The organism is Mesorhizobium sp. WSM4904 (assembly GCF_029674545.1).
GTDB lineage: Bacteria > Pseudomonadota > Alphaproteobacteria > Rhizobiales > Rhizobiaceae > Mesorhizobium.
The window spans coordinates 1,063,516-1,175,082 of record NZ_CP121354.1; the positions used below are offsets into that span (position 1 = coordinate 1,063,516).

104 protein-coding genes, 1 tRNA gene and 1 pseudogene (2 of these 106 cut by a window edge) are annotated in these 111,567 nt (G+C 65.0%); 64 read left to right on the forward strand and 42 right to left on the reverse strand.

The window, feature by feature from the left end:
- A protein-coding gene (locus QAZ47_RS05060; protein ID WP_278232725.1) for a glucan 1,4-alpha-glucosidase crosses the window boundary here: on the reverse strand, positions 1–53 show its 5' portion. 2,356 nt of this gene lie to the left of the window's left edge; 53 of the gene's 2,409 nt are visible here — the first part of the coding sequence; it begins with the start codon at positions 51–53; its stop codon lies off the left edge, out of view.
- A 225-nt stretch (positions 54–278) separates the two neighbouring features.
- On the opposite strand from QAZ47_RS05060, the gene QAZ47_RS05065 reads away from it, so the two are divergent.
- The 8 genes from QAZ47_RS05065 (at position 279) to QAZ47_RS05100 (ending at position 8,077) form a co-directional block, all read left to right on the forward strand.
- Positions 279–1,556, forward strand: a complete 1,278-nt coding sequence (locus QAZ47_RS05065) for a GAF domain-containing protein (protein ID WP_278232726.1) — start codon at positions 279–281, stop codon at positions 1,554–1,556.
- Entirely contained in the window at positions 1,556–2,296 is a 741-nt protein-coding gene (locus tag QAZ47_RS05070; protein WP_278205907.1) for a response regulator transcription factor, read from the forward strand. Before QAZ47_RS05065 ends, QAZ47_RS05070 begins: the two co-directional genes overlap by 1 nt.
- A gap of 152 nt (positions 2,297–2,448) precedes the next feature.
- On the forward strand, positions 2,449–2,643 hold the full coding sequence (locus QAZ47_RS05075; RefSeq protein ID WP_128159948.1) for a 4-oxalocrotonate tautomerase family protein: 195 nt from the start codon (positions 2,449–2,451) through the stop codon (positions 2,641–2,643).
- Positions 2,643–3,533 (forward strand): SMP-30/gluconolactonase/LRE family protein, encoded by an 891-nt coding sequence (locus QAZ47_RS05080; RefSeq protein WP_278232727.1) that lies wholly within the window; start codon positions 2,643–2,645, stop codon positions 3,531–3,533. The genes QAZ47_RS05075 and QAZ47_RS05080 overlap by 1 nt, the downstream gene beginning before the upstream one ends.
- 87 nt (positions 3,534–3,620) lie before the next feature.
- Entirely contained in the window at positions 3,621–4,637 is a 1,017-nt protein-coding gene (locus tag QAZ47_RS05085) for an ABC transporter substrate-binding protein (RefSeq protein WP_278232728.1), read from the forward strand.
- A gap of 46 nt (positions 4,638–4,683) precedes the next feature.
- Positions 4,684–6,147 (forward strand): sugar ABC transporter ATP-binding protein, encoded by a 1,464-nt coding sequence (locus tag QAZ47_RS05090; protein WP_278232729.1) that lies wholly within the window; start codon positions 4,684–4,686, stop codon positions 6,145–6,147.
- 1 nt (position 6,148) lies between these two features.
- Positions 6,149–7,126, forward strand: coding sequence for an ABC transporter permease (locus QAZ47_RS05095; RefSeq protein ID WP_278232730.1), 978 nt, complete (start codon positions 6,149–6,151; stop codon positions 7,124–7,126).
- Between the two features lie 3 nt (positions 7,127–7,129).
- Complete coding sequence (locus QAZ47_RS05100) at positions 7,130–8,077, forward strand: ABC transporter permease (RefSeq protein ID WP_278232731.1); 948 nt, start codon at positions 7,130–7,132, stop codon at positions 8,075–8,077.
- 115 nt (positions 8,078–8,192) lie between these two features.
- Here QAZ47_RS05100 and QAZ47_RS05105 read toward each other — a convergent pair whose 3' ends face one another.
- Entirely contained in the window at positions 8,193–8,792 is a 600-nt protein-coding gene (locus QAZ47_RS05105) for a TetR/AcrR family transcriptional regulator (RefSeq protein WP_278232732.1), read from the reverse strand.
- Positions 8,793–9,029: 237 nt separating this feature from the next.
- On the opposite strand from QAZ47_RS05105, the gene QAZ47_RS05110 reads away from it, so the two are divergent.
- Positions 9,030–11,102, forward strand: coding sequence for a 3-hydroxyacyl-CoA dehydrogenase NAD-binding domain-containing protein (locus QAZ47_RS05110; protein ID WP_278232733.1), 2,073 nt, complete (start codon positions 9,030–9,032; stop codon positions 11,100–11,102).
- Positions 11,103–11,254: 152 nt separating this feature from the next.
- Here QAZ47_RS05110 and QAZ47_RS05115 read toward each other — a convergent pair whose 3' ends face one another.
- The gene (locus tag QAZ47_RS05115; RefSeq protein WP_278233774.1) at positions 11,255–12,181 is read right to left on the reverse strand and encodes an IS110 family transposase; all 927 of its coding nucleotides are present in this window, start codon (positions 12,179–12,181) and stop codon (positions 11,255–11,257) included.
- 300 nt (positions 12,182–12,481) lie between these two features.
- Between QAZ47_RS05115 and QAZ47_RS05120 the strand changes: the two genes are divergently transcribed.
- The 5 genes from QAZ47_RS05120 to QAZ47_RS05140 all read left to right on the forward strand — a co-directional run bounded on the left by QAZ47_RS05120 (position 12,482) and on the right by QAZ47_RS05140 (position 18,848).
- Entirely contained in the window at positions 12,482–13,504 is a 1,023-nt protein-coding gene (locus QAZ47_RS05120; protein ID WP_278201928.1) for an IS110 family transposase, read from the forward strand.
- Positions 13,505–13,894: 390 nt separating this feature from the next.
- Complete coding sequence (locus QAZ47_RS05125) at positions 13,895–14,920, forward strand: BMP family protein (RefSeq protein WP_278232734.1); 1,026 nt, start codon at positions 13,895–13,897, stop codon at positions 14,918–14,920.
- Between the two features lie 175 nt (positions 14,921–15,095).
- Positions 15,096–16,613, forward strand: coding sequence for an ABC transporter ATP-binding protein (locus QAZ47_RS05130; protein ID WP_278232735.1), 1,518 nt, complete (start codon positions 15,096–15,098; stop codon positions 16,611–16,613).
- A gap of 238 nt (positions 16,614–16,851) precedes the next feature.
- A complete protein-coding gene (locus QAZ47_RS05135; RefSeq protein ID WP_278232736.1) occupies positions 16,852–17,907 on the forward strand; it encodes an ABC transporter permease in 1,056 nt (351 codons plus the stop codon).
- Positions 17,904–18,848: an ABC transporter permease gene (locus QAZ47_RS05140; protein WP_278232737.1), complete on the forward strand. Its 945-nt coding sequence runs from the start codon at positions 17,904–17,906 to the stop codon at positions 18,846–18,848. The genes QAZ47_RS05135 and QAZ47_RS05140 overlap by 4 nt, the downstream gene beginning before the upstream one ends.
- Positions 18,849–19,065: 217 nt before the next feature.
- Here QAZ47_RS05140 and QAZ47_RS05145 read toward each other — a convergent pair whose 3' ends face one another.
- Positions 19,066–19,833, reverse strand: coding sequence for an SDR family oxidoreductase (locus tag QAZ47_RS05145; protein ID WP_278205922.1), 768 nt, complete (start codon positions 19,831–19,833; stop codon positions 19,066–19,068).
- Between the two features lie 307 nt (positions 19,834–20,140).
- On the opposite strand from QAZ47_RS05145, the gene QAZ47_RS05150 reads away from it, so the two are divergent.
- Entirely contained in the window at positions 20,141–20,290 is a 150-nt protein-coding gene (locus tag QAZ47_RS05150) for a hypothetical protein (RefSeq protein WP_278205923.1), read from the forward strand.
- A gap of 139 nt (positions 20,291–20,429) precedes the next feature.
- The gene (locus tag QAZ47_RS05155; protein WP_278232738.1) at positions 20,430–21,368 is read left to right on the forward strand and encodes an LLM class flavin-dependent oxidoreductase; all 939 of its coding nucleotides are present in this window, start codon (positions 20,430–20,432) and stop codon (positions 21,366–21,368) included.
- Positions 21,369–21,454: 86 nt separating this feature from the next.
- On the opposite strand, the gene QAZ47_RS05160 is transcribed toward QAZ47_RS05155, so the two are convergent.
- Positions 21,455–22,387 (reverse strand): sigma-70 family RNA polymerase sigma factor, encoded by a 933-nt coding sequence (locus tag QAZ47_RS05160; protein WP_278232739.1) that lies wholly within the window; start codon positions 22,385–22,387, stop codon positions 21,455–21,457.
- 8 nt (positions 22,388–22,395) lie between these two features.
- Positions 22,396–22,710 (reverse strand): antibiotic biosynthesis monooxygenase, encoded by a 315-nt coding sequence (locus tag QAZ47_RS05165; protein ID WP_278232740.1) that lies wholly within the window; start codon positions 22,708–22,710, stop codon positions 22,396–22,398.
- A 270-nt stretch (positions 22,711–22,980) separates the two neighbouring features.
- Here QAZ47_RS05165 and QAZ47_RS05170 point away from each other — a divergent pair, with 270 nt between their 5' ends.
- The gene (locus tag QAZ47_RS05170) at positions 22,981–23,172 is read left to right on the forward strand and encodes a hypothetical protein (protein ID WP_278232741.1); all 192 of its coding nucleotides are present in this window, start codon (positions 22,981–22,983) and stop codon (positions 23,170–23,172) included.
- Here QAZ47_RS05170 and QAZ47_RS05175 read toward each other — a convergent pair.
- Positions 23,135–23,809: an isochorismatase family cysteine hydrolase gene (locus QAZ47_RS05175; protein ID WP_278232743.1), complete on the reverse strand. Its 675-nt coding sequence runs from the start codon at positions 23,807–23,809 to the stop codon at positions 23,135–23,137. The genes QAZ47_RS05170 and QAZ47_RS05175 overlap by 38 nt on opposite strands.
- A 209-nt stretch (positions 23,810–24,018) precedes the next feature.
- Here QAZ47_RS05175 and QAZ47_RS05180 point away from each other — a divergent pair, with 209 nt between their 5' ends.
- The 7 genes from QAZ47_RS05180 to QAZ47_RS05210 all read left to right on the forward strand — a co-directional run bounded on the left by QAZ47_RS05180 (position 24,019) and on the right by QAZ47_RS05210 (position 29,868).
- A complete protein-coding gene (locus QAZ47_RS05180) occupies positions 24,019–24,813 on the forward strand; it encodes an ATP-binding cassette domain-containing protein (protein ID WP_278232744.1) in 795 nt (264 codons plus the stop codon).
- Positions 24,814–24,830: 17 nt separating this feature from the next.
- The gene (exbB, locus tag QAZ47_RS05185; RefSeq protein ID WP_278232745.1) at positions 24,831–25,763 is read left to right on the forward strand and encodes a tonB-system energizer ExbB; all 933 of its coding nucleotides are present in this window, start codon (positions 24,831–24,833) and stop codon (positions 25,761–25,763) included.
- 6 nt (positions 25,764–25,769) lie between these two features.
- The gene (gene exbD / locus QAZ47_RS05190; RefSeq protein WP_278205934.1) at positions 25,770–26,261 is read left to right on the forward strand and encodes a TonB system transport protein ExbD; all 492 of its coding nucleotides are present in this window, start codon (positions 25,770–25,772) and stop codon (positions 26,259–26,261) included.
- Positions 26,258–27,247, forward strand: a complete 990-nt coding sequence (locus QAZ47_RS05195) for a TonB family protein (RefSeq protein ID WP_278232746.1) — start codon at positions 26,258–26,260, stop codon at positions 27,245–27,247. The genes exbD and QAZ47_RS05195 overlap by 4 nt, the downstream gene beginning before the upstream one ends.
- 102 nt (positions 27,248–27,349) lie before the next feature.
- Positions 27,350–28,744, forward strand: a complete 1,395-nt coding sequence (locus QAZ47_RS05200) for a multicopper oxidase family protein (protein WP_278232747.1) — start codon at positions 27,350–27,352, stop codon at positions 28,742–28,744.
- A gap of 121 nt (positions 28,745–28,865) precedes the next feature.
- Positions 28,866–29,363 (forward strand): hypothetical protein, encoded by a 498-nt coding sequence (locus QAZ47_RS05205; RefSeq protein ID WP_278232748.1) that lies wholly within the window; start codon positions 28,866–28,868, stop codon positions 29,361–29,363.
- Between the two features lie 172 nt (positions 29,364–29,535).
- Positions 29,536–29,868, forward strand: coding sequence for a hypothetical protein (locus QAZ47_RS05210; protein ID WP_278232749.1), 333 nt, complete (start codon positions 29,536–29,538; stop codon positions 29,866–29,868).
- A gap of 124 nt (positions 29,869–29,992) precedes the next feature.
- Here the strand turns inward: QAZ47_RS05210 and QAZ47_RS05215 are convergent, their stop codons facing one another.
- From QAZ47_RS05215 to QAZ47_RS05230, 4 genes are all read right to left on the reverse strand, one after another.
- Positions 29,993–30,409: a curlin repeat-containing protein gene (locus QAZ47_RS05215; RefSeq protein ID WP_278232750.1), complete on the reverse strand. Its 417-nt coding sequence runs from the start codon at positions 30,407–30,409 to the stop codon at positions 29,993–29,995.
- A gap of 183 nt (positions 30,410–30,592) precedes the next feature.
- Positions 30,593–31,048, reverse strand: coding sequence for a curli-like amyloid fiber formation chaperone CsgH (gene csgH / locus QAZ47_RS05220; protein WP_278232751.1), 456 nt, complete (start codon positions 31,046–31,048; stop codon positions 30,593–30,595).
- Positions 31,049–31,054: 6 nt separating this feature from the next.
- A complete protein-coding gene (locus QAZ47_RS05225; RefSeq protein ID WP_278075958.1) occupies positions 31,055–31,492 on the reverse strand; it encodes a curlin in 438 nt (145 codons plus the stop codon).
- A gap of 358 nt (positions 31,493–31,850) precedes the next feature.
- Positions 31,851–31,926, reverse strand: a tRNA-Ala gene (locus tag QAZ47_RS05230).
- Between the two features lie 141 nt (positions 31,927–32,067).
- On the opposite strand from QAZ47_RS05230, the gene QAZ47_RS05235 reads away from it, so the two are divergent.
- Both QAZ47_RS05235 and QAZ47_RS05240 read left to right on the forward strand, forming a co-directional pair.
- Positions 32,068–32,358 carry a YggT family protein gene (locus tag QAZ47_RS05235; protein WP_040974546.1) on the forward strand — a complete coding sequence of 97 codons (291 nt, stop codon included), beginning with the start codon at positions 32,068–32,070 and terminating at the stop codon, positions 32,356–32,358.
- Positions 32,359–32,372: 14 nt separating this feature from the next.
- The gene (locus QAZ47_RS05240) at positions 32,373–32,687 is read left to right on the forward strand and encodes a DUF167 family protein (protein ID WP_278232752.1); all 315 of its coding nucleotides are present in this window, start codon (positions 32,373–32,375) and stop codon (positions 32,685–32,687) included.
- 581 nt (positions 32,688–33,268) lie between these two features.
- Here the strand turns inward: QAZ47_RS05240 and QAZ47_RS05245 are convergent.
- Genes QAZ47_RS05245 through QAZ47_RS05255 form a run of 3 tightly spaced genes read right to left on the reverse strand, consistent with a single transcriptional unit; the run spans position 33,269 to position 36,001 of the window.
- Entirely contained in the window at positions 33,269–34,150 is an 882-nt protein-coding gene (locus QAZ47_RS05245) for a MurR/RpiR family transcriptional regulator (RefSeq protein WP_278232753.1), read from the reverse strand.
- A 10-nt stretch (positions 34,151–34,160) separates the two neighbouring features.
- Positions 34,161–35,228 carry a sn-glycerol-3-phosphate ABC transporter ATP-binding protein UgpC gene (ugpC, locus tag QAZ47_RS05250; RefSeq protein WP_278232754.1) on the reverse strand — a complete coding sequence of 356 codons (1,068 nt, stop codon included), beginning with the start codon at positions 35,226–35,228 and terminating at the stop codon, positions 34,161–34,163.
- Positions 35,229–35,230: 2 nt separating this feature from the next.
- Positions 35,231–36,001, reverse strand: coding sequence for an SDR family oxidoreductase (locus QAZ47_RS05255; RefSeq protein WP_278232755.1), 771 nt, complete (start codon positions 35,999–36,001; stop codon positions 35,231–35,233).
- A 175-nt stretch (positions 36,002–36,176) separates the two neighbouring features.
- Between QAZ47_RS05255 and QAZ47_RS05260 the strand changes: the two genes are divergently transcribed.
- From QAZ47_RS05260 to QAZ47_RS05275, 4 genes are all read left to right on the forward strand, one after another.
- Positions 36,177–37,406 carry a sugar ABC transporter substrate-binding protein gene (locus tag QAZ47_RS05260; protein ID WP_278205951.1) on the forward strand — a complete coding sequence of 410 codons (1,230 nt, stop codon included), beginning with the start codon at positions 36,177–36,179 and terminating at the stop codon, positions 37,404–37,406.
- 459 nt (positions 37,407–37,865) lie between these two features.
- Positions 37,866–38,735 (forward strand): sugar ABC transporter permease, encoded by an 870-nt coding sequence (locus QAZ47_RS05265; RefSeq protein WP_278232756.1) that lies wholly within the window; start codon positions 37,866–37,868, stop codon positions 38,733–38,735.
- On the forward strand, positions 38,732–39,559 hold the full coding sequence (locus tag QAZ47_RS05270; RefSeq protein WP_278205953.1) for a carbohydrate ABC transporter permease: 828 nt from the start codon (positions 38,732–38,734) through the stop codon (positions 39,557–39,559). The genes QAZ47_RS05265 and QAZ47_RS05270 overlap by 4 nt, the downstream gene beginning before the upstream one ends.
- A gap of 80 nt (positions 39,560–39,639) precedes the next feature.
- A complete protein-coding gene (locus tag QAZ47_RS05275; protein WP_278232757.1) occupies positions 39,640–41,154 on the forward strand; it encodes a M81 family metallopeptidase in 1,515 nt (504 codons plus the stop codon).
- Between the two features lie 116 nt (positions 41,155–41,270).
- Here QAZ47_RS05275 and QAZ47_RS05280 read toward each other — a convergent pair whose 3' ends face one another.
- The 6 genes from QAZ47_RS05280 to QAZ47_RS05305 form a co-directional block, all read right to left on the reverse strand.
- Positions 41,271–43,325: a M3 family metallopeptidase gene (locus tag QAZ47_RS05280; RefSeq protein WP_278232758.1), complete on the reverse strand. Its 2,055-nt coding sequence runs from the start codon at positions 43,323–43,325 to the stop codon at positions 41,271–41,273.
- A gap of 412 nt (positions 43,326–43,737) precedes the next feature.
- Positions 43,738–44,154 (reverse strand): DUF4440 domain-containing protein, encoded by a 417-nt coding sequence (locus QAZ47_RS05285; RefSeq protein ID WP_278232759.1) that lies wholly within the window; start codon positions 44,152–44,154, stop codon positions 43,738–43,740.
- 8 nt (positions 44,155–44,162) lie between these two features.
- Positions 44,163–44,807, reverse strand: coding sequence for a carbonic anhydrase (locus QAZ47_RS05290; protein WP_278232760.1), 645 nt, complete (start codon positions 44,805–44,807; stop codon positions 44,163–44,165).
- 212 nt (positions 44,808–45,019) lie between these two features.
- The gene (locus QAZ47_RS05295) at positions 45,020–45,781 is read right to left on the reverse strand and encodes a DUF429 domain-containing protein (RefSeq protein ID WP_278232761.1); all 762 of its coding nucleotides are present in this window, start codon (positions 45,779–45,781) and stop codon (positions 45,020–45,022) included.
- Positions 45,778–46,662 carry a pyridoxal kinase PdxY gene (gene pdxY, locus QAZ47_RS05300; RefSeq protein WP_278205959.1) on the reverse strand — a complete coding sequence of 295 codons (885 nt, stop codon included), beginning with the start codon at positions 46,660–46,662 and terminating at the stop codon, positions 45,778–45,780. Before pdxY ends, QAZ47_RS05295 begins: the two co-directional genes overlap by 4 nt.
- 12 nt (positions 46,663–46,674) lie before the next feature.
- Positions 46,675–46,926, reverse strand: coding sequence for a hypothetical protein (locus tag QAZ47_RS05305; RefSeq protein WP_278205960.1), 252 nt, complete (start codon positions 46,924–46,926; stop codon positions 46,675–46,677).
- A gap of 153 nt (positions 46,927–47,079) precedes the next feature.
- Here QAZ47_RS05305 and QAZ47_RS05310 point away from each other — a divergent pair, with 153 nt between their 5' ends.
- The 5 genes from QAZ47_RS05310 (at position 47,080) to ppa (ending at position 50,800) form a co-directional block, all read left to right on the forward strand.
- Positions 47,080–47,724 (forward strand): LemA family protein, encoded by a 645-nt coding sequence (locus QAZ47_RS05310; protein WP_278205961.1) that lies wholly within the window; start codon positions 47,080–47,082, stop codon positions 47,722–47,724.
- Positions 47,725–47,905: 181 nt separating this feature from the next.
- A complete protein-coding gene (locus tag QAZ47_RS05315; protein ID WP_278232762.1) occupies positions 47,906–48,757 on the forward strand; it encodes a YgcG family protein in 852 nt (283 codons plus the stop codon).
- Between the two features lie 6 nt (positions 48,758–48,763).
- Positions 48,764–49,402 (forward strand): TPM domain-containing protein, encoded by a 639-nt coding sequence (locus QAZ47_RS05320; RefSeq protein WP_278232763.1) that lies wholly within the window; start codon positions 48,764–48,766, stop codon positions 49,400–49,402.
- Between the two features lie 136 nt (positions 49,403–49,538).
- On the forward strand, positions 49,539–50,045 hold the full coding sequence (locus tag QAZ47_RS05325) for a GNAT family N-acetyltransferase (RefSeq protein WP_278205964.1): 507 nt from the start codon (positions 49,539–49,541) through the stop codon (positions 50,043–50,045).
- A 221-nt stretch (positions 50,046–50,266) separates the two neighbouring features.
- Positions 50,267–50,800 (forward strand): inorganic diphosphatase, encoded by a 534-nt coding sequence (gene ppa, locus QAZ47_RS05330; RefSeq protein WP_278205965.1) that lies wholly within the window; start codon positions 50,267–50,269, stop codon positions 50,798–50,800.
- A gap of 275 nt (positions 50,801–51,075) precedes the next feature.
- Here the strand turns inward: ppa and QAZ47_RS05335 are convergent, their stop codons facing one another.
- Both QAZ47_RS05335 and QAZ47_RS05340 read right to left on the reverse strand, forming a co-directional pair.
- Positions 51,076–51,666: a hypothetical protein gene (locus QAZ47_RS05335; RefSeq protein WP_278205966.1), complete on the reverse strand. Its 591-nt coding sequence runs from the start codon at positions 51,664–51,666 to the stop codon at positions 51,076–51,078.
- Positions 51,667–51,956: 290 nt separating this feature from the next.
- Positions 51,957–52,574: a TetR/AcrR family transcriptional regulator gene (locus tag QAZ47_RS05340; RefSeq protein ID WP_278205967.1), complete on the reverse strand. Its 618-nt coding sequence runs from the start codon at positions 52,572–52,574 to the stop codon at positions 51,957–51,959.
- A gap of 78 nt (positions 52,575–52,652) precedes the next feature.
- Here QAZ47_RS05340 and QAZ47_RS05345 point away from each other — a divergent pair, with 78 nt between their 5' ends.
- Entirely contained in the window at positions 52,653–53,936 is a 1,284-nt protein-coding gene (locus tag QAZ47_RS05345; RefSeq protein WP_278232764.1) for an MFS transporter, read from the forward strand.
- 296 nt (positions 53,937–54,232) lie between these two features.
- Positions 54,233–55,807 (forward strand): alkaline phosphatase, encoded by a 1,575-nt coding sequence (locus tag QAZ47_RS05350; RefSeq protein WP_278232765.1) that lies wholly within the window; start codon positions 54,233–54,235, stop codon positions 55,805–55,807.
- A 211-nt stretch (positions 55,808–56,018) separates the two neighbouring features.
- Here the strand turns inward: QAZ47_RS05350 and QAZ47_RS05355 are convergent, their stop codons facing one another.
- Positions 56,019–56,288 carry a hypothetical protein gene (locus tag QAZ47_RS05355; RefSeq protein ID WP_278205970.1) on the reverse strand — a complete coding sequence of 90 codons (270 nt, stop codon included), beginning with the start codon at positions 56,286–56,288 and terminating at the stop codon, positions 56,019–56,021.
- Positions 56,289–56,502: 214 nt separating this feature from the next.
- Between QAZ47_RS05355 and typA the strand changes: the two genes are divergently transcribed.
- Positions 56,503–58,332 (forward strand): translational GTPase TypA, encoded by a 1,830-nt coding sequence (gene typA / locus QAZ47_RS05360; RefSeq protein ID WP_278075932.1) that lies wholly within the window; start codon positions 56,503–56,505, stop codon positions 58,330–58,332.
- A 55-nt stretch (positions 58,333–58,387) separates the two neighbouring features.
- Here typA and QAZ47_RS05365 read toward each other — a convergent pair whose 3' ends face one another.
- The 3 genes from QAZ47_RS05365 to QAZ47_RS05375 all read right to left on the reverse strand — a co-directional run bounded on the left by QAZ47_RS05365 (position 58,388) and on the right by QAZ47_RS05375 (position 60,736).
- On the reverse strand, positions 58,388–59,014 hold the full coding sequence (locus QAZ47_RS05365; protein WP_278232766.1) for a DUF1062 domain-containing protein: 627 nt from the start codon (positions 59,012–59,014) through the stop codon (positions 58,388–58,390).
- 664 nt (positions 59,015–59,678) lie between these two features.
- Positions 59,679–60,002: a hypothetical protein gene (locus QAZ47_RS05370; protein ID WP_278232767.1), complete on the reverse strand. Its 324-nt coding sequence runs from the start codon at positions 60,000–60,002 to the stop codon at positions 59,679–59,681.
- Between the two features lie 170 nt (positions 60,003–60,172).
- The gene (locus QAZ47_RS05375; protein ID WP_278205974.1) at positions 60,173–60,736 is read right to left on the reverse strand and encodes a peroxidase-related enzyme; all 564 of its coding nucleotides are present in this window, start codon (positions 60,734–60,736) and stop codon (positions 60,173–60,175) included.
- A gap of 121 nt (positions 60,737–60,857) precedes the next feature.
- On the opposite strand from QAZ47_RS05375, the gene QAZ47_RS05380 reads away from it, so the two are divergent.
- Together QAZ47_RS05380 and QAZ47_RS05385 are read left to right on the forward strand one after the other, a co-directional pair.
- On the forward strand, positions 60,858–65,630 hold the full coding sequence (locus QAZ47_RS05380) for an NAD-glutamate dehydrogenase (protein ID WP_278232768.1): 4,773 nt from the start codon (positions 60,858–60,860) through the stop codon (positions 65,628–65,630).
- Positions 65,631–65,904: 274 nt separating this feature from the next.
- A complete protein-coding gene (locus tag QAZ47_RS05385) occupies positions 65,905–67,281 on the forward strand; it encodes an MFS transporter (RefSeq protein WP_278232769.1) in 1,377 nt (458 codons plus the stop codon).
- A 175-nt stretch (positions 67,282–67,456) separates the two neighbouring features.
- Here QAZ47_RS05385 and purH read toward each other — a convergent pair whose 3' ends face one another.
- From purH to htpX, 4 genes are all read right to left on the reverse strand, one after another.
- Positions 67,457–69,073, reverse strand: a complete 1,617-nt coding sequence (purH, locus tag QAZ47_RS05390; RefSeq protein WP_278232770.1) for a bifunctional phosphoribosylaminoimidazolecarboxamide formyltransferase/IMP cyclohydrolase — start codon at positions 69,071–69,073, stop codon at positions 67,457–67,459.
- 97 nt (positions 69,074–69,170) lie between these two features.
- Positions 69,171–70,895, reverse strand: coding sequence for a heparinase II/III family protein (locus tag QAZ47_RS05395; protein ID WP_278232771.1), 1,725 nt, complete (start codon positions 70,893–70,895; stop codon positions 69,171–69,173).
- A 147-nt stretch (positions 70,896–71,042) separates the two neighbouring features.
- The gene (locus tag QAZ47_RS05400; protein WP_278232772.1) at positions 71,043–72,428 is read right to left on the reverse strand and encodes an RsmB/NOP family class I SAM-dependent RNA methyltransferase; all 1,386 of its coding nucleotides are present in this window, start codon (positions 72,426–72,428) and stop codon (positions 71,043–71,045) included.
- On the reverse strand, positions 72,419–73,453 hold the full coding sequence (htpX, locus tag QAZ47_RS05405; RefSeq protein WP_278205981.1) for a zinc metalloprotease HtpX: 1,035 nt from the start codon (positions 73,451–73,453) through the stop codon (positions 72,419–72,421). The genes QAZ47_RS05400 and htpX overlap by 10 nt, the downstream gene beginning before the upstream one ends.
- 139 nt (positions 73,454–73,592) lie before the next feature.
- On the opposite strand from htpX, the gene QAZ47_RS05410 reads away from it, so the two are divergent.
- Positions 73,593–73,814 (forward strand): DUF1674 domain-containing protein, encoded by a 222-nt coding sequence (locus tag QAZ47_RS05410; protein WP_278205982.1) that lies wholly within the window; start codon positions 73,593–73,595, stop codon positions 73,812–73,814.
- Between the two features lie 32 nt (positions 73,815–73,846).
- Here QAZ47_RS05410 and QAZ47_RS05415 read toward each other — a convergent pair whose 3' ends face one another.
- Positions 73,847–74,512, reverse strand: a complete 666-nt coding sequence (locus QAZ47_RS05415) for an HAD-IA family hydrolase (protein ID WP_278232773.1) — start codon at positions 74,510–74,512, stop codon at positions 73,847–73,849.
- Positions 74,513–74,948: 436 nt separating this feature from the next.
- On the opposite strand from QAZ47_RS05415, the gene QAZ47_RS05420 reads away from it, so the two are divergent.
- A complete protein-coding gene (locus QAZ47_RS05420) occupies positions 74,949–76,325 on the forward strand; it encodes a pilus assembly protein (protein WP_278205984.1) in 1,377 nt (458 codons plus the stop codon).
- Between the two features lie 445 nt (positions 76,326–76,770).
- A complete protein-coding gene (locus tag QAZ47_RS05425; RefSeq protein WP_278232774.1) occupies positions 76,771–78,039 on the forward strand; it encodes a cyclopropane-fatty-acyl-phospholipid synthase family protein in 1,269 nt (422 codons plus the stop codon).
- 14 nt (positions 78,040–78,053) lie between these two features.
- Here the strand turns inward: QAZ47_RS05425 and QAZ47_RS05430 are convergent, their stop codons facing one another.
- Positions 78,054–78,803, reverse strand: coding sequence for an MOSC domain-containing protein (locus QAZ47_RS05430; protein WP_278232775.1), 750 nt, complete (start codon positions 78,801–78,803; stop codon positions 78,054–78,056).
- Entirely contained in the window at positions 78,803–80,758 is a 1,956-nt protein-coding gene (gene acs / locus QAZ47_RS05435; RefSeq protein ID WP_278232776.1) for an acetate--CoA ligase, read from the reverse strand. The genes QAZ47_RS05430 and acs overlap by 1 nt, the downstream gene beginning before the upstream one ends.
- A gap of 309 nt (positions 80,759–81,067) precedes the next feature.
- Between acs and QAZ47_RS05440 the strand changes: the two genes are divergently transcribed.
- Positions 81,068–81,340, forward strand: coding sequence for an usg protein (locus QAZ47_RS05440; protein WP_278075915.1), 273 nt, complete (start codon positions 81,068–81,070; stop codon positions 81,338–81,340).
- 301 nt (positions 81,341–81,641) lie between these two features.
- Here the strand turns inward: QAZ47_RS05440 and QAZ47_RS05445 are convergent, their stop codons facing one another.
- Positions 81,642–82,676, reverse strand: a complete 1,035-nt coding sequence (locus tag QAZ47_RS05445; RefSeq protein WP_278232777.1) for an aldo/keto reductase — start codon at positions 82,674–82,676, stop codon at positions 81,642–81,644.
- Between the two features lie 50 nt (positions 82,677–82,726).
- On the reverse strand, positions 82,727–83,911 hold the full coding sequence (locus QAZ47_RS05450; RefSeq protein ID WP_278232778.1) for an MFS transporter: 1,185 nt from the start codon (positions 83,909–83,911) through the stop codon (positions 82,727–82,729).
- 123 nt (positions 83,912–84,034) lie between these two features.
- Between QAZ47_RS05450 and QAZ47_RS05455 the strand changes: the two genes are divergently transcribed.
- Positions 84,035–84,940: a LysR family transcriptional regulator gene (locus QAZ47_RS05455; RefSeq protein WP_278232779.1), complete on the forward strand. Its 906-nt coding sequence runs from the start codon at positions 84,035–84,037 to the stop codon at positions 84,938–84,940.
- Positions 84,941–84,989: 49 nt separating this feature from the next.
- Here the strand turns inward: QAZ47_RS05455 and QAZ47_RS05460 are convergent, their stop codons facing one another.
- The 3 genes from QAZ47_RS05460 to QAZ47_RS05470 form a co-directional block, all read right to left on the reverse strand.
- Positions 84,990–86,039 carry an aldo/keto reductase gene (locus QAZ47_RS05460; protein ID WP_278232780.1) on the reverse strand — a complete coding sequence of 350 codons (1,050 nt, stop codon included), beginning with the start codon at positions 86,037–86,039 and terminating at the stop codon, positions 84,990–84,992.
- Between the two features lie 159 nt (positions 86,040–86,198).
- Positions 86,199–86,600 (reverse strand): hypothetical protein, encoded by a 402-nt coding sequence (locus tag QAZ47_RS05465; RefSeq protein ID WP_278205992.1) that lies wholly within the window; start codon positions 86,598–86,600, stop codon positions 86,199–86,201.
- A gap of 193 nt (positions 86,601–86,793) precedes the next feature.
- Entirely contained in the window at positions 86,794–87,459 is a 666-nt protein-coding gene (locus QAZ47_RS05470) for a YggS family pyridoxal phosphate-dependent enzyme (protein ID WP_278232781.1), read from the reverse strand.
- Positions 87,460–87,605: 146 nt separating this feature from the next.
- Here QAZ47_RS05470 and leuS point away from each other — a divergent pair, with 146 nt between their 5' ends.
- A complete protein-coding gene (gene leuS, locus QAZ47_RS05475) occupies positions 87,606–90,233 on the forward strand; it encodes a leucine--tRNA ligase (protein WP_278232782.1) in 2,628 nt (875 codons plus the stop codon).
- Positions 90,220–90,798: an LPS assembly lipoprotein LptE gene (lptE, locus tag QAZ47_RS05480; protein ID WP_278232783.1), complete on the forward strand. Its 579-nt coding sequence runs from the start codon at positions 90,220–90,222 to the stop codon at positions 90,796–90,798. The genes leuS and lptE overlap by 14 nt, the downstream gene beginning before the upstream one ends.
- Before the next feature lie 409 nt (positions 90,799–91,207).
- On the opposite strand, the gene fsa is transcribed toward lptE, so the two are convergent.
- Positions 91,208–91,864, reverse strand: coding sequence for a fructose-6-phosphate aldolase (fsa, locus tag QAZ47_RS05485; protein WP_278232784.1), 657 nt, complete (start codon positions 91,862–91,864; stop codon positions 91,208–91,210).
- Positions 91,865–91,955: 91 nt separating this feature from the next.
- Between fsa and QAZ47_RS05490 the strand changes: the two genes are divergently transcribed.
- Positions 91,956–94,139 carry a primosomal protein N' gene (locus tag QAZ47_RS05490; RefSeq protein WP_278232785.1) on the forward strand — a complete coding sequence of 728 codons (2,184 nt, stop codon included), beginning with the start codon at positions 91,956–91,958 and terminating at the stop codon, positions 94,137–94,139.
- Between the two features lie 145 nt (positions 94,140–94,284).
- Here the strand turns inward: QAZ47_RS05490 and QAZ47_RS05495 are convergent, their stop codons facing one another.
- Positions 94,285–94,530 carry a type II toxin-antitoxin system Phd/YefM family antitoxin gene (locus QAZ47_RS05495; protein ID WP_278232786.1) on the reverse strand — a complete coding sequence of 82 codons (246 nt, stop codon included), beginning with the start codon at positions 94,528–94,530 and terminating at the stop codon, positions 94,285–94,287.
- Positions 94,531–94,597: 67 nt separating this feature from the next.
- Between QAZ47_RS05495 and QAZ47_RS05500 the strand changes: the two are divergent.
- Positions 94,598–94,768, forward strand: a pseudogene (locus QAZ47_RS05500) (aspartate/glutamate racemase); the annotation flags it as partial.
- A 185-nt stretch (positions 94,769–94,953) separates the two neighbouring features.
- Here QAZ47_RS05500 and QAZ47_RS05505 read toward each other — a convergent pair.
- Positions 94,954–96,036 carry a transposase gene (locus tag QAZ47_RS05505; protein ID WP_278230985.1) on the reverse strand — a complete coding sequence of 361 codons (1,083 nt, stop codon included), beginning with the start codon at positions 96,034–96,036 and terminating at the stop codon, positions 94,954–94,956.
- Positions 96,037–96,122: 86 nt separating this feature from the next.
- Between QAZ47_RS05505 and QAZ47_RS05510 the strand changes: the two genes are divergently transcribed.
- The 8 genes from QAZ47_RS05510 to lepB all read left to right on the forward strand — a co-directional run bounded on the left by QAZ47_RS05510 (position 96,123) and on the right by lepB (position 103,813).
- Complete coding sequence (locus QAZ47_RS05510; protein WP_278232787.1) at positions 96,123–96,626, forward strand: amino acid racemase; 504 nt, start codon at positions 96,123–96,125, stop codon at positions 96,624–96,626.
- 122 nt (positions 96,627–96,748) lie between these two features.
- Entirely contained in the window at positions 96,749–97,144 is a 396-nt protein-coding gene (locus QAZ47_RS05515) for a DUF4345 family protein (protein WP_126091336.1), read from the forward strand.
- 350 nt (positions 97,145–97,494) lie between these two features.
- Complete coding sequence (locus QAZ47_RS05520; protein WP_278232788.1) at positions 97,495–98,055, forward strand: F0F1 ATP synthase subunit delta; 561 nt, start codon at positions 97,495–97,497, stop codon at positions 98,053–98,055.
- Entirely contained in the window at positions 98,055–99,584 is a 1,530-nt protein-coding gene (gene atpA, locus QAZ47_RS05525) for a F0F1 ATP synthase subunit alpha (protein ID WP_278232789.1), read from the forward strand. Before QAZ47_RS05520 ends, atpA begins: the two co-directional genes overlap by 1 nt.
- A gap of 29 nt (positions 99,585–99,613) precedes the next feature.
- Entirely contained in the window at positions 99,614–100,498 is an 885-nt protein-coding gene (locus QAZ47_RS05530) for a F0F1 ATP synthase subunit gamma (RefSeq protein ID WP_278075899.1), read from the forward strand.
- Positions 100,499–100,568: 70 nt separating this feature from the next.
- On the forward strand, positions 100,569–102,161 hold the full coding sequence (gene atpD / locus QAZ47_RS05535; RefSeq protein WP_278206003.1) for a F0F1 ATP synthase subunit beta: 1,593 nt from the start codon (positions 100,569–100,571) through the stop codon (positions 102,159–102,161).
- A gap of 98 nt (positions 102,162–102,259) precedes the next feature.
- On the forward strand, positions 102,260–102,667 hold the full coding sequence (locus tag QAZ47_RS05540; protein ID WP_278075897.1) for a F0F1 ATP synthase subunit epsilon: 408 nt from the start codon (positions 102,260–102,262) through the stop codon (positions 102,665–102,667).
- A 189-nt stretch (positions 102,668–102,856) separates the two neighbouring features.
- Positions 102,857–103,813 carry a signal peptidase I gene (gene lepB / locus QAZ47_RS05545; RefSeq protein ID WP_278232790.1) on the forward strand — a complete coding sequence of 319 codons (957 nt, stop codon included), beginning with the start codon at positions 102,857–102,859 and terminating at the stop codon, positions 103,811–103,813.
- Positions 103,814–103,834: 21 nt separating this feature from the next.
- Here the strand turns inward: lepB and QAZ47_RS05550 are convergent, their stop codons facing one another.
- The gene (locus QAZ47_RS05550) at positions 103,835–105,403 is read right to left on the reverse strand and encodes a mannitol dehydrogenase family protein (protein WP_278232791.1); all 1,569 of its coding nucleotides are present in this window, start codon (positions 105,401–105,403) and stop codon (positions 103,835–103,837) included.
- Between the two features lie 193 nt (positions 105,404–105,596).
- Between QAZ47_RS05550 and uxaC the strand changes: the two genes are divergently transcribed.
- The 7 genes in view from uxaC to kduD are tightly spaced (at most 32 nt apart) and all read left to right on the forward strand, a layout consistent with a single transcriptional unit that may run on beyond the window.
- Positions 105,597–107,015 carry a glucuronate isomerase gene (gene uxaC, locus QAZ47_RS05555; protein WP_278206006.1) on the forward strand — a complete coding sequence of 473 codons (1,419 nt, stop codon included), beginning with the start codon at positions 105,597–105,599 and terminating at the stop codon, positions 107,013–107,015.
- 32 nt (positions 107,016–107,047) lie between these two features.
- On the forward strand, positions 107,048–108,025 hold the full coding sequence (locus QAZ47_RS05560) for a TRAP transporter substrate-binding protein (RefSeq protein ID WP_278206008.1): 978 nt from the start codon (positions 107,048–107,050) through the stop codon (positions 108,023–108,025).
- Entirely contained in the window at positions 108,022–108,606 is a 585-nt protein-coding gene (locus QAZ47_RS05565; RefSeq protein ID WP_278232792.1) for a TRAP transporter small permease, read from the forward strand. Before QAZ47_RS05560 ends, QAZ47_RS05565 begins: the two co-directional genes overlap by 4 nt.
- A 3-nt stretch (positions 108,607–108,609) precedes the next feature.
- Positions 108,610–109,890, forward strand: coding sequence for a TRAP transporter large permease (locus QAZ47_RS05570; protein ID WP_278232793.1), 1,281 nt, complete (start codon positions 108,610–108,612; stop codon positions 109,888–109,890).
- Positions 109,891–109,901: 11 nt separating this feature from the next.
- Positions 109,902–110,675: a FadR/GntR family transcriptional regulator gene (locus QAZ47_RS05575; RefSeq protein ID WP_278232794.1), complete on the forward strand. Its 774-nt coding sequence runs from the start codon at positions 109,902–109,904 to the stop codon at positions 110,673–110,675.
- A 16-nt stretch (positions 110,676–110,691) separates the two neighbouring features.
- Positions 110,692–111,543, forward strand: a complete 852-nt coding sequence (gene kduI / locus QAZ47_RS05580; protein WP_278207791.1) for a 5-dehydro-4-deoxy-D-glucuronate isomerase — start codon at positions 110,692–110,694, stop codon at positions 111,541–111,543.
- Positions 111,540–111,567 carry the 5' end (the start) of a 2-dehydro-3-deoxy-D-gluconate 5-dehydrogenase KduD gene (gene kduD, locus QAZ47_RS05585; RefSeq protein WP_278232795.1) on the forward strand. 740 nt of this gene lie beyond the right edge of the window, so the window shows 28 of its 768 coding nt (coding positions 1–28); the start codon lies at positions 111,540–111,542; its stop codon lies off the right edge, out of view. The genes kduI and kduD overlap by 4 nt, the downstream gene beginning before the upstream one ends.

Genomic DNA, 111,567 nt, shown 5'->3' on the forward strand with positions numbered 1-111,567 from the left:
CAGCGCGCGGGTATCCCTGGGGCGCCCTGAGCAACGGTCGGCGTCACTGCCATCAACTGGCCTCCTGCCATCGTTCCTAGACCAGGAGCCGGCGGCTTTTCAATCGTCGCACCTGAAGTTGATCTCCCCACCGTCGCGTCAGCCGTCGTTGACAGGGGCACCGTCAAGCGCTCACTATTTTGCAAGCAGGGAGGAATGCGCGAAACAAGGCTTGCAGCCGCGCCGTATCGGCATGGCGTGCCTTTCCGCGGCATTCATCCGGCGGCAAGGGAGGAGACATGTCGGAGGTATCTCCCCAGCTGATCGACCGGCTGCTCGCGATCTCGCGGGCTTTGGCCGGCCATATCGATCCGGGCTCGGCGTTCCGGGCGACGGCGATCGAAATCGGCACGCTCATCCCGCACGACCATATCGATCTGGCGGTGCTGTCGCTGGATGGGCGCATGCATGCCTGCTACGAGGCCGGTTTCCATACCAGCTGGAGCGATCTGGCGCAGCATCCGGTCGAGGGCAGCCCGATCCGTCGCGTGCTGCGGGGCGAGACGCCTTATCTGTTGTCCGACAATGCGCTTGTCGACGACCGCTTCCACTTCGAGGGCGCCTTCGACGGGCCGATCTTCGCCGCCAAGCTGCGCAGCCGCATCATCGTGCCGCTCAGGGCACGCGGCAGCGTGGTCGGCGCGCTCAATATCAGCCGGCACGAGGCCGGCTGCTACACGCAGGCGGACGTCGACGTCGCCCAGCAATGCGCCGATCTCATCGCGCCCTATATCTTCGCGCTGATCCAGACCGAGGAAGCGCGCCGCGCCATGCTCGCCGAAAGCGAGGCGCGCAACCGGGCGGAGCTGCTCAGGGTCGGCGCCTCGCAACTGACCGCCGGCATGGAGCGCGAGCGCCGCCGCATGGCCATGGACCTGCACGACCAGACGCTCGCCGACCTCGCCCGCATCGCGCGCCAGGTCTCGGCCTTCCGCAGCCGCGGTGTGGCGCGCACGGCCCAGCTTGCCGATCTCGAGCAGGAGGTCGCGGGCTGCCTGGCGGAGCTGCGCCATATCGTCGACGACATGCGGCCGAGCGTGCTCGAACTGTTCGGCCTGCGCGACGCGGTCGAGGCGCATCTCAACCGCAGCGTCGCCAGGGCCAAGCCGCCAATCGCGGTGCGCATCGCCGACACCAGCGACGGCAGCGCCGACGGCCTGTCGGAAACGCTGCGGACGGCGCTCTATCGGATCGTGCAGGAAGCCATCAACAACGCGGTGCGCCATGCCGGACCGAGCCGCATCGAGGTGCAGCTGGCTTCGACGGCAACCACGTTCAGCGTGACCGTCACCGATGACGGGCATGGCTGCGGCGCGGTCGATCCTGCCGCCCAAGGCGGCATCGGCCACATGCATACGCGGGCGGCACTTGTCGGGGCGCGGTTGCGTTTCGAGCCGGCCAGCCGCAAGGGCGGCACGCGGGTCGTCATCGAGATCGACCGCGAGACCGCGGTGAGCAAGGTTTCGGCGCGCGGCGCCGCGGCGAACCAGGGTAAGCCGGTGGCGGAGGCGTTCTGATGTTGGTGATGATCGCGGAAAACGACGGCCTGCACCGCACCTTCGCGCGGCGCACCGTCGAGCAATTGTGGCCGGGCGACGTCGAGGTGATCGAGGCCGGCGACGGCGAGGACGCCATCAACCTGGCGGCCGAGCGGCAGCCGCCGCATGTCGTGCTCGACCTGCAGCTGCCCAAGGCGACAGGCATCGAGGTGGCTCGTGCCATCTGGAGCCGGCGCGCCGGCACGCATATCCTGTTCTGGTCGAATTTCGCCGACGAGGCCTATGTGCGGGGCGTGGCGCGCATCGTGCCGCCGGGATCGGTCTATGGCTATGTGCTGAAATCGGCTACCGAAGAAGGCATGCGCTCGGCGCTGCGCGGCGTGTTTCGAGAGGGACACTGCATCATCGACCGCGAGATCCGCGGCATCCAGCATCGCGTCCAGGACCGGTTCGAAGGTATCACCGACGGCGAGTATGAAAGCCTGATCGACATCGCGCTCGGCCTCACCGACCGGGCGATCGCGGCCCGGCGCGGGCTGTCGATCCGCGGCGCGCAGAGCCGTATCAAGCATGTCTACGACAAGCTCGGCATCGTGCCGCCGGAGGAGGGCGCGGGCGAAGCGTCGGTCTTCAATTCGCGCACCCGCGCGATCTATCTCGCCATGGCGCGCGGCCTGATCAACATCGACGCGCTGCGGCGCGAACAGGAGCAGCTCGACGCTTGGCTCGCGCAGGCGACGCCGCTGCAGGATCACTGATCGCGCCGAGTCCGGAAAACGCCCGAAGCGACCGACTGTGCAAAACCACAGTCGGCGATGCGCTTAGACCGCTATCGCCTCGCTCATGTCCCGACTAGGCTTTTGTCTGACAAGAAGAAAATATCGGGCAAACAAAATCCCGGGGAAGCGCCATGCCGTTCGTCAGCATACGGATACTTGAGGGTCATTCGCAAAAGCGCAAGAACGAGATCTCGCGCCGCGTCACCGAAGCGATCAGCGAGGTCGCCGAGCTGCCCAAGGAAGCGATCTGGGTGGTGATCGAGGATGTGCCGGGCAGCGACTGGTTCGTCGCCGGCAAGCCGGTGCGGGAACCCAAGAGCCCGTGATGTCGATCCAGGCGCGCGCCCGCCATTCCGGCTTTGACGACGTCGTCGGCAACGCGGCGATGGAGCGGCTGGCTACCGGATACGGCTTCATCGAGGGGCCGGTGTGGCATCCCTACGAGAAATGGCTGGTCTTTTCCGACATTCCGCAAAGCCGCATGTATCGCCTCGGCACGTCGGGCGAGATCGAGCTGTTCCGCAATCCGAGCCACATGGGCAACGGCAACACGCTCGACCGGCAGGGACGGCTGGTGACCTGCGAGCACGCGACCAGCCGTGTCACCCGCGCCGAACCGAACGGCGCGACGACGGTGCTCGCCACCCATTACCTGGACAAGCAGCTCAACAGCCCGAACGACATTGTGGTGGCCACTGGGGGATCGATCTATTTCACCGATCCGACTTACGGCCGGGCGGAGTTCTATGGCGTGCCGAGACCGCAGGATTTGGCCCACCAGGGTGTCTACCGCATCGACGGCGACGGCGCGCGTCTGACGCTGCTGGCCGACGATTTCGCGCAGCCTAACGGCCTCTGCTTCTCGCTCGATGAATCGCGGCTCTTCGTCAACGATACCGAGCGCGGCCACATCAGGGTGTTCGGCGTGGAAGCCAATGGCGACCTCAATGGCGGCGCGGTGTGGGCGGTGACGGAAGGGGACGGGCCGGGCGCGCCGGACGGGATGAAGATCGACAGCCGGGGCAATCTCTATTGCACCGGCCCCGGCGGCATCCATGTCTTCGATGCGTCCGGCGATCTTCTCGGCGTCATTCCAACGCCTGAAGACTGTGCGAACTTCACCTTCGGTGACGACGACCTGAGGAGCCTCTACATCACCGCTTCGACGTCGCTCTACCGGCTGAGGGTGCGCGTGCCGGGACTGAGGCTTTTTTGAGCGTGAGCGCTCGGATCGGATTGGAGTGAAGCCGGCCGCAAGGCCGACGGAAAGTGCAGCAGTCAACACATCTGGGAGGATGATGACATGAAGAAACTACTGGTCCTGAGCGCCCTTGCAGCCATGCTCGCCTCGGGCACGGCGCTTGCCGACACGAGCGGCAAGAAGATCGCCTTCTCCAACAATTACGCCGGCAATTCGTGGCGCCAGGCGATGCTCGACAGCTACGGCATCGTCACCAAGAAGGCGGTCGACGACAAGGTGGTGGCGGCGGCGGACGTCTTCACCACCGCCGACAAGGAGGTGCCGACCCAGGCCGCTCAGGTGCAGAACCTGATCCTGCAGGGCTATGACGCCATCGTCATCAACGCCGCTTCGCCCGATGCGCTCAACGGCGCCATCAAGCAGGCCTGCGACGCCGGCATCATCGTCGTCTCCTTCGACGGCATCGTCACCGAGCCCTGCGCCTACCGCGTCGTCGTCGACTTCAAGGACATGGGCAAGCAGGAAGTCGAGCAGATGGCAAAGTTCCAGCCCAAGGGCGGCAATCTGCTGGAGATCCGCGGCCTGGCCGGCACCTCGATCGACGATGCCATCCATGCGGGCATCCTCGAAGGCGTCGCCGCCCATCCCGAGTTCAAGATCGTCGGCTCGGTCACCGGCGACTGGGACCAGACCACGGCGCAGAAGGCGGTGGCGACCATCCTGCCGTCGCTCCCTGACGTCGTCGGCATCGTCGACCAGGGCGGCGACGGTTACGGCGCGGCGCAAGCCTTCGCCGCCGCCAACAAGCCGCGCCCGACCATCATCATGGGCAACCGCCAGGACGAGCTGAAATGGTGGAAGGAGCAGAAGGAGAAGGACGGCTACAAGACCTGGTCGGCCTCGATCGCGCCCGGCGTGTCGACGCTCGCCTTCTGGGTGGCGCAGCAGGTGCTCGACGGACGCAAGGACATTCCGCACGATCTCCTGGTGCCCTATCTCGCCTTCACCCAGGACGATTTCGAGGCCGCACTGCCGAAGATCAAGGAAGGCGGCGTCGCCACCCACGAATACACGCAGGAAGAAGCCGTCGCGGCCATCAAGGCCAATATCAAGCAATAGCGGCGGAAACGTTGCCAGCCGCATCGCCAACCGGATATCGTTGAGGATGCTTCAGGCTATTGCAGATATCGTCAGGCTGGACGGCGCCGAGAAACATTTCGGCGCCGTCCGCGCCCTCAACGGCGTCGACTTCCATGTCGGCGCCGGCGAATGCGTCGGGCTCGTCGGTCATAACGGCGCCGGCAAGTCGACGCTGATGCATATGGTGGCGGGCACGCTGCGGCCCGATGGCGGGCAGATCGCCGTGCGCGGCAATCAGGAAACGAGCTATTCCGTGGCGCGCGCGCTCGAGCTCGGCATACGCTGCGTCTTCCAGGAGCTGTCGCTCTGCCCCAATCTCAGCGTCGCCGAGAACACCCGCATCAACCATCCCTCGCTCGCCGGCCTCGGCTGGCGGCGCAAGGCCGCCGCTCTGATCCAGGCCAAACTCGACGAGATCTTTCCGGGCCACGGCATCTCGGCGGACGACATTGCCGGCGACCTCTCGATCGGGCGGCGGCAGATGGTCGAGGTGGCGCGCGCCTTCACGCTGACCCGCGAGCCGCTGCATCTGGTCATCCTCGACGAGCCGACCTCGTCGCTCGATGCGCATACGGCGGGGCAGTTGCTATCCTTCGTGCGCCGCTTCGTCGCCGCGGGCGGCAGCTGCATCCTGATCTCGCATGTGCTGGGCGAAGTGTTGCAGAACGCCGACCGCATCGTCGTGATGCGCGACGGCAAGGTCGTCGCCGCCGATGCCGCAAGCGCGTTCGACCGCGACAAGCTGGTCGCCGCCATGGGCGGCGCCGAGGGACATCAGAAGGCCGCCGCCGAGACCCGCAAGACCGAGGCCGGCGCGCTCAGGGTGCGGGCGCGCCCGGCGCGGCAGCAGGACGGCAAGGAACTTGTCGCCCGCGCGGGCGAGATCATCGGCCTTGCCGGTCTAGCCGGTCATGGCCAGACCGACCTGCTGCTCGCGATCTTCGCGGCGGCTTCACGCGCCAGAGCCGGCATCGAGGTGACCGCCCCGATGGCGCTGGTCGCCGGCGACCGCCAGTCGGACGGCATTTTTGCGCAATGGTCGATCGCGCAGAACATCGGCATCCGTTCGCTTCAGCGCCTGCGCAACGGCTTGTTGATCTCGCCGCAGCGCGAGGCCGAGCTGGCCGAGTTCTGGAAGAGGAAGATCGGCATCCGCACGCCGGACATGAACAACAACATCTATTCGCTGTCGGGCGGCAACCAGCAGAAGGCGCTGTTTGCCCGCGCGCTGGGCTCCGACGCCGAGATCGTGCTGATGGACGATCCGATGCGCGGCGTCGACATCGGCACCAAGCTCGAGGTCTACGACCTCGTGCGCGAGGAGGCCGGCAAGGGCCGCACCTTCCTCTGGTACACGACCGAAACCGAAGAGCTCGACAATTGCGACCACGTCTATGTCTTCAAGAACGGGCGGATCGTGGCCAATCTCGGCCGCGACGAGCTGACGGAGGAAAAGATCATCCAGTCCTCGTTCGGCGACGCGGCCTGAGATGACGGCGATCGCTCCCGGCACGCTCCCGAAATCCTCACCGCGCGGCAGCGCAGCTAGGGCGCGCCTGCTGCGCGGCCTGTTGCCGGCGCTGTCATTGGCGCTGGTGCTGCTCGCCATCGCCTGGCTCAACCCGCGCGCCATCAGCTATTTCGGCTTCAACCTGATGCTCAACCTGGCGATCCCGATCGCGCTGGCGACGATCGCGCAGATGTTCGTCATCGCCGGCAACGAGCTCGACCTGTCGATCGGCACCTTCGTCGGCTTCGTCGGCTGCGTCACGGCGACCTGGCTCAGGGATGCGCCACTCATCGGCGTCGTTGTGCTTCTCGGCTCGATCGCCGTCTATGCGCTGCTCGGCGCGCTGATCCGTCTGCGCAACCTGCCCTCGATCGTGGTGACGCTCGGCATGAGCTTCGTCTGGCAGGGGCTCGCCATCCTCATCCTGCCGAAGCCCGGCGGCAAGGCACCGGACTGGCTGCTGGCGGTCATGTCCTTCAAGCCGCCTTACATCCCCTTCCCGATCCTGGCGGCGCTGATCATCGCCGCGGTCGTGCATTTCGGCCTGATGCGCACCTCCTATGGCGTGATCCTGCGCGGCTCCGGCGGCAACGCCGCGGCGCTGAGGCGCGCCGGCTGGTCGCTGCTCAGAACCAAGATCGTGCTCTTCGCGCTGACCGGCCTGTTCGGGGCGCTGTCGGGGATGGCGCTGATCGGCATCACCACCTCGGCCGACGCCAATATCGGCAACGGCTATACGCTGCTGTCGATCGCCGGCGTCATTCTGGGAGGCGGCGAGTTCGTCGGCGGGCGCGTGTCGCCGATCGGCGCGGTCATCGGCGCGCTGACGCTGGCGCTGGCCGCCTCGCCGCTCCTGACCTTCATGCATATCCCGCCCGACTGGCAGGTCGCCGCCAATGGCGCGATCCTGATCATCGTGCTGGCGGCGCGGGTGCTGATCAGCCGCAGGGAGAGGTAAGCCATGGCATCGCTGCGCATGCTGCTCGAAAAACCCTGGCTCTGGTCCTTTGTCGGCGCTTTCGTGGTGTGGGTGGCGACCGTTGCCTTCACCGGCGGCTACGGCGCCGGCGGCATGGTCACGGCGGCGCTTTCGCTGGCCGTCTTCACCGTCATCGTCGGCGTCGGCCAGATGTTCGTCATCACGCTGGGGCCCGGCAATGTCGACCTGTCGCTGCCGGCCAATATCGGATTGGCGAGCGCGGTCGCGATGAAGGTGATGGGCGGCAGCGATTCCATGATCGTCGTCGGGCTGCTTGCGGCGCTCGCCTGCGGCGCGGCCATCGGCGCCATCAACTATCTGCTGATCTGGGCGCTGCGCATCCCGCCGATCATCGCGACGCTGTCGGCGAGCTTCATCATCCAGTCGGTCGACATCAGCTACGGCCGCGGCCTGCAGATCAAGCCGCCGCCGGGCTTCGCCGATTTCACCAACTGGCAAGTCCTTGGCATTCCGGTGCTGGCGATGCTGACGGTGCTGTTCACCGTCGGCGCGGCACTCGCGCTGCAGCGCATGATCTATGGCCGCTCGGTGCTGGCGATCGGCCAGAACATCCGCGCCGCCTGGCTGGCAGGTGTCGATGTCGGCCGCATCCGCTTTCTCACCTACACGCTGTGCGGGGCGCTGGGCGGCATCGACGGGGCGCTGCTCGCCGGCTATTTCCGCGGCGCCAACGTCGATATCGGCAACGAATATCTGCTCGCCTCGATCGCCGTCGTCGTCATCGGCGGCACGTCGGTCGCCGGCGGCAAGGCCAATGTGCCGGGCGTCTGGGGCGCCGGCCTGTTCCTGGTGCTGCTCTTGACCATGCTCAACACCTTCGGCGTCAGCGCCGGCGTGCGCCTGGTGCTGACCGGGCTGATCATCGTCGGCGTGATCACGGCGGCGGGCGGCGAGAAAGCCGTGCGCTAGAGCGTTTCACCGTTTCACGGAAACGGCGAACCGCTCTATCTCCTTGTTTTACGCAATTCCGGGCGGAAAGCCGCTCACACCTTTCCCGGAATTGCTTTAAGCGCACTCACCTTCGTCACCCCTCGCCTGCCTCCAGATGCCTGTTCAGCATCAGCCGCAGCTCGTCCAGCACGCCGTCGCGCAGGGGTTTCTCGCCGATCAGCGCCAACGGGATGCGCATCAGTTGCGGCACGATCACCGCCAGCCGCTCGGCCTGTCCCGCCGGCAAAGGCGGATAAGCCTGCGCAAACAACGCGGCGATCTGGCCGCGGCGACGAGCGCGCATGGCGCGGCGCCAGTGATCGTCGCCCGGCAGGTCGAGCAATGCCGAATAGACCGGATGCGTGGCCATGAAGGTGCCCAGCAGTCCAAACAGCTGGTCGGCGATCGTCGCCGCATGCATCCCTTCGCTTTGTTCGCGCAGCGCATCGAGCTGCCTCGAAAGCTCTTCCGCCTGCGCCATCAGGATCGCCTGCGCCATCGCCTGTTTGGTCGGGAAGAACAGATAGAGCGTGCCGATGGCGGCACCCGCCTTGGCGGCGATCTCGCTCATCGTCGTGGCGTCGAAGCCCTTCTCGACGAACAGCTCCGTCGCGCTCGCCATCAGGGCGGCAACACGATCACGGCCTCTTCTTTGCTGCGGCGCGCGTGGCTGCGGCACTGTCGCAACAGCCATTCTCGAAGCTGTCCTCATGTTTTGAACCTGAGGCTGTCTTCATATTGGACCTGAGACTATCCTCATATATCCTGCTGTTGCATGCTGTGCCAGCAGACATTGCGATTTAGGCATAGCGATTTAGGTCGCGCGCCAGCGGTAGTTTCCGAACTGCTGCGCCAAGGGCGGTTGGTGTACCCATTCATGGCGCGGCCGAGTAAACCCTTGCGTATCGCAGCCGGTCTGGGGAGGTTCCGTTTGTCCAATTTCGTCAGCGTTGCAAACGAGAACGGCGTCGCCGTGGTGACGATCGACAATCCGCCGGTCAATGCGCTGAGTTTTAACGTCCGCAAGCCGCTTTACGAGGCGCTCATCGCGCTGCGCGACGACCCCGTCGCCAAGGCCATCGTCATCGCCTGCGCCGGACGCACCTTTGTCGCCGGGGCCGATATCACCGAATTCGGCAAGCCGGTCGAGCAGCCGGAGCTGCGCGCCATCATCGCTTTGCTGGAGACGATCGCCAAGCCGACCATAGCCGCGATCCACGGCACGGCGCTGGGCGGTGGGCTGGAACTGGCGCTCGGGTGCCATTTCCGCGTCGCCGACCGAGGCGCCAGGCTCGGCCTGCCGGAAGTGAAGCTCGGCCTGCTGCCGGGTGGCGGCGGCACCGTGCGCCTGCCGCGCCTGGTAGGCGCGGCAAAAGCGCTCGACATGATCGTTTCGGGTGCGCCGATTCCAGCCGGCGAAGCAGAGGCGGCGGGTCTCGTCGACGCCGTTTTCGACGATGATCTGCTGGCGCAGACAGTTCGTTTCGCTGGCGAAATGGCTGATCGAAGTGAACCGCTGGTGCCGGTCCGCGATCGCAATGGCCGCCTTGCCGAAGCCGATCTTGCTTTCTTCGACGCGCAGGCGGCGGCCCTCGCCAAGAAGGCGCGCGGGCTCGACGCGCTGCTTGCCTGCGCCGAGGCGGTGCGCAATGCGATCACCTTGCCTTTCGACGAAGCGCTGGCCGCGGAGCGGCAGCTCTTTGCAAAACTTGTTTCAGGCGACCAGTCGCGGGCGCAGCGGCATCTGTTCTTCGCCGAGCGCGAGGCGGCGAAGGTGCCCGGCAAGGATCTGCAAAAGCGCGGGATTGCCCGCGTCGGCATCGTCGGCGCCGGCACGATGGGCGGCGGCATCGCCATGGCCTTCGCCAATGGCGGTTTTCCGGTGACCTTGCTGGAGACGAGCGCGGAGGCGCTGTGGCGCGGGCTGGCGACGATCGAGAAGAACTACGCTGTCTCGGTCGGCCGCGGTTCGCTGAGCGAAGAAGCGAAACAGCAGCGGCTCGACCTGTTCAGGGGCAGCACCGACTACGCCGACCTTGGCGACTGCGATCTGATCATCGAGGCCGTGTTCGAGGACATGGCGGTGAAGAAGGAGGTGTTCGGCAGGCTCGACACGGTCGCCAAGCCCGGCGCCATCCTTGCAACCAACACCTCTTATCTCGACGTCAACGCAATCGCCGCCTCGACGTCGCGGCCGCAAGACGTGCTCGGCATGCATTTCTTCTCGCCGGCCAATGTCATGAAGCTGCTGGAGATCGTGCGGGCCGAAAAGACGGCGCCCGACGCACTGGCAACCGTTGCCGATCTGGCGCGACGCATCGGCAAGGTGGCGGTGGTCGTCGGCGTCTGCCACGGTTTCGTCGGCAATCGCATGCTGGCCGCGCGCGGCGCCGAGAACGAGGTCCTGCTGCTCGAAGGCGCGACACCCGGCCAGGTCGACAAGGCCTTCACCGATTTCGGCTGGCCGATGGGACCGTTCCAGATGGGCGACCTTGCCGGCCTCGACATCGGCTGGCGCAACCGCAAGGCGCGCGGCCAAACGGCGGCGATCGCCGATACGCTGTGCGAGCAGGGCCGCTTCGGCCAGAAGACCGGGCGCGGCTGGTTCCGCTATGACGGCGGCTCGCGGGAGCCGATTGGGGATCCGGACGTCGAGGCGCTGATCCGCGCCAAGGCGGCCGACCGCGGTATCGCGCCGCGCGCCATCGGCGCGGAGGAGATCATCGAGCGCACGCTCTATCCGCTGGTCAACGAGGGGGCGAAAATCCTGGAAGAAGGCATCGCCGCGCGGGCATCCGACATCGATGTCGTCTGGGTCAATGGCTATGGCTTCCCGGTCGGCAAGGGCGGGCCGATGTTCTGGGCCGGGCTCGAAGGGGCGGCAAAGATCGTCGAGCGGCTGGAGCATCGGCATGCAAAGACAGGCCGGGCGATTTTCGAGCCGGCGCCGCTGTTGAGGCGGTTTGCGGAGACGGGGCGCTGGGAAGTGGGCGATGCTCGATAATTTCGTCATTCCAGGGCGAAGCGAAGCGTAGACCCTGGAATCCATGCCGTTCCATCCAACGAAGAATGCCACGGTCCAGAACAAGCGATGGCACAGCCGCCGATCGTTCTGCGCCGCCGTGGCTCTCGGGCGTCACGGCATGGCAACTGTGTTCATGCGAATGCGGTTTTGTCGCGCATGATAGCATTGAGGACGACCAAGAGCTTCCTTGCGACGGCGATGATGGCGAGTTTCTTGGAGCCTGATCGGGCGGCAAGTGCGCTGTAGAAGGACTTGAACCGGTCGCAGGTTCGGATGGCCGTGAGGGCCGCCATATAGAGGGCGCGGCGCACGCGTGATCGCCCGCCCTGGATCTGGCTCCTGCGGTTGAGCTTGCCACTCTTGTTGTCGAACGGGGCAAGGCCGGCGAGTGCGGCGATCGCCTTGGGTGAACGCTGGCCGAGCTCGGGCAGGTGCGCCAGGAGCGAGAGCGCGCCGACCTTGGAGACACCCGGCACGGAGATCATCAGCGTGTAATCGCGGGCGGTGTCCTCGGTTTGACGAATAACGTTGGCGATCCGGCTCTCGAGCGCATGGATGCGTGTGTCGAAGGCGGCAATCGTTTCTTCAAGGTCGGCAATGACAATCTCGTCGAAGGCCTCAGCGAGGTGCTTCTTCAGCGTTGCCCGCATCTCGACCAGATGGTCGCGGTAGCGGGCAAGCGATTGAAGCTGCTCGTTTTGTTCACACGGCGCCGGCTCGGCCGCCGGCTGATAGCGACGGCCATAGTCGCTCAGCATCCTGGCGTCGAGACGATCGGTCTTGGCGCGCCGTCTCGTCGACTTGGCATAGTGGTGGGTATGGGCCGGGTTGTGCCGCGAGAACGGCACGCCGGCCTTGGCCAGCGCGTGGCGCAGCAGCCGGTCATGCACGCCTGTCGCCTCCATGACGACGAAGTCTTGGCCGGGACGAAGGCCTGCCACATAGGCAGCGATCGCATCGGCCTGGTTGTCGATGCGCCGAAAACGGCCGCTTGCCTCGTCAAAAAAGTCTAGCCACTGCTTGGAGATGTCGCAGCCGACATAGTTCTGCACTATCATGTCCACGCCTCTTCCTGTGGTGCGGGGTCTGCTTGGAACAGCCCCGTGCAACTGTTCAGGTTGATGGTTCACCGGTGGGAAGGGACCGGGCCATGCCGCGGCCTGTCCGAAAGGACGACCAGGATCCACTCGGCCTCCTTCCCACTTCAACCATACACCGGAACCAACACACAGGATTCTATGGTCTGCGCGCGTCGCTTCGCTCCTTGCTCCGCCATAGAATGATGGGTGGACGGCCCCTTGCGGCATCGAATGTGCCAAACTGGTCGTGTTGGAACCCAGCGGAGGAGACCGTCCGTCATGCAAGCTATCAGATTTGGAATCGATTTGGCCAAGAACGTGTTTCAGGTGCACGGCGTGGATGCAGCCGGGCAGGTGGTGGTGCAGCGCCAGCTGCGGCGCGCGCAGGTGGAGAAGTTCTTCGCCGCGCAGCCGCCGGCGCTGATCGGCATGGAGGCGTGCGGCTCGGCCCATCATTGGGCCCGCACGCTGAGCGCGCTCGGCCACGAGGTCAAGCTGATGCCGCCGGCCTATGTGAAGCCCTATGTTGCGCGCAACAAGAACGATGCCCGCGATGCGCAAGGCTGTTGCGAGGCGGTGAGCCGGCCCGACATGCGCTTCGTGCCGATCAAGACGGTCGAACAGCAATGGGCCCGAGCGCTGCATCGCACACGTGACCTTCTGGTGCGCCAGCGCACGCAACTGGCCAACGCCATGCGTGGGCAGCTCTATGAGATGGGTCTGATAGGTGCCAAGGGGGCCGCAGGCATCGAGGCCCTGCTGCAGCGCATCGAGGCAGCCGATGAAGCCATTCCCGCGGCGCTGTTGATCTGTCTGGCGCCTCTGGCCGGGCAATGGCGGGCGCTGGATGGCGAGATCGGCAAGCTGGACAAGCAGATCCTGGCTCAGGTCAGGCAGCAGCGAGCGGCCTTGCGGCTGACGACGATCCCGAGCGTCGGCCCGATCATCGCGCATGCAGCCGTCGCCACCATCGGCGATGGCCGCCAGTTCGCTTCGGCCAGGGACTTCGCCGCCTGGCTGGGCCTGACCCGCAAGAGCCATGACACCGGCGGCAAGCACAGCTTGACGGGCCATATCAGCCGCGCCGGCGACAGGGACCTGCGAAGGCTGCTCATTCTGGGCGCCAGTTCCTGGTTGCGCCAGGTCAGGGCCAAACCCGACAAGGGCTCACCCTGGGTTCGCGGCCTGCTGGCCAGGCGGCCGGTCAAGGTCGCCGTCGTCGCCCAGGCGGCCAAGACCGCCCGCATCATCTGGGCAATGCTGCAATCGGGACAGGAATACAGGGCGCCGACTGCGGCATAAACGCAAATCGAGGCCCTCAACAAGCGTAAGGAGCAAAAAGCAGCACGGCAAAATGGTCAGGACCTGGGTCGAGACACTCCGCCTTCGTCATCGCGATACAAAGCGCGCTAGAATGATTGGAACTCGATCCGCGTAACCCTTGCGGGCCAGCGGTCTTCGAAATCGACCGCACTAAAGGCCGAATACATGACCGCTCCAGACCTGCGCCGTCGTTGCCATTTTGCCTCTTGCCCAAAAGGGGCCGTCCATACATGACGAAGAAGAGGATCGCCCTTTATCGCCGCATCAAATTTGACCATGTGGACAAAACTCGGGCGCCGTTCCATAGTCCTGGCGTCTGATTTTTTGAACGGCCGGCTCGACACGGCCGTCGAGCAGAGGGGAACTTCAATGGAAAACGATCGTAACAAAATGCAGCGCGCCGGCCTGTCGCGGCGCAACGTGCTGGAACTTGGCGCGCTTGGCCTCGCGGCGACCGTCCTGCCGACTATTGCCTTCGCCAAGGACAAGAAGCTGAAGGTGGCGGCGATCTTCGCCACGCCGATCGAGGAGCCGTGGGACAACCAGATCCATGTCGCCTTGCAGAAGGCCGAAAAGGAGCTGGGCATCGAATACAAATGGTCGGAGAAAGTGCAGACCGCCGACTTCAGCCGTGTGATGCGCGAATATGCTCAAGGCGGCTATCAGCTGGTGCTGGGCGACGCCTTCGCCGCCGAGCGCGAATCGCGCCGCACCGCCAAACAGTTCCCGAAGACCGCCTGGCTGTTCGGCTCCGGCGCCGGCCCGGCCGAACCCAATTTCGGCGTTTTCGACAACTGGATCCACGAGCCCGCCTATCTCTCCGGCATGATCGCCGGCAAGATGTCGAAGTCGGGCACGGTCGGCGCCGTCGCCGCGATGGGCATTCCGGAGGTGAACCGGCTGGTCAACGCTTTCTTCGCCGGCGCCAAGGAGGTCAACCCGAACGTCAAGAAGAAGGTCGCCTTCATCGGCTCCTTCTTCGATCCGCCGAAGGCCAAGGAAGCGGCGGTGGCGCAGATCGATGCCGGCGTCGACGTCATCTACGCCGAGCGCTTCGGCGTCATCGAGGCGGCGGTGGAGAAGAAGATCTACGCCATATCCAACATGTCCGACCAGTCGAGCCTCGGTCCCGACACGGTCATTACCGGCCCGGTCTGGGACATGTATCCGACGGTCGAGCAGGCTATCAAGCTGGTCAAGGCCGGCGTCTTCACCGCGCAGGACTATGGCGACTTCTCGCGCATGGCCAAGGGCGGCTCCTATCTCGCGCCCTACCACAAGTTCGACAAGACGCTGCCGGCGGAAGTCAAGGCGCTGGTCGAAAAGAAGAAGGCCGAGATCCTGGAAGGCAATTTCCGCGTCGACGTCGACGAGAACACGCCGGTTTCGGATTGACCTTTACCCTCCCCCTTGTGGGGAGGGTCGATCCGCGAAGCGGAGCGGGGTGGAGGTCGGCGCCGCACCCCACCCCGGCTCGCCAACGACGCTTCGCGTCCTTTGCTCGCCGACCCTCCCCACAAGGGGGAGGGTGCTCAGCTCCAACGTCGCGCCCACCCAGGAACACCCCTCCTTGTCCGCCCCACTGATCGAAATGCGCGGCATCACCAAGAGCTTCGGCGCCGTCAAGGCGAACGAGGCGGTCGATCTCAGCGTTGCGCCCGGCGAGATCCTCGGCCTGCTCGGCGAGAACGGCGCCGGCAAGACGACGCTGATGAACGTGCTGTTCGGCGCCTATGCGCCGGATGCCGGCGATATCCTGGTCGAGGGCAGGCCTGTCGCCATCCACAGTTCGGCCGATGCGCTAGCCGCCGGCATCGGCATGGTGCACCAGCATTTCCATCTGGCGCCGCGGCTGACGGTGCTGGAAAACCTTCTGATCGGCATTCCCGGCAAATCCGGCCGCATCGATCGCGCCGGCGGGTTGGCGCGGCTGAAGGAGATTGGCCGCCGGCATGGTTTGAGCCTCGATCCCGACCTGCCGGTCGCGGCGCTCTCGGTCGGCGAGCAGCAGCGGCTGGAGATCATCAAGGCGCTGTTTCGCGGCGCCAAGCTCCTGATCCTCGACGAGCCGACGGCGGTGCTGGCGCCGAGCGAGGTCGACGGCCTGTTCGCCGCCTTGCGCTCCATGGCGGCGCAAGGGCTCGGCATCATCTTCATCTCGCACAAGCTCAACGAGGTCCGGGCGCTCACCCATCGCTGTGTCGTTCTTCGCCACGGCAAGGTCGCCGGCCGTGTCGACCATCCGGCAGAAACGACCTCGGCCGAAATGGCGAAGCTGATGTGTGGCCACGAGATCGTGCCGCCGACCAAAGAGGCCTCGACGCCCGGCGCCTCCGTGCTGACGCTGGACGGCATCTCCACCTCCGGCCATCCCGGCACGCCGCTGCGCGATGTCTCGCTTTCCGTCCGCGCCGGGGAGATCCTGGGCGTTGCCGGCGTCTCCGGAAACGGCCAGCGGGCGCTCGCAGACGTTATTTCCGGCATGCTGCAGCCCAGCGCCGGAACGATGACGATAGCCGGCAAAGCGGTTGTGGAATTTTCGTCGCGCGAGCTGCAGGCGCTCGGCATCGGCCGCATCCCCGAGGACCGAATGACGACGGGGCTGGTCACCAACCTGCCGCTTGCCGATTCCATGGTGCTGCCGCGCATCGGCACCGAGGCGTTCAGCAGCAAGGGGCTGCTCAATCCCGCCGCGATCCGCGCCTTCGCCGAGGAACAGATCAAGGCCTATGACATACGCTGTCCCGGGCCGATGGCGCGCGCCGGGGCGCTTTCGGGTGGCAATCTGCAGAAGGCGCTGCTGGCGCGCGAGCTCGCTTTCGACCCGAAAGTGCTGATCGTCTCGCAGCCGACGCGCGGCCTCGACATCGGCGCTGCCCGGTTCATCCACGAGAAGTTCCTGGCCATGCGCGGCAAGGGCTGCGGCATCATCGTGATCGGCGAGGATCTCGAGGAGTTGCTGATGCTCTCGGACCGCATCGCGGTGATGTATGAGGGCCGCATCGCCGGCACGCTTTCTGGCAGTGAGGCCACGGTGGCGAGGCTCGGGTTGCTGATGACCGGCGCGGAGGGGAAAGGCGTAGAGTGATGAGGTTGCCTCTAATGGCGGACGTCAGCGCTGCCCCTCACCTGCCTGCCGGCATCCTCTCCCCGTATAGGGACGGGGAGAGGGTTGCTCTCGTCGCCGGTTTCGCCAATCGCCAGCATTGCAGGAAGGGTGCCAAGGCTGCGGCCAGCGCCCTTCTCCCCGTCCCTATACGGGGAGAAGGTGCCGGCAGGCGGATGAGGGGCAGCGCCGATATCCGGCGAGCGGAGGGGCACGCCTGATGTTTCGTCTCGAAGCCCGTACCTCGACGCCGGCCTGGTTCAATCTCGCGCTGCCGCTTATCGCGATCGTTGTAGCCCTGGTGCTGTGCAGCGGCCTCATCGCGGTCGCCGGCGCCGGCGTGATCGATGCCTATGGCGTGATGCTCTCGGCCTCGCTGGGCGACAGCTACGCCATCACCGAGACGCTGGTGCGCGCAGCACCCATGATCTTCACCGGACTTGCGGTGGCGATCGCCTTCCGAGCCAAGTTCTGGAACATCGGCGCCGAGGGGCAGCTGCTCGCCGGCGCCGTGGCGAGCTGCGCCGTCGGCACGATCCCGATGCCGGGCTACCTCGCCATGCTTTTGATGGCGCTAGTGGGCGCGGCCGCCGGCGCACTGGTCGCACTGGTGCCGGCGACGTTGCGCGTAAAATTCAAGGTCGACGACGTGGTGAGCTCGCTGCTGCTTAATTCGGTCATCTATTACGCGCTGATGGCGCTGATCGAGGGACCATGGAAGGATACGTTCAGCGGCTACCCGATCTCGCCGCCGATCGAGGATTCGGCCAATTTCCCGGTGTTGCTCGAAGGTACAAGGCTGCATATCGGCGTCGTCGTGGCGCTGATTGCAGCGCCGCTCTGCTGGTTCCTGATCGCGCGTACCACGCTCGGCTTCCGCATCCGCGTCACCGGCGAGAATCCGGAAGCGGCACGCTATGGCGGCATCAGCGTCCAGCGCGTGCTGCTTTCCACCGCGCTGCTCTCCGGCGCGCTGGCCGGGCTCGCCGGCGTCGGCGAGGTCGGCGGCGTGCATTTCCAGGTGATGAGCGACATCTCGCCGGGCTACGGCTATTCCGGCATCGTCGTGGCGATGCTTGCCCGGCTCAATCCGCTCGGCGTGGTGCCGGCGGCGATCTTCCTGGCCGCGGTCATGACCGGCGCCGAGGCGATGTCGCGCGCGACCGGCGTGCCGGCTTTCCTCAGCGACGTCATCCAGGGCACGGCGCTGCTCGCCATGCTGGTGGCGCTGCTCTTCACCGCCTATCGCATCCGCCGCGTCGGAGCGTCAGCATGAGCGCGATGTTCGAGCAGATTTTCCAGGTCGGCTTCCTCGCCGCCATCATCCGCATCGCCACGCCGCTGGCTTTCGCCACGATCGGCGAGATGTTTTCCGAGCGCGCCGGCGTGCTCAATCTCGGCATCGAAGGCATCATGCTCCTGTCGGCCATGGCCGGTTTCACCGCGGCCAGCCTCGGCGGCAGCCTGTGGCTGGGCGTGCTGGTTGCCGTGCTCGTCGGCGCTCTGATGGGCGCGCTGCACGCGCTGTTCACCGTGGCGCTGGGCCTCAGCCAGCATGTCTGCGGCATCGGCGTGACGCTGTTCTCGTCCGGCCTTGCCTATTTCCTCTACCGGCTGATCTTCGGCCAGCAATCGGTGCCGCCGAGCATCGAAGGCTTCAAACCGGTGCCGATCCCGCTGCTGTCGGACATCCCGGTCCTGGGGCCGGCGGTGTTCAACCAGTTCACGCTGGTCTATCTCGCGATCCTCGCCATCCCGCTCGCCGCCTTCGTACTCTACCGCACGCCCTGGGGGCTGTCGGTGCGGATGGTGGGCGAAAATCCGCGCGCGGCGGATTCCGCCGGCGTCAGCGTGATTACCACGCGCTTCCAGGCGGTGATCCTCGGCGGCGCGCTGATGGGGCTCGCCGGCGCGTTCCTCACCATGGCGCAGTTCAACGCCTTCACTTTCGGCGTGGTGTCGGGCCGCGGCTGGGTGGCGATCGCGCTGGTCGTGTTCGGCCGCTGGGATCCCTGGCGCTCGGCGGGCGCTGCGCTGCTCTTTGCCTTCGTCGACGCGCTGCAGCTCAGGATGCAGGCCAGCGGGCTCGGACACGTCCCCTACGAAGCGTTCCTGATGCTGCCCTTCATCTTCACCATCATCGCCATGGCCTTCATGTCGCGCAACGCGGTGGCGCCCTCGGCGCTGCTGAAGCCGTTCCGAAGGGAAGAGCGGTAGGCGAGTTGGCGCCCTTTCCTCTCCCTCCGGAGGGGGGAGAGGTGGCGCTGCGAAGCAGCGACGGAGTGGGGGAACCACCTGGCAACCGCCGCCGACGGATGTTGAAAACCAGGGCGCAAGAATCTTCCAGCGCCGCGCCGAGGGTCGACCCCCACTCCGTCGAGCTGCGCTCGACACCTCTCCCCCGATCGACGGGGGAGAGGAAGGGCGCCAAGCCTCAGATCGCCGTGAAAGCGTTATCCACGAAGAGATGCGCGCCGTTGACGAAGCTGGATTCGTCGCTGGCCAGGAACAGCGCGGCTTTCGCCACCTCCTCCGGCTCGCCGATGCGACCCTGCTGCGCGGCCATGGCGGCATCTGAAACGTCGACGCCGAGCTTGCCGAGATCCGCGACCTCGCGCAGGCCGTGCGGCGTGCGGATGAAGCCGGGACAGACGGCGTTGCAGCGGATGTTGCGGTCGCGGAATTCCACCGCGATGGCGCGGGCGAACATGTGGCAGGCGCCTTTGGTGGTGTCGTAGAGCACTTCGTTGGGCGTCGCCGCCACCGCCGAGATCGACGAGGTGCAGACGATCGAGCCGCCGCCGGCGGCGATCATGCCGGGCAGCACCGCGCGGGTCATCAGAAACATCGAGCGCACGTTGACGGCGTGCAGCCAGTCCCATTCCTGCAAGGTCGTCTCCAGGAAAGGCTTTATCACGATCGTGCCGGCGTGGTTGAACAGCACGGTGACCGGACCGAGTTTGGCCGTTGCCGCCTTGACCGCGGCTTCGACCTGCGTTTCGTCCGAGACATCGGCCACGAAATGTTCGGCGACATGGCCGCGGGCACGGATCGCCGCCGCGGTCTTGCCAGCCGCTTCGCCATTACGGTCGATGATCGCCACCTTGGCGCCTTCGGCCGCGAACAACTCGGAAGCCGCTCCGCCCATGCCCGTCGCGCCGCCGGAAATGATGGCTACCTTGCCCGCCAGCCTTCCACCCATGTCGTCTCTCCATCGTGTTCCGAGGGTTTTCGCTTGTTCGGTGCCGATGCTATCCCCGACATCCGGGATGGCCAAGCTTTGCCGAACAAAGGGCTTTTTGGCCTCGGAGGGTCGCTCCGATCGACCGACTCCAGGTCGGGCCAGAGGCTGGCGCTGCACGCACCGAGGGGTCGGCCCTCCTTTTTCGAGGGCAAGAAAAACCACCTTAGGCCGGAATCTGAGAACGCTGTTTCAAAAACTTCTCAAAAATAGCAATCGACAAAGTCTACTAACTTTATAGATTAATGGCCGAGACGGAGGCTCGACCATGACCTACATGCAGAACGCTCAGCGCAAGGGCCAGAGGCTGACCGCCGGTGAGAGCTGGAGGCCCGCCTATGGCGGCACCTTCGCCTATCTCGTCTTCGCGCTGGCATTCGTGTTCACCGGCGCGGTGGTGCTGGGTCTCATTCCCTGAGCGAAAGCGGGCTGAGGCTCGTCGTCAAGACAATCTGAGTTTGAGTAGTCGGAGCAAGAACTGGCCAAGCGCCGGAGCGTTTTCGCACGCCTGCGTCTTGGATGGAGCGGGGCAGCCCAACGTGATGGAGGCGATGGCAATGCCGATCGAGTTCACGCATGTTCCCGGTAAGCCTGCCAATGGCAGCTTCTTCTATGATTTCGCCGAGACGGCGACCAAGCTGTCGCTGATCGAGGACGCCGGCTTTCGCAAGCTGGTGGTCGACGATCCGGCCGGCCTGCTCACCAATATGGACATCGCCGCGCAGACGCTCGATCGCACGGCGTCGCTGGAAGTCGTGCTGACGCATTGGGCCGGCGTGATCGAACCGACCGTGGCGGCAAGGCAACTGGCGGCGCTCGACGCGAAGAGCGGCGGCCGCCTGTCGCTCAGGATGCTGAGCGAGCCGCTCGAAGACAGCGACGCCGAGGCGCGTCCTGTCGGCCACAGCGTGGTCTGGCAGCGCATCGACGAATATCTGGTGCTGTTGAAGCGCCTGTGGTCGAACGACAAGCCTTTCGACCATGAGGGCGCATTCTATAGCGTCAAATGCGGTTACGTGCCGCGCAAGGGTCCGCATGGCGCTGACCTGACCATCCGTCTCGGCGGCCAGTCCGGCACCGCGCTGAAGGTCGCCGGCCGGCATGCCGATGTCTTCGAACTGGCCGCCGGCTCGCCGGACGAGGTTGCGCAGCTGATGCAGCGTGTGCGCAGCGCCGCCGCCGAGCATGGCCGCTCGGGAAAACTGCGTTTCGCCCTGCCCGTCCGTATCCGCTCCGAGGGGTGGTCGGAAGCAACCGATCACAAGGCGATCGAGGTCGTGGGGCCGCCGGCGCGGCTGGCGCTTTCGCTGCTGCCCTACGCAGCGCTTGGCATCGAGGAATTCATGATCGGCGGCATCGACCGTCCGAGCGAGATTGCCCGGATCGGGCGCGAGACGGTCACGCTGATTTCGAATTCGCTGGCGCGGCGCGAAGCCGACACACCGCCGCCAGGAACCTTTGCGTCGCGCTCCTTCACCGAGACGCATGTCCGCTGAGATTGCGATCGCTGGTGAGACCGGCTGCCCAGGCCGCCGATCTCACCAAGTGCGGTTCACCGTTTCAAGCTTTTCAGGGAATTGCTCTAAGGATCGACGGACGGCGGTGGTTGCGGAACGCAGTCGACGCCATCCATGACATAGTCCGCGAAGAGGAAATCGCGGATGCCGGCGATCCGGCCATTCCTCCAATCGATGAGGATGAAATAGCGCGGCGGCCCGTCCGGACGATCCGGGCTGGTGACCAGTATGGCGGGCCGGCCTTCGACGAGGCCGGTGGTGAAATGCCAATGCGTCTCTTCGGAATAGCGGCCAAAGTAATTGCCGACATAGTCCTTGCCTTCGGCGCGCAGCCGGTTGACCAGTTCCAGCTTGACGTCGTCGGCGAGCAGGCCGCGCAAGGTGTCGAAATCCCGGGCGTTGAAGGCCGCGACATAGTCGCCGAGGCGCCGCATGTCCTGCCGGTCGAGCGCCGGGCGCGGCGATGCCGGCCGTGGCGCGGCCGCCAGCTTGCGCAGGGTCTCGCGGCCGCGCTGCAGCGCGCCCTTGATCGCGGTCTCGGTGGTCTCGAGGATCTCGCTGATCTCCTCGAGGCTATGGCCGAGCACGTCCTTCAGCACGACGGTGCATCTTTGCGCCGGCGGCAATTGCATCAGTTCGGCGAGGCTGGCCTCGGCGGCGATGCGCGCATCGATGGGCGAGTCTTCGTCGGCGATCGTGTCGAGCTCGACCTCGCTCTCCCTCATCCGCGAGCGGGCCCGTTTGCGGAGGAAATCAAGCGCTGAATTGTGCGCGATGCGAAACAACCAAGGTTCGGTCTTTTCGGGCATGTCGCCATTCCTGATCGCCACGAAGCCTTTGGCCAAAGCCTCCTGGACGATGTCCTCTCCGTCGATGACCGATCCCACCATCCGCGAGCAGTAGCGATGCAGCTTGGCTCGCAGGCCGGCGGCTTCGCGCTCGAAAGCGCGAAGCCTGGCTTCGGTCGCCGCAGCGGGATGGTCATGCGAGCCGGTCACGCGTCCCCCTAATGTTCGATCCCGCCAGTGTGGGAATAGGTTGTGTGGCCCATCACGCTCTCGCCGGTTCCATGCTCCATGATCGTCTTCATGTACTCTGCGAAGCGAGGATCGCTGCGGAAGGCGGCGATATCTTCGGCCGAGCGCCATTGCGAGATGTTGACCACCTTGCTGCCGTCGCCGCCGACGACCACGGACGAGGACAGCGAGCCCGGCTGCTTGCTGAAGAAGCTGCGCGTCCCTTCGGCAAGCACCCTTGCGAGGTCCTGCTGCTTGCCGGGCTTGGCGGTAAAGACATTGATCAAGGTCACTGCGGTCGACATGGCTTGGCTCCGTCTGTCCTGGTGGCGGAGGCTGTCGCGGCTTCCGCTATCGTCACAACCGTCAAGACGAAGACGATGCCGGGAAGGGAACGGTGCACGCAAAAGAAATTTTGACCGTCGTCAAAATGACGGTCAAAGCGCCAGCCACACAAGTGCGATCGATCGGCAATGCACGAGAAAAATTCCTGCCCGCCGTTCCGAAAGGCATTCGTCCTTCGTCTTGGCGGGTGCCGATGCTTCCAACGCCGGCATCAACCAAGGGAGAAGCAAATGTCGATCCTGTCATCCATCGGTCGCCTGGCGACCGAATACGCAGCTGTCCATGCGCGCTATCGGGCGGCGCGGACACTCTATTTGCTGCCGATGGACATCCGCAAGGATATCGGCTGGCCGGAACTCGGCGATGCCGGCGATGCGGGGCTCTTCAGCCCGCCCCGTTCGCGAGCCGCGACAGCGCGGTGACGACGGCTTCCGAATCCGCCAGCGCGCCGAAGACGCCGTCCTCGACCGTCACCATGTGGAGCGCGGCCTCGTGCGCCTTTTGGTCGCCGCTGGCGCAGGCGTCCGCGATCGTCAGGCACTGGAAATTGCGGTCGCAGGCCTCGCGCAAGGTGGTGTGCACGCAGACGTCGGTCGTGCAACCGGCGAACAGGAGATGTGTGATGCCCCGCGCCCTCAGGATCAGTTCCAGATCCGTATAGGTGAAGGCGCCGTTGCAGGTCTTGTCGACGACGATGTCTTGCGGTTTGACCTCAATGTCGGTGACGATCTGGAAGCCGGGGCTGGAGCGCAACAGGATGTCGGTGCCGTCCAGCCCCGCCCGCTTGCGGCGCCATTTCTCGTAAGGTGTCATGTCGGCCGTGTCGGCGCGGTAGCCTTGCCTGGTGTGGACGACGGTCAGGCCAGCGGCGCGGGCGGCCGCAATCAGCCGGTTCACCGCCGGCAGGATGGCCCTCAGCGGCGACGGATCATAGCCTTTCCTGGCGAAGTAACCTGTCGGCGACAGGAAATCCTCCTGCAGGTCGATCACCAGCAAGGCGGTGTTTTGCGGCACCAACCGGCCGTCATACGGGAAGTCGAAAGGTGTTGCCTTGATCATCGCCCGATGCCCTTGTTTGCCGTCCGCATCGTGGCTCAGCGACGGCGGGGCCGTCCAGACCTCACAATGCTCAACTCATCACGCCAGGGCGATGGCGCGATTTGTTGATAAATAAAATCACCTTTATAGTTGACTAGGCAACTCATGTTTCCTAGTCAACCGACGTTGGCCGCCCGGCGACAGCCCAGGCAACGGCGGCTTGGAGACGGATGTTGACCGGAACTGGTGCCCAAACAGCCTTTCATGTCGACGCGGTACGCTTTGCCGTCGGCGAGCGCACGCTGCTTGGGCCGGTCTCGTTGCAATTGCAGCGCGGGCGCGTCTACGGGCTGATCGGCCATAACGGCTCCGGCAAGTCGACGCTGATCAAGCTTCTGGCACGGCAGCAGCCGGCAAGCTCCGGCGACATCCGCTTCGCCGAACGTCCGCTCGCCGGCTGGGGCGCGCGCGAGCTGGCGCGGGCGCTGGCCTATCTGCCGCAGACGACGCCGGCGGCAACCGGCCTTACTGTGCGCGAGCTGGCGGCGCTCGGGCGTTATCCCTGGCATGGCGCGCTCGGCCGGTTCGGACCGGAAGACAAAGCCCATGTCGAGGAGGCGCTGGCGCTGACCGACATGAGCGCTTTCGCCGACCGGCTTGTGGACGAGCTTTCCGGCGGCGAGCGGCAGCGTGCGTGGCTCGCCATGCTGGTGGCGCAGAATGCCGGCGTCATGCTGCTCGACGAACCGATTTCGGCGCTCGATATCGCGCATCAAGTCGAGGTGCTGGCGCTGGTCAAGGACCTCAGCCGCAGGCGCAACCTTTGCGTCGTCGTGGTGCTGCACGACCCCAACATGGCGGCGCGCTATTGCGACGAGCTGATCGCGCTGAAGGAAGGCCGGCTCTTAAGGCGTGGCACGCCGGGCGAGATCATGCGGGGCGACGTGCTCAAGGACATTTTCGGCGTCGAGATGGGCGTGCTCGAGCATCCCGTCACCGGCCTGCCCATCGGTTACGTGCAATGATGAAGCGAGGACGAGCCTTGTCCCGGAACATTCTTCTCGCGGCGTTGGCCGCATCGGTCATTCTTTCGACAGGCGCGGCCACGGCGCAGCAACCGCCGGCGACGCCGGCGACGGCCGCGCAGGTACCGGCGATGCAACCGCCGGCGGCCGCCTCGAGCGCCGCACCGCAGCCGGCGGGGCCGGGCACGCAGCCCGGCCAGAGCGCGGCGGTCGGCGGGGAGGCGCCTTCCGCCATTTCGCTCACGCTGCCGCATGATCTGTCGCCCTGGGGCATGTTCATGGCGGCCGACATCGTCGTCAAAGCCGTCATGGTCGGGCTTGCCTTTGCTTCGCTGGTCACCTGGACCATCTGGCTCGCCAAATCGCTCGAGATTCTCGTCGGCAAGCTCAGCGCTCGCCGCGCGGCCGTTGCCATCGGCAATGCCGCGACGCTGATGCAGGCGGGCCGCGCGCTTGGCCACGGCAACGGCCCTGGAGCGCTGCTGGTGCGCGCGGCCGAGGAAGAGCGCGCGCTGTCGGCCGGCGCGCTGGACCATGCCTCGGGCGACGGCCTGAAGGAGCGCGTCACCTCCAGGCTGTCGCGCATCGAGGCGGCAGCCTCGCGGCGCATGTCGCGCGGCACAGGCCTGCTCGCGACCATCGGTTCGACGGCGCCCTTCGTCGGCCTGTTCGGCACCGTCTGGGGCATCATGAACGCCTTCATCGGCATCTCGCAGGCGCAGACCACGAATCTGGCGGTGGTCGCGCCGGGCATCGCCGAAGCGCTGCTCGCCACGGCGATGGGCCTGGTGGCCGCAATCCCGGCAGTGGTGATCTACAATGTCTTCGCGCGATCGATAGCCGGCTACAGGCAGATCCTCGCCGACGCCTCGGCTGGGGTCGAGCGACTGGTCAGCCGCGACCTGGATTTTCGCACCGTGCCGCCGGCAACGGCGATGGCGGCGGAGTAAACGGCTATGGCGGCGCGGATCCGTGAAGCGGCCGGCGACGATCTCGAGGAGAGCCACGAGATCAACGTCACGCCGTTCATCGACGTCATCCTGGTGCTCTTGATCATCTTCATGGTGGCGGCACCGCTGGCGACCGTCGACATCAATGTCGACCTGCCGGGCTCGACAGCAACGCCGGCACCCAGACCCGAGACACCGCTGTTCCTGACGCTGAAGAGCGACCTGACTTTAGCCATCGGCAATGACAGCGTGCCGCGTCCCGCCTTTGCCGAGGTGCTCGACAGCCGCGCCAAGGGCGACAAGCAGACGCGCATCTTCCTGCGCGCCGACAGAAATGTCGGCTATGGCGAGCTGATGGACGTCATGAACCTGCTGCGCGCCGCCGGCTATCTCAAGGTCGCGCTGGTCGGCCTCGAGACGACATCGGGCGCTGACGGCACGGCTCCGGCCGCGGGCGGAAGCCCCGCGCCAGCGGCAAGCGGGAGCCCGGTCCCATGACCCAAGCGATCGCCACCTTGTCCTCCCAGCCGCGCCTCGGCATAAGCGAAGCCGGTCTGTGGACAAGCGCGGCCGCGATCATTCTCGCCGCGCATGTCGCGGTCGCCTATGCGGTGCAGAACCTCAGCTTCGCCGAGACGCCGGATGGCGGCTCGCCACCGGCGCTGGCGGTCGAAATGGCGCCGCTCCCGACCACGCCGGCCGTGCCGGAAGAAGTGGCGGCGCTGGATAAGGTCACGCCGGATCAGCCTGACGCGGCGGCGGAGACGGAAACGCCCGCTGAAGTAAAACCGGCGACCGATCCGGTGCCGGCGCCGGTCGCGGAAGAAGCCAAGCCGGTCACGGATCAACCGGTGGAAGCCGACAAGGCGGAAGAGGTCGAACCGGCGGAGCAAACGATAGCGACGCTCAGCGAGCAGCAACCGTTGGAAGAGGCCGTTCCCGATCCTGTCGAAGCGATCGCGCCCGAGGTGACCGTTCCGCTGCCGCAGCCCAATCCGGTCGAGACGGAAATCAAGGCGAACAAGCCGGTCGAAGCCAGGAAGAAGGCGGAAAGGAAGCCGGCCGAAAAGCCGAAGCGGCGGCCACGAAAGGAAAAGGCCGAGCCACTCAAGGCAGTGACGACGGCCAGCATCGACGCCAAGGCCGGCGCGAAGGCCGTGGCGCCGCAATCCTCCGACGCGGCGCCGCGGTCAAGCGTCGGCCCGTCGCGGTGGAACGCCAGCCTGCAGGCATGGATCAGGCGTCACACGCGCTATCCGAGCGCGGCGAGGTCCAGGCGGGCCGAAGGCACGCCCAACGTGACCTTCACCGTGGATGCATCGGGCCGGGTGGTTTCCGCCAGGCTGGCAAGGTCATCGGGCGACGCGGATCTCGATCGTGCGGCGCTGGGAGCCCTGCAGGGCGCGTCGGTGCCGGCGCCGCCGGCGGAGCTCGGCCAGCGCGTCACCCGCACGGCGCCGTTCGTCTTCAGTTTGCGGGACTAAACGGAATTGCTCTAGGCCTGCAAGGTGGATGGTGATAGGCGGCCATTAGGTTCGGCTTTATCCAGGAATTGTTCCGAGAACCCTGCCCCAATGGAAAGCCAGATGACGATACTCACCCGCCGCAACCTTCTTAAAAGTGCTGCGGCCGCCGGCGCGGCCGGTATCGGCCTCGCGGCCGCTGGCAGGTTTGTCGGCTGGGCGGCGGCGAAGCCCGAGCCGCTGATCCTGAAGACCGCAAGCATCGAGGCGAAGCTGACGGACGGCGCGCCGACGAAGAATGTCCTGACCTATGGCGAGGCAGGCCCGCCGCCGGTCGTCAGGATGAAGAAGGGTGAGCCGTTCGCCGCGCGGCTCGTCAACGACATCGACGACCCGACCACGATCCACTGGCACGGCGTCCGCGTTCCGAACAAGATGGACGGGGTGCCGTTCCTGATCCAGCCCTATGTCTATCGGGGCGACCATTTCGACTACGCCTTCACGCCGCCGGACGCCGGCACTTTCTGGTACCACCCACACTGCGACACGCTGATACAGACGGGTCACGGGCTGACCGGCGTGATCGTGGTGGAGAACCCGAACGATCCGAAGTTCGATTCCGAAGTGGTGATCAACCTGCGCGACTGGCGCCTCGGCGACGACGGCCAGTTCATCGAGCAGTTCCGGCCGCGCGACGCGGCAAGAAGCGGCACCTTCGGCACGGTTCGCACCGCCAACTGGCTCGACCAGCCGCAATATGATGCGCCCGCCGGCGGCCTGGTGCGGCTGAGGGCCGCCATCACCGACGTCACCCGCATCTATGCCTTCCGCGTCGAAGGAGCCGAGGCGGCGGTGATCGCGCTCGACGGCAACCCTGTGCCGCAACGCTTTGCACCCGATGCCCTGCAGCTTGGTCCCGGCCAGCGGCTGGAACTCGCCATCCGCATGCCGGACGAGGAGGGGGCGATCGTCAGCCTGCGCGACGTCAGGGGGACCAAACCGAAGATCCTGGCGACGTTGCGCGCGGTTGGAAATTCCGTCAAGCGCGACATGCGCGATCTTGGGCCCCTGGAGGTCAATCCGGTGGCCGAGGTGGATGTCACCGACGCCAAGCATATTTCGTTGGCGCTCAGCGCCACAGCGGAGAACCTGCCCAGCGACGGCATCTGCGGCTCGCTCGGCTACAGCTTCTGGGCGATCAACAAGGTGCCGTGGTCGGGCGACACGCCCGATCCGACGGCGCCCCTGGCGGAACTGAAGCTCGGCAAGAGCTATGTCATCGACATGGAGAATCTCACGCCGCACTCGCACCCCATCCATCTGCACGGCATGAGCTTCAAGGTGCTGTCGTCCTCGACGCGGCAAGTCCAGCCGCTCGTCTCCGACACCTATCTCATCCAGCCGAACGAGAAGGTTCAGCTGGGCCTCGCCGCCGACAACCCCGGCGACTGGCTGCTCCACTGCCACATCATCGAGCACCAGAAGACCGGGATGACGAGTTACTTTCGGGTGGTGTGAAAATGGCAATGAGTCTTGCCGCGCTCTGAAGTTTTCGTGAGCGCCGTCCGCTTGACTCGATTCTCCGATTGCCTAGCTGTGCAGGAGGGCGTCAGGGGCGCCACGAAATCCGACAGCAGGCATGACATCTTTCCATATTCGAAAGCTCGCCCTTCTTCTGCCCGCGGGCATCTCAATCCTGTCCTCCTGCGTCATTCCCGACGATACGTCGCGGGTCGCGCAGGAGGACGCCACCGCCGCCGCCGCCCGCAGGGAGATGGTCGGCCTCAGCGAGGCCGACATTCGCATGTGTGCCGGCTTTCCGACCGCGACGGCCGACGTGGGGCCTTCCGGCCAGATCTGGACCTATCAGCGCACCGTGCAGCGCGGCAATCTCAGCATTGCGGTGCCGACCATGGCCGTGGGCGCGATTCCCGCGGTTGGCGGTACCGTCAACGTTGCGCCCGGCGGCTATTGCAACACGCAGATCCGCATGCTCAACGGCCACGTCGCCGAAGTCGCCTATGCCGGCGACAACAACCTGCCGAACAGTCGCGACGCGCTCTGCGTCAGCACGGTGGATGCCTGCGTGGCCTATGCGCGCCAACACCGTTACAAGACTCCGGCGGTCTCCAGGTGAGTGGGGTCAGCCGACGCCAGGCGGGAGCGCCAGTTTTTTTGCCGGCCGTTGCGCCAGGAAATATGACCTAACGCTCATATGTGCGGCGGAAAATCAAAGTGATCACCGGCCGCCCCAAATCGTCCCGAATCCGCAGGTCTTTCGGCCCATTTCGAGACGAAGGAGAGGTCGAATGAAATTGTCCATTTTTGCCCTTGCCGGCGCCATGCTGGCACCGATGGCCGCGGTGCAGGCGGCGCCAATGATCGCGGTGCCTGACAGAGGCGGTCTGGTTCAAGAGGCGCATGTGACATGCGCCTACCTGACCGAGGACGGCTACTGCGTGCGGCCGCACAAGAAGCACAATTATTGGAAGCCGAAGCACCACTACCGGCAGATCTACCGCACCTATGAGCCGCAACCGGACGAGTATTACTGGCGCTATCAGCAGCCGCGGGCGGTCATCCGCGTCGTTCCCAACTATCCGCGACAGGATGAAGATGACTGGGACGATTGGGACAATTGAGGCTCTCTGAGGCCGAAAAGCTGTCCCGCGTTTTGCAGGACGCTCGCAGGCCTCGGGGGCTGTAACCGATCGGCGGATGCATGGCCGGACAGTCGTCCATGCGTCCGCAACCCGCGTTTCTCGCCTACCAGCCGAAGAGCAGGGCAGCGCCGCTCTGCCTGTCGCCGGCCTGCGCGACGTTGGCGTCGGTATTTCTGCCGAACTGGAAAATGCCGTAGGAATCGTCGTTGCCGTCCTGCCGCAGGACAGCGGAGTGTCCGCTGCCCTGCTGTCGAATTACGCCGAGGTTGCCGGCCCCGTCCTGACCGATGCCGGCAAGGTTGTTCCGCCCGAGCTGTCTGATATGGGCGCCGCTGCGCAGCCCGTTGTAGGCCGAATAGGCGCGCAGACCGAGATCCAGCACTCGCGCATCGCGGGCCGTCCGGGGCGCGTAGTAGAACCCGATCGAACCTCCCGCCTCTGCCGGAGCGGCAACCAGGGGCAGACCGATGACCGCGGCGAGCGCGGTGGCTTGGATGAGTTTTGCGATCTGGCGGTTCATGATGCCTCTCCTTGTGGCTTCGATCATTTTGATGAGCCACAGTCGCACAGCGAAGCTGAACCGTGACGGAAGGGGTCGTTCAGCAGCCGTTCAAGACTAGGGCGGTTCAACCTTACCGGTGGAAATGGCGAAGGGCTCCGGTCGCCCGGAGCCCTCCTTTCGATCCGCCAAGAGAGCCGGCGCTCAGATCGCGCCGGGAACCTGTTTGACGCAGCTGACGCTCGTGCCGCCCGCGGTCACTTTCAGCTTGACCTCGTAGGCGGCGTCACTCGCCCCGACGCTCATCCGGCCGAGCGATGCGGGACTGCCCGGACGCGCTTCGAAGGCGCCGCCCTGCCGGATATTGGCGGAGCCGGACGTGCCGCCGCCCGAGACGCTGACCGTATAGGTGCCGCTGATGTTCCTGTCGGCATAAGCCAGAGGTTCCAGGAGGATGGCGTCGCCTTCAATCGTATCGCGTATTTCGCATCGCAGCGCCCCGGAATTCGCGTCATCCCTGCCGGCCGTCGCGCCGGCTGCGCCGGCGGCGATCGCGGCCAGGAGCGTGGCCGATGCCACTGCCTTTCGCTTGTCCAATCTGGTCATGGATGATCTCCTCGCCATGTCAGGACGATGGCCGGCAATGGCATTGCCGGCCATCGTGGCTCAGGGGCAGTCCTGGACGAAGGCGGCGACGTTGCCGCTGCCGCCCTGGCTGACGTCGGCGTTGCACCCGTGGCCGACCTGGACGCCGGCGGCGATGTTGCCGTTGCCGTCCTGGGTCAGGATCGCGGTGTGGTTCGAGCCGAACTGGGCAATGCCCGCGGCGTTCCGGCTGCCGTACTGATAGGTCGCGCCGTAGTTGTTGACGCCCTGCTGCCCGATCACCGACCGGTTGCGATGACCATATTGCTGGCCGATGGCGGTATTGAAGCGGCCATCCTGGTAGACGTGTATGCGGTTGCGGTAGCCGTGCTGGGCGCCGCCGGCGGAATTGCGCCAGCCATATTGTTCGATGTTGACGTCGTTGGCCATTGCGGGCGCAACAGCGGTGAACCCGACGACGGCGGCAAAGGCTGCTGCGATGATCGATATACGGGTCATGGGACTTCTCTCCTTCGATGCGGCAGGGGACCGCGGGTTGAACGGCCTCTTTGTAGGAGGTTGGCCCGGAACGGAGGCTGAAAGCTCCGTTCAGCGAAAATTCATGACGGTTCGTTCGGACGCTTCAGAGTCCCCAGCAGCCTTCGCCATCCGATCCGGCGAGATCACAATTCAGGACTCAGGACGTTTCGCTGCCGAGGCGTTTGACCGAAAATCAGCGCTGGAGAGATGGCGCCGCCGGCGCACCGAACCTCATGCGGCGGAAACAAAAGTGGTTTCCGGGCCGATCTAAATTTCGGAGGTTGCTGGCTCTGGGGTTTGCGGTGCAGGGCCGGCACCGCGGCTCGCAGGATTCGGCTGGTGGAGCTGAGGGGGATCGAACCCCTGACCTCATCATTGCGAACGATGCGCTCTCCCAGCTGAGCTACAGCCCCGTTCCAGCGGATCGGCTTGTATCGGTCGCGGCGGTTTGATGTCAAGGCGAAACGGTTGCCTCGACGCGATGCGCCGTGGTTGGCGGGCCTTGCCGGTTCACCAAGCAATGGCTACATGTCGGCGACAATTTGGAGACCGGCATGATCGCCCTCATTCAAACCATCGTCGTGGCGCTCGACCTCTATTGGTGGGTCATCATCGCCTCGGCGATCTTTTCCTGGCTCTATGCCTTCAATGTCGTCAACTCGCGCAATCAGTTCGTCGACACCATCGCCAACATGCTCTACCGGCTGACCGAGCCGGCGCTCAGGCCAATTCGCCGCTTCATGCCCGATCTCGGCGGCATCGACATCTCGCCGATCATCCTTCTTCTGATCATCTTCTTCATCCGGCAGTTCCTGCTCACGACCGTGCTGTCGCTGGTCGTCTGAGGACCGGTCGGTCGATGAGCGCGCCGTTTCGCCCGCGCGGGGATGGCATCGACCTTCATGTGCGGCTGACGCCGAAGGCGGCGCTCGACCGGATCGAGGGCGTCGAGACGGCCGCGGACGGACGCAGCCATCTCAAGGCCCGCGTGCGCGCCGTGCCGGAGAACGGGGCCGCCAATGCGGCGTTGGAAAGGATGGTGGCCAAGGCGCTCGGCGTGCCGGGGTCGGCGGTTTCGGTGGTCGCGGGCGGCACGTCGCGGCTGAAGACGGTACGGATACTGGGCGATGCGGGCGCGCTGGCTAAGAATGTAGAGGCATTCGTCCGCCGTTGAAATAGATCGACGAAATTTCCAAAGTTGGTGCTGCCCCTCATTGCCCTGCCGGGCATTTCTCCCCGTATAGTGACGGGGAAAAAGATGGCTGTCGCCGACGATTTCGCCAATCATCAGCGTTGCAGAAAGTAGCGCCGATGTTGCAGCCAGCCTCCTTCTCCTCGTAAACGGGCTAGGGGATGCACACATTTCCAAGCGGCTGGTCTTTGGCGATAGAGTGCATGGCAGCTTGGCGCATGCATTGTCTAATGCAGCGCTGGTCGACCCCCACTCCGTCTCGGCTTCGCCGAGCCACCTCTCCCCCGATCGACGGGGTAGAGGAAAGGCGCCAGGCTTTTTGCCGTCAACGCTCGTCAGCAAGGCTCCCTTCCTTTCCCTCCGGAGGGGGGAAAGGTGGCGCTGCGAAGCAGCGACGGATTGGGGGAACCACGTGGCAATCAAGCCTCAGGTCGATCAGTCAATCACAGAAGATGTGTGCATAGCTTAGCGTAAACGGGGAGAAGGTGCCGGCAGGCGGATGAGGGGCAGCGCGGCAGTTGGAGATTGAGCAGCTTTTGCCTGCCGCAGACAAAAGTTAATGCTCAATCCCCCAGCGGCAGCTTCGGGTCGTCGACCTTCAGCGTGTTCACGCTCTGCTTGATGCGGCGCAGGTTCTCCAGCACCTTCGGCCCGCGCGATTCCGCTACCGTGGTGGCGATCATGTCGACTATGGCGAGCAGCGCGTAGCGCGACGAGGTCGGCTTGTAGATGTTGCCGTCCTCGAAAGGCTGCAGGAAGATCACCGTGTCGGCGACCTTGGCCAAGGCGGAGTCCGGCGCGGTGACGGCGACGGTGGCGGCGCCATATTGCTGGGCGACCTCGACCGCCTCGATCACCGAGCGCGCATAGCCCGAGACCGAGAAGGCGACCAGCGTCGTCTCCGGCGTCGCGACCGCCGCATACATGCGCTGCAGCTGGCCGTCGATCTGCGCGAGCGCCGACAGTCCCAGCCGGAACAGACGGTTCTGCATCTCCATCGCCATCATCGAGGAAATGCCGCCGGAGCCGATGCAAAGCACGTTGCCGGAGCCGGCGATGCGGGCGGCCACGGCCATCAGCGTCGTCATGTCGAGGTTCTCGCTGGCGCGCTGGATCGCGGCGATCGCCGCTTCGGTGATCGCGGAAGCGATGCGCTGCTCGCGCGCGTCGCGGCTCAGCGGCTCCGGCGACAGATACTGGCCGCCTATGGCGATCGCCTGCGCCAGATAGAATTTGAAGTCGCGCAGGCCTTCGCAGCCGAGATTGCGGCAGAAGCGGGTCACTGTCGGCTCGCTGACACTGACCCTCGCGGCAATCTCCGAGATCGCCGCCTTGGAGGCGAAATCGAGATCGGAAAGCACGAGACCGGCTAGCCGGCGGTCCGACTTTGTGCCGTCCTGTGACATCAATTGCAGACGGGTGATGATGTCGGCCGGCGTCTTCATGTCTTGATCATCACAGGGGCAGGCCCGTCGCCTTGTCGAAGAGGTGGATGTTGCGCGGGTCGACGCTCACCGGCAGCCTGTCGCCGGGCTTCACCTGCAGCCGGTCGCGGAACACGGCGCGCACCGTATCGTCGCCGACCGACCCATAGACATGGGTTTCCGAGCCGGTCGGCTCGACGACGTCGACGTCGATCGCGATGGCGTCTTCGGCGGCGCCGATGACGAAATGCTCGGGGCGGATGCCGGCTTCGACCGTGTCACTGCCGGATGCTGCCTTGCCGGCGAGCGCCAGCCGGCCGCCGCCTTTGGTCTCGAACCAGGACTTGCTGTCGGCGGTCTTCAGCGCGCCGGACACAAAGCTCATCGACGGCGAGCCGATGAAGCCGGCGACGAACTTGTTGGCCGGACGGTCATAGAGCTCGAGCGGCTGCCCGACCTGTTGGATGCGGCCGCGGTCCATCACCACGATGCGGTCGGCCATGGTCATGGCCTCGATCTGATCGTGGGTGACATAGACGATGGTCGATTTCAGCCGCTGATGCAGCGCCTTGATCTCGGTGCGCATCTGCACGCGCAGCTGCGCGTCGAGGTTGGAGAGCGGCTCGTCGAAGAGAAAGACCGAAGGCTCGCGCACGATGGCGCGGCCCATGGCGACGCGCTGGCGCTGGCCGCCCGACAACTGCCTCGGATAGCGGTCGAGATAGGAAAAGAGGTTCAGCACGCCTGAAGCCTTCTTGACCTTGTCGTCGATCGCCGCGCGGCTTTCACCCCGGATTTTAGGCCCGAAACCGATATTGTCCGCGGCCTTCAGATGCGGGAACAACGCGTAGGACTGGAACACCATGGCGATGTTGCGCTTCTGCGGCGGCAGGTCGTTGGCGCGCGTGCCGCCGATCACGAGATCACCGGAGGTAATCGTCTCCAGTCCGGCCAGCATGCGCAGCAGGGTGGATTTGCCGCAGCCGGACGGGCCGACCAGCACGACGAACTCGCCGCTCTTGATCTCCAGGTCGATGTCCTCGAGGATTTTGTGCTGGCCGAAGGATTTCGACAGGTTGCGAAACTGGACGTCGGTCATGGTCACGCTCCCAAAATGTCGTCGATGAAAGGCAGGTAGCCGGCCGTCAGCCCGGCGTCCACCGGCACCACCGCGCCAGTTATGCCGGATGCCCGGTCCGAGGCAAGGAAGGCGACGGCCTCCGCCACTTCCGACGCGTTGACGATGCGGCCGAGCGGATAGAGCCGCTTCAGCCGGCCGAGGATCTCGGGGTCCTTGGCCAGGCGATGGTCCCAGGCGGCCGTGCGGATCGAGCCCGGGCAGACGACATTGGCGCGAACGCCGCTGCGGCCAAGCTCGACGGCGATCGATTTGGCGTAGGCGTTGATGCCGGCCTTGGCGGCGGCATAGGCGGGGTTGCCGAAATGCGAAATCGCGTTGACCGAAGAGATGAAGACGACGCTGCCCGAACCGCGCCCGGCCATTGCCTTGATCAGCGGATCGGCGAAGGTCATCACGCCGGTGAGATTGAGGTCGAGCTCCTGCTCTATTTTCTCAGTCGTCAGCGTCCTCAGGGTTTCGGCGCGCGTCCAGCCGGCATTGTTGATCAGGATGTCCGGCACGCCGTCGCTGTCGAGCAGCGCCGGGATCGCCAGCTCGATCGAGGCGCGATCGAGCAGGTCGAAGACGTGGCGCGAGGCGATATGCGGGCTGGCGAGCGCTTCGGCCGACTGGTCGCAGCCGACGATGCGGGCGCCGCGTTCGGCCATCAGCGCCACGATCGCCGAGCCGAGGCCGCCGCCGGCGCCGGTGACGACAACGGTCTTGCCCTCGAAATCGGCCTTCGACACCACGATACGCGCTCCTCCGCCACGTCAAACAGCGCTGGAACGCTATCCAACGAAATGTAATTAAGCAACATGATAAACCGCTTGCATCGGCGAGAACGGCAGATAATGTAGGAAAGTCACATAAATCCTGAGCCCATCAGGGCCAGGCGCGAATGCGCATCAATGGGAGAAAAATCAGATGAGCCTTGCGAAATGGACTGTCGGCCTGTTGGCCGGAATGAGCATGCTGGCGTTTGCCGCGCCGGCCGATGCGGGCGAGGTGCGCGTCACCGTCGCCGAATACAGCGCCAAGACCGGTCCTTATTTCGAAGCGGTGAAGAAGGAATTCGAGGCGGCCAATCCGGGCATCACCATCAAGTATGAAGTGGTGCCGTGGGATGTGCTTCTGCAAAAACTCACAACCGATATCACCGCCGGCACCAATGCCGATCTGTCGATCATCGGCACGCGCTGGCTGATCGACTTCGTGCAGCAGGATGTGGCCGAGCCGCTCGACGGCTACATCAAGCCCGAGTTCAAGGACCGCTTCATCGACACCTTCCTGCAGCCCTCGATCATGAACGGCCACACCTACGGCCTGCCGATCGCCGCCTCGGCGCGCGCCATGTATTACAACAAGGAGCTGTTCGAGAAGGCCGGCATCGCCAAGCCGCCGGCGACCTGGACCGAGCTGCAGGAGGACGCCCGCAAGATCAAGGGCGTCGGCGCCTTCGGTTTCGGCCTGCAGGGCAAGGAGATCGAGACCGACGTCTATTACTATTACGCGATGTGGTCGCAAGGCACCGAGATACTGAACAAGGACGGCACGTCCGGTTTGAGCACGCCGGGCGCGCTCGAGGCCGCCAAGCTCTACAAGTCGATGATCGACGAGGGCCTGACCGAGCCGGGCGTGACCTCCAACAACCGCGAGGACGTGCAGAACCTGTTCAAGCAGGGCAAGGTCGGCATGATGATCACCGCGCCCTTCCTGTCCAACCAGATCAAGGAAGAAGCGCCGAGCCTGAAATATGGCGTCGCCGCCATTCCCGCCGGTCCGACGGGCGCGCGCGGCACCTATGGCGTCACCGACTCCATCATCATGTTCAAGAACTCCAAGAACAAGGACGAAGCCTGGAAGCTGCTCGACTTCCTGTTCACCAAGGAGCAGCGCGCCAAGTTCACGCAGGGTGAAGGCTTCCTGCCGGTGAACAAGGAAGAGGCGAAGATGGACTATTACGTCAACAACGCCGATCTCGCCGCCTTCACCGCGCTGCTGCCCGACGCGCGCTTCGCGCCGGTCATTCCGGGCTGGGAGGAGATCGCGCAGATCACCTCGGACGCCATGCAGAAGATCTATCTCGGCAGCGCCGAGCCGGAGGCTGCCCTGAAGGAAGCGGCGGCCAAGGCCAATGGCGTGCTGAAGAAATAGGGCGTATCTCCCTGCGCCCGTGGCGCGCCCCACCCCGTCGGGGCGCGCCACACTTTTAGAAGAAGCCGCGTGCAAATGGTGAAGACCCAGGGCATCGCTTCGGGCAAGGACAAATCGTCGATGTCGGCGCTGCCCCTCATTGCCCTGTCGGGCATTTCTCCCCGTATAGTGACGGGGAGAAAGAGGCTGGCCGCAACGCTGGCGCATTTCCTGCCACGTTGGCGATTGGCGAAATCGCCGGTGACAGCGCCCCTCTCCCCGTCACTACACGGGGAGAGGGTGCCGGCAGGCAGGTGAGGGGCAGCGCCAACGCCGGCGAGGAATGCAAATCCTGAAGCAATCGCCTGGGAAGAACGAGAGCCAAGCGGGCATGCCAGCGAAATTCAAATGGGGGGACGTGCCTTGAGCACCAATGCCGCTGCCACTGCAGTCTACCCCCAAAGCAGTACAAACCAGCCGATGCAAAGCCGTATCCTGCCCTATCTGCTGACGCTGCCCAGCCTTTTGCTGGCGGCGGTGGTGATCTTCTGGCCGGTCTGGGATCTGGTGCAGATCTCGACGCATGACGTGAATCGCTTTGGCCAGCTGCGCGACTTCAGCGGCCTGGCCAATTTCTGGGCGCTCGCCGCCGATCCCGACTTTGTCGCAGCACTCTGGCGCACAGGCTTATGGACCGTGCTGGTGGTCGGCGGCGCGCTGCTTCTGTCGATCCCGGTGGCAATCATCCTCAACAGCGATTTCTATGGCCGCGGGCTGGCGCGCGTCATCATCATGCTGCCCTGGGCGGTGTCGCTCACCATGACGGCCGTGGTCTGGCGCTGGGCGCTCAACGGCGAAAGCGGCATGCTGAATTCGGCGCTGATGAAGCTCGGCCTGATCAGCCAGAACATCCAGTGGCTGGCGAGCGCCGAGACGGCTTTCCCGATGCAGGTGCTGATCGGCATCCTGGTGACGGTGCCGTTCACCACCACGATCTTCCTCGGCGGCCTGTCGTCCATCCCCGACGATCTCTATGAGGCGGCGGCGCTCGAAGGCGCAACACTCTTTCAGCAGTTTCGCGAGATCACCTTTCCGCTGCTAAAGCCGTTCATCAACATCGCGATCGTGCTCAACACGATCTACGTGTTCAACTCCTTCCCGATCATCTGGGTAATGACGCAGGGCGGGCCGGCGAACTCGACCGACATATTGGTCACGCATCTCTACAAGCTCGCCTTCCGCATCGGCAAACTGGGCGAGGCCTCGGCGGTGTCGCTGGTGATGTTCGTGATCCTGCTCATCTTCACCATGATCTATGTACGCCTCGCCATGCGGGAGCAGCGCGCATGAGGAACGGCAAGCTGAGACGCACGATCATCGCCTGGCTGCTGCTTGCGCCCCTGATCGTGGTGACGATCTTTCCCTTCGCGGTGATGTTCCTCACCGCGATCAAGCCGCGGCCGGAGGTGCTCTCGCCGACCTGGTGGCCGAGCGAGTTCCGCTGGTCGAATTTTGCCGACATGTGGGTGGCGACCGGTTTCGGCCAGGCGCTCGTCAACTCGCTTTACGTCTCGGCGCTGGCGACGATCGGCGCCATACTGATCTCGGTGCCGGCGGCCTACGCCATGTCGCGTTTCCGCTTTGCCGGCTACGGCGCCTTCCGCCAGTTCCTGCTGATCTCGCAGATGATCTCGCCGATCGTGCTGGTGCTCGGCCTGTTCCGGCTGATGGCCGCCTGGGGGCTGGTCGAAAGCACGACGGCGCTCGGCTTCATCTACATGGCCTTCAACGTCGCCTTCACGGTGTGGATGCTGCAGAGCTATTTCGACACCATCCCGCGCGATCTCGAGGAGGCGGCCTGGATGGAGGGCGCCGGGCGATGGCTGACGCTGCGAAAAGTGTTCCTGCCGCTCTGCCTGCCGGCGATCGCGGTGACGGCGATCTTCACCTTCATCAATGCCTGGAACGAGTTCGTCGTGGCGCTCACCATGCTTCGCAGCCAGGAAAGCTACACGCTGCCGATCCAGGTTTTCTCGCTGGTGGCCGGCCGCTACACGATCGAATGGCACCATGTCATGGCGGCCACGCTGCTCGCGACCTTGCCGGTGGCGATCCTGTTCATCTGGCTGCAGCGCTACCTCGTCCGGGGCCTCGCGCTCGGAGCGGTCAAATAGCAATCCCAGCAATTCCAGGAAAAGCGTGCAGCGGTTTCCGCCCGGAATTGCGACAAACGAAGAGTCCTTACGGAGTTTTGATGCGTATCTTCACCGCCTCGCTGGCGACGGAAACCAACACCTTCTCGCCGGTGCCGACCGACCGGGCCTCGTTCGAAATGGCCTTCTATGCCGGTCCCGGCAAGCATCCGGAGACGCCGACGCTCTGCTCCTCGCCGATCGTGGCGCTGCGCAAGCGCGCGGCCAAGGAGGGGCTGACCGTCATCGAAGGCACCGCCACCTGGGCGGAGCCGGGTGGCCTGGTGCAGCGGCAGACCTATGAGGCGCTGCGCGACGAAATCCTCGGTCAGCTCAAATCCGCCCTGCCGGTCGATGCGGTGATCCTCGGCCTGCATGGCGCCATGGTCGCGCAAGGCTATGACGACTGCGAAGGCGATCTGCTGGAGCGCGTGCGCGCCATCGTCGGGCCGAAGATGGTGATCGCCTCGGAATTCGATCCGCACAGCCATCTGACGCCGAAGCGCGTCGCGGCTTGCGATGTCATGGCCTATTTCCTCGAATTCCCGCACACCGATTTCTACGAACGCGGCGAGCACGTCGTCGAGCTCGGCCTGGCGGCGGCGCGCGGCGAGATCAAGCCGGTGATCTCCACCTTCGACTGCCGCATGATCCAGGTGCTGCCGACGAGCCGCGAGCCGATGCGCTCCTTCGTCGACAAAATAAAGGCTCTGCACGGCAAGGACGGCGTGCTGTCGGTTTCGGTGGTCCACGGTTTCATGGCCGCCGACGTACCGGAGATGGGCACGCGCATCCTGGTCATCACCGATAACGACAAGGCAAAGGGCGATCGGCTCGCCGAGACGCTGGGGCGCGAGCTCTATGCGCTGCGCGAGAAGACGGCGATGACGATGCTTTCCGCGTCCGCCGGCATCGAGCGGGCGCTGGCCGTGCGCGCGGAGCGCCAGGACAAGCCGGCGGTGATCGCCGACATCTGGGACAATCCGGGCGGCGGCGTGCCGGGCGACGGCACCATCGTGCTGCGCGAGCTGTTGGCGCGCGGCGTCGGCAAGGTCGGCGTCGCGACCATCTGGGACCCGATCGCGGTGACGTTCTGCCAGGCAGCGGGCGAGGGCGCCGTCATCGACCTGCGCTTCGGCGGCAAGGCCGGCTCCCAGGCCGGCGAGCCGATCGACGCGCGCGTCACGGTGCTGAAAGCGGTCAGCGAAGGCTGGCAGAGTTTCGGGCCGAGCCGGGTGACTTTAGGGCCGGCGGCCGTGGTACGCATCGAAGGCACCGAGGTCGACGTCATCCTCAACACCAACCGTACCCAGACCTTCGAGCCGGACATTTTTTCCAACATCGGCATCGATCCGATGTCGAAGGAGATCCTGCTGATCAAGTCGACCAACCATTTCTACGCAGGCTTCGCGCCGATCGCCGCCGAGGTCATCTATGTCGCGGCGCCGAGTTCTTACCCGAGCAATCCGGCGGTGACGGACTATAAGAAGCTGAAGCGACCGATATGGCCGAGGGTGGCTGATCCGTGGAGCGCCTCCCCTTCTCCCCTTGTGGGAGAAGGTGGATCGGCGCGATAGCGCCGAGACGGATGAGGGGTGTTCCAGCGGAGCGAGACGTCGGCATTCCCTGGAGCACCCCTCATCCGTCGCCTTCGGCGACACCTTCTCCCACAAGGGGAGAAGGCGAGGTCGCGCTACACCAATCCCCTCTTCACCATCATCGCCTCCGGTGACGGCATCTTGCCGCGGAAGGCGGTGTAGAGCTCTTCCGGATCCTTGGAGCCGCCGGCAGCGTAGATGTTCTTCTTCAGCCGTTCGGCCAGCTCCGGATTGAAGGGATCGCCTGTTTCCTCGAAAGCCGAGAAGGCGTCGGCATCGAGCACCTCCGACCACATGTAGGAATAGTAGCCGGCTGAGTATCCGTCGCCGGCGAAGACATGGCCGAAATGCGGAGTGCGGTGGCGCATCGCGATGGTGTCGGGCATATGCAGCTTCTCGAGCGTTTCGGCTTCGAAACGAAGCGGCTCGCCCGGCGCGTCCGGCCGCGCGTGGTAGGCCATGTCGATCAGCGCCGAAGCGGTGAACTCGACGGTGGCGAAGCCGGCGCCGAAGGTGCGGGCGGCGAGCATCTTGTCGAGCAGGTCCTTCGGCATCGGCTTGCCGGTCTTGACGTGCAGCGCGTGCTTTTCCAGCACCGCCGGCACCGTCAGCCAGTGCTCATAGAGCTGCGAAGGCAATTCGACGAAGTCGCGGCTGACGGATGTGCCCGAGACCGACGGCCAGGTGACGTCGGTCAGCATGCCATGCAGCGCATGGCCGAATTCGTGGAACAGCGTCTTGGCCTCATCGACCGACAGGAGTGCGGCCTCGCCGGTCGGCGGCTTGGCGAAATTCATGATGTTGTAGATGACGGGCTTGGCGCCCGACCCAAGCTTGTAGCCGGACTTCAGCGCGCTCATCCAGGCGCCGGAGCGTTTTGACGGCCGTGCGAAATAGTCGGCGAGGAAGAGGCCGCGCTCGCTGCCGTCGGCATTCTTGACCACGAAAACGCGTGCATCGGGATGCCAGGCGGCGATGCCCTTCTTTTCCTCGAAGCTGATGCCGAACAGCTTTGTGGCGACGTCGAAGCAGGCGTCGATGACACGATCGAGCTGCAGGTACGGCTTCAGCTCCGCCTCGTCGAAGGCAAATTTCTCGGCGCGCAGTTTTTCCTGGTAGAAGCGCCAATCCCAGGCGGCGAATTTCTCGTTGCTGCCGGCTTCGGCCGCCAGGCGCTCCAGCTCCTTGCGGTCGCTTGCTGCCTTTTCCAGCGCCTTTTCCCAAACGGGATCGAGCAGATCGTGCACGGCCTTCGGAGTCTTCGCCATGGTGTCGTCGAGCTTCAGCGCGGCGTAGGATTCATAGCCAAGCAGCTTCGCCTTCTCGGCGCGCAGCTTCAGCATGTCGCGCACCACATCCGAGTTGTCGCTGGCGCCGCCGTTCTGGCCGCGCATGATGAAGGCGCGGTAGGCTGCCTCGCGCAGGTCGCGACGCTCGGAGAAGGTCGAGAACGGCTCGTAGATCGAGCGCGACAGCGTCACCGCATAGCGGCCCTTCTGCCCACGCATCTCGGCCGCCTCGGCCATGGCGCTCTTCAGGAAATCAGGCAGGCCGGCAAGGTCGGACTCATCGAGGAACAGCGCCCAGTCACGCTCGTCGGCAAGCACGTTCTGGCCGAATTTGGTGCCGAGCGAGGAAAGCTCCTCATTGATGGCGGCGAGCCGCTGCTTGCCATCGGCGTCGAGCTTGGCGCCCGACCGGACAAAGCCTTTCCAGGTCTTTTCCAGCACGCGCAGCGTCTCGGGGTCGAGCCCCAGACTATCGCGGCGCTGGTAGAGGTCGTCGATGCGGGCGAACAATTTTTCGTTCATCGAGATCGCCGAGAAATGCCGCGACATCTTTGGCGAGATGTCGCGCTCCATCGCCTGGATGGTGTCGTTGGTGTGGGCGCCGGCGCGGCACCAGAAGATCGACGAGACATGGTCGAGCGGCTCGCCGGCGAGCTCGAGCGCTGCCAGCGTGTTTTCGACGGTCGGCGTCTCGCTGTTGCCGGCGATGGCGTCGATCTGCGCCTGATGCGCCTGCAGCGCCGCGCCGAAGACCGGGCCGAAATCGTTGTCGCCGATGCGGGAGAAATCCGGCAGGCCGAGCGGGCCTTGCCAAAAGGTCAGCGGATGGGCGGCGAGGTCGACGGTCTTTGCAGATGACATGAGCGATTCCGGTGGGCTGGGATGGAGGCGGGATGCCCAGGATGTAGGGCGATGCCGCGCATCGCGCAACTCGGGTAGCCCCGGGATTCGCCTAAGGACATTCAAGGGGTAAGGCGATTCACCGTTTCACGGAAACGGCGAAACGTGCTGGTTCATCGCAAACGCTGGAGATCGGCTGAAGCCTCTCAACCTCGTCATCCACGGGCGAAGCGGACGCGGAGACCCGAGGATCCATTCCGTGACTTTAGCCGAGGAATGCAGCGCCAGCAGAATTCTGCACCGTGGCAACGCCTCGACGTCACGGCATGGGATCCTATGGTCTGCGCGCGTCGCTTCGCTCCTTGCTCCGCCATAGGATGACGATCGCGATGAGCGTTTCGGCCAATCGCCAAGGCATCTGCCAACGCAAACACTAGTAAGCGCTGCAGTCCTGCGCGACCGCCGTTTGGGTGCTGGCGGTGATGCGGCCGCCGACGACGGTGAAGGTTTCGCGCATCAGCGTGTCGTTCTCGGGGAAGTCGTAGCAGGCAAGCACCGTCGTCTCACCGTTCTCGCTCTTCTCGATGCGGTGGCGGATCGCGGCGCCCGCGACCGCGTCCTGCCATTGGTCGATCGAGTCGATGAATTCCTGCTTGTCCTGGACGACGCCAAGGTCCTCGAGCGTCATGCGCGCGTCGTCGGCAAGCAGGGCCGACAATTCGGTGCGGTCGGCCGCCAGCAGCGCCGAATACCAGCGATCGATGATCGCGCTGTCGTCGGCACGAGCAGCAAGGAACGAGAACAGCAGCGCGACGGCGGCAAGGACGGCGTGGCGAAAATGACGATGCATCCTCCGCCTCATTCCATTTCCAGCCGTTCGAAATCGCCGGTCTGCCTGTTCATCACCCAGAGCTCGCCGGTCGAGATGTCGAACCAGGCGCCGTGCAGGGTGAGCCTGCCCTTGCCCTCGAGGATCGAGACGCAGGGAAAGGTCCTGAGATTGGCGATGGAATAGCGGATCGAGATGCGCTCCAGCGCCGTCTGCCGCTCCGTCGCGGTCATCAGCGTGCTTGCGGCCACGGTTTCGGCGGCCGGCGCGATCAGGCTCATCCATTTGCCGATGAAATCGCCGGCCGAGAGCGGCGCGGAGCTGGTGTCGAGCGCGGCGCGGATGCCGCCGCAGCGGCCATGCCCCATCACCACGATGTTCTTCACCTTCAGGCTCTGCACGGCGAATTCGAGCGCGGCCGAGGTCGAATGGTACTCGCCGTCCGGCTCATAGGGCGGCACCAGATTGCCGACATTGCGCAGCACGAAGAGCTCGCCAGGCCCGGCATCGAAGATCGCTTCCGGCGCCGAGCGCGAATCGCAGCAGGCGACGATCATCGTCTCGGGCGCCTGGCCGTCGCGGGCCAGCGAGCGATAGCGCCCGCTTTCGGCGGGATAGCGGCCGCTCATGAAGTTGCGGTAGCCGGTCAGCAGATGCTCGGGGAGGTGAGGCATGGGCGGCTAGAGCCTTTCCGGGGGTTGGAGGCGGCAGCGCGTTGCGATCGAAAAAGGCTCTATCTCTCTGTTTTGACGCAATTCCGGACGGAAAACGGTTACACACTTTTCCTGGAATTGCTCTAACGGCAAAAGCCGGTCGCGAGCAATGCCGAATTGCGGATGGCAGCGTCGCAATCGCATGCCGCCAAAAGCCGCGCGGCCGATTTTGTTCAAGCCCAGATGGCGACGGGTATCCCGAAGCGGTCGGTCAGCGGCGGGTCGGGGGAAGGCCGCGCCTCGCCGCCGGCGATCCGTCCGGCGATCAGCATCATGGCCGCCGCGTCGAGGAAGTCGTCGCTGGCGGCGCCTCGCGGCGGCGCCTGGTCGAGGAAGCTCTTTTCGTAGCCATGCCGGCAAAGCAGCGCCTTGCGCTCCTCCATGCCGGCCGGATTGACGGCGCCCTTTATCTTCTTGGGCAGCGTCATCGCCGCACCGCCGTTCAGCCGGCAGAAAGCCACTTCGGGATGCGATTCGAAGATGCGGCCGCGCAAATCCGGCCGCGCGATCAGCAAGGCATCGATCTCGCGGATTTTGGCAAAGATGCCAAAGGCCTGGATGGAGACGCCGCGCGGCGGATCGGAGGTCGCCATCGCCACCTCGCTCGCCCGCCGGTGCGCGGCATACCAGGCCTCGACGGTGGTGAAGTCGGCAGTGTCGGCATAGAGCGCCGCGCGCGAGGGGATGGCAAAGACGCTCGACTGCCGGGCACCCAGCAGCGGCCGTACCAGCGCTTCCGGTCCGCGACCGCCGCGGCTGGAAAAGTCCGGCAGGCCGATCGGCATGTCGACGGCGATCGTGGCGTCGGGCAAGGCGTCGAGCAGCAGCTGGAACGTCGGGAATACCGAGACCGATGGCGAAGCACCTTGCTCGCGATGGACGGCGATCCAGCCGGCCTTGCAGCCGTCGACCCCGGCCAGAGCGCCTGGCGTCATGCCCGCTTGTCCCGCCCGGGATGGAGGAGATGGCGAAGCTGCACCATGGCCATCGGATGCGACAGGCTCTGCGCGTCGGTCTCGAGTTGAAGCTCGTCGCCGCCGCGTTTGGCCGTGCGCGCCAGGATCTCGTAGACGGCGGCCGTGGTCGACTGCAGCGCCTTGACCGGCGGCTGGCCGGAAAGGATGCGGGCGAGATAGACGGCGGCCGTCAGGTCGCCCAGACCGTTCGGCGGCTTCTCGATCACGCGGTGCTCGGCAAGCAGGGCCTGGCTGCCGTCGAGCAGGAAATTGCCGGTGCCGCCCGCCATCATCGAGGGTGCCGAGGTGACCAGCATGGTGGAAGGGCCGGCGTGAAGGGCAGCCGCCATCACCGACTTGATGTCGGGCAGCGGCGCGCCGGCCATCCATTCGAGCTCATAGCGATTGGGCGTGGCGATGTCGGCGATCGGCATCAGTTTGTCACGCAGCGCCACGGCCGTGGGCTCCGGCACGTAAAGCCCGCCGGAATCGCCCATGACAGGATCGCAGACATAAAGGGCGCCGGGGGTTTTGGCCTTGATGGCGGCGACCAGCGAGGCGACGGCCTCGGCCTGGCCGGCCTCGCCGAGATAGCCTGACAGCACCGCTCTCACCTCGCCCAGCCATGGCGCGCGCTCGAGATCGGCCATCAGCGCCTTGAACTGGTCGAGCGGCGGCACGATGCGCGTGGCGCGGCTGTGGCCAGGGTGCCAGGGCAGGATGACGGTCGGCACCGCCCAGACCGGAAAGCCCAGCGTCTCCAATGCAAAGACCGCGGCGCGGTTGCCGACCGAGCCGCGGGCGACATGGCTGGAGATGACGATGACCGCGCGCGGCGCGTCGGTTTTTTCAGCATTCATGGAGTTTGATTCCTAGCCACCCCGCGTGGCGACATACACCAGCCAGGCCAGCAGCCCAATGGCGATGATGAGGCCGAGCGTTCGGCCAATGCGGGTGCCCCAAACTTCGATCGGATCGGAACGGTCGGCGTCCGCCGCGGTCACGTGGTCGCGCGCGCCCTTCGCGGTGCGGGCGACGAACGAGGCGCCGCCCGGCGTCGTCTCGCGCGCAACGCGCTCGAGGATGCGGCGCGATTCGTTCTCATCGTCCCGGCGCTCGGCCATGGCAAATGTCCTTTCCGGCCCGAAGCTTAGCCTGTTCGGGCTCGTATTCACAGGGGGCCGCGGCCGAACCAGGCGACAGCATGACCCAAGTCATTTTCTTGCGCGCAGATTGTGGTAATGCTTCGCATGCAACTTTGATCGAGGGGACCAATCATGTTCGCCGAGCGCCTTTCCCTGCCCTCCGCTTTCCGCAATTTGCCGGCCTTGCTGATGATGGCTTTCGTGCTGCCGCTGCTTGCCGGCTGCGGCTACAACACCATCCCGACGGCCGAGGAAAACGCCAAGGCGGCCTGGAGCGAGGTGCTGAACCAGTACCAGCGCCGCGCCGACCTGATCCCGAACCTGGTCGAGACGGTGAAGGGCTATGCCTCGCATGAGAAGGAAACGCTCGACGCGGTCGTGGAGGCGCGCGCCAAGGCAACGCAGATTACGGTGACGCCGGACACGCTGAAGGATCCCGAAACCCTCAAGAAGTTCCAGGATGCGCAAGCCGGGCTGACCGGCGCGCTGTCGCGGCTGATCGCGGTGTCGGAGAACTATCCCGACCTCAAGGCCAACCAGAATTTCCTGGCGCTGCAGGCGCAGCTCGAAGGCACCGAGAACCGCATCGCGGTCGCCCGCCGCGACTATATCCAGGCGGTCAGGGACTACAATCTGACGCTGAGGACCTTCCCCTCGGTGCTGTGGGCGACCTTCTGGTTCCGCGGCAACGAGCCTTTCGCGAACTTCACCGTCGAGGAAGACAAGATGCAGGTGCCGAAGGTGGATTTCGGCACGAGCACGAAGCAGGGCGGGTGAGCGCCACGACGGTCTTCGAAACACAAAACCCGCGAGAAGACGGACCGCTGGCGTGTTGATACCCCCCTCTGTCCTGCCGGACATCTCCCCCTCAAGGGGGGAGATTGGCGGTTGGTTCGCCGGCGCCTCCTTTGCAACGTCGAAAATTGGCGAAAGCCGAAAAGACATCCAATCTCCCCCCTTGAGGGGGAGATGTCCGGCAGGACAGAGGGGGGCGCGAAGGAACGCCATCCTCAACTTCCTTGGCCTTCTTCTCTGCCTTCTCCTCCTCCCCCTCGCCGCACTCGCCGCCGAGCTCCCGCCACTCACCGGGCGCGTGGTCGACAATGCCGGAATCATCGATGCCGGCACACGCGCGGCGCTGACGCAAAAGCTCGCCGATTTCGAGAAGAAGGGTTCCGATCAGATCGTCGTCGCCACGATCCCCAGCCTCGGCGGCGAGGAGATCGAGCCTTACGCCAACCGGCTGTTCCGCTTCTGGAAGCTCGGCCAGGCCAAGGAGAACAACGGCGTCCTGCTGCTGGTGGCGCCGAACGACCGCAAGATGCGCATCGAGGTCGGCTATGGGCTCGAAGGCACGCTGACCGACCTGCACACCAAGCTGATCATCGAAAACGACATGGTGCCGGCCTTCCGCGCCGGCGATTTCTCCGGCGGTATCACCAAGGCCGTCGACGACATGATCATGGTGCTCGAGGGCAATCCGGAGGAGCTGGAAGCGCGCGGCAAGCGCAACGAGCAGGCGCCGTTCAACTCCGACGACCTGTTCTTCGCCGTCTTCATCACCATCTGGGTGCTGATCTTCTTCGGCAGCATCGCGCTGACGGTGCTGCCGCCGATCTTCGGCCAGAAGATCGGCCCGGGCCGCTATCGCTGGCTCGGCATGACCTTCGAGCCGGGACGACGATCGTCCTCCGGCGGCGGCGGTTGGTCGTCGGGCGGCGGAGGCTGGTCCTCCGGTGGGGGCGGTGGCGGCGGGTTTTCCGGCGGCGGTGGCTCGTCGGGCGGTGGCGGTTCGTCGGGAAGCTGGTGAGGGACCATGGCAACGCGACCGATCGACCCGCAGGACCATGACCGCATCGCCAATGCGATCCGCGTCGCCGAGGCAAAGACCGACGGTGAAATCTACTGCGTCGTCGCCCATGCCAGCGACGGCTATTTCTTCGCGGCCGCTTTCCTGGCGACGATCGGCATGCTCGTCGCCAGCCTTGCGGTCGCTTACGGGCTGGAGGCGTGGTGGCTGACCATGCGGCTGCCGCATTTCGTTTTCGCCCAGCTGCTGGCGCTGGCGTCCGTGCTTGCCCTGTTGTGGCTTTGGCCAGGCCTGCGTATCCATTTCGTGCCAAGACGGCTGCGCTACCGGGCGGCGCATGCCAATGCGCTGAGGCAGTTTCTCGCCCGCAACGTCCACCGCACCCAGGCGCGGACGGGGGTGCTGATCTTCGTCTCCATCGCCGAGCGCTACGCCGAGGTGGTCGCCGACAGCGGCATCAATGCAAAGGTCGGCCAGCATGTCTGGGACGGTGTGGTGCGGGACCTGACGCGGCACGCCGGCGACGATCGTCTCGCGGACGGGTTCGTCAAGGCGATCGAATCAGTCGGCGCGGTGCTCGCCGAGCATTTCCCGGTTACCGAAGGCGACGTCAACGAGCTCGACGACCACCTCGTCGAGATCTGAGGGCCGGCCTGCAAACGCACTCTGCCTGACGCGATTCCGCGCTTCCGATGCCGGCAAGTTCGCCTGTGCGAAAAGCGCGGGCGCGACAGAGCGGACTCTTTGCAATCGACCGAAGCGGGTCTATGGTTAACAAATCATGAACACGCTGACGATCGACATCCGGAAAGCCGACCCTCGCGACGCCATCGCCATCGCTGAGGTGCATCAGGAGGCATGGCGCGGCGCCTATTGCGGCATCATCCCGCACCGGACGCTGACGGCCATGATCAACCGCCGCGGCCCCGACTGGTGGGCGAACGCGATTCGCCGCGCGGCCACCGTGCTGGTGGTCGAGATCGGCGGCACGATCGCCGGCTATGCGACGATCGGCAAGAACCGCGCCAAGGAACTGAGGCAGCAGGGCGAGATCTACGAGCTCTACCTGCGCCCGGAATATCAGGGCATCGGGCTCGGCAGCCGGCTGTTCAAGGCGGCGCGCACGCGCCTTGCCGACCACGGCCTCAGGGGCCTGGTGGTGTGGGCGCTGGAAGACAATTACAACGCTTTAGCCTTCTATGCCGGCAATGGCGGCCGCGATATCGCCGAAGGCGTGGAAGTCTTCGAGCAGAAGGCGCTGAAGAAGGTCGCGTTCGTCTGGGAATGACGGGCACCGCCTGAAGCGCCGAGCCCGAAACGGATTCAGGCGACGCGCCCCACGTCTCTGTCGGATGCATGCCAAAGCCGCCGCGCGCCTCTGGGCGACATGCATCGGGTTACAATCCATTACAAAGTGTGCGCTTCCATCAGCGTTCAGCACCATTCGCCGCATTGCACCATGACGCGCGCCCCGCTATCGGTCTCACAAGATTTGAGAGGGATTGAGCCATGCGTATCGCAGCGATTGCCACCGGAAAGAACCCGCCCGAGGACGTCAACGTCATCATCGAGGTGCCGATCGGCGGCGAGCCGATCAAGTACGAGATGGACAAGGAGGCCGGCACGCTGTTCGTCGACCGCTTCCTGCACACCTCCATGCGCTATCCCGGCAATTACGGCTTCGTGCCGCACACGCTGTCGGGCGACGGCGACCCGATCGACGTCCTGGTCTGCAACACGCGCGCGCTGGTGCCGGGCTGCGTCATCAATGTGCGGCCGATCGGCGTGCTGATCATGGAGGACAATGCCGGCCAGGACGAGAAGGTGATCGCGGTGCCGTCGCCGAAGCTGACGCTGCGCTACGAGAACGTCACCGAATACACGCACCTGCCGGAAATCACCCGCCATCAGGTGCAGCACTTCTTCGAGCACTACAAGGATCTCGAACCCGGCAAATGGGTCAAGATCGAGGGCTGGCACGATTCCAAATACGCCAAGAAGATGATCGTCGACGCGATCGAACGGGCGAAAGCGGCGAAGTAGGGCGAGGCGGCAGCCAACGCCCGCGATGGGGCTTGGGCAAAGCCCCCAACGTCCCATGGCGAAGCAGGAGCGCAGCTCCGTCGCGAGGACCCTGGGATCCGTGCCGTTACCTCGATCGTAGAGTGCAGCGGTGTAGAATTCTGGACCGCCGCAACGCTTCAAAGTCACGGCATGGATTCCTTGGGTCTACGCCGCGTCGCTTCGCTCCTTGCTTCGCCCAAGGATGACGAATGCGCGAGCCTTCGCCGTCTCACACTTCATCGGGCGCAGTTCAGCTAATTGTCCACCCGGCCGAAGTCCGGCACCTTGCCGATCACCTCGCGCTTGTCCTTGCCGCAGGCAAAACCCTTCGCCTTCTCGTCGGCGAGCTTGCGCGCCTGGTCGTTGGCTTGAGGGTTGCCGGTGGCGAGCACCAGGCCGACGGTGCAGCCTTCATGCGCCTCCGGCTGTGCTACTTTCGCGACGACCAGCACCTCGGTCGGCTTGTTCTCGTTCTCGGGATTGCTGATCTCGCGACGGTGGATGACCGCGAAGGGCACGGCCTTGTCGCCATTGGTTTCGATCCGCCACTCGACCTTCGGGCCAGCGGTGTTGAGCCCGGAAAAACTCTCCCAGACGGCGGTCATGTCGTCGGAGGGAAAGCCGTAATAGACGGACTCGCGAGCGTCGTCGTAGCCGATCAGCACCGGATAGCCGCGATAGCCGGCGCAGGCGAGGCTCGCCCAGTCGCCGTCGCCTTCTTCCGACTGCGCATAGGTCACGCAGTCCTTCTTCCAGTCGAGACCGGTATAGGCGCTGGAGATGTCGCCGGCATGGGCCGCCTGGCAGAAGCCGGCGAGGGCAAGCGGGATGAGAAGCGCACGCATCGCTGACAACTCCGGGAAAGGGTGTTTGAGCGTAGCGTCAAAACTGGCGCAGGCCTAGGGCGCGGGGGTTGCCAAACGTCAGTTGTCGGCGTCTGCGCCGCCCCTCATCCGCCTGCCGGCACCTTCTCCCCGTATAGTGACGGGGAGAAGGGAGTTAGCGCGGCCAGCGGCACCCTTCTTGCAACGTTGGTGATTGGCGAAATTGGTTATGAGAGAATTCCTCTCCCCGTCACTATACGGGGAGAGGATGCCGGCAGGCAGGTGAGGGGCAGCGCCAGCGTTCGAAAACTTCATTTCTTCAAGCTGGCCTCGATCAGGAGATCGGCGTTGCGGGCGACCGATGCCGCCGGTCCGCCGAGGCCGAACAATTGGCCGCTGATATAGGCGCCCTCGATCAGAAGCAGCAGCCCGTCGCCGAGCGTGTCCGAGTCAGCAGCGCCCATCGTCGCGGCCATGGCGCGCAGGCGCCGGCGCAGTTCCTGCTTGTTGTTCTCGCTGACGACGCGCGCCGGATGACCATGCTCGGGATATTCGACCGCCGCATTGGTCATCCCGCAGCCGCGATAGTCGGGCTTTTGCGTGCGCTTGCCGACGCGGGTGAGGAAGGCGATGATCTGGGCGCGTGGATTGCCCGGATGCGCATCGACCGCTTCGTCGAAACGCTGCCAGAATTCGAGGTCGTATTGGCGCAGATAGGAAGCGGCAAGCTCGTCCTTGGACGGGAAGCTGCGGTAGAGGCTGGGCTTGGTGACGCCGGCGCGCCTGACGATCTCGTCGACGCCGATCGCCCGGATGCCTTCGCGGTAGAACAGGTCGCGCGCCACGTCGAGGATCTTGTCGGCGGCCTTCGGCGCCGGCGCTGCGGGCGCGTCGTTCATCGACGCTTCAATTTTATTGTCCGATGGCATTCAACAAACTCGCTTGACAATGTTACTGACCGGTACGTATGTATGGCGCCACCTAATTGCAACGTACCGGTCAGTAACATGATAGCCCAGTCCCGTCCGTTTGGCCAGCGCTACGCCTTCGTCGTCGTTGCGGTCATTTTTCTCTGCCTGCTGATCGCCGCCGGGCTGCGCTCCGCGCCCTCCGTCATGATGCTGCCGCTGGAGGCGAGCTTCGGCTGGCGTCGCGACGTGATCTCGATGGCTGCCGGCGTCGGCATCCTGCTCTACGGGCTGACCGGGCCGTTCGCCGCGGCGCTGACGGAGCGCATCGGGCTGCGCCGCACGCTGCTCGCCGCGCTGCTGATCATGTCGGGCTCGACCGCGCTCAGCCTGCTGATGACCGAGCCCTGGCATCTCTTCATCACCTGGGGCGTATTTTCCGGCATCGGCTCCGGCGCGGTGGCGAGCGTGCTCGGCGCCACGATCGTCAACCGCTGGTTCAAGACCAATCGCGGCCTGATGATGGGCCTGATGTCGGCGTCCAGCGCCACCGGCATGCTGGTGTTCCTGCCGCTGATCGCCTCGCTGGCCCAGGCCGGCGGCTGGAAGCCGGTGGCGATTGCCGTTGCCATTGCAACTGCTGCCCTGGTGCCGATCGTGTTCCTGCTGATCCCGGAGCGCCCGGCCTCGATCGGCGAGGTCCGCTACGGCGCCGACGCGGACGACGTGCCGCCGGTGTCGCCGGCCTCGCAGGGCAATTTCCTGACACACACGCTCTCCACGCTGCGCCGTGCCGCGAGTACGAGAGTGTTCTGGTATCTGTTCGCCACCTTCTTCGTCTGCGGCTTCACCACCAATGGTCTGGTCGGCACGCATCTCATCGCCTTCTGCGGCGACATGGGCATCGGCGAGGTGCAGGCAGCCGGGCTGCTGTCGATGATGGGCATATTCGACCTGATCGGCACGACGCTGTCCGGCTGGCTCACAGACCGCTTCGATCCGCGCAAGCTGCTCGGCGTCTACTACGCCGTACGCGGCCTGTCGCTGATCTACCTGCCTTATTCCGGCTTTTCGGCGGTCAGCCTGATCGTCTTCGCCGTGCTCTACGGGCTCGACTGGATCGCCACCGTGCCGCCGACGCTGAGGCTCGCCAACGAAGCCTTCGGCGACCGCAGCGGACCGATCGTCTTCGGCTGGATCGTCGCCGGTCACCAGGTGGGCGCGGCGGCAGCGGCTGCCTTCGGCGGCACCATGCGCGAACTGCAGGGCAATTACGAGCTCGCCTTCATGATCGCCGGCATGACGGGCATCGCCGCGGCGTGCATCTCGCTGCTGATCAATACGAGCAAGCCGGCTTTCGAGCCGGAGCCACAGGCGGCTTGAGGTGCTTCTTTTCCTTCTCCCCTTGTGGGAGAAGGTGGCCGAGCGAAGCTCGGCCGGATGAGGGGTGTTGGAAGGATCGCTGCGCCGCAGAACTGAGCGCTTGAAACACTTGTTTTTCTGCGCCTCGTTCCTTCGCGCACCCCTCACCCGTCTCGGCGCTGTCGCGCCGATTCACCTTCTCCCACAAGGGGAGAAGGAAGATGTCGACTGTTATCAAAACTTCATGGTTTCGATATGCGCCTGAAACATTGAGGCGAGAGCTTGGCGGTCCCGTTCAACGCCGTCCGGAGACAGCCATGAACAAGCTCTCGTTGACCCGCCGCGCTTTCGTCACCTCAGCCAGCGCCTTTGGCCTCGTCGGCGCCTCCGGCCTCGCGCTGCCTTACTATTCCCGCGCCAATCAGCGGCCGGCTTTCACTCATGGCGTCCAGTCCGGCGATGTCGACGCCACCTCCGGCATGGTCTGGACCCGCACCGACCGCCCGGCGCGCGTGATGTATGAAGTGTCGACGACGGAGAGCTTCGCCGACGCAGTCAGGCTCGCGCCGCTCGATACCTCGCCCGCCAGCGACTACACGGTGAAGCGGCTGCTCACCGACCTCGCCGCCGACCAGGACATCTTCTACCGCATGACTGCGGCCGACCTTTCCGACGTCAACGCCGTCTCCGAGCCGATCGTCGGCCGCTTCCGCACCGCGCCGGCCTCGAAGCGCGACGTGCGCTTCGCCTGGTCGGGCGACACCGCCGGCCAGGGCTGGGGCATCGACGAGACCGGCATGAAGACCTATTCGACCATCGCCAAGCACACGCCGGACTTCTTCCTACATTCGGGCGACACGATCTATGCCGACGGCGCCATGAAGGACGAGGTCGACCTGCCCGGCGGCGGCAAGTGGAAGAACGTCGTCATGATCGACGGCAAGCGCAAGGTCGCCGAGACGCTCGACGAATACCGCGACCAGTGGAAATACAACATGGTGGACAAGCACGTGCTTGGCCTCTCCGCCATCTGCCCGACCTTCTATCAGTGGGACGACCACGAGGTGCTGAACAACTGGTCGGATTCGAAGAACCTGACCGCTGACGACCGCTACAAGGAAAAGTCGATCCACGTGCTGGCCGCACGTGCCGCGCGCGCCTTCCACGAGATGACGACGATCCGCTACGAGCCGTCGGAGCCCGGCCGCGTCTACCGCAAGATCGCTTACGGCCCGCTGCTCGATGTCTTCTTCCTCGACATGCGTTCCTATCGCGGCCCGAACGGCCCGGACCTGGAGGAGACGCTGACGCCGAAGTCGCGCATGCTCGGCGAGCAGCAGACCAAATGGCTGAAGCGCGAGCTGGCGAACTCCAAGGCGACTTGGAAGATCATCGCCGCCGACATGCCGCTCAGCCTCGTCGTCTGGGACGACGCGGCAAAGAAGGTCGGCTTCGAAGCCGTCAGCAATCACGACAATGGCGCCCCGAAGGGCCGCGAGCTCGAATTCGCCGATCTGCTGCGCTACATCAAGAATGCCGGCATCACCAACACGGTGTGGCTCACCGCCGACGTCCATTACACGGCGGCGCACTACTACAACCCGGACAAGGCGCAGTTCCAGGATTTCAGCCCGTTCTGGGAGTTCGTCTCCGGCCCGATCCACGCCGGCACCTTCGGTCCCAACGAGCTCGACATGACCTTCGGTCCGGAGCTGAAGTTCATCAAGGCGCCGACCGCCGAGCAGGGCCAGAACCTGCCGCCTTCGGCCGGGCTGCAGTTCTTCGGGCTGGTCGATATTTCCGGCGCCACAGAGCAGCTCACCGTGCGGCTGATGGATCGCGACGACAACGAACTCTACAAGGTCACGCTCGATCCGGTACGCTCGGCTTAGGCTGCGTTGATATTCAGGTGATGCCGGCCTGCGAACGATGGTTTCCTGCGCTTCCGGTGCTCACGTACTTAAAGTACGCTCCGCTCCGGTTCTCGGAAGCCACCGTTCTCGGCTCGGCCTGACCTGAATCTCAACGCACCCTAAGCTCAACAGCCGCGTGACGCGAAAGCGTTGCGGCGACCCCGGAACTTCGGAAAGGCGATGAAGGGCGTCAATCCGGATAGCAGGTCGCGGGAACGTTCGGCCATACCGCCGCGTCGCAGTTCGCTGCCTTCTGCCGCTGCTTGAAGGCGGCGCTGACCGGGCCGGTGACGATCGGGTCGACGCCGTCGGGGGCGTCGGCGAACATCTGCTCGGCCGTCCGCGTGTCGGACGAGCGCGCCGGGTTGGCTTGCTTGAGGGCTGCCGCCGACTGCGCGGCGCCGGCCGCAACCAGCACGCCGAGCGCCGCCCAAGCGAAAACCGGACGCAATCTGGACATCTGATCGGTCATGAACATCGAACTGCCCGGCCCCTCAAAGGTTCCGCCTTGGTTAACAGAATCATTTCACACCAAGACGTTTAAGAATCAGTGACCATGTATTTGGGGCGGGGCCTCCCCTTTCGCAATTGCGAAAAACCTTGTATGAGCCGCGCAACCGAAAAAGGCGGCGCTTCTTAAGCCTGCTGCCTGCAACGCTCCCGAGACCAGACAAATGAACCTCCGCAATATCGCGATCATCGCGCATGTCGACCATGGGAAAACCACCCTCGTCGACCAGCTCCTGAAACAGTCCGGCGCCTTCCGCGACAACCAGCGCGTCGCCGAGCGCGCCATGGATTCCAACGACCTCGAAAAGGAACGCGGCATCACCATCCTTGCCAAGGCGACCTCGGTCGACTGGAAGGGCACCCGCATCAACATCGTCGACACGCCCGGACACGCCGATTTCGGCGGCGAGGTCGAGCGCATCCTGTCGATGGTGGATTCGGCGATCGTGCTGGTCGATGCCGCCGAAGGCCCGATGCCGCAGACCAAATTCGTCGTCGGCAAGGCGCTCAAGGTGGGCCTGCGCCCGATCGTCGTCATCAACAAGATCGACCGCCCGGACGCCCGCCACATCGAGGTGGTCAACGAGGTGTTCGACCTCTTCGCCGCGCTCGACGCCACCGACGAGCAGCTCGATTTCCCAATCCTCTACGGTTCCGGCCGCGACGGCTGGGTTTCTGAAAACCCGGAAGGTCCGAAGGATCAGGGTCTGGCGCCGCTCTTCGACCTCGTCGTCAAGCACGTGCCGGCGCCGACGGTGCATCCCGGCCCGTTCCGCATGATCGGCACCATTCTGGAAGCCAACCCGTTCCTCGGCCGCATCATCACCGGTCGCATCGAATCCGGCTCGCTGAAGCCCAACCAGGCGGTCAAGGTGCTGCACCATGACGGCACGCAGATCGAGACCGGACGTATTTCGAAGATCCTTGCCTTCCGCGGCCTCGAGCGCCAGCCGATCGAGGAAGCGCAGGCGGGCGACATCGTGGCGATCGCCGGCCTGTCGAAGGGCACCGTCGCCGACACTTTCTGCGACCCGAGCGTGACCGAGCCGCTGCACGCGCAGCCGATCGATCCGCCGACAGTGACCATGTCCTTCCTCGTCAACGACAGCCCGCTTGCCGGCACCGAAGGCGACAAGGTGACCAGCCGCGTCATCCGCGACCGGCTGCTGCGCGAGGCCGAAGGCAATGTCGCGCTCAAGATCGAGGAATCGGCGGAGAAGGATTCCTTCTTCGTTTCCGGCCGCGGCGAATTGCAGCTTGCGGTGCTGATCGAGACGATGCGCCGCGAAGGCTTCGAGATCGCCGTGTCGCGGCCGCGCGTCGTCATGCAGAAGGGTGACGACGGCCAGCTGCTCGAGCCGGTCGAGGAAGTCGTCATCGACGTCGACGAGGAGCATGCCGGCGTCGTCGTGCAAAAAATGTCGGAGCGCAAGGCAGAGATGGTCGAGCTCCGTCCGTCCGGCGGCAACCGTCAGCGCCTGGTCTTCCATGCGCCCACCCGCGGCCTGATCGGCTACCAGTCGGAGCTGTTGACCGACACGCGCGGCACCGCCGTGATGAACCGGCTGTTCTACGCCTACGAGCCCTATAAGGGCGAATTGCCCGGCCGCACCAACGGCGTGCTGATCTCCAACGAGCAGGGCGAATCGGTCGCGTATGCGATGTGGAACCTGGAGGACCGCGGCCCGATGATCATCGATCCGGGCGTCAAAGTCTATCAGGGCATGATCATCGGCATCCATAGCCGCGACAATGACCTGGAAGTGAACGTGCTGAAGGGCAAGAAGCTCACCAACATCCGCGCCGCCGGCAAGGACGAGGCGGTGAAGCTGACGCCGCCGGTCCGCATGACGCTGGAGCGGGCGCTGGCCTGGATCCAGGACGACGAGCTGGTCGAGGTGACACCGAAGACCATCCGCCTGCGCAAGCTCTATCTCGACCCGAACGAGCGCAAGCGCTTCGAGAAGGCGACCAAGGTGATGGGCGCGGCGTAAGCCTTTTTCGCAGGCAGTCATTGGGGAGGGAGCAGTTGCTCCCTCCCTTTTCGATTCATCCGCATGCAGCCGACAGGATGGCGTCGCGATCGGCTTCGCCGGCAAGGTCTATGCGGATAGCGGTGCCGTCGCGCGCCGGCCTGCGCAGGGCTTTGGCGCCATCCGGCTCGACGGAGAGCTTCTGCCGCTCTTCCCAGGCTTGCAGCCTCGATCGCGACATGCCGAGCTCGCCGGCAAGCAGCCGGTCGAGCCGCAGGGGCGTCACGGCTTCGAGCCGCAGCTCGAGCCAAAGCGCGACGGCGCAGTCTGGCCCGCCGTGCAGCAGCTCTTTTCGGACCGTGACGTCTGGAAATTCCTCGATCCGTCCGATCCGGCTCCGTAACGCCATGGCATCGAACGCATGACGCCGCACGAGCGATGGATCGTTTTTTTCGAGCGCCGCAAGCAGCGCCGGTTCGATGTCGCGACGATTGCAGCGCTCAAAAATGGTGCGGTTCCAGGAATTGTCGCAGTCCGCGCAGCGGTAGATCAGCCAGGCATCGATGCGCTTGCCGTTGGCGTTGACGCGGAATTTGCCGCTGCACTGGTAGGGTTTTACCTTGCGGCAGCGGTTGCAATTGATGAGAGGTCGAGGCGCGATTTTCGGCGCGATCGCCCAGCGGATACGCAACAGTCCAGACATGCCGGCAGGCCCTTCCCGTCGGGAAGTCCGTCAGGCCGGCGATGTCCGAGATGCCCTCTCTGCTCGAGCATGATCTTCTGCGGGATCATGCCCAATGCGGGCACGGCGTGGCAAAGGCTGCGATGTTGGAAATCAGGCGTCGGCGCGGATGCGCGACGGGCTCAGCAATGCCAAACCGGTCTCGAAACCGCCGCCTGAAGAACACGTGAAACGAATGCAGGGGCCGCCAAAGCTGCGCCTGCGGGTGCTTTCGGGGAGTTGACGAGACCGGCGGTTACTGAGGCAAAGTCTGGCTCGAAATCGGTAAAGGGTCGGCTCTTCTAGCCGTGCGGCGGCGGGGGAGCAAGGGTTCTTCTTCGGCCGACGGAACGGTGGCGCGGCTCAACTTGGAACGTCGGCGCTGCCCCTCATCCGCCTGCCGGCACCTTCTCCCCGTATAGTGACGGGGAGAAGGGGAGACCGCGACCTTGGCGCCTTCTCCTGCAACGCTGACGATTGGCGAAAACATGGATGAGAGCGTCCCTCTCCCCGTCACTATACGGGGAGAGGATGCCGGCAGGCAGGTGAGGGGCGGCGCCGGCGCTAGCCCGATGACAATCGTCGATCGCGCCTGCGTCATGACAATGGCAGGTACTATCGCAACGATCGCAGCATGCCGCTTGTATCACATCATCTCGATGATCGGCGCGATCTCGACGCTGAAGGCCGGGTCCAACAGGATCGGGCAATCCTTGGCCTTGGCGACGGCATCGTCGATGTCCTTCGCCTCGACGATCGTGTAGCCGGCGGTTGGATTGCTGCCGCCATTGTTCTCGACTGTGCCGCCGGGCAGCACCGTTCTCGACATGCCGACCGGATTGCCGCCGTCGACGACGGCGGTGCCCAGCTTGTCATACCAGCCGGTCCAGGCGTCCATCGCCGCTTTTCGTTCCGCCTCGTCGGTCGGCATCTTGCCGGAGCCGTGATAGACGTAGAGATATTTCGCCATGTTCTTCCTCCCTTGTCGGCGGCGTCGAACCGGCATGCGGCTACGCCGCTTGCAATCGTCGATATGCGGCTGTGCCGCAATCGGATATGCGGCCACGCCGCAATCCTTGATCATCGGACCAAACGGCGGGGCGGGCAATGAAAAATTCGAACCCGCTAATGTAAAGGGCGTCACCGCGCCATGGCGTGGTATTCGGGGTTCGGCCGCATGTCGACGGCGGCCGCCACGCGGTTCGACATGTTGAAGAAGGCGGCGGTCGATGCGATGTCCCAGATGTCGCGGTCGGTGAAACCGGCTTCACGCAAGGCGGCGCGGTCGGCCTCGACGATCTTGGCCGGCTCTTCCGTCAGCTTGACCGCGAATTCCAGCATCGCGCGCTGGCGAGGGGGAAGCTCTGCGGCGCGGAAATTCATCACCATCATCTCGCCCAGCGCGGGCTCGCCCGACAGCTGGCGCACCGCCGCGCCATGCGCGGTCAGGCAGTAGAAGCAATGGTTGATCGAGGACACGACCACCGCGATCATCTCGCGCTCCAGCTTCGACAGGCCGGACTCGCCCAGCATCAAATCGTTGTACATGTCGGTGAAGGCGCGCAGCTTCTTCTCGTCGAAGGCGTAGGCCAGAAGCACGTTGGGAACGAGGCCGAGCTTCTCCTCGCATTTGGCGAAATAGGCTTTCGTCGCCTCGCTGAGCTCCGCCTGGACCAGGTCGAGCGCCGTAATTCTGTCGGTCATGGTCGTTCTCCTTGCAGGGCGATGGCGTCGGTTCGAATTTTTTAAAGCGTCGTCAAACCTTTGTCGCCAAACAGCGCTCATCTGCTACCATAGTCGCAAAAGCATGCCACGGGAGGGCGTCATGGCCAGCGTAAAATCCAAGCCGAAAAAGAAAGCTGCGGCCACCGCGAAGATGGAAGACAAGCCGGCAAGGCTTGCCGACTACCTGCTTGCCCGCGCACCGGCGGAGGATGTCGCGGCCTATGACGTGGCCGACCTGGAACGCGCGGGCGAACTCGCTGCCCGAGCGGTCGCCGGCCACAAGAAGGGCGAGAGCGTCGTCGCGGTCGAGGCCGATTCGGGCGTTGCCTGCGGCGGCAGGCCGATCACGGTTATCACCGTCGTCAACGACAACATGCCGTTCCTGTTCGATTCCGTCCTCGGCGAGATCGCCGAGTCCTCCGGCGAACCGACCCTGGTCACCCATCCCATCGTCACAGTCCGGCACGACAAGGCGGGCGTCGCGCAGGTCCTGGGCGACGCCGGCAAGGAAGATGACGACCGGCTGAGCGTCGTCCACGTCCATATCCCGCGGCTGACCGCGGAACAGGCGGCCGCTCTCACCGAGCGTCTGCGCAAGATACTCAATCAGGTCCGCGCCGCCGTCACCGACTGGAAGCGGATGCTCGCCCGCCTCGACCAGGCCATTTCCGAATTCCGTTATTCGGCCGTGCCGCTCGACAAGAAGAGCGTCGCCGAGGCGATCGCCTTTCTCGAATGGCTGCGTGACGACAATTTCACCTTTCTCGGCATGCGCGAATTCAAATATGTCGGCGGCGAGGAAAGCGGCACGCTGGAGCGCGCCGACAAGCCCGGCCTCGGCATCCTGACCGATCCCGACGTGCTGGTGCTGAGGCGAGGTACCGAGGCGGTGACGACGACGCCGGAAATCCGCGCCTTCCTGCACGGCCCTGAGCCGCTGATCGTCACCAAGGCGAATGCCAAGTCCTCCGTGCATCGCCGCATCTACCTCGATTACATCGGCGTCAAGACCTATACGGCCAAGGGGGCGCTTGCCGGCGAGCTGCGCATCGTCGGCATGTTCACCTCGACCGCGTACACGCGCTCGGTGATGAAAATCCCCTATCTGCGCTCGAAGGCCGAAACGATCATCGCCAAATCCGGCTTCAATCCGAACGACCATTCCGGCAAGGCGCTGATCAACGTGCTGGAGAGCTATCCGCGCGATGAGTTCTTCCAGGTGCCGGTGCCGATCCTCAGAAAGCATGCCAACGCCATTCTCGGGCTGATCGAGCGGCCGCGGATCAGGGCGCTGGTGCGCGTCGACCAGTTCGATCGTTTCGTTTCGATCCTCGTCTTCGTGCCGCGCGACCGCTATGATAGCGTCGTGCGCGAGAAGATCGGCACTTACCTCAAGACAGTGTTCGAGGGCCGGCTCTCCGCCTATTATCCAGCCTTCCCGGAAGGCGGGCTGGCGCGCGTTCACTTCATCATCGGCCGCTCCGGCGGCAAGACGCCGAAGATCGAGCAGGCGACCATCGAGGCGGCGATCCGCGATATCGTGCGCACCTGGGAGGACGCGCTTTCCGAAGCCGCGGAAGCGGCCGGCAGCGACCCGACACTGAAGAGCATCGCCGCTCGCTTCCCGGAAAGCTATCGCGACTCGTTCTCGGCAGCGGTGGCGCTGGCCGATGCCGGTCGTATCGCCAGGATCGGCCCCGACAATCCGATCGCCATCGACTATTACCGCCATGCCGACCAGAAGCCGCATCAGGCGGCGCTGAAAATCCATCACTATGGCAGCCCTGTCGCGCTGTCGCGTCGCGTTCCGGTGCTGGAAAACATCGGCTTCCGCGTCATCAGCGAGCGCACCTTCGAGGTCGCCGACACGGGCTCCGGCAAGGTCTTCATCCACGACATGGAGCTGGAGAACAGTTACGGCGCGCGAATAGATCTTGCCGATGGCGGCGCGCTGTTCGAGGACGCCTTCCTGTCGGTGTGGCGTGGCGATGTCGACAATGACGGCTATAACGGCCTGGCCCAGACCGCGGGTCTGTGGTCGGGCGAGATCACCATCCTGCGCGCCTATGGCCGCTACTTGCAGCAGGCCGGCATTCCGCAGAGCCAGGATTTCATCGCCGCCGCGCTCAACCGCTATCCCGACATCGCACGCGGCCTGCATCAATTGTTCGTCGCCCGCCTCGGACCGACCGCCGAAACCGAGGGCGTGGTCGCCGCCAAGCACCTCAAGGCCAAGATCAAGGACGCGCTGGAAGAGGTGCCCAACATCGATGACGACACCATCATCCGCCGCTACCTCAACCTCATCGAGGCCTCGCTGCGCACCAATCATTTCGTAGCCGATACGAAGGAGAAGGGGCAGTCGCTGGCGATCAAGCTGGACTCGCAGGCGGTCGACGGCCTGCCGGCGCCGCGACCGTGGCGCGAGATCTTCGTCTACGGCTCGGAGGTCGAGGGCGTGCATCTGCGCTTCGGCCCTGTGGCGCGCGGCGGCCTGCGCTGGTCCGACCGCGCCCAGGACTACCGCACCGAGGTGCTGGGGCTGGTCAAGGCGCAGCAGGTGAAGAACGCGGTCATCGTGCCGGTCGGCGCCAAGGGCGGCTTCTATCCGAAGAAGCTGCCGATGAGCGCCGGCCGCGACGCGATCTTCGAGGCCGGCACCTCGGCCTACAAGAATTTCATCTCCAGCCTGCTTTCGATCACCGACAATATCGGTATAGGCGGCGTCATCCCGCCGGCCGGCGTGGTGCGGCGCGATCCTGACGATCCGTATTTCGTCGTCGCCGCCGACAAGGGCACGGCGACGTTCTCCGACACCGCCAACGCCATTTCCGAGAAGCACGATTTCTGGCTCGACGACGCCTTCGCCAGCGGCGGCTCGGCCGGCTATGACCACAAGAAGATGGGCATCACCGCCAAGGGCGCCTGGGAGGCGGTGAAGCGGCATTTCCGCGAGATGAACCGCGACATCCAGACCACGCCCTTCACCGTCGTCGGCGTCGGCGACATGTCGGGCGACGTGTTCGGCAACGGCATGCTCCTGTCACCGGCCACCAAGTTGATCGCCGCCTTCGACCATCGCGACATCTTCATCGATCCCGATCCCGACATGGCGGCCTCGATGGCCGAGCGGCAGCGCATGTTCGCGCTGCCGCGTTCGTCCTGGCAGGACTACGACAAGTCGAAACTGTCGGAAGGCGGCGTCATCGTCTCGCGCAGCCAGAAGTCGATCACCCTGCCGCAGGCGGCCGCCACGGCGATCGGGCTGGGGAAGACCACGGCCACGCCGGTCGAGATCATGAACGCCATCCTCAAAGCCCCTGTCGACCTTCTGTGGTTCGGCGGCATCGGCACCTATGTGAGGGCATCCGGCGAGACCAATGCCGATGTCGGCGACCGCGCCAACGACGCTATCCGCGTCACCGCGCTCGACGTCCGCGCCAAGGTCATCGGCGAGGGCGCCAATCTCGGCGTCACGCAACGGGCGCGCATCGAATTCGGCATGAGCGGCGGCCGCTGCAACTCCGACGCCATCGACAATTCGGGCGGCGTCAACTGCTCCGACGTCGAGGTCAACATCAAGATCGCGCTGGCGTCGGCCATGCGCAAGGGTTCGCTGGGCCGTCCGGCGCGCAACAAGCTGCTCGCCGAGATGACAGACGAGGTCGGCGCGCTGGTGCTGTCCAACAACTATCAGCAGACGCTGGCGCTCTCGCTGGCGCGCAAGCGCGGGCTGGCCGACATCGCGCATCAGGCGCGCTTCATGACGGCACTGGAAGCGCGGGGCCTGCTCGACCGCGCCGTCGAGACGCTGCCCTCGCCGGCCGCCCTTGCCGAGCGCGAGGTACGCGGCGAACCGCTGACCAGGGCCGAGCTCGGCGTGCTGCTCGCCTATGCCAAGATAGTGCTCTTCTCCGACATCGTCGCCAGCGACGTACCGGACGATCCGCATTTCGACCGCGACCTGATGGGCTATTTCCCGGAGCGCATGGCAAAGAAATTCGCCGGCGAGATCCGCGACCACCGGCTGCGGCGCGAGATCATCGCGCGCGTCGTCGCCAACGACCTCGTCAACCGAGGTGGGCCGTCCTTCGTCAACCGGCTGCAGGAGGCGACGGGCCGCACCGCAGCCGCTGTCGTGCGCACCTTCGCGGTGGTGCGCGACGGCTTTTCGCTGCCTTCGCTCTACAAGGAGATCGACGGGCTCGACAACCAGATCGACGGCCAGACCCAGCTCGATCTCTATCAGTCGGTCAGCCGGCTCATTTTTGTGACCAGCGGCTGGTACCTGAAGCACGATGTGGGTTCCGCGCCGCTCAGCCAGCGCATCGCCGAACTGCAGGAGGCACGCAAGGCGCTGGAGCCGAAGCTGGTGTCGCTGTTGCCCGCCTTCTCGCGCGAGCGGATCGAGGAGCGGCGTCACGGCCTGTTCAAGGACGGCGCTCCGGAGAAACTGGCCGAGAAGCTGGCGCTCGCCGAGGTGGGCGAGCTGATCCCGGACATCGCGCTCACCGCGCGCACGGGCAACGCCGACATCGTCAGCGCTGCCAAGGCCTTCTTCGCCGTAAGCGACGCCTTCCGCATCCCGCGCGTCGAGGAGGCCGCGCGCTCGATCGTGCCGCCGGACTACTACGATCAGCTGGCGCTGTCGCGCGCGACCGATACGATCGGCATGGCCAGGCGCGGCATCGCGGTGGCAGCGCTCACCAGCCACGGCAAGGCACCGGATCCGGTGGCGGCCTGGCTGGAAGCCGGCGGCGAGCGCGTGGCGCGCATCCGCGAGCGGCTGCAGGCGCTGACCGAAGGCGGCGACATCACCGTGTCGCGGCTGTCGGTGGCCTCGGGCCTGATGAGCGACCTGACTGGGATGTAGGCTTCGTTGGCAAAAGCCGGCGCCGCCCCTCATCCGCCTGCCGCCACCTTCTCCCCGTATAGGACGGGGAGAAGGGAGCATGCCGCCACGCCGCGCCCTTTCTGCGACGTCTGCGATTGGCGAAATCATCGATGAGAGCGTCTTTCTCCCCGTCACTATACGGGGAAAAATGCCCGGCAGGGCAATGAGGGGTGGCACTGAGTTGTTCGTTTGCAAGGAAACGGGAAACGTGCAGACATGGCGCGCGGGCGGAGCGGATGATGCCGGAGGGGACATGGCCGAAGTAGCAGTGCAGCGGGCGACGGGGCGCGGCATCTGGGGCTGGATGTTCTTCGACTGGGCGGCGCAGCCGTTCTTCACCGTCGTCACCACCTTCATCTTCGGGCCTTATTTCGTCTCGCGCATGGCGAGCGACCCGACCACCGGGCAGGCGGGCTGGGGCTACGGCATCGCCGCCGCTGGACTGGTCATCGCCGTGCTTTCGCCCGTGCTCGGCTCGATCGCCGACCAGACCGGGCCGCGCAAGCCATGGATCGCCTTCTTCGCGGCGATCAAGATCACCAGCCTCACGCTTTTGTGGTTCGCGGCGCCCGGCTCCAGCCTGTTCCTGATCGTGCTGCTCTTCTCGCTCGCCTCGGTGGCGGCGGAATTCTCGACCGTCTTCAACGATTCGATGATGCCTCGCCTGGTGCCGAAGGCAGAGATCGGCAAGATCTCCAACATCGCCTGGGGGCTCGGCTATCTCGGCGGCATGGTGGCGCTGATCTTCGTCGTGCTGTTCCTGGCCGGCAATCTGGAAACCGGCAAGACGATCATCGGCCTCGATCCGCTGTTCGGGCTCGATCCGAAGCTGGGAGAAGACGCGCGCTTCACCGGACCGATGTCGGCCGGCTGGTATTTCCTGTTCATCCTGCCGATGTTCTTCTTCACGCCGGACGCCACCAAAGGACTTTCGATCGGCCCCGCGGTGCGCGAGGGCCTGTCGGAATTGAAGTCCACGCTTTTCGAAGTGCGCAAGCGCGCCGGCATTTTCCGCTTCCTCGTCGCGCGCATGATCTATCAGGACGGCGTCAACGCGCTGCTGGCGCTCGGCGGCACCTTTGCTGCCGGCATGTTCAACTGGTCGATCACCGAGATCGGCATGTTCGGCATCATCCTCAACATCGTCGCCATCTTCGGCTGCTGGATCGCCGCGCGCCTCGACACCGCGCTCGGCTCCAAGGCGGTGGTGATCATCGCGCTGGTCCTGCTTCTGCTCGCGACGGTCGGCGTCGTCTCGACCGGGCCGGGTTTCACGCTGCTCGGCCTGATACAATTGCCCGCCACCGATTCCGGCGGCCTGTTCGGCACCGCGGCCGAGAAGGCCTACATCCTCTATGGGCTGCTGATCGGCCTCGCCTTCGGGCCGGTTCAGGCTTCGTCGCGCTCCTACATGGCGCGCAGTGTCACGGCGGCCGAGTCCGGCCGCTATTTCGGCATCTACGCACTTGCCGGGCGGGCAACCAGCTTCCTGGCGCCGTTCCTGGTCTCGACGATCACGCTCGCCAGCGGCTCGGCGCGGCTCGGCATGGCGGTGATCGCGCTGTTCCTCGGCCTCGGCATGGCGATCCTGGTCAGGACGCCGTACCCGGCGGACAAGCCGGTGGAGTAGCGCCTTTCCCTTCTCCCCTTGTGGGAGAAGGTGGATCGGCGCGCAGCGCCGAGACGGATGAGGGGTGTTCCAGCTTGGCAATGTGCATGAAATTGCCGCCGCCTCACTCCGTCCAACACCCCTCATCCGGCCGCTTCGCGGCCACCTTCTCCCACAAGGGGAGAAGGAGAAGTGCTCAATGCCTGAAATGCCTGACTCCGGTGAACACCATGGCGATGCCGTGCTCGTCGGCGGCGGCGATCACGTCGTCGTCGCGCATCGAGCCGCCGGGCTGGATCACGGCCGTGGCGCCGGCCTCGATCGCCGACAGCAGGCCGTCGGCGAAGGGGAAGAAGGCATCGGAAGCCACCACCGAGCCCTTGGTCAGCGGCTCGGCCATGCCAGCCGCCTGCGCCGCGTCGAGCGCCTTGCGGGCAGCGATGCGCGAGGAATCGACGCGGCTCATCTGGCCGGCGCCGATGCCGACGGTGGCGCCGTCCTTCGCATAGACGATGGCGTTCGACTTGACGTGCTTGGCGACGCGGAATGCGAATTTGAGGTCGGCCAGCTCGGCCGGCGTCGGGGCGCGTTTCGTCACCACCTTCAGCTCGAGGTCGTCGACCACCGCATTGTCGCGGCTCTGCACCAGGAGACCGCCGGCGACGGATTTCACCGTGGTGCCGACGGCACGTGGATCGGGGAGCCCACCGGTGACCAGAAGGCGCAAATTCTTCTTCGCCGCGACGATTGCGGCCGCCTCGTCGGTCGCGTTGGGGGCGATGATCACCTCGGTGAAGGTTTTGACAATCTCCTCGGCCGCCTCGGCGTCGAGGATGCGGTTCATGGCGACGATGCCGCCGAAGGCCGAGACCGGGTCGCAGGCCAGTGCCTTAGCGTAGGCAGCCTTCAGGGTTTCACCTTCGGCGACGCCGCAGGGATTGGCATGCTTGATGATGGCGATCGCCGCCGAGCGGACCGGATCGAATTCGCCGACCAGCTCGAAGGCGGCGTCGGTGTCGTTGATGTTGTTGTAAGAGAGCTGCTTGCCCTGCAACTGCCTGGCCGTCGCCACGCCCGGCCGCTTGTCGCCCGAGAGGTAGAAGCCGGCGCTCTGATGCGGGTTCTCGCCATAGCGCATCACCTGGTCGAGACGGCCGCCGAAGGCGCGCCAGGTCGGATGCTCGATCTCGAGCGCTTCGGCGAACCAGCCGGAGATCGCCGCGTCATAGGTCGCGGTGCGGGCAAACGCCTTGGCCGCCAGCTTCTTGCGGAAATCGAGCGACAGCGAGCCGAGGTTCATCTCCAGCGCGTTGAGCACCGCCGCGTAGTCCTCCGGGTCGGTGACGATGGCGACATAGGCATGGTTCTTGGCCGAGGCGCGGATCATCGCCGGGCCGCCGATGTCGATGTTCTCGACGATCGAGGCGTAGCCGGCGCCGGAACGGCGGACTTCCTCGAACGGGTAGAGGTTGGAGACGACGAGGTCGATCGGCTGGATGTGGTGATCGTGCATTGCCTTCGCGTGCTCGGGATCGTCGCGGACACCGAGCAGCGCGCCATGCACCGACGGATGCAAAGTCTTGACGCGACCATCCATGATCTCGGGAAAGCCGGTCAGCTCCGAAACGTCGCGGACTGCAAGGCCGGCCCCTGCGATCTCCTTCGCCGTGCCGCCGGTGGAGACTAGCTCGACGCCGGCTGCGGCCAACGCCTTGGCAAAGTCGACCAGACCCGTCTTGTCGAAGACGGAAAGCAGCGCGCGGCGAACCGGGACGAGGTCGGGTGCCGGAATGTTCTTGGCGGGGACGGCCATGGGCTTGCGGCCTTTCGAGGCTGGTTGGAGAGCGTTCGCGGGCCGTAGCATATGAGGCCCGGAAATCAAGCTTGCAGCCTGATTTGTCCGGAGACGCTCAGTTGTTCTCGGGATAGCCGGCGATGACGGTGCGCGTCAGCTGCCAGTGCACTTCGGCGATCTCCGAGGCCTTGAAGGCAAGCACGATCTGGCGGGTACGGCGCGGTCCGCCAAGTCCGGCGAAATAGATCGATTCCTCGATCTCGGGCACCACTTCCGCGCAGGTGAAGACCCAGGTGTCGCCCTGGGAGGCCGCCAGGGTCAGGCGGTCCTGCTCGTCCTGCAGCAGGTTGATGTCGGGATGGATGTGGAAGCGCACGGTCACGAAGTCGCGGCCATTGTTGCGGATCGCCGAGCCGCCTGGGCGCAGGAAGCGGTCACGGCCGGTGAGCACATTGCCGTTCTCCGCCAGCTTCAGCTCACGCTCGTGCAGGAAGCCGAAGCGCGCGGCATAGCCGTCGTGGCGGGCGACGAAGCCGTGCACGCCCTTCTGGTCGATGCGCTTGCAGGGCACGTGCTGCGGGCCGCCGATCAGCGGCGAGCCGAGCAGGTCGCTGACGCGCAGCGAATGGCTGAAGCGCGCCGAGGACGTATCGTTGACGGTGGCGGTCGAATGCGCGGCGGTGGCGCGGGCGAGCGGCCGGAATTCGGCGGCGCCGTAAGTGTCGATGCCGGCGTTGACGATGAAGTGCTGGCGTCCGGAAGAAAGCTCGAAGGCGAGGCAGCCGGCATGGGCGGCGTTGGAGACGTCGATCGGCGGCGGCAGGCCGGTATCGGCGATCACCGTCACGCCGCCCATCGACAGGCGCTCGTAGCCGGAATGCGGCGCGTGCAGCAGCGGCGCGCCGACCGTGTCGTCGTGGCGCAGGATGGTGGCGATGCGGTCGTGGATCGTGGCGCCCATGCCGTTGAAGCGAGCGAGGCTGCCGTCCTGGTGGCGGAAGAAGCGCAGCGCCGGCAGCATGCGGTCGATGGCGTTGATCAAGGCGGATGGCGGCGCCTCGGCCTGGTTGGCATAGGTCTGGCGCAGCGGCAAAAGGTCGGCGAGCAATTCCAACACCGTCATCGGATTGCGCGAGATATGGCCGCCGTCAGGCAGGATCTGACGGTCGAGCTCCTCGGCGAGATTGCGCGTGGCGCTGCGCAGCGCCGATGCCGGCGCGGGCAGCGACAGGGCGGCGAAGGCAAGCGCGATGCGGGCGCGCAGCCTGTCCTTGCCGTCCGGCATCTCGCGCGCCATCGATCGCAGATAGCGGATCTGCATGGCGAGCGACTTGAGGAAGGCGCGGTAAAAAGGGAATTCGGCCCCCTGCAGCACGACCGAGGAATGCTGCAGCCAGGCGATCACCCGCTTGGCCGTCGTGCCCGGCTCCCAGGCGACGCCGGATATCTGGTTGCCGTGCAGGGCGATCCAGTCCGAAACAAGGGCGCGAGCGTTGGCGGCGGCGAGCTCGGTACCGGCGACGCGCATGTGGCGCAGCCAGCGGAAGCCGTGCAGCGACTTTTGCCAGCCGCGGTTGGGCACGTTGATCTGGAAGGGCGATTTGCCGCCGCTCTCGACCATGTGGCCGGACAGCGGATAGCGGCCATAGTAGATTTCGAGCGCGATCTGCGGATCGGCGAGCCTCAGATCCGGCGGCGCGATGAGGACGCGCTCGGGCGTGCGGCCGGAATAGCGCCAGCGATAGATGGGACCGGCGCGCAGGCGCCGGCGCGTCTTGCGCCAGAACTCCCTCGCGACAAGCGTCCACAGACGCGTCGTGCTGCCGGCAGCAAGTGCCAAAACCCCTCCTGATTGTCCGCTACCCCAAGCACAAGCTTATATGATTCAAGAACTTATGCGAAGGCGGATTTCACCGGAGTGAAGCACTTCACGCGATGTCGCCAGGGTCGTCGCTAAAAAAGTCGGCAAGTTTTATATAATAACGTCCTAAATCGTCCGTCTCATCCGGGCGGCAAAGAAGCCGTCCAGGCCGGAAACGCCCGGTGAATTCAGCACCAGGTCGGCCGGCGTCGTGCGCAGCGTGCCGTCGGGCGTCAGGAACGGGTCGAGGCCGGCGAATTCGCCCGGTTGGATCGGATCGGCGGCCACGCCGGAAGTCTCGGCAAGGAAGGCGCGGTACAGCTCCTCACCCTCGATCGGGTCGAGCGAGCAGTTGGAAAAGACGATCCGTCCGCCGGGTTTGACGAAACTGACGGCGTGAGCGAGGAGCTTCTTTTGGAGCGCGGCGAGTTTCTCGACATCGGCCATGGTCTTCGTCCACGGCACGTCGGGGTGACGGCGCACGGTTCCCGTCGACGAGCAGGGGGCGTCGAGCAGCACGGCGTCGAACAGCTCCGCCGGCCGGTAGTCGAGCAGATCGGTCTGCAGCAGCTCCGCCGACAGGCCGAGGCGCTCGAGATTCTGCTTGAGCCGCGCCAGCCGGTTCCTCGAGGTGTCGACGGCGGTGACGCTCGCGCCGGCAAGGATGAGCTGCGCCGTCTTGCCGCCGGGCGCGGCGCAAAGATCGGCAACGCGCTGCCCTTCGATGTCGCCGAACAGGCGCGCGGGCAGGGCTGCCGCCGCATCCTGCACCCACCAGGCGCCCTCGGCGAAGCCGGGCAGTTCGGTCACGCCGGCCTGCAGCTTATCGACCCGCACCGTGCCGATCGGCAGCACGATACCGCCCAGCTTCTCTGCCCAGGCCGCCGGGTCTGACTTGACCGTGAAGTCGACCGGCGCCTCATGGCGATGCGCGGTAAGGACGGCACGCGCCTTGTCGGCGCCGTAGGCGGAGGTCAGCCGGTCCGCGAACCACTGCGGCGCCTCGCTCGTCGCGGCAAGCGCCGTCGCAAGCTCGGCATCCTTGGCGCGCGCAAGCGATCGCAGCACGCCGTTGACGAGGCCGGAGAAACGCAGCGTGCGCGGATCGGACTTGGCATGTGTCACGGCAAGGTCGACGGCGGCGCTGTCGGGAATGTCGAGGAACAGGATCTGCGCGGCGGCGACGTGCAGGATGTGCGAGAGCGCGGTTGCGTTGGCAGGCAGCGGCCTCTCCAGACGCTTGGCCAGCAGCCCGGCAATGGTCATGCGGTGGCGCAGCGCCGTGACCAGGATGGCGCGCACCAATGCGCGGTCGCGTTGGTCGAGCGCCCTGTATTGCGGGTGTCCGTGCTCGTTGTCGGTCAGGCCGTCGAGCGGCGTACGGGCATCGATGACGGCGGCAAGCAGGCGCGCGGCGGCCTTGCGCGCGGCAAGGCCGGTAATCGCCTCGCCCGCATTGCCGTCACGTCTGCCCGGGATTTGCGGTCGGCGTTTTGCTCCGCTCACGACCACGGACCTTTGGGTCCGGCGCCGCGGGGGCCGGTCGGGTTGCGGCCCCACGGATTGGGCTTCGGCCGCTCCGGCTCAGCCGGCGGCGCGGACTCAGCCGGCCGCCTGCCCCATGGGCCTGTCCGCGGCTCGTCTGGCTGGGGTGGCGCCGGCGCCTCGCGCCGGGCGGCCCGCGCGCCGCCGTCCATCTCACTGGCCATCTGCTGCAGGGCGGCGATGCGGTTCTCGGTGTTCGGATGGGTCGAAAACAGATTGTCCATGCGCTCGCCGTGAAGCGGATTGATGATGAAGAGATGCGCCATGGCCGGATTGCGCTCGGCGTCCGGGTTGGGAATGCGCTCGGCGCCGCGCGCGATCTTGTCGAGCGCGGAGGCTAGCCACAGCGGGTGGCCGCAGATCTCGGCGCCGCGTCGGTCGGCCTCGTATTCGCGGGTGCGGCTCACCGCCATCTGCACGATCATGGCGGCAAAGGGTGCCACGAGCATCGCCACCAGCACCCCGACGAAGCCGAACGGGTTGTTGTTGTCGCGGCTGCCGCCGAAGAAGAAGGCGAAATTGCCGAGCATCGAAATCGCGCCGGCGAGCGTCGCGACGATCGTCATGGTCAATGTGTCGCGGTGCTGCACATGGGCAAGCTCATGCGCCATCACCGCCGCGACCTCTTCGTGGCTGAGGCGCTCCAGCAGGCCGGTCGACGCGGCCACCGCGGCGTTCTGAGGGTTACGGCCGGTGGCGAAAGCGTTGGGCTGCGGGCTGTCGATCAGATAAGTCTTCGGCATCGGCAGGCCGGCCTGCTTGGCCAGCGCCTGGACGATCGCATAATATTCGGGGGCGTTCTTCTCGTCGACCTCGACGGCGCGGTTCATCGACAGCACCATCTTGTCGGCATTCCAATAGCTGAACAGGTTCATGCCGGCGGCGATCAAGAGCGCGATCATCATGCCGCCCGTGCCGCCGATCAGAAAGCCGACGCCCATGAACAGCGCGGTCATCGCGGCAAGAAGCATGGCGGTGCGAAGCGTGTTCATCGTCTCTTCCGTCTGGCGTGGTGGCGAACAGGGGTCGATCCTGCGGTTGTCATGGCTATATGATGGGAAAGGCCGGCCCCCGTTTCAATCGACCCTCCGCTTTAATCGGCTCCCTGTTTTAATTGGCAAGGCATATCGCATGACCGAACGCCCCAGCAAAACCGAAACCGCTCCCGAAGGCGACAAGCCGCAAAGGACGCTGACGCCGGCGGCCGAGCGCGCGCTGGCAGAGGCCGAGGCCAGGCGACAGGCATACCGCGAGGCGGAAGCCCAACTGCCGAAGGAAATCGGCGGCCGCGGCGGCAAGGAACCCGGGCGCTACGGCGACTGGGAAGTGAAAGGCCTGACCAGCGATTTTTAGGCGGATATGCCTGATCTGAATCTCAGCGCATCCTAAGCCGCGTCGCGCTGCGGCTCGACGACCATCCAGCCGCTGTCGTCCACGGCAACGCCGAGCGCGTCGTAGGTGGCGATGCTGGCGTGCTGCGTCTGCATCGCATGGACGTGCGTGGCGCTGATCACCATCACCGAGGCGCCGGCAGCTTCGCCGGCCGCGATGCCGGCCGGCGCATCCTCGAAGACCAGGCAATCGCGCGCCTCGACGCCGAGACGTTCTGCCGCCAGCAGGAAGCAGTCAGGCGCCGGCTTGCCGCGGGTGACGTCCTCGGCCGACACCATCATGGCCGGAACCGGAATGCCGGCCGCCGCCATGCGCAGCAGCGCCAGCTCGCGCGGCGCCGAAGTGACGATCGCCCAGCGCTCGGGCGGCAGCGAATTGAGAAAGGCGACGGAGCCGGGAATCGGGACGATGCCTTCGAGATCGTCCGCCTCGGCCTTGAGCAGAGCATCGGCTTCCGCCACGGCATCTATGCCTGGAAGCTCCAGCGCAGCGATCGTCTCAATCGCGCGCTTGCCATGGATCGTCGGCAGGAAGCTGGCGACGTCAAGGCCATGGCGATTTGCCCACTCAGTCCACACACGTTCCGCCGCCGCGATCGAGTTGAGCACCGTGCCGTCCATGTCGAAAAGGAAGGCGGCGAACTTTCTGCCTGCGAACATCGGATTTCCTGGAGATTCGTTTTCGGGGAGGGCGAAACGCGGTCACAGTCTAGACCGACCAACGCCGCGTGGGAAGCCGCGGGGCCGCGCCTCGTCATCGCATCGGCGGCAGGACAGGCGCGCAATTCGGCAGACCGGACGGCTGTCTCACCATGGCTTCAACACCACTGCTGGCCCACTTCGGGACACATCCTGCTGTGCCGAAGCGGGAAGGGCCGCAATCGCTCAGCAGAACATGGTAAGCGCTTCCTGAACGGCATTCACGCCACCGCATCGTCGTTTACCCGCCATTCACCTTGCCGTCTGCGAAAAGCAAGCAAAAACAATAAGTTAACTGATCGGCGGGCGCTTTTCGAGGCCCGGCGTCCTTACCTGGCCGAAATCCTGCAGCGCCTGCGTCGAGCGGCTCGACGCCGCAGTCAGCGGGGGCGGAAGGATGCGGCAGTTCAAAGGTCTCGTTCACGGGGGTCTCGTTCGTGGGGTGGACGGCTTTGCCCGGGATCGCGGAGGCAATTTCGCGGTTCTGTTCGGGATTGCCGCATCGGTCCTGGCGCTGGGGGTGGGATTCGCGGTCAATATCTCGCAGCTCTACAACGCGAAATCGAGCTTGCAGGGCGTCGTCGACGCCGCCGTCACCTCGACGGCACGCGATCTCACCCTCGGCGTCATCAAGGAAGCCGATGCCAACCGATCGGTGCAGGCATTTCTCGACGCCAACAGCACCGCCGGTGTGCTGCAGGCCAACCAGATCGTGCTCGACAAGCTAACCGTCGACAGAACGGCGAAAACCGTGCAGGCGGATGTGCATGCCGATATCGGCCTCTATTTTCCGATCTTCAGCGTGGGCGACATGCAGCGCGTGACCACGTCGACCACCGCGCTCTATTCGGACAAGAAGGTCGAGGTGGCGATGATGCTCGACATCACCGGCTCGATGGCGGGGCAGAAGATCAAGGATTTGAAGACGGCAGCCGGCAATGCGGTCGACTCGTTCCTCACCGGCCAGGACTCGGCCAATCCTCGTGTGCGGGTGGCGATCGTTCCCTACGCCAACTCTGTCAATGTCGGTCCACTTGCCGCAAGCACCGTCTTCGTCGAAACCAAGCTAAGCGAGCGCAAGCAGGCGCCGGGCAATGGCGACCCGCAAATGGTGTCGGCGCCGGCGCGGCCCGATACCTGCGCGACCGAGCGCAAGGGCACCTATCAATATTCGGACGCCGGGCCGGACGTCGGCATGGTCAACCGCGACTATTTCCTGTCCCCGTTCGCCCAACAGACCGGCACGTCCGCTTGTCCGGCCGCGGCGGTGAAGCCGCTGACAGCGGACGCCACGGCACTGAAGAATGTCATCAAGGGCTTCGTCGCCTCCGGCGGCACCGCCGGCCATATCGGCGTGCAGTGGGCCTGGTACATGCTGTCCGAGAACTGGGGCGGCGTGATGAAGGTTTCGGAGCGGCCGGCCAAGATGGATCCGAAGAAGGTCGCCAAATACGCGATCCTGATGACCGACGGCGAGTTCAACCTTTCCTATTTTGATGCCACCAGCGTGGGCCAGGTTTATAACGCCGCCGGCAAGGAGCAGACACGCACCGCCGCGACGACGCTGTGCTCCGCGATGCGCGACCAGGGTATCGAAATCTTCACGATCGGCTTCGACCTCACCGAAAAGAACGCCAAGTCGACGTTGCAGGCTTGCGCCAGCCCGGACACGGCGAGCATCACGCATTTCTATCAGGCCGCCAACGGCACGGAGCTCGACCAGGCTTTCCAGTCGATCGTGCGCAACATCGACAACCTCACAGTGACCAAGTAGCGGCGCCGGTTCCGCGGCACATTTCCTGGATTGCCTTAGGCGAGCGCAGATCAGCTACCAAAGGAAAAGGCCGCCGCTTCTTGACGAAGCCGGCGGCCTTCCGTGTTTCCGTCCATGACGCGGCTCATGGCGACGACCCCATCGGGTCACCTGCCGCGCGTCTCGCGCCTTAACGGGAAGACTGCTTCCCGGAAGTGCAATCCGCTGAGCTCACGTTATGGAAAACGAAATCACTCGACATCGGATCACCTCCTTTCGATTGGTTGAACACGGCCCAGAGAATGGGGTGCGTCGCGGCAAATGACAAGGTGCCGTTACGGAATGGCCAGATGGGAAATGCTCGCAGTAGTGCATTTGCGCAACAGATCGGGATTGCGGTGCCAAGGCCAATTGGACAACAGTGCCTCCAGGCTAGCGAATGTATTCGACGCATCGGGAGGTGGGAATGAATGCCGCCGACAGGGCAGCGCGGATCGTGCGAACGGTGGTCGAGACGCTGAAGCCGGGCTTTGCGGTCAGGCTGTGGACCGGCGAGCGGATCGGCCCCGCCGACGGTCCGGTGCTCGCCATCAACGATCAGGACATCGTCTGGCAGCTGGTTCGCCGGCCGACCTTCTCGACGCTGGTCGAGATGTGGATCTCTAAGACCGTGGATATCGAAGGGGGCACGCTGTTCGATTTCTACGCCCTGCCCTCGCAGGGCAAGCTCAAGACGAAGCTCAGATCATTGCCCAAGCTCGCGATCCTGCGCGACCTGCCAAGCGTGCTGTTTTCGCGCAAGCAGATGACGGCGCGCGGCGATCTTTCCGGGCGCAACCCCTATGTCAGCGGGTCGAACAAGGAGGCGATCCAGCATCACTACGACATCTCGAATGCCTTCTACCGGCTCTTCCTCGACGAGCGCATGGTCTACAGCTGCGGCTATTTTACAGATTTCGCCAACGGCATCGACCAGGCGCAGGTCGACAAGCTCGACCATATCTGCCGCAAGCTCAGGCTGAAGCCTGGCGAAAAACTGCTCGACATCGGCTGCGGCTGGGGCGCGATGCTCATCCATGCGGTGAAGAATTACGGCGTCGTCGGCCACGGTGTCTCGCTGTCGCAAGCCCAGACAGACCTTGCCCGCGAGCGCATTCGCGCCGAGGGGCTGGAGGATCGCATCACCATCGAGATAAAGTCTTATGCCGAGCTCTCCGGCACTTTCGACAAGATATCGTCGATCGGCATGTTCGAGCATCTGGGACTTGCCAACCACGCGGCCTACTTCTCGGCGGTCCACCGCTTGCTGAAGCCCGGCGGCGTCTACCTGCATCATGCCATCACCAGGCGCAGCAAGGGCGACATCAGGAAGACGCTGCGCAAGGGGCCGGAATACAAGGCGCTGATCAAATACATCTTTCCTGGCGGCGAGCTCGACACGATCGGCATGACGCTCGGCAATCTCGAGGCGCATGGCTTCCTCGTCCATGATGTCGAGAACCTGCGCGAGCATTATCAGCGCACCTGCCGCCTGTGGGCGGAGCGTCTCCATGCGCGCTTCGACGAGGCGATCGCCGAGGTCGGCGAGGCGAAGGCGCGGCTCTGGCTGCTCTATCTCACCGGCTGCTCGATCGCCTTCGAGCGCGCCTCGGCGCAGGTTTTCCAGACCGTCGCTACAAAACGCGCGCGTGGTCCGAGCGGGCTGCCGCAGACGCGGGCGGATCTCTATCGGTAGGACGAGGCAACCGATCAGACGAAGCGCATCGGCGCGCCGATCTCGACGCGCGCCGGCCGGTCGACGGTGCAATAGACGCCGATATTGTGGGCGTTGTAGCGGACCAGGTTGCGCAGGATGCCCGGATCGTTGTCGAAGCCGTCCTGGGCGATGATGGTGAAGCCGCAGCGGCGGCAGGGCTCCGAGACGGTGAGCAGAAGATCGCCGATCGCGAGCTTGCGCCCGATCCATTCGGTCTCCGGGAAGGAGCCTTCGACAGGGTCCATATCGACGACGATGTTGGGGCGGAAACGGCGCGGATCGGCCACGCCTTGCGGATGCAGCGCCTTCAGCCGCGCCAGCGAGGCGGTGGTCAGCAGGTGGATCGGCGCCCTGGTGTAACGCTCGACGGTCAGTGGGCCGGAATAGCTGGGGGCCGCGTTCTCGCGGAAATAAGGCCGGATCGAGGCTTCGAAGCCGAGGAAAGCGGAAACGACGCGGTCGCTTTCAGGGTCCGGCGCCGGCAGCCAGTCGCCGCCGGGCACGGCCACCTCAAGCTCGCGATCTTCGGTCAGCCGGGTGCGGATCAGCGGCACCTTGTGCCATTTCGGCCCGCGGTCCGGCCGGGCGATTTCATTGTCGGAAGCATCGACCAGGCCGAACAGCCGATCGCCGTCGACGCTCGATGTGCCGACGGAGATCGCGTCCAGCCGCTCGCCGGCGAGCGAGCTCGCGGGATAGCGCCAGAGCTGGCTGACCGTGCCGAGTGCCGCCTGAGCGTTCATCAGGCCCTTTTGTTCTGCCGGTTGGCGACGAGATCGTCGACGACGGCCGGGTCGGCCAATGTCGAGGTGTCGCCGAGCGCGCCGTAATCGTCCTCGGCGATCTTGCGCAGGATGCGGCGCATGATCTTGCCCGAGCGGGTCTTGGGCAGGCCCGGCGCGAACTGGATCTTGTCCGGCGTGGCGATGGCGCCGATCTCCTTGCGGACGTGGGCGACAAGCTCCTTGCGCAGATCCTCGCTCGATGTGCTGCCGGCCATCAGCGTGACGTAGCAGTAGATACCTTGCCCCTTGATGTCGTGCGGATAGCCGACGACCGCGGCTTCCGAGACCAGGTCGTGGCTGACCAGCGCGGACTCCACTTCCGCCGTGCCCATGCGATGGCCGGAGACGTTGATGACGTCGTCGACGCGGCCGGTGATCCAGTAATAGCCGTCTTCGTCGCGGCGGCAGCCGTCGCCGGTGAAGTACTTGCCCTTGTAGGTCGAAAAGTAAGTCTGCACGAAGCGGTCGTGATCGCCATAGACCGTGCGCATCATGCCGGGCCATGCATCGATGATGCAGAGATTGCCGTCGGCCGCCCCTTCGAGCACCTTGCCGTCGCCGTCGACCAGCTGCGGCCTGACGCCGAAGAACGGCCGCGTCGCCGACCCGGCCTTGAGGTCGGTGGCGCCCGGCAGCGGCGTGATCAGGATGCCGCCGGTCTCGGTCTGCCACCAGGTGTCGACGATTGGCAATTTGGCGTTGCCGATGACGTTGTAGTACCACTCCCAGGCTTCCGGATTGATCGGCTCACCGACGGTACCAAGCACGCGCAGCGACTTGCGCGAGGTCTTCTTCACATGGCCGTCGCCGGCGCCCATCAGCGCGCGCAGCGCCGTCGGCGCGGTGTAGAAGATGTTGACCTGATGCTTGTCGACGACTTCCCAGAAGCGCGACTGCGACGGGTAGTTCGGCACGCCCTCGAACATCAACGTCGTGGCGCCGTTGGCCAAAGGCCCATAGACGATGTAGCTGTGGCCGGTGACCCAGCCGACATCGGCGGTGCACCAGTAGATGTCGCCGTCATGGTAATCGAAGACATATTGGTGGGTCATCGAGACGTAGACGAGATAGCCGGCGGTGGTGTGCAGCACGCCCTTCGGCTTGCCTGTCGAGCCAGAGGTGTAAAGGATGAACAGCGGATCCTCCGCCTTCATCTTCTCCGGCTTGCAGTCCGCCTTAACGGTCGCGGCTTCGTCGTGGTACCAGACGTCGCGGCCCGGCACCCAGCCGGTCTTGCCGCCGGTGCGGCGCACGACCACCACCTTCTCGACCTTGGTGCCGGCCTTGGCCGCGATGTCGATCGCCTTGTCGGTGTTGTCCTTCAGCGGGATCGGCTTGCCGCCGCGCAGGCCCTCGTCCGCAGTGACGACGACGGTCGACTTGCAGTCGTCGATGCGCCCGGCGAGAGCGTCGGGCGAGAAGCCGCCGAAGACGACAGAGTGGATGGCGCCGATACGCGTGCAGGCAAGCATCGCATAAGCCGTTTCCGGGATCATCGGCATGTAGATGGTGACGCGGTCGCCCTTCTTGACGCCGTGCTTCTTCAGCACGTTGGCAAAGCGGCAGACATGCGCATAAAGCTCGTTATAGGTGATCTTGCGGTCATCGTAAGGGTTGTCGCCCTCCCAGATGATGGCGGTCTGGTTGCCGCGCTTCTTGAGATGCCGGTCGATGCAGTTATAGGAAACATTGGTCTGGCCGTCCTCGAACCACTTGATCGAGACCTTGCCATCGAAGGAAGTGTTCTTGACCTTGGTGAAGGGCTTGAACCAGTCGATGCGCTTGCCGTGCTTGCCCCAGAACTTGTCCGGGTTCTTCACGCTGTCGGCGTACCATTTGAGATAGGTGTCGTTGTCGATCAGCGCGTTCTTCTTCCACGCCGGCTGGACGCGGTGGACATGGACATCGGACATTTTTCAGCTTTCCTCCAGAACCGTTCCGCCGGCTTGAAGTGCCGGCGGTATCGCGGCGAAGCGGCCGCGAATTCGCCGGCATTATTAACAGTTCCGCCGTGACGGCAATATTAGACGTTGGATTCGCGCGGCGGGATGACGCAGGGGCAAGTCCAAACGCCTGTTAGCACTCTCGCTCCAGGGCTGCTAACCGCTTGTTTTTCCGATGGAAAACTTGGGTCAGATGTGCGAAAATCAATAGACAGTTAAGCAACCGAGCGCAGAATCGGAGATCGGGAGGAAAGGAGATCGAGCCTTAAGGGGGCTGCCATGCATGACCATTCCGAAATGGATCTGATGCTCAGGGGCTATGGGCTGACCACGGCCAAGATCCTCTACCATTTTCCCGATCACCCGCATTTGCTGCAAAGCTTCATCTGGCAGGACTACGACATCGCGCCGCAATTTCCGGTGCTGATCCGCTTCATCGAATTCTGGAAGACCAAGCTCGACGGCCCGCTGCATTCGGTGACCTACACGCACCAGAAGCTGATCGCGCCGAACGAGTGGCGGAAGGTGGACGGGGAGTTCGTGCTGCATTGAGGCGTCGCCGAGGTTCTCTGGACGTCGAGCGATTGGCGGAAACGCCCATCACTTCGTCATCCACGGGCGGAGCAAGGAGCGAAGCGACGCGGCGCAGACCCGAGGATCCATTCCGTGACTTCGAAGCGTTGCGGCGATCCAGAATTTTGCTCCGCCGCGCTCTACGATCGCGATAACGGAATGGATCCTCGGGTCTTCGCGACGCCGCTTCGCGGCTGCTCCGCCCGTGGATGACGAAGTTCGGAGGCTGCGGCTAATCCCGTATGCTCACGATCGCCCTGATAGGACGTTCGCGACTCACTCACACCGCCGGCGGGTTCAGGCGGGCGAAGCCCTCTTGGCGGCGATAGGGAAAGTAAGGATAGGGCGCAGTCACCGCGCTCGCTTCATCGAGCGCCTTCATCTGTTCCGGCGACAACGTCCAGCCGACGGCGCCGAGATTTTGCCGCAACTGCTCCTCGTTGCGCGCGCCGATGATCACCGACGACACGGTCGGCCGCTGTAGCAGCCAGTTGATCGCGACCTGCGGCACGGTCTTGCCAGCTTCGGCGGCGACGGTTTCGAGCGCGTCGACCACGCGATAGAGATGCCCGTCCTCGACGGGCGGGCCGAAGCTTGCCGTGTCGTGCAGCCGGCTCGTTTTCGGCAGCGGTTGGCCGCGACGGATCTTGCCGGTCAGCCGGCCCCAGCCGAGCGGACTCCACACAAGGGCGCCGACGCCCTGATCAAGGCCGAGCGGCATCAGTTCCCATTCATAGTCGCGACCGACCAGCGAGTAGTAGACCTGATGCGCGGCATAGCGCGGATAGCCATGCTTTTCCGCCAGGCCGAGCGATTTCATCACCTGCCAGCCGGAGAAATTGGAGACGCCGACATAGCGCAGCTTGCCCGCGCGAACGAGGTCGCCCAGCGTCGCCAGCACCTCCTCGATCGGCGTCGCGGCGTCGAAGGCATGGAGCTGAAGCAAGTCGATATAATCGGTGCCGAGGCGCTTCAGCGCCGCGTCGACGGAGCGGATCAGCCGTGAGCGCGACGAGCCCCAATCGGCCGGGCCGTCGCCCATCGGCAGCGCGGTCTTGGTCGAGATCAGCACCGCGTCGCGGCGGCCCTTGATCGCTTCGCCCAGCACCTCCTCCGAGGCGCCATTCGAATAGACGTCGGCCGTGTCGAAGAGGGTGACGCCTGCTTCCAGGCAGATGTCGACCAGCCGGCGCGCCTCCTTAGCGTCGCTGTTACCCCAATGGCCGAACAGCGGCCCGGAGCCGCCGAAGGTTCCGGCGCCGAAGGAAAGCGCCGGCACTTTCAGGCCGGATGCGCCGAGACGTCGATAGTCCATGGTTTTGCTCCTTGTCCAAAATTGTAATGCCGAGGGCGGATCTGGGCTGGTCAGCACTGGGCCAGCGCCGGCGAACCGATCGCGCGGCGCTCGAGGCGAAGGGCCAGGAACACGACGGCAATCGCCGCGAGCGGCACCAGGCCCGCGACAAGGGTGACGGCGCCGAGGCCGGGGCCGTGGTCGATGACGAAGCCGCCGAGCCAGGCGCCGATCGCATTGCCGAGGTTGAAGGCGGCGATGTTGAAGGACGAGGCGAGGCCCTGGCCAGCGCCCCTGGCCTTGTCCAGCACCCACATCTGCAGCGGGGCGACGGTGGCGAAGGCGGCCGCGCCCAGCAGGCCGACGGCGATGATTGCCGCGAGCGGCTGATGGATCGCGGCGGTCATGACGAACAGCACGGCCGAGAGCGCGACCAGCGTGCCGATGACGGTCGGCACGAGACGCCGGTCGGCGAGGCGCCCGCCAAGCAGGTTGCCGGCGACCAGCCCGCCGCCGAAGACGAGCAGGATCGGCGACACGGCGGCTTCGGAAAAGCCGCTGATCCGGGTTAGGATCGGCGCCAGATAGGTGAAGGCGGCAAAGACGCCGACCCAGCTCAGCACCGTGGTCAGCAGGCCGAGCAGCACGGGCCGGCGGCCAAGCACGGCAAGCGCGCCTTCGGAACCTTCCTCCGGGTCGGCCGCGGCCGGCTCGTCATGCGGCACCAGCAGCGCGATCACGGCAACGGCGATGACGCCGACCAGTGTGACGGCGAGGAAGGCCGAGCGCCAGCCATAGGCTTGCCCGAGCCAGGTGCCGAACGGCACGCCGAGGATGTTGGCGACGGTAAGGCCGGTGAACATCAGCGCGATGGCCGAAGCCTTCCGGTTGGGCGCGACGAGGCTGGTGGCGACGACCGAGCCGACACCAAAGAAGGAGGCATGGGCGAAAGCGGTCAGCACACGCGCCGCCATCAGCGTCCAGTAGTCGGGCGCCAGCGCGCAGGCGAGGTTGCCGACGGTGAAGACCACCATCAGGGCAAGCAGCAGCGTCTTCTTCGACAGGCGGCCGGTAAGCGCGCCAAGCAACGGCGCGCCGACGACGACGCCCAGCGCATAGCCGGAGATCAGCATGCCCGCGGCCGAGATCGAGACGCCGAGATCGGCGCTGACGTCGAGCAGCAGGCCCATGATGACGAATTCGGTGACACCGATGCCGAAGGCACCGGCGGTGAGGGCATAGAGAGCAAGAGGCATGGCGATGGTCCGATTGGTCGGAAAGAGGACGCTCAATCCCGCGCCCCGACCGGGAACATCGTGATCCTCGAAGCTGTGAACCAGCCTTGCATCAGGCACATTTTCTGTGAAATAGATTCACGAATGGCGAGGCCCGAAATCAACCGTTCCGGCGAGATCGAGGTGTTCGTCCGCGTCGTCGAGGCGGGCAGCTTCTCGGCCGCGGCGCGCGCGCTGCGCATGACGCCGTCAGCGGTGAGCAAGCTGATCGCGCGGCTGGAGGCGCGGCTTGGCGCGCGACTTCTCAGCCGCTCGACGCGGCGGCTGCAGCTGACCCCGGAAGGGGTGGCCTTCCACGACAGCGGCGTGCGGATCCTCGCCGATATGGATGCGGCGGAACGCGAAGCGGCGGCGGGTGCGGCGCCGCGCGGCAGGCTGAGGGTCAATTCCTATGTGCCGTTCGGCCAGCACCGGCTGATGGCGCTGCTGCCGCGTTTCCTGGAAAAGTACCCCGAGATTTTCGTCGAAGTCGTGCTGACCGACAGTGTCATCGACCTTCTGGAAGAGCGTGCCGACGTCGCCATCCGCGCCGGGCCGCTGCGCGAGTCACGCCTGGTGGCGCGCAAGCTCGGCCAGAGCCGGATGGTGCTGGTCGCGTCGCCTGCCTATCTCGAAGCGCGCGGCACGCCACGCGCATTGTCCGACCTCGCCCGCCACAACATGCTGGCCTTCGGCTTTGCCAGGCACATCGAAGGTTGGCCCTTTGTCGATGCGACAGGCAGATCGATCATCATGCCGATCGTCGGAAACATGTCGCTGACCGACGGCGAAGCGATGCGGCGAACGACGTTGGCAGGAGCCGGTATAGCGCGGCTGGCGCGCTGGCATGTCGAACCCGACATCGCCGCCGGGTTGCTCGTGCCGTTGCTGGAGGAGTTCAATCCCGGCGACGAGGAGCCGACGCACGCGGTCTATGTCGGCCAGGGCAAGCATCTGCCGGCCAGGGTGCGGGCTTTTCTTGATTTTCTTGCCGAGGCCGTGCGTCTCTGAAAACATCAAAGAGCCGCGCGCCACAGGGCACGCGGCGCTTCAAAGCTGGTTACGCCTTCGGCACGAAGGGCGCCGGACGCCGGCCGGCGCCCTGCCGTTCCAGCATCCAGCCGGGATATTCGGAAGGCAGCGCGCTGACCTCGTCGAGCCTAGCCAGATCTTCGGCATCGAGCATCAACCCGGTGGCGGCGAGGTTCTGTTCGAGCTGGTCCATGCGGCTGGCGCCGATGAGGACGCTCATCACGAAGGGCTTGGCCAGCACGTAGCCCAGCGCCACCGTGGCGACGCTGACATCGTGCTTCCTGGCGATCTCGCGCATGACGGCGACCGCCGCCCAGGCGCGGTCCTCGTTGACCGGCGGGAAGTTGAAACTGGCGCGGCGGCCTTCGCCATTGCCCGGCGCGCCGGGGCCATATTTGCCGGAGAGCAGCCCGCCGGCCATCGGCGACCAGACCATCAGGCCGAGCTTCTCTTCATTGAGCAACGGCACGATCTCGCGCTCGAGATCGCGGCCGGCGATCGAGTAGTAGGACTGCACCGTCTCGAAACGGGCATAGTCCTTGCGCTCGGCGATGCCGAGGGCCTTGGCGATGCGCCAAGCCTGCCAGTTGGAGACGCCGACGTAACGCACCTTGCCGCTGGCGACGAGGTCGTCGAGCGCGCGCAGCGTCTCGTCGATCGGCGTCACGGTATCGGTGCCGTGCAGCTGGTAGAGGTCGATATGGTCGGTCTGCAGCCGCTCGAGGCTGCCGTCGATCGAATCCATGATGTGGCCGCGCGAGGAGCCGCGCTGGTTAGGTCCTTCGCCCATGACGCCATGCACCTTGGTGGCGATGATGACGTCCGAGCGCTTGACGCCGAGATCGTTGAGTGACTGGCCGAGAAGCCGCTCCGACTGGCCGAAAGAGTAGACGTCCGCAGTGTCGAAGAAATTGATGCCTGCGGCGATCGAGCGACCGACGATCTCGTTGACGCCTTTCTGGTCGAGGCTGGCGATCAAGCCCCATTGAGCATTCTCGCCGGCGGCGCCGAAGGTCATCGTGCCGAGGCAGAGTTCGGAGACGAACAGGCCGGTGTTGCCGAGCTGGTTGTAGCGCATGGTGAGATTTCCCCGAAAGAAGGATTGGGTATGTCTGAACGACAGGTTTGTCTGAATGACACGAGGGAAATAGGAACGGCCCGTTTCGTTTCAAGCGCCGGGGCTACGAAATCGCCCCGCTGACGGGCTCGGTAACGAGATCGTGACGAATAGAGTGGCTCAGCTTTCCACGAGAGCAAGGATCGCGAACAGCGTCATGCCGAATGCGACGGCGGCAAGCGGCAGGAGAATTTCAATCGTCGCGGTGCTGGCTTTCACCGGATGATCGCTCGTATCGAACTCGCCTGCGATCCAGTCGGGGAAAGTCTTGACCTTGCCGGGACGGCTGAGCCGGTGATGGCGCCAGACGCGGGCGGCGATTGCCGGCAGCGCGACCGACATCACGATGAAACCGGTGACGACGAAAAGCAGATATTCGTCATAGCCGCCGGCGAAGCCGATCCACGCCGACAGCGCATAGCAGGCCGCAAGCCCCATCATGGCATAATACACCCATCGGTGCAGTCCGCGGGAGGCCTGCCGGTCTTGTGTGATTTCCTGGTCGTGGCGTGTGACAGTCATCGGAGCCTCCTTTGACTTGAGGAGCCACGCGCTCGGTCCTTTATCCGCACCTAGTGAGGTGACATGGCGCGACAATGCGGTGGTATGACGCGCCTGCTATAACCCGTTGTTGCTCAACGGAATTTCGGGTGGAAACCGCCATACATTCCCAGAGCTGGAAGGCCGAGCCGCCCCCCTCCCGTCCGAGAGATGCTCAGGGCCGCCCGCCGAAGATCGCCGTGCCGACCCTGACGCTGGTCGCGCCCAAGGCGATCGCGGTCTCGTAATCGCCGGACATGCCCATCGAGAGTTTTGCGACGCCGGCTTCTCGGGCGATCTTTTCCAAAAGCGCGAAATGCGGGCCGGGATTCTCGTCCGCCGGCGGAATGCACATCAACCCTTCGATGGCGAGGCCGTGCACGTCGCGGCAGCGCTTGACGAAGGCGACGGCCTCGCGTGGCTCGATGCCGGCCTTTTGCGGTTCGGAGCCGGTGTTGACCTGGACGTAGAGCTTTGGCGTGCGACCTTGCCTGGCAATCTCCTTGGCAAGCTCGGCGGCGATCTTCTCGCGGTCGACCGTCTCGATGACATCGAAAAGCGCCACCGCTTCCTTGGCCTTGTTGGACTGCAGCGGTCCGATCAGGTGCAGCTCGATATCGGGAAAGGCTTCTCTCAGCTCCGGCCATTTGGCTTGGGCTTCCTGCACGCGGTTCTCGCCGAAGACCCGCTGGCCCGCCTCGATCACGGGGCGAATATCTTCGGCCGCAAAGGTCTTCGACACCGCGACCAGCGTGACGGCGCCGGCCTCGCGCCCGGCCCCGCGCTCGGCATTCACGATCCTCGCCTTGACGGCGAGAAGCTGTTCGACGGCACTCGTCATGCCCATATCCTGCCTATAGTTTAGCGCCAACGCCGGATCGCCACAGTTGACGGGTCCGGCAATCCATGGTGAACACCGCGACGACATTGTCTAGGCTGCCGGCCTTGTCCGGCGCCGCACAGCCGCTTTTAAGTGAAAAACACCCGATGGCAACCGAACGATACAATCCGCGCACGTCAGAGCCCAAATGGCAGAAGGCCTGGGCCGAAAAGAAGCTGTTCGAGGCCAGGAACGACGACCCGAAGCCGAAATACTACGTGCTCGAGATGTTCCCCTATCCGTCGGGGAAGATCCATATCGGCCACACCCGCAACTACACGATGGGCGACGTCGTGGCGCGCTACAAGCGGGCCAAGGGTTTCAACGTGCTGCACCCGATGGGCTGGGATGCCTTCGGCATGCCGGCTGAGAACGCGGCGATGCAGAACAAGGTCCATCCGAAGGACTGGACCTACGAGAACATCGCCGTCATGCGCGAGCAGCTCAAGATGATGGGCCTGTCGCTCGACTGGGCGCGCGAGTTCGCCACCTGCGACGTCGACTACTACCACCGCCAGCAGATGCTGTTCCTCGACTTCGTCGAGAAAGGGCTGGTGACGCGCAAGTCCTCCAAGGTCAACTGGGACCCTGAGGACATGACGGTGCTCGCCAACGAGCAGGTCATCGACGGCCGCGGCTGGCGCTCGGGCGCGCTGGTCGAGCAGCGCGAGCTGACGCAATGGTTCTTCAAGATCACCGACTATGCGCAGGACCTGCTGGAGTCGCTCGACCGCCTCGACGAGTGGCCGGAAAAGGTCAAGCTGATGCAGCACAACTGGATCGGCCGCTCGGAAGGTCTGCTGATCCGCTGGCCGCTGGCCGCTCCGGTTGGCGACATGCACGAGCTGGAAGTCTACACGACCAGGCCGGACACGATCTTCGGCGCCTCCTTCATGGCGGTCGCCGCCGACCATCCGCTGGCCAAAAAAGCCGCCGAGAACAATCCGGCGCTCGCCAAGTTCATCGACGAGGTCCGCCACATGGGCACCTCGGTGGCGGCGCTCGAGACGGCCGAGAAGAAAGGCTTCGACACCGGCATCCGCGTCGTCCATCCCTTCGACGACAGCTGGACGCTGCCCGTCTATGTCGCCAATTTCGTGCTGATGGAATACGGCACCGGCGCCATCTTCGGCTGTCCGTCGGGCGATCAGCGCGACCTCGACTTCGCCAACAAATACGGCCTGCCGGTGATCCCGGTGGTGATGCCGGAAGGCGAAAATCAGGGAAGCTTCCAGATCATCGAGGAGGCCTATGACGGCGACGGCGTGATGATCAATTCGCGCTTCCTCGACGGCATGAAGCCGGAGCGGGCCTTCGACGAGGTGGCCAAGCTGCTCGAGCAGAAGACGATCGGCGGCCGGCCGATGGCGGAGCGCAAGGTAAATTTCCGCCTGCGCGACTGGGGCATCTCGCGCCAGCGCTACTGGGGCTGCCCGATCCCGATGATCCATTGCGAAGCCTGCGGCGTGGTGCCGGTGCCGAAGGCCGACCTGCCGGTCCGGCTGCCCGACGACATCGAGTTCGACCGTCCGGGCAATCCGCTCGACCGCCATCCGACATGGCGGCATGTGAAGTGTCCGCAATGCGGCCGGGACGCGCGGCGCGAGACCGACACGATGGACACCTTCGTCGACTCGTCGTGGTATTTCGCCCGCTTCACCGCGCCGTGGGCCAACGAGCCGACCGAGCCGAAGGCGGCCGACGAATGGCTGGCGGTCGACCAGTATATCGGTGGCATCGAGCACGCGATCCTGCACCTGCTCTATTCGCGCTTCTTCACCCGCGCCATGCGCGAGACCGGGCATCTCAACCTCGCCGAGCCGTTCAAGGGCCTGTTCACCCAAGGGATGGTGGTGCACGAGACCTATCGTGTCGGCGGCTCGTCGACCAATGGGCGCTGGCTGTCGCCGGGCGAGGTCAGGATCGAGGATGTGGGCGGCAAGCGGCGCGCCGTCGAGATCGCGACCGGCGAGGAGGCGACGATCGGCGCGCTCGAGAAAATGTCGAAGTCGAAGAAGAACACGGTGAGCCCGGAAGAGATCACCGACGGCTACGGCGCCGACACAGCGCGCTGGTTCATGCTGTCGGACTCGCCGCCGGAGCGCGACGTCGAATGGACGGACGAGGGTGCCGCCGGCGCTCATCGCTTCGTGCAGCGCGTCTGGCGCCTGGTGCAGATCGCGGCCGAGCAGCTCGCCGGCGTGAAGCCGGCCGCGGCGAAGGACGGCGAGGCGGGCGCCGTCTCCAAGGCGGCGCACAAGATCCTGAAGGCGATCGGCGAGGACATCGAGAAGCTCGGCTTCAACCGGGCTATCGCGCGCATCTACGAGCTTGCGAACGCGCTGACCACGCCGCTCAACGATGTCGCCGAGGGCAAGGCGGACGCGGCGCTGAAAGCCGCCTGCCGCGAGGCCGTCGAGATCCTGGTGCACGTGATCGCGCCGGTGATGCCGCATCTGGCCGAGGAATGCTGGGAGGCGCTGGGCGGCACCGACATGGTCGCCGAACGGCCGTGGCCGGTCTACGATCCGGCTCTGGTCGTCGACAACGAGATCGTGCTGCCGGTGCAGGTCAACGGCAAGAAGCGCGGGGATTTGACAATTGCCCGCGACGCGGATCAAGGTGCCGTCGAACAAGCGGTGCTGGCTCTCGACTTCGTGCAAAAAGCGCTCGATGGCAAGGCCCCGCGCAAGGTGATCATCGTCCCGCAGAGGATCGTCAATGTCGTTGCCTGATCCAGAAAAGTCACAGGCGGCGCGTTTGCTGCGCCGCGCGGCTATCGGCGGCCTGGTCGCCTCGCTGGCGCTGGTCTCGGCCTGCACGGTCCGGCCGCTCTATTCCAGCGCGCCGCTTACCGTCGGCTCGCAGGCCGGCGCCGCTGCCGAGCTGGCATCGATCTCGATCAAGCCTGTCAGCACGCGTTACGGCCAGCAGGTGCGCAACAATCTGATCTTCGCCTTCGGCCAGGGCTCGGGCGAGCCGGCATCGCCTGCCTACACGCTGGATCTCGGCGTCAGCGAGCTGGTCGAATCGGCGGCCATCGTCCAGGTGCAGACCGAAGAGGACGAGCCGACGGCAGGCACCGTGACGCTCACCGCCAATTATGTCCTGCGTGATTCGGCGACCGGCACGGTGGTCGCGGTCGGCAAGCGCTCGATCCCGTCATCCTTCGATCGGCCGCGCCAGGAATTCGCGGCCTACCGGGCGCAGATCGACGCCGAGAACCGCGCCGCCCGCGAGCTCGCCGATCTGCTGCGCCTGGCGATCGCCCAGGATCTGGCCAAGCACGGCAAGGCCTAGTTCCTCGAGGACACAGGGATTTTGAAAGATTGCAGGCTTGTCGACGGGCTTTCACCGTTCGTCTCGGTGGAATCAGCGCAAGCGCTGGAGATTAGCTGAAGCCGCCCCAACCTCGTCAATCCCAGGGCGAAGCAGGAGCGTAAGCTCCGTCGCGGAGACCCTGGGATCCATGCCGTTACCTTGATCGAAGGTGCAGCGGAGCAGAATTCTACACCGCTGCAACGCTCGTATTTCACGGAATGGATCCTCGGGTCTGCGCCGCGTCGCTTCGCTCCTTGCTTCGCCCGAGGATGACGATCGCGATGGGCGTTCCGGCCAATCACCAAGGCATGCGACCTGCCAAGGCATAGGCGCTTTGCTACGAAAAAAGGCCGGTTGCCCGGCCTTTTTTGCTGTTCGGTGTCCAATCTCAGTTGATCTTCTGGCCGGTCTTGGCCCAGTCGGCGAGGAAGGCGGCGAGGCCCTTGTCGGTCAGCGGATGGTTGACCAGCGCCCGCAGCGTCGCCGGCGGTGCGGTCACGACATCGGAACCGATGAGCGCGGCCTGCTTGACGTGGTTCACCGAGCGCACGGAAGCGGTCAGGATCTCGGTCTTGAAATCGTAGTTGTCGTAGATGGTGCGGATTTCCGAGATCAGCTCCATGCCGTCCGAGCCGGTGTCGTCGATGCGCCCGACGAAAGGCGAGATGAACGAGGCGCCGGCCTTGGCGGCGAGCAGTGCCTGGTTGGCCGAGAAGCAGAGCGTGACGTTGACCATGCGGTTCAGCTCGGTGCGGATCGTCTTGCAGGCCTTCAGCCCATCCAGCGTCAGCGGCACCTTGATGCAGACATTGGGCGCGATCTTGGCCAGCACCTCGGCCTCGCCCATCATGTCCTTGAATTCCGTGGCCACGACCTCGGCCGAGACCGGGCCTTCGACGATGTCGCAGATCTGCTTCGTCACCTCGGAGATCTTGCCGCCAGATTTCAGGATCAGCGAGGGGTTGGTGGTGACCCCATCGAGAAGCCCCAGATCGTTCAGCTCCTTGATCTCCTTGATGTCGGCGGTGTCGACAAAAAACTTCATGGCGGTCTCCTTGGGGATTTCATGGTGCCGGTCAGGCACGTTCGAGAGTCACCCTTTGATCTAGAGCAAAGTCGGGGCAAGGTCACGCCTCATGATGGAAGATTCGCCCTTTGTCGCGGCCGCACCGGTGCTGGTGCCGATGCCGGCCGAACGGCCCTACACCTATGCCGTGCCGCCCGGCATGCGCGTGGTGCCGGGCTCGATCGTGCGCGTGCCGCTGGGACCGCGCCAGGTCGCCGGCATCGTCTGGGACGGCGTCGTCGAAACGGTCGATCCGAAAAAACTGCGGCCGATCGAGGAGGTCTTCGACTGTCCGCCGATCGACAGGGCCATGCGCCGCTTCGTCGACTGGATCGCGCAATACACGCTGTCGGCCCCCGGCATGGTGGCGCGCATGCTGCTCAGGGCACCCGAAGCCTTCGACCCGGAACCGTGGATCGAAGGGCTGCAGCGCACCCTCGCGGAACCCGACCGATTGACCGACGCCCGGCGCCGCGTGCTGGAGACGGCCGAGGGCGGCCTTGCCTGGACACGTTCGGGGCTCGCGCATGCGGCGGGCGTCTCCTTCACCGTCATCGACGGCTTGAGGGCGCAAGGCGTGTTCGAGACGGTGATGATCCCGCCGCGGCCCGTGGTCGCCGCGCCCGATCCTTGCCATGCCGTGCCGGAATTGATGCCCGACCAGAAGGCGGCGGCCGACAAGCTGCGGGCGGCAATCGCCGCCGATGCCTTCAACGTCACTCTTCTCGACGGCGTCACGGGGTCGGGCAAGACGGAAGTCTATTTCGAGGCGGTGGCGGCGGCGCTCGACAAGGGCAGGCAGGTGCTGATCCTGCTGCCGGAGATCGCGCTGACCCATGCCTTCCTCGAACGCTTCCAGGACCGGTTCGGAGCCAAGCCGGCGGAGTGGCATTCGGACCTGCCGCCCAGGATGCGCGAGCGCGTCTGGCGGCAGGTGGCGGAAGGCGGTGTGCGCGTCGTCGCCGGCGCGCGCTCGGCGCTGTTCCTGCCGTTCAGGGAGCTCGGCCTGATCGTCGTCGACGAGGAGCACGATCCCGCCTACAAGCAGGAGGACCGCGTCTTCTACAATGCGCGCGACATGGCGGTGGTGCGCGGCCATATCGGCGCCTTCCCGGTCGTGCTCGCCTCGGCGACGCCGTCGGTGGAGAGCCGGGTCAATGCAAGCCAGGGCCGCTATACCAGAGCGGTGCTGTCGTCACGCTTCGCCGAGGCGGCACTTCCCGACCTGAAATCGATCGACATGCGGCGCGCGCCGCCGGCGCGCGGCGGCTTCCTGTCGCCTGTCCTTCTTGAACAGATGCAGCGCACGCTGGAGAAAAAAGAGCAGTCGCTGCTTTTCCTCAACCGGCGCGGCTATGCGCCGCTGACGCTCTGCCGCGTCTGCGGCCATCGCTTCGGCTGCCCGGTCTGCTCGGCCTGGCTGGTCGAGCATCGCTTTCGCGGCCAGCTCGTCTGCCATCATTGCGGCCACAACGAGCGCCGGCCCGAAGCCTGCCCGGAATGCGGCACGCTCGATCACCTCGTCGCCTGCGGACCGGGCGTCGAGCGCATCGCCGAGGAGGTGGTGGCGCATTTCCCGGAGGCGCGCACGATCGTGCTCTCGTCGGATCTCTTAGGCGGCGTGCGCCGGCTGCGGCTCGAGCTCGAGGCCGTCGCCAATGGCGAGGCCGACATCGTCATCGGCACGCAGCTCGTCGCCAAGGGCCACAATTTTCCCGGCATGACGCTGGTCGGCGTGGTCGACGCCGATCTCGGCCTCGCCAATGGCGATCCGCGCGCCGCCGAGCGCACCTTCCAGCTGCTCAGCCAGGTGACCGGACGAGCCGGCCGCACCGGCAAGAAAAGCCTTGGCCTGTTGCAGACCTACCAGCCGGACCACCCGGTGATGCGGGCGATCGTCTCCGGTGATTCGGAAGCCTTTTATGAGCGCGAGATCGCCGAGCGCGAGCGAGCGGCCCTGCCACCGTTCGGCCGGCTCGCCGGCATCATCGTAAGCGCCGCGACGCGAGGCGAGGCCGAAGGCCATGCGCGCGGCTTGCGGCGCGCCGCGCCCAATGCGTCCGATCTCTTCGTGCTCGGCCCGGCCGAGGCGCCGCTGTCGCTGATCGGCGGCCGCCACCGCTTCCGCCTGCTGGTGCAGGGCGAACGGCGCGCCGACATGCAGGGTTTTATTCGCGCCATGCTGGCGGACGGGCCGAAGCTGCGCGGCTCGGTGCGCGTGCAGGTCGACATCGACCCGCAGAGTTTTCTGTAAAGGTGCGCTCGATTGCGGGCGAGGCGCGTCTAGCGCGGCTTAAAGCGCGTCGCGCTGAAAACGGATTCAGGCGACGCGCTTTAAGTCTTTGTTTTGATGCATGTCGTTTCTCCCAAAACCGCTGCGCACTTTTGGGCGACATGCATTAAAATTCGATATCTCGCGACGGCGCTTCATTTCGCTCAAATTCGATACCGCCCGGAAACTCAAGCAAAAGGTCCGCGAAGTTTTTCTGGCTGCCTTGCGGATAAAGCTTTCGCCCTTCATCAACCGGGACAACCATGGCAGTCGGCTTGCCGTGTCTTGTGATGATGGTTGGCTCGCCGTTTTCTGCGGCCTCGACGATCGCCGAGAGTCCTGCCTTGGCCAGCCCAAGCTGAATGGTTCTCACGACGACCTCCTTGTGGTCTCATGTGCTCATAGTATCGGGAATCACCCAGGAAAGGGAACAACCGGTCATGAAAACCCTCGGCCTGATCGGCGGCATGAGCTGGGAATCGACGGCGATCTACTACCGCCTGCTCAACGAGATCGTGCGCGAGCGGCTGGGCGGGCTGCATTCGGCTAAGCTGCTTTTGTGGTCGTTCGATTTCGCCGAGATTGCCGAACGCCAACATGCAGGCGATTGGGCATATGCGCTAAGATAGCTTTGGCATGGCTTGAAATTTGCGTTTTCGCGGTGGCTCACGCCAACGATGCCGCAAGGCATGGAGATTTTGGCGCAAGCTTGCCAAGCGAGGCTGAGTAAAGATCGCTGCGATCAGCGAGGCGACGATCTGGCGGGTGGCGCGCCACAGCAGCGGGCGCCCGTCGCTCAAGGGGGAGAGACACCCAACTCCTGCGAGAGGGGTTCGGTCACAAGCGCGATGAGGAAGTGGGCAAGAATCCAAGGCTTTGCGATCCTTGGGTCTTTGGCGGGAGGCGCGCGCAGCCCGATCAGGCTCTTCAGACGCTTGAAGGCGAGCTCGATGCGCCAGCGCATGCGATAGAGCTTGAGAACCGTGCCGGCGGGAAACTCCTGCCGGTCAAGCGAGGTCACAAGGATGACGAAGCCGGCCGCAATCAGCGTCTCGGGTCGAACCTTGTTGCCCTTGGCCTTGGCTTCCTTGTTGATTTTGCGCCGCGCTTCTTGTGCCGCTGCCTCGGATTTGCGCAAGGCGATCAGGCGCATCTTCACAGGCTCGCCCTTCTTGAGGGCCAACCGGACAGGCGTTTCGAAGACTTCCTCGCGGCGGCTCTCCAGGTAGCCGATGAGATCGAACGCCTTGCCGTTGGCGTCGAGCCATCGCGCATTCTTCCACGACGCGCGCACGACAACGTCGCCGCCTTGCGCCATGACCCTTGCGATCCGCTCGGCCTGCAGATAGGCGCGGTCGCCGATGCGGATCTCGCCCGCCACCACCGGCACGCGGTCGATCAGCTCGGCCTCGCTTTGGTCGGTGATCTCGAGGAAATCGAACTGCTCGCGCTCAAGCTCGAAGGCGCAGTGCATGCGCCAAAGGCCATTGTTCTTCTTCTCATGCGCACCGGCCTTGGCAACCGCCGTCGCATCGAGGATGCGGATCAGCCGGCCCTTGGCCAAGCCTTTTTCCTCGCGCTTCAAAAGATGCCCAATCAACTGCTGCAGCCACGGCCCTGCATTGCGCAGCCGGCCGAGCAAGGCCACGTCCGAGATGTCGGCAATCCCGCTCGCCGCCGCCCAGGCCACGACGCCCCGCATGCCCACCTTGCCAAGGCAGTAAGCCAATGTCAGGCGCAACAGATCGCACGCCGACCGGATACCCCGCGGTCGCAGGAACGCCTTCGTCTCGCGCGCACTTCCTGCGATCAACTCTTCGCCGCCGAGAAGCGCAATCGTCTCGGCCCAGCCGTCATCAACAAGTGATTCGTGTGTCATCCTCAGCGTAGAATCACAACCGATTCCGCGCTGCAACACCTATCTTAGCGCCTATGGGCGATTGGGAGGGTGCGGGCGCCCTTCTCGTGGAAGCGGCGCGCGGATTGGAGGCGGCCGGCGCGCATGGGTTGGTGATCTGCACCAACACCATGCACAAGCTCGCCGACGACGTGCAGGCGGCGGTGTCGATCCCACTCATCCACATCGCCGATGCCACTGCGCACGCCGTCGTCGAGGCGGGCGTGAAGCGTCCGGCGCTGCTGGCGACCCGCTTCACCATGGAGCAGGATTTCTACAAAGGGCGGCTTGCCGACAAATACGGGCTGCAGCCCGTGGTGCCCAATCAGGCCGGCCGCGACATGGTGCACCGGGTGATCTATGACGAACTTTGCCAGGGCGTCGTCGAGGACAGATCGAAGGCCGCCTATATCGCCGAGGTCGGCCGCATGCGGCGCGACGAGAAGGTGGACAGCGTCATCATGGGCTGCACCGAGATCACCATGCTGATCGGGCAGGGCGATTTCGATATCCCGGTGTTCGACACCACGCGCATCCATGCCGAGGCCGCGATCGAGTTCGCGCTGTCCTGACCAGGCGCTCTTCCGACGTGTCTTTCTTGCGCCTGTTCTAATGTGCCGGCGGCCATCTGGCGCGCGGCTTTTCCTCCGCTAGAATGCCGGCAATTTCAGAACAAGACTTTACGAGGGATCAGATGGAATTCGCATTTCCGTGGCCGGCGAGCCAGGGCGAGTGGCTGGCTTGGTCGAGCGCCGTCGTCACGCTGCTCATCGGCCTGCTCCTATTCCTGGCGCCGAACCTCGCCTTCCGCATCCTGCGCCTGCAGGCCAAGCCGGAGAAGGCCGCGGCGATCGCCGAGGGGCGCGGCCGCATGTCGGGCTTCTATCTCGGCGTCAGCCTGTGCTGCATCCTCTTGGCGCAGCCGCTTCTCTACATGGCGCTCGGCTTCTCCTGGCTGTTCACCGCTTTCGGCCGGCTTTTGTCGATGATGTCGGACGGCGCCAACACCCCTTTCAACTGGGCCTCCATCGTGGTTGAATTGGCGCTGGCGGCGCTGCCGCTGGCCTTCGCCTTCGGCTTCGTGCCGTGAATTCGCGACCAAAGCGCGTCGCGCTGAAACGGATTCAAGCGACGCGCTTCAGGTTCTTGTTCTGATGCATGTCGTTCTCCCAAAACCGCCGCACAGTTTTGGGCGACATGCAGTAATCCGGCGCTTAAGGTGGCCTCCGCCGCCTGATGCGACAAAAGTGCCTGAAAACCATGCCGGACGATGCATTGCGGTCTTAAAAGGCCTGTGCTAGACGGCAATCGACTTTCGGCCGGGGATAGCGGAAGCCATCCCTCCGTGCTTGGAAAAATCGCAGTAAGGTCAAAGATTTAGCCAGAGTTTTTGCTCGCGCCAACAATCTGCGGCCTGTCAGACAAGAGAAAAGACGGTCCGTGGCCCAATCGTCATCGCCAATCTCAGCTGTCGCAGAACGCTATGCAAGCTCGCTGTTCGAGCTCGCGCTGCAGGAAAATTCGGTCGCCAAGGTCGAAGCCGACCTCAACGACTTCGAGGCGATGCTGAACGGCAGCGCCGATCTTGCCCGGCTGATCAACAGCCCGGTGTTCTCCAGCGACGATCAGGCCAAGGCCATCGGCGCGATCATCGGCAAGGCCAAGATCACCGGCCTCGTCGGCAACTTCCTGCGCGTCGTCGCCCGCAACCGCCGCCTGTTCGCCGTGCCCGGCATGATCAAGGCGTTCCGCCAGATCGCCGCCGACCATCGTGGCGAGGCTTCCGCCGAGGTCACCTCGGCGCATGCGCTGACGGCCGCGCAGCAGACCGAGCTCAAGGCGACGCTGAAGAGCATCGCCGGCAAGGACGTGGCCATCGCCATGACGGTCGATCCGTCGCTGCTCGGCGGGCTGATCGTGAAGATGGGCTCGCGCCAGATCGACACGTCGCTCAAAACCAAACTCAATTCGCTCAAGCTTGCACTGAAAGAGGTCGGCTGATGGACATCCGCGCCGCGGAAATTTCCGCAATTCTGAAAGACCAGATCAAGAATTTCGGCAAGGAGGCCGAGGTCTCCGAAGTCGGGCAGGTTTTGTCCGTCGGTGACGGCATCGCCCGCGTCTACGGCCTCGACAACGTCCAGGCGGGCGAGATGGTCGAATTCCCGGGCGGCATCCGCGGCATGGCGCTGAACCTCGAAGCCGACAATGTCGGCGTCGTCATCTTCGGCAACGACCGCGACATCAAGGAAGGCGACACCGTCAAGCGCACCGGCGCCATCGTCGACGTGCCGGTCGGCCCCGGCCTGCTCGGCCGCGTCGTCGACGCGCTCGGCAACCCGATCGACGGCAAGGGCCCGATCAAGGCCACCGAACGCCGCCGCGTCGACGTCAAGGCGCCCGGCATCATTCCGCGCAAGTCGGTGCACGAGCCGATGTCGACCGGCTTGAAGGCCATCGACGCGCTGATCCCGGTCGGCCGCGGCCAGCGCGAGCTGGTCATCGGCGACCGCCAGACAGGCAAGACCGCCATCATCCTCGACACGATGCTGAACCAGAAGTCGGTGCACGACAACGGCCCCGAGAAGGAGAAGCTTTACTGCGTCTACGTCGCCGTCGGCCAGAAGCGCTCGACTGTCGCGCAGTTCGTGAAGGTGCTGGAGGAGCGCGGCGCGCTCGACTACTCCATCATCATCGCCGCCACCGCGTCCGACCCGGCGCCGATGCAGTTCCTGGCGCCGTTCGCCGGCTGCACGATGGGCGAGTATTTCCGCGACAACGGCATGCATGCCCTCATCAGCTATGACGACCTGTCGAAGCAGGCCGTCGCCTACCGCCAGATGTCGCTGCTGCTGCGCCGCCCGCCGGGCCGCGAAGCCTATCCGGGCGACGTTTTCTACCTGCACTCGCGTCTCTTGGAGCGCGCCGCCAAGCTCAACGACGACAACGGCAACGGTTCGCTGACCGCGCTGCCGATCATCGAGACGCAGGCCAATGACGTGTCGGCCTACATCCCGACCAACGTGATCTCGATCACCGACGGCCAGATCTTCCTCGAGACCAACCTGTTCTTCCAGGGCATCCGCCCGGCGGTGAACGTCGGTCTGTCGGTGTCGCGCGTCGGCTCTTCGGCGCAGGTCAAGGCGATGAAGCAGGTCGCCGGCTCGATCAAGGGCGAGCTCGCGCAGTACCGCGAAATGGCGGCCTTCGCGCAGTTCGGCTCCGACCTCGACGCCGCCACGCAGCGCCTCTTGAACCGTGGTTCGCGCCTGACGGAGCTCTTGAAGCAGCCGCAGTTCTCGCCGCTCAAGACCGAGGAGCAGGTCGCGGTGATCTTTGCCGGCGTCAACGGCTATCTCGACAAGCTGTCGCTCAACCAGGTCGGCAAGTTCGAGCATGGCCTGCTCAGCCACATGCGCTCGGCCGGCAAGGACGTGCTCGACGGCATCCGCAAGGAGAAGGCGCTGTCGGACGACCTGCGCGCCAAGCTGAAGGCGGAAATCGACGCCTTCGCCAAGACCTTTGCTTGAACGAAGCCGGACGGGATCGGGTTTGAAGCATGGCTTCGTTAAAAGACCTTCGTAACCGTATCGCCTCGGTCAAGGCGACGCAGAAGATCACCAAGGCGATGCAGATGGTCGCCGCGGCGAAGCTGCGTCGCGCGCAGGAAGCGGCGGAAGCCGCCAGACCCTATTCCGAGCGGATGGGCGCGGTGCTGGCCAACATCACCCAGGCGATCGGCGGCGGCGGCGACGCTCCGGCGCTGATGACCGGCACCGGCAGGGACGACGTGCAACTGCTCATCGTCTGCACCGCCGAGCGGGGCCTATGCGGTGGCTTCAACTCGCAGATCGCGCGTCTTGCCCGCGATCATATCCGCAGGCTTCTCGCCGACGGCAAGCAGGTCAAGATCATCTGCGTCGGCAAGAAGGGCTACGACATCCTGCGCCGCGAATACGGCTCGCTGATCCTCGATCGTGTCGACCTGCGCGAGGTCAAGACGCTCGGCTTCGTCAATGCCGATGCGATCGCGCGCAAGGTCATCAACCTGTTCAACCAGGGCGGCTTCGACGTCTGCACGCTGTTCTATTCGCAGTTCAAGTCGGTGATCAGCCAGATCCCGACGGCGCAGCAGATCATTCCGGCAGCCCAGGCTTCCGCCGCAGCCGAGACGAGCAACGGCGCCACCGCCGTCTACGAATACGAGCCGGAGCCGGGCGAGATCCTTTCCGACCTCATCCCGCGCAACATCGCGGTGCAGATCTTCCGCGCGCTGCTCGAGAACGCGGCGGGCGAGATGGGCGCCAAGATGAGCGCGATGGACAATGCGACGCGCAACGCCGGCGACATGATCAACAGGCTGTCGATCACCTACAACCGCCAGCGGCAGGCGCAGATCACCAAGGAACTGATCGAAATCATTTCGGGCGCCGAGGCGCTCTAGGCGCGCCGCGCGAGGTCATCGATCTCGCGGCGATGGCGTGAACAACAGATAGACGAAAAGGGCAAAGACGATGGCGAAAGCAGCTACCCCGAAGACCGCCAAGGCGGCATCGGCCCCCAAGGAAGCGGCAAAGGCTCCGGCAGCAGCGAAGGCCGCTCCGGCTAAGAAGGCGGCCGCTCCGGCCAAGGCAGCAGCACCCGCCAAGGCGGCAGCGGCGAAGACGGCCAACGTCGCGGCAAAGAGGGTCGGCGCCGCCGGCAAGGTGCGCCAGGTCATCGGCGCCGTCGTCGACGTGCAGTTCGAAGACCATCTGCCGGCCATTCTGAACGCGCTCGAAACCGACAATGTCGGCAACCGCCTGGTGCTCGAGGTCGCCCAGCATCTCGGCGAGAACACCGTGCGCTGCATCGCCATGGACTCGACCGAGGGTCTCGTGCGCGGCCAGGACGTCTTCGACACCGGCGGGCCGATCTCGGTTCCGGTCGGCCCGGGCATGCTCGGCCGCATCATAAACGTCATCGGCGAGCCGGTCGATGAAGCAGGCCCGGTCGACGCCGTCGAAATGCGCGCCATCCACCAGCCGGCTCCGGCCTATGTCGACCAGTCGACGGAAGCGCAGATCCTGGTCACCGGCATCAAGGTTCTCGACCTGCTGGCGCCTTACGCCCGCGGCGGCAAGATCGGCCTGTTCGGCGGCGCCGGCGTCGGCAAGACCGTGCTGATCCAGGAACTGATCAACAACGTCGCCAAGGCCCATGGCGGCTTCTCGGTGTTCGCCGGCGTCGGCGAGCGCACCCGCGAAGGCAACGACCTCTATCACGAGTTCATCGAATCCGGCGTCAACAAGAAGGGCGGCGGCCAGGGCTCCAAGGCCGCGCTCGTCTATGGCCAGATGAACGAGCCGCCGGGCGCCCGCGCCCGCGTCGGCCTGACCGGCCTCACCGTCGCCGAGTATTTCCGCGACCAGGGCCAGGACGTGCTGTTCTTCGTCGACAACATCTTCCGCTTCACGCAGGCGGGCTCGGAAGTGTCGGCGCTGCTCGGCCGCATCCCCTCGGCGGTGGGCTACCAGCCGACTCTCGCCACCGACATGGGCGCGCTGCAGGAGCGCATCACGACGACGACCAAGGGCTCGATCACCTCGGTGCAGGCCATCTACGTTCCGGCCGACGACCTGACCGATCCGGCGCCGGCGACCTCGTTCGCCCACCTCGACGCCACCACCGTGCTCAACCGCGCGATCTCGGAAAAGGGCATTTACCCGGCCGTCGATCCGCTGGATTCCACCTCGCGCATGCTCGACCCGATGGTTGTCGGCGAGGAGCACTACCAGGTCGCTCGCCAGGTGCAGTCGATCCTGCAGCGCTACAAGTCGCTGCAGGACATCATCGCCATCCTGGGCATGGACGAGCTGTCTGAAGAGGACAAGCAGACCGTTGCGCGCGCCCGCAAGATCGAGCGCTTCCTGTCGCAGCCGTTCTTCGTCGCCGAAGTGTTCACGGGATCGCCGGGCAAGCTGGTCGACCTCGCCGACACCATCAAGGGCTTCAAGGGCCTTTGCGCCGGCGACTACGACCACCTGCCGGAAGCCGCTTTCTACATGGTCGGCGGCATCGAGGAAGCGGTCGAGAAGGCGCAGCGCCTGGCAGCTGAAGCGGCGTAAAGAAGCGAATAGCGAATAGGGAGTAGCGAATAGGGATCGGTGGGCCGGCGGAGTTCTTCACTACTCGCTACTCACTATTCCCTACTCGCTAGACAAGCATGGCTGAAGCTTTCAAGTTCGAACTGGTCTCGCCGGAGCGGCTGCTCGTTTCCGAGCAGGTCGAGTCCGTCGTCATCCCGGGTGCCGAAGGCGAGATGACCGTGATGGCGCAGCACGCTCCGGTCATGACCACGATCAAGCCCGGCGTCGTCACGGTGAAGACCGCGGCCGGCAAGGAAGAGCGCTACGTGGTGTTCGGCGGCTTCGCCGACATCCTGCCTTCTGGCTGCACGCTGCTCGCCGAATCGGCGACTCATGTGAACGACATCGACCGCGCCGACATCACCCGCCGCATCCAGGAGGCGAGGGAAGACGCCGCCGACGCCAAGGACGACGAGAGCCGTGCCAAGGCCGAGCAGTTCCTCAGCCAGCTCACCACGCTGGAAGGCGCGCTTATTCCAGCCTGACGACGGCTCCTTACAGATGATTGAAAAGGCGGGGCTTGCCCCGCTTTTTCGTTTGATGGACAGTCCGCCTGCTTGTCGGAGCGTCTGCCGTTTCACGGAGACGGCGAGCCGCTCCATCTCCTTGTCTTGACGCAATCCCTGACGGAAAACCGCTTCGCACTTTTCCTGGAATTACTCTGAGGGCGCCGGATGTCCAGCGAATCAGCCTCACGATCCAGATGGTCGACGGCGCTCGTGGCGGTATTCGGCGGACCGTTCGGCGGCTTCCTGTGGATCGGCGCCGGCAGGTTGGCCGTCGCCTGCCTGATCGTCCTCGATCTGGCTGCCTTGGCCGTCTGCTACATCGGATTTCCGGTTTTTCCGGGCATAGATCTCGCTTGGGCCGCCGACCTTTCAGGGCTCGGCATGGCGGTTCTGTCGGCGGCGATCGTCGTCCCTTTCGCGCCGCGCTTCAGGCCGGACAAGTGGTACGCGCACGGGCTTTGGGTCCTCGTCTTGGTCCTTCTCGCCTCGTACGGCGCTGCGCTCGCGATCCGCACCTTTCTGTTCCAGCCGTTTTCCATGCCGTCCGGCAGCATGGAGCCGACGCTTCAAGTCGGCGACTACTTCTTCGCCTCCAAATCCGCCTATGGCTATGGCCGCTACAGCGTCCCCTTCGGTTTGCTGCCGTTCCAGGGCCGGTTCCTCGGCAGCCCGCCGAAGCGGGGAGACGTGGTGGTGTTCAGGCCGCGCAGCGATCCCGACACCGATTACGTCAAGCGCATCGTCGGCTTGCCGGGCGACCGGATCCAGATGGTCGACGGCCGGCTCCACATCAACGGCGCTCCCGTCAAGGTCGAGGACCTCGGCGAATATTCCACCCGGGACATACGCTCGGCCCGGCTGCAGCGGGAAACGCTGCCGGAAGGCGTGTCCTATCTGGTGATCGACTATGATGTGAGCTCGGTCGGCGACGACACGCCCGAAATCACGGTGCCGACGGACGAGTATTTCATGCTCGGCGACAACCGAGACAATTCCGCCGACAGCCGCTTCACCATGGGCACGGTCCCCTACGCGAATCTCGTCGGCAAGGCGGTGCGCCTGTTCTGGAATTCGAATGGGGTCGACTACGCGTCGCGTCAGGAAGTGAACGCGAGCAGATAGATGATGCGCGGGGGAAAGGTCTCAGTCGGCGCCTGATCCACTTTTCTTGTCTGCGATGCCAAGCGCGGCAAGGGCAAGAATCGGACCGCCCTGCTTCAGGTGAACGAGATGGGTGGCGACAAAATCGACCAGCTTTTCACGCTCCGCGTGGCCCTTGGCAAAGCCCGCCAGGTCGAACACGGCCGCGACCGTCTCTCTCGTCGGAAGAGCCTTGCTGAAGACCTCATTGAGCGGGGCGTCGAGCGGGTCGGTGAAATGGCTTTCCGGCAGCGTTGAGCCGCGCGCCGCGCATGCGGCGATCCAGGCGGCGACAACCAAGGAAAGATGTTCGGGAAGCAATTCTGCTTCCAGTCTGGCGAGGGAGGTGGCGACGATACGCTGCGGCAACTTCTGACTGCCGTCATTGGCGATCTGCGCCGTGCGGTGGGCAAGCGCGGTGTTGGCGAACCGGTCGGCGAGTTCGGCCGTGTAGGGTATGGGATCAAGCCCGGCGTTCTGTGGCAACGTTGGAATGGCTTCAGCCCATAGCCAGTCGACGAATTGCCGGATCGCCGGATCGGCAAAGGCGCGATCGACGGTAGCATGGCCACTCAGCAGCCCCAGATAGGCTATGCCCGAATGGGCGCCGTTGAGCAGCCTGAGCTTCATGTCCTCGAAGGGACCGACGTCCTCGACCATGGTGACGCCGAATCTTTCCCAGGCCGGCCGTCCGGCCGGGAAACGATCCTCGATCACCCATTGACGGAACGGTTCGGTCATCACCGGCCAGGCATCCTCGAGGCCGAGTTCGCCAGCGATGCGGGCGCGGTCGGCATCGGTAGTCGCCGGCACGATGCGGTCGACCATGCTCGACGGAAAGGCCACTTCGTCGGCGATATAGCCGGCTAACGGAAGATCGCCTGCGCCGGAACGGGCGGCATCGCCCTGGCGGGCGAGCCCGGCATCATCCTTGCGGATGAGCCGTAAATCGCGCAGCTTTGCAAACTCGACCAGCAGCCGGTGCAGCGTGGCGCCGTTGGCCGGAAGGTTGTCGCAGCAGAGCACGGTGAAAGGTGGCGCGCCGGCGGCGCGGCGCCGCAGAAGCGCCTCGGTCAGAAAACCATGCGCGGTCTTCGGCGATCCGGGGTTTGCCAGATCGTGCACGATGTCGGGATGGTTCTCATCGAGGCCGCCGTCGGCCGCCCTCAGATAGGCTTTTTCGGTGATGGTCAGCGTGACGATGCGAGTGCGCGGGTCGATGAGCGCGGCGAGCACCGCGTCGGGATCTTCCGGTGCCACCAGCAGCGACCGGATCGAGCCGACCACCTGCAGCTGCTCGCCGGCGCTGTCCCTCACCGCCAGCGTGTAGAGCCCGTCCTGCGGCGCCAGCGCATCGCGCGTGTCGGGGCTGCGCAGCGAGACGCCGACGATGCCCCAATCCGCTTCGCCATCCGCCAGGCAGGCGTCGACATAAGCCGCCTGGTGAGCGCGGTGGAAAGCGCCGACGCCGAGATGGACGATGCCGGGCGTCACGGCGCCGCGATCGTAGCGCGGTATGGCAATCGCGCCTGGCAGCTTGGCGACTGTGGCGTTGGAAAGGCGGCTGTTCATTGGCGTCTGAGGTCTCCGATCGGCGCGTCGAGCCGCTCGTTGGGCAGCAACGGGGCGGCTGCGGCGTAGCATCCGTCGCCGCCCCGTACAATGGCAGCTGCTTATGCAAAAGTCATCATACAACCTGATGATTTTTGTATGTTGACATTATCTCCACCCGATCTACCAATAGGGCCAGCCTGGGAGGAGCCACGTGGCAGCACTGACCGATCCGGACCTGCTGTTCGCGCCGGAAACGCGAACGTTGGCTCGTGCCCTTTATGCCGGGGTAAAGGACCTGCCGATCGTCAGCCCGCATGGTCACACCGACCCGCGCTGGTATGCGCTCAACGAGCCGTTTCCCGATCCGGCGCAATTGCTGATCGTGCCGGACCACTACATCTTCCGCATGCTGTTCAGCCAGGGCGTGCGGCTCGAAGAGCTCGGCGTGCCAACGCTCGATTCCCCGACGCTCGGTGGGGCTCCGGTCGAGACCGACGGCAGGGTGATCTGGCGGCGCTTCGCGGAGCATTACTATCTGTTCCGCGGCACGCCGACCCGACTCTGGCTCGACCATGTGTTCGAACATCTGTTCGGCATCGACGAGCCGCTCGATGCGAGCACGGCCGACCGCCACTACGACACGATCGCGGCGCTGCTTCAGCGCGAGGACTATCGCCCGCGGGCGCTGTTCGAGCGCTTCAACATCGAGGTCATCGCGACGACCGAAGGCGCGCTCGACGACCTCAAATGGCACCGGATGATCCGCGACAGCGGCTGGAAGGGCCGCGTCGTCACCGCCTACCGGCCGGACGCCGTGGTCGATCCCGATTTCGAAGGTTTTTCGACCAATCTCGACCGCCTGGGCGAGATCACCGGCTGCGATACCGGCAGTTGGGCCGGCTATCTCGAGGCGCACCGGCAGCGCCGCGCCTATTTCAAGGAATTCGGCGCGACCTCGTCCGATCACGGCCATCCAACCGCCGAGACCGCCAATCTTTCCGACGCCGCGGCCGGGGAACTGTTCGACCGCATCCGCCGCGGCACGGAGGACGAGCGCGAGCGGCGGCTGTTCCGCGCCCAGATGCTGACCGAAATGACCAAGATGAGCCGTGACGACGGCCTGGTGCTGCAGATCCATCCGGGGTCATGGCGCAATCATTCGCCGGCTATTTTTCAAAAGTTCGGCCGCGACAAGGGCTTCGATATCCCGACCCGGACCGACTATGTGACGGCGCTGAAGCCATTGCTCGACTGCGTCGGGCTGGAGCGCGACCTCACGATCATCCTATTCACGCTGGACGAGACGAGCTACGCGCGCGAGCTGGCGCCGCTTGCCGGCGTCTATCCCGCGCTCAGGCTCGGGCCGGCCTGGTGGTTCCACGACAGCCCGGAAGGCATGCGCCGCTTCCGCGAGATGACCACCGAGACCGCCGGCTTCTACAACACCGTCGGCTTCAACGACGATACACGCGCCTTTCCGTCGATACCGGCGCGCCACGATGTCGCCCGCCGCGTCGACTGCGCATTCCTGGCGCGGCTCGTCGCCGAGCACCGGCTGCGCGAGGAGGAAGCGCATGAGCTGGCGCGCGAGCTTGCCTATACGCTTGCCAAGAAGGCGTACCGGCTCTGAGCGGTACGTCAGGGTTTCAAAGGGAGGAAGTCATGTTGCATTTTTCGAAATTGACGGCGGTCACATTGACCTTCGGCTCGCTGCTCATCGGCATTGCCAATGCCGAGACCGTGCTGCGCTCGTCGGACACGCATCCCGACGGCTACCCGACCGTCGAGGCGGTCAAATATATGGGCGAGCTGATCAAGCAGCGGACGAATGGCCGCTATTCGATCGAGGTTTATCATTCGGCGCAGCTCGGCGAGGAGAAGGACACGATCGAGCAGACGCAATCGGGCGTGATCGACCTGGATCGTGTGTCGATGGGACCGTTCAACGGCATCGTGCCGGAAACCGCCGTGCCGTCGCTACCTTATATCTTCCGCTCGGTCGAGCATATGCGCCACGTCATGGACGGGCCGATCGGCGACCAGATCCTGAAGGCTTTCGAGGCGCATGACCTCGTCGGCCTCGCCTTCTACGATTCCGGCGCGCGTTCCTTCTACAACACCAAGAAGGACATCACCTCGATCGCCGATCTCAAGGGCATGAAGTTCCGCGTCATCCAGTCGGACGTGTTCGTCGACATGGTCAACGCGCTCGGCGCCAACGCCACGCCGATGGCCTATGGCGAGGTCTATTCCGCCCTGCAGACAGGCGTCATCGACGGCGCGGAGAACAATTGGCCAAGCTTCGAATCCGCCAAGCACTACGAGGTCGCCAAGCATTACACGCTGGATCAGCACCAGATCGTGCCGGAAGTGCTGGTGATGTCGAAGGCCAGCTGGGACAAGCTGTCGCCGGAAGACCAGGCGATCGTCAGGCAGGCGGCCAAGGACAGCGTCGTCAAGATGCGCGAGCTGTGGGACGCGCAGGAGAAGAAGTCGCGCGACATCGTCGAGAAGGCCGGCGTCAAGGTCAGCGAGGTCGACAAGCAGCCGCTGATCGACGCCATGAAGCCGGTCTATGACAAGTATCTCGCGACGCCCGAGCTCAAGGATCTCGCCGCCCGCATCCAGGCGGCGAAATGACGAGCACCGACGATAGGCCCGGCGGCGCTTCAGCGCCGCCAGTGCGGCAGGGTGGCGGCGCGGCGTTCTGGCTGCGCGCCGAGCGGCTGTTGTCGGGTTTGGCGACGCTGGCGCTGTGGGTCAGCGGCGCCGGGCTGACCTTGATGACGATCATCATCACCTGGCAGGTCTTCTCGCGCTATGTGCTCAACCGCTCGCCGAGCTGGACAGAGGCCTGCTCGGTGCTGCTGATGGGCTGGTTCATCTTCCTTGGGGCTGCGGTCGGCGTGCGCGAGCGCACGCATCTCGGCTTCGACGTGCTGCTCTATTTCCTGCCGGCGCCGGCAAAGGCGGTGATGCGCACGATCTCCGACATCGTCGTGCTGGCGTTCGGCGCCGGCATGATCATCTACGGCGTCCAACTGGCCAGGCTGACCTGGAATACGGTGATGCCGTCCCTCGCCCTGCCCGGCGGCGTGAGCTTCCTGCCGGTCATTTTCGGAGGCGCGCTCGTCTGTCTTTTCTCGTTGGAGCGGCTGGCCGGGCGCTTCGCCGGGCTTCCCGTCGACGTCGACATCCACGCCACCGGGGAGGAGATGTAAGCCATGGCCTTGACCGTGCTTTTCGGCACTTTCGTCTTCCTGCTGATCATCGGCACGCCGATTGCGTTCTGCCTCGGGGTGGCAAGCTTCGCGACGATCATCGTGCTCGGCCTGCCGCCGGTTGTGGTGTTCCAGCGGCTGAACTCGGGCGTCAGCGTCTTCTCGTTGATGGCGATACCGTTCTTCATCTTCGCCGGCGACCTGATGGTGCGCGGCGGCATCGCCGCCCGCCTCGTGGCGCTGGCCGGCTCCGTCGTCGGGCATCTGCGCGGCGGCTTGGGCCAAGTCAACATCGCCGCGTCGACCATGTTCGGCGGCATCTCCGGTTCGGCGGTGGCCGATGCATCGGCCGTCGGCGGGCTGATGATCCCGCAGATGAAGGCGCGCGGCTACGGAATCGACTATGCCGTCAACATCACCTCGGTCGGCGCCATCATCGCCCTTCTGATCCCGCCGTCGCACAACATGATCATCTATTCGATCTCGGCCGGCGGCCGCATCTCGATCGCCGACCTGTTCACGGCGGGTGTCATCCCGGGCCTGCTTCTGGCGCTCGCGCTGATGATCACGGCCTATCTGGTCGCAAGCCGGCGCGGCTATCCGACCGAGCCTTTCGCCGGTTTCGGCCGGGCGCTCCAGTTGCTCTTCGGCGCCATTCCGGGCCTCGTCCTGATCGGCATCATCTTCGGCGGCGTTCGATCGGGCATCTTCACGGCGACCGAAAGCTCCTGCATCGCCATCGTCTATGCCTTCCTGGTCACGCTCATCATCTACCGCTCGATGAACTGGAGCGACTTCGTCGCCGCCACCACCGCGGCGGTGCGCACGACGGCGATGGTCCTGATGATCATAGGCTGCGCCGCCGCCTTCGGCTGGCTGCTCGCCTATCTGCGGGTGCCGGCGGCGCTCGTCGCCTTCCTGCAGGAGATATCCGGCGACAAGCTGGTCATCCTGCTCTTGATCAATGTCGTCCTGCTGATCCTCGGCACGTTCATGGACATGTCACCGCTGATCATCATCACCACGCCGATCTTCCTGCCGGTGGTCATGGCCTACGGCGTCGATCCGGTGCATTTCGGCGTCATCCTCATCCTCAATCTCGGCATCGGCCTCTGCACGCCGCCGGTCGGGGCCGTGCTCTTCGTCAGCTGCGCCATAGGCCGCATTCCGATCTGGACGGCGATGCGGTCGATCTGGCCCTTCTACGGCGCGGCTTTCGCGGTGTTGATGCTTGTCACCTATGTGCCGGCGATATCATTGTGGCTGCCGAACCTTTTCCATTAGGAGCGATCGAGTTGGCCGATAGCACAACCGACCTCAGGGTCGAACGGAAGCCGAAACTGTCGGAAACGGTGGTCGCGGCAATCCGCAAGCAGCTCCTGGCGGGCGAGATTCCGCCCGGACACAAGCTGCCGACCGAGGGCCAGTTGACGGAAACCTTCGGCGTCAGCCGCACCGTCGTCCGCGAGGCGCTGGCCAAGCTCGCCGCCGACGGCCTCGTCGAGGCACGCCAAGGCGCCGGCGTCTTCGTCACCGAACACATCTCCACCACCCTCGGGGTGCTGGCCGCCGACATGGCGAGCAAGGACTCGATCGCGCTCAACGTGCTCGAGGTGCGGCTGGCGATCGAGATCGAATCGGCCGGCCTTGCCGCCATTCGCCGCAACGCCGCGCAGGAGGCGGCGATCCAGGAGGCCTTCTTCGAGTTCGAGCGGCTCCTGCTCGGCAGCCAGCCGACCGGCCCGGCCGACCTCGCCTTCCACCGCGCGATCGCCAGCGCCACCAACAATCCGTTCTATGTCGAAATGCTGGACGTGCTCGGCCGCCGCGCCATTCCTTGCGACGTGACCTCGCCCTGGTCGACGGAGCTCGTCCAGTCCGACGACTACCAGCGCGGCCTGCAGCGCGAGCACCTGGTGATCCTCAACGCGATCTCGGCGGGCGACGCCAATGCCGCGCGCGAGGCGATGCGGGCGCATCTCACCGCCAGCCAGCAGCGCTACCGCGAGCGCCTGCACGCGCGGCAGGCCTATTACGCGAAGTCGGTGGCGGCGGCATCGACTGGATGATCATTCGAGCAAGATGATGGATCAGAAACACACCGAATTCTCCTCGCGCTTCGCCATCGACCCGACCGCGGCCGCGGCAATGGGAACCGACGAGCTGCGCCACAATTTCCACGTCGAAGGGCTGTTCCAGCCCGGCCGTATCAACCTGACCTACACGCATTACGACCGCATGATCGTCGGCGGCGCCATGCCGGTGGATTCGGTGCTGGCGCTGGAAGCCATCAAACCGACCGGTACCCAGGCATTCCTCGACCGCCGCGAAATGATCGCCGTCAATATCGGCGGCGCCGGTACGGTGACGGCCGATGGCCTGCCCCATGAGATGGCGGCGCGCGACATGGTCTATCTCGGCATGGCCACGCAGCAGGTCTCGTTCGCTTCGGCCGAGCCGGACAAGCCGGCCAAGTTCTATCTGCTGAGCGCCCCGGCGCATCAGTCGTATCCCAGCCAGTTGATCCGCGTCGGCGACGCGAAGCGGCTCGACCTCGGCAGCCAGGCGACCAGCAACGAGCGCTCGATCTTCCAGTTCATCCATGCCGACGGGGTAAAGACCTGCCAACTCGTCGTCGGCATGACCCAGCTCGCGCCGGGCTCGGTCTGGAACACCATGCCTTGCCATGTGCATGACAGGCGCATGGAGGCCTATCTCTATTTCGACTTGGCCGAGGATGCGCGCGTCTTCCACTTCATGGGCGAGCCGGAAGAGACGCGCCATATCGTCATGCGCAACGAGGAGGCAGTGCTGTCGCCGGGCTGGTCGATCCATTCGGGCGCCGGCACATCGAACTATGCCTTCATCTGGGCCATGGCCGGCGACAATGTCGACTATACCGATGTCGACCAGGTGGCGATGGATCGGCTCAGGTGAGCGATCTCTCCGCCTTCAGCCTTG

What these genes read in the sequence shown, in the direction of transcription:
- QAZ47_RS05260 (WP_278205951.1), top strand. Translation starts at nt 36,177, where the DNA reads ATGAGCCTTGCGAAATGGACTGTCGGCCTGTTGGCCGGAATGAGCATG.
- typA (WP_278075932.1), top strand. Translation starts at nt 56,503, where the DNA reads ATGAACCTCCGCAATATCGCGATCATCGCGCATGTCGACCATGGGAAA.
- QAZ47_RS05430 (WP_278232775.1), bottom strand. Translation starts at nt 78,803, where the DNA reads ATGAACGCTCAGGCGGCACTCGGCACGGTCAGCCAGCTCTGGCGCTAT.
- QAZ47_RS05275 (WP_278232757.1), top strand. Translation starts at nt 39,640, where the DNA reads ATGCGTATCTTCACCGCCTCGCTGGCGACGGAAACCAACACCTTCTCG.
- QAZ47_RS05135 (WP_278232736.1), top strand. Translation starts at nt 16,852, where the DNA reads ATGTTTCGTCTCGAAGCCCGTACCTCGACGCCGGCCTGGTTCAATCTC.
- QAZ47_RS05445 (WP_278232777.1), bottom strand. Translation starts at nt 82,676, where the DNA reads ATGGACTATCGACGTCTCGGCGCATCCGGCCTGAAAGTGCCGGCGCTT.
- purH (WP_278232770.1), bottom strand. Translation starts at nt 69,073, where the DNA reads ATGGCCGTCCCCGCCAAGAACATTCCGGCACCCGACCTCGTCCCGGTT.
- QAZ47_RS05560 (WP_278206008.1), top strand. Translation starts at nt 107,048, where the DNA reads ATGTTGCATTTTTCGAAATTGACGGCGGTCACATTGACCTTCGGCTCG.
- QAZ47_RS05550 (WP_278232791.1), bottom strand. Translation starts at nt 105,403, where the DNA reads ATGAACAGCCGCCTTTCCAACGCCACAGTCGCCAAGCTGCCAGGCGCG.
- QAZ47_RS05505 (WP_278230985.1), bottom strand. Translation starts at nt 96,036, where the DNA reads ATGACACACGAATCACTTGTTGATGACGGCTGGGCCGAGACGATTGCG.
- QAZ47_RS05085 (WP_278232728.1), top strand. Translation starts at nt 3,621, where the DNA reads ATGAAGAAACTACTGGTCCTGAGCGCCCTTGCAGCCATGCTCGCCTCG.
- QAZ47_RS05515 (WP_126091336.1), top strand. Translation starts at nt 96,749, where the DNA reads ATGGAATTCGCATTTCCGTGGCCGGCGAGCCAGGGCGAGTGGCTGGCT.
- QAZ47_RS05490 (WP_278232785.1), top strand. Translation starts at nt 91,956, where the DNA reads ATGATGGAAGATTCGCCCTTTGTCGCGGCCGCACCGGTGCTGGTGCCG.
- QAZ47_RS05450 (WP_278232778.1), bottom strand. Translation starts at nt 83,911, where the DNA reads ATGCCTCTTGCTCTCTATGCCCTCACCGCCGGTGCCTTCGGCATCGGT.
- QAZ47_RS05465 (WP_278205992.1), bottom strand. Translation starts at nt 86,600, where the DNA reads ATGACTGTCACACGCCACGACCAGGAAATCACACAAGACCGGCAGGCC.
- QAZ47_RS05075 (WP_128159948.1), top strand. Translation starts at nt 2,449, where the DNA reads ATGCCGTTCGTCAGCATACGGATACTTGAGGGTCATTCGCAAAAGCGC.
- QAZ47_RS05180 (WP_278232744.1), top strand. Translation starts at nt 24,019, where the DNA reads ATGTTGACCGGAACTGGTGCCCAAACAGCCTTTCATGTCGACGCGGTA.
- QAZ47_RS05320 (WP_278232763.1), top strand. Translation starts at nt 48,764, where the DNA reads ATGGCAACGCGACCGATCGACCCGCAGGACCATGACCGCATCGCCAAT.
- lptE (WP_278232783.1), top strand. Translation starts at nt 90,220, where the DNA reads ATGTCGTTGCCTGATCCAGAAAAGTCACAGGCGGCGCGTTTGCTGCGC.
- QAZ47_RS05570 (WP_278232793.1), top strand. Translation starts at nt 108,610, where the DNA reads ATGGCCTTGACCGTGCTTTTCGGCACTTTCGTCTTCCTGCTGATCATC.
- QAZ47_RS05285 (WP_278232759.1), bottom strand. Translation starts at nt 44,154, where the DNA reads ATGCATCGTCATTTTCGCCACGCCGTCCTTGCCGCCGTCGCGCTGCTG.
- QAZ47_RS05410 (WP_278205982.1), top strand. Translation starts at nt 73,593, where the DNA reads ATGACCGAACGCCCCAGCAAAACCGAAACCGCTCCCGAAGGCGACAAG.
- QAZ47_RS05345 (WP_278232764.1), top strand. Translation starts at nt 52,653, where the DNA reads ATGATAGCCCAGTCCCGTCCGTTTGGCCAGCGCTACGCCTTCGTCGTC.
- csgH (WP_278232751.1), bottom strand. Translation starts at nt 31,048, where the DNA reads ATGGCCGGCAATGCCATTGCCGGCCATCGTCCTGACATGGCGAGGAGA.
- QAZ47_RS05470 (WP_278232781.1), bottom strand. Translation starts at nt 87,459, where the DNA reads ATGACGAGTGCCGTCGAACAGCTTCTCGCCGTCAAGGCGAGGATCGTG.
- atpA (WP_278232789.1), top strand. Translation starts at nt 98,055, where the DNA reads ATGGACATCCGCGCCGCGGAAATTTCCGCAATTCTGAAAGACCAGATC.
- QAZ47_RS05350 (WP_278232765.1), top strand. Translation starts at nt 54,233, where the DNA reads ATGAACAAGCTCTCGTTGACCCGCCGCGCTTTCGTCACCTCAGCCAGC.
- QAZ47_RS05170 (WP_278232741.1), top strand. Translation starts at nt 22,981, where the DNA reads ATGTCGATCCTGTCATCCATCGGTCGCCTGGCGACCGAATACGCAGCT.
- QAZ47_RS05295 (WP_278232761.1), bottom strand. Translation starts at nt 45,781, where the DNA reads ATGACGCCAGGCGCTCTGGCCGGGGTCGACGGCTGCAAGGCCGGCTGG.
- QAZ47_RS05225 (WP_278075958.1), bottom strand. Translation starts at nt 31,492, where the DNA reads ATGACCCGTATATCGATCATCGCAGCAGCCTTTGCCGCCGTCGTCGGG.
- atpD (WP_278206003.1), top strand. Translation starts at nt 100,569, where the DNA reads ATGGCGAAAGCAGCTACCCCGAAGACCGCCAAGGCGGCATCGGCCCCC.
- QAZ47_RS05070 (WP_278205907.1), top strand. Translation starts at nt 1,556, where the DNA reads ATGTTGGTGATGATCGCGGAAAACGACGGCCTGCACCGCACCTTCGCG.
- QAZ47_RS05370 (WP_278232767.1), bottom strand. Translation starts at nt 60,002, where the DNA reads ATGGCGAAATATCTCTACGTCTATCACGGCTCCGGCAAGATGCCGACC.
- QAZ47_RS05215 (WP_278232750.1), bottom strand. Translation starts at nt 30,409, where the DNA reads ATGAACCGCCAGATCGCAAAACTCATCCAAGCCACCGCGCTCGCCGCG.
- QAZ47_RS05175 (WP_278232743.1), bottom strand. Translation starts at nt 23,809, where the DNA reads ATGATCAAGGCAACACCTTTCGACTTCCCGTATGACGGCCGGTTGGTG.
- QAZ47_RS05240 (WP_278232752.1), top strand. Translation starts at nt 32,373, where the DNA reads ATGAGCGCGCCGTTTCGCCCGCGCGGGGATGGCATCGACCTTCATGTG.
- htpX (WP_278205981.1), bottom strand. Translation starts at nt 73,453, where the DNA reads ATGAACACGCTTCGCACCGCCATGCTTCTTGCCGCGATGACCGCGCTG.
- QAZ47_RS05095 (WP_278232730.1), top strand. Translation starts at nt 6,149, where the DNA reads ATGACGGCGATCGCTCCCGGCACGCTCCCGAAATCCTCACCGCGCGGC.
- QAZ47_RS05365 (WP_278232766.1), bottom strand. Translation starts at nt 59,014, where the DNA reads ATGTCTGGACTGTTGCGTATCCGCTGGGCGATCGCGCCGAAAATCGCG.
- QAZ47_RS05335 (WP_278205966.1), bottom strand. Translation starts at nt 51,666, where the DNA reads ATGCGTGCGCTTCTCATCCCGCTTGCCCTCGCCGGCTTCTGCCAGGCG.
- QAZ47_RS05380 (WP_278232768.1), top strand. Translation starts at nt 60,858, where the DNA reads ATGGCCAGCGTAAAATCCAAGCCGAAAAAGAAAGCTGCGGCCACCGCG.
- QAZ47_RS05270 (WP_278205953.1), top strand. Translation starts at nt 38,732, where the DNA reads ATGAGGAACGGCAAGCTGAGACGCACGATCATCGCCTGGCTGCTGCTT.
- QAZ47_RS05460 (WP_278232780.1), bottom strand. Translation starts at nt 86,039, where the DNA reads ATGCGCTACAACCAGCTCGGCAACACCGGCCTGTTCGTCTCCGAACTC.
- QAZ47_RS05420 (WP_278205984.1), top strand. Translation starts at nt 74,949, where the DNA reads ATGCGGCAGTTCAAAGGTCTCGTTCACGGGGGTCTCGTTCGTGGGGTG.
- ppa (WP_278205965.1), top strand. Translation starts at nt 50,267, where the DNA reads ATGCGTATCGCAGCGATTGCCACCGGAAAGAACCCGCCCGAGGACGTC.
- QAZ47_RS05140 (WP_278232737.1), top strand. Translation starts at nt 17,904, where the DNA reads ATGAGCGCGATGTTCGAGCAGATTTTCCAGGTCGGCTTCCTCGCCGCC.
- QAZ47_RS05210 (WP_278232749.1), top strand. Translation starts at nt 29,536, where the DNA reads ATGAAATTGTCCATTTTTGCCCTTGCCGGCGCCATGCTGGCACCGATG.
- QAZ47_RS05355 (WP_278205970.1), bottom strand. Translation starts at nt 56,288, where the DNA reads ATGTCCAGATTGCGTCCGGTTTTCGCTTGGGCGGCGCTCGGCGTGCTG.
- leuS (WP_278232782.1), top strand. Translation starts at nt 87,606, where the DNA reads ATGGCAACCGAACGATACAATCCGCGCACGTCAGAGCCCAAATGGCAG.
- exbD (WP_278205934.1), top strand. Translation starts at nt 25,770, where the DNA reads ATGGCGGCGCGGATCCGTGAAGCGGCCGGCGACGATCTCGAGGAGAGC.
- QAZ47_RS05540 (WP_278075897.1), top strand. Translation starts at nt 102,260, where the DNA reads ATGGCTGAAGCTTTCAAGTTCGAACTGGTCTCGCCGGAGCGGCTGCTC.
- QAZ47_RS05305 (WP_278205960.1), bottom strand. Translation starts at nt 46,926, where the DNA reads ATGGCCGAGCGCCGGGACGATGAGAACGAATCGCGCCGCATCCTCGAG.
- ugpC (WP_278232754.1), bottom strand. Translation starts at nt 35,228, where the DNA reads ATGACCGACGTCCAGTTTCGCAACCTGTCGAAATCCTTCGGCCAGCAC.
- lepB (WP_278232790.1), top strand. Translation starts at nt 102,857, where the DNA reads ATGTCCAGCGAATCAGCCTCACGATCCAGATGGTCGACGGCGCTCGTG.
- QAZ47_RS05195 (WP_278232746.1), top strand. Translation starts at nt 26,258, where the DNA reads ATGACCCAAGCGATCGCCACCTTGTCCTCCCAGCCGCGCCTCGGCATA.
- QAZ47_RS05165 (WP_278232740.1), bottom strand. Translation starts at nt 22,710, where the DNA reads ATGTCGACCGCAGTGACCTTGATCAATGTCTTTACCGCCAAGCCCGGC.
- QAZ47_RS05105 (WP_278232732.1), bottom strand. Translation starts at nt 8,792, where the DNA reads ATGGCTGTTGCGACAGTGCCGCAGCCACGCGCGCCGCAGCAAAGAAGA.
- acs (WP_278232776.1), bottom strand. Translation starts at nt 80,758, where the DNA reads ATGTCCGATGTCCATGTCCACCGCGTCCAGCCGGCGTGGAAGAAGAAC.
- QAZ47_RS05455 (WP_278232779.1), top strand. Translation starts at nt 84,035, where the DNA reads ATGGCGAGGCCCGAAATCAACCGTTCCGGCGAGATCGAGGTGTTCGTC.
- QAZ47_RS05200 (WP_278232747.1), top strand. Translation starts at nt 27,350, where the DNA reads ATGACGATACTCACCCGCCGCAACCTTCTTAAAAGTGCTGCGGCCGCC.
- kduI (WP_278207791.1), top strand. Translation starts at nt 110,692, where the DNA reads ATGGATCAGAAACACACCGAATTCTCCTCGCGCTTCGCCATCGACCCG.
- QAZ47_RS05080 (WP_278232727.1), top strand. Translation starts at nt 2,643, where the DNA reads ATGTCGATCCAGGCGCGCGCCCGCCATTCCGGCTTTGACGACGTCGTC.
- QAZ47_RS05235 (WP_040974546.1), top strand. Translation starts at nt 32,068, where the DNA reads ATGATCGCCCTCATTCAAACCATCGTCGTGGCGCTCGACCTCTATTGG.
- QAZ47_RS05290 (WP_278232760.1), bottom strand. Translation starts at nt 44,807, where the DNA reads ATGCCTCACCTCCCCGAGCATCTGCTGACCGGCTACCGCAACTTCATG.
- QAZ47_RS05150 (WP_278205923.1), top strand. Translation starts at nt 20,141, where the DNA reads ATGACCTACATGCAGAACGCTCAGCGCAAGGGCCAGAGGCTGACCGCC.
- QAZ47_RS05415 (WP_278232773.1), bottom strand. Translation starts at nt 74,512, where the DNA reads ATGTTCGCAGGCAGAAAGTTCGCCGCCTTCCTTTTCGACATGGACGGC.
- QAZ47_RS05120 (WP_278201928.1), top strand. Translation starts at nt 12,482, where the DNA reads ATGCAAGCTATCAGATTTGGAATCGATTTGGCCAAGAACGTGTTTCAG.
- QAZ47_RS05280 (WP_278232758.1), bottom strand. Translation starts at nt 43,325, where the DNA reads ATGTCATCTGCAAAGACCGTCGACCTCGCCGCCCATCCGCTGACCTTT.
- QAZ47_RS05385 (WP_278232769.1), top strand. Translation starts at nt 65,905, where the DNA reads ATGGCCGAAGTAGCAGTGCAGCGGGCGACGGGGCGCGGCATCTGGGGC.
- QAZ47_RS05310 (WP_278205961.1), top strand. Translation starts at nt 47,080, where the DNA reads ATGTTCGCCGAGCGCCTTTCCCTGCCCTCCGCTTTCCGCAATTTGCCG.
- QAZ47_RS05125 (WP_278232734.1), top strand. Translation starts at nt 13,895, where the DNA reads ATGGAAAACGATCGTAACAAAATGCAGCGCGCCGGCCTGTCGCGGCGC.
- QAZ47_RS05440 (WP_278075915.1), top strand. Translation starts at nt 81,068, where the DNA reads ATGCATGACCATTCCGAAATGGATCTGATGCTCAGGGGCTATGGGCTG.
- pdxY (WP_278205959.1), bottom strand. Translation starts at nt 46,662, where the DNA reads ATGAATGCTGAAAAAACCGACGCGCCGCGCGCGGTCATCGTCATCTCC.
- QAZ47_RS05265 (WP_278232756.1), top strand. Translation starts at nt 37,866, where the DNA reads ATGCAAAGCCGTATCCTGCCCTATCTGCTGACGCTGCCCAGCCTTTTG.
- QAZ47_RS05090 (WP_278232729.1), top strand. Translation starts at nt 4,684, where the DNA reads ATGCTTCAGGCTATTGCAGATATCGTCAGGCTGGACGGCGCCGAGAAA.
- QAZ47_RS05115 (WP_278233774.1), bottom strand. Translation starts at nt 12,181, where the DNA reads ATGATAGTGCAGAACTATGTCGGCTGCGACATCTCCAAGCAGTGGCTA.
- QAZ47_RS05155 (WP_278232738.1), top strand. Translation starts at nt 20,430, where the DNA reads ATGCCGATCGAGTTCACGCATGTTCCCGGTAAGCCTGCCAATGGCAGC.
- QAZ47_RS05530 (WP_278075899.1), top strand. Translation starts at nt 99,614, where the DNA reads ATGGCTTCGTTAAAAGACCTTCGTAACCGTATCGCCTCGGTCAAGGCG.
- QAZ47_RS05100 (WP_278232731.1), top strand. Translation starts at nt 7,130, where the DNA reads ATGGCATCGCTGCGCATGCTGCTCGAAAAACCCTGGCTCTGGTCCTTT.
- QAZ47_RS05205 (WP_278232748.1), top strand. Translation starts at nt 28,866, where the DNA reads ATGACATCTTTCCATATTCGAAAGCTCGCCCTTCTTCTGCCCGCGGGC.
- QAZ47_RS05340 (WP_278205967.1), bottom strand. Translation starts at nt 52,574, where the DNA reads ATGCCATCGGACAATAAAATTGAAGCGTCGATGAACGACGCGCCCGCA.
- QAZ47_RS05375 (WP_278205974.1), bottom strand. Translation starts at nt 60,736, where the DNA reads ATGACCGACAGAATTACGGCGCTCGACCTGGTCCAGGCGGAGCTCAGC.
- QAZ47_RS05425 (WP_278232774.1), top strand. Translation starts at nt 76,771, where the DNA reads ATGAATGCCGCCGACAGGGCAGCGCGGATCGTGCGAACGGTGGTCGAG.
- fsa (WP_278232784.1), bottom strand. Translation starts at nt 91,864, where the DNA reads ATGAAGTTTTTTGTCGACACCGCCGACATCAAGGAGATCAAGGAGCTG.
- QAZ47_RS05145 (WP_278205922.1), bottom strand. Translation starts at nt 19,833, where the DNA reads ATGGGTGGAAGGCTGGCGGGCAAGGTAGCCATCATTTCCGGCGGCGCG.
- QAZ47_RS05245 (WP_278232753.1), bottom strand. Translation starts at nt 34,150, where the DNA reads ATGAAGACGCCGGCCGACATCATCACCCGTCTGCAATTGATGTCACAG.
- QAZ47_RS05325 (WP_278205964.1), top strand. Translation starts at nt 49,539, where the DNA reads ATGAACACGCTGACGATCGACATCCGGAAAGCCGACCCTCGCGACGCC.
- QAZ47_RS05565 (WP_278232792.1), top strand. Translation starts at nt 108,022, where the DNA reads ATGACGAGCACCGACGATAGGCCCGGCGGCGCTTCAGCGCCGCCAGTG.
- QAZ47_RS05065 (WP_278232726.1), top strand. Translation starts at nt 279, where the DNA reads ATGTCGGAGGTATCTCCCCAGCTGATCGACCGGCTGCTCGCGATCTCG.